The organism is Nocardiopsis sp. M1B1, assembly GCF_052466615.1.
Map to the genome: position 1 here is coordinate 4,054,783 of NZ_CP196194.1, position 113,051 is coordinate 4,167,833.

Annotated in this window: 96 protein-coding genes and 2 pseudogenes (2 of these 98 only partly in view); 48 read left to right on the forward strand and 50 right to left on the reverse strand. The window is 73.5% G+C overall.

Annotated features, from left to right (window positions below; translation table 11 throughout):
• From ACSTA4_RS17615 to ACSTA4_RS17625, 3 genes are all read left to right on the forward strand, one after another.
• A protein-coding gene (locus ACSTA4_RS17615; RefSeq protein ID WP_174547966.1) for a sigma-70 family RNA polymerase sigma factor crosses the window boundary here: on the forward strand, positions 1-56 show its 3' end. Its footprint begins 1,351 nt before the window's first position; the window shows 56 of its 1,407 coding nt (coding positions 1,352-1,407); its start codon lies beyond the left edge, outside the window; it ends in the stop codon at positions 54-56.
• Between the two features lie 138 nt (positions 57-194).
• Positions 195-554: a hypothetical protein gene (locus tag ACSTA4_RS17620; protein WP_444960223.1), complete on the forward strand. Its 360-nt coding sequence runs from the start codon at positions 195-197 to the stop codon at positions 552-554.
• 143 nt (positions 555-697) lie between these two features.
• On the forward strand, positions 698-1,945 hold the full coding sequence (locus tag ACSTA4_RS17625) for an Nramp family divalent metal transporter (RefSeq protein WP_444960224.1): 1,248 nt from the start codon (positions 698-700) through the stop codon (positions 1,943-1,945).
• Between the two features lie 34 nt (positions 1,946-1,979).
• Here the strand turns inward: ACSTA4_RS17625 and ACSTA4_RS17630 are convergent, their stop codons facing one another.
• A complete protein-coding gene (locus ACSTA4_RS17630) occupies positions 1,980-2,342 on the reverse strand; it encodes a GntR family transcriptional regulator (RefSeq protein WP_047872006.1) in 363 nt (120 codons plus the stop codon).
• Positions 2,343-2,454: 112 nt separating this feature from the next.
• A complete protein-coding gene (locus tag ACSTA4_RS17635) occupies positions 2,455-2,841 on the reverse strand; it encodes a hypothetical protein (protein ID WP_444960225.1) in 387 nt (128 codons plus the stop codon).
• A gap of 145 nt (positions 2,842-2,986) precedes the next feature.
• Between ACSTA4_RS17635 and ACSTA4_RS17640 the strand changes: the two genes are divergently transcribed.
• The gene (locus tag ACSTA4_RS17640; protein WP_444960226.1) at positions 2,987-3,598 is read left to right on the forward strand and encodes a TetR/AcrR family transcriptional regulator; all 612 of its coding nucleotides are present in this window, start codon (positions 2,987-2,989) and stop codon (positions 3,596-3,598) included.
• A gap of 266 nt (positions 3,599-3,864) precedes the next feature.
• A complete protein-coding gene (locus ACSTA4_RS17645; protein ID WP_444960227.1) occupies positions 3,865-4,650 on the forward strand; it encodes a sporulation protein in 786 nt (261 codons plus the stop codon).
• 68 nt (positions 4,651-4,718) lie between these two features.
• Here ACSTA4_RS17645 and ACSTA4_RS17650 read toward each other — a convergent pair whose 3' ends face one another.
• Positions 4,719-6,524, reverse strand: a complete 1,806-nt coding sequence (locus ACSTA4_RS17650; protein WP_444960228.1) for an ABC transporter ATP-binding protein — start codon at positions 6,522-6,524, stop codon at positions 4,719-4,721.
• Positions 6,525-6,597: 73 nt separating this feature from the next.
• A complete protein-coding gene (locus tag ACSTA4_RS17655) occupies positions 6,598-7,611 on the reverse strand; it encodes an ABC transporter permease (RefSeq protein ID WP_274973599.1) in 1,014 nt (337 codons plus the stop codon).
• Between the two features lie 544 nt (positions 7,612-8,155).
• On the opposite strand from ACSTA4_RS17655, the gene ACSTA4_RS17660 reads away from it, so the two are divergent.
• Both ACSTA4_RS17660 and ACSTA4_RS17665 read left to right on the forward strand, forming a co-directional pair.
• Positions 8,156-8,740, forward strand: coding sequence for a hypothetical protein (locus ACSTA4_RS17660; protein ID WP_444960229.1), 585 nt, complete (start codon positions 8,156-8,158; stop codon positions 8,738-8,740).
• A complete protein-coding gene (locus tag ACSTA4_RS17665) occupies positions 8,737-9,942 on the forward strand; it encodes a methyltransferase domain-containing protein (RefSeq protein WP_444960230.1) in 1,206 nt (401 codons plus the stop codon). Before ACSTA4_RS17660 ends, ACSTA4_RS17665 begins: the two co-directional genes overlap by 4 nt.
• A gap of 72 nt (positions 9,943-10,014) precedes the next feature.
• Here the strand turns inward: ACSTA4_RS17665 and ACSTA4_RS17670 are convergent, their stop codons facing one another.
• From ACSTA4_RS17670 to ACSTA4_RS17680, 3 genes are read right to left on the reverse strand one after another with little or no spacing between them, the layout of a single operon-like run.
• Complete coding sequence (locus ACSTA4_RS17670) at positions 10,015-10,182, reverse strand: DUF397 domain-containing protein (protein ID WP_444960231.1); 168 nt, start codon at positions 10,180-10,182, stop codon at positions 10,015-10,017.
• 3 nt (positions 10,183-10,185) lie between these two features.
• Entirely contained in the window at positions 10,186-10,356 is a 171-nt protein-coding gene (locus ACSTA4_RS17675; RefSeq protein ID WP_274973601.1) for a DUF397 domain-containing protein, read from the reverse strand.
• Positions 10,349-11,164: a helix-turn-helix domain-containing protein gene (locus ACSTA4_RS17680; protein ID WP_444960232.1), complete on the reverse strand. Its 816-nt coding sequence runs from the start codon at positions 11,162-11,164 to the stop codon at positions 10,349-10,351. The genes ACSTA4_RS17675 and ACSTA4_RS17680 overlap by 8 nt, the downstream gene beginning before the upstream one ends.
• Positions 11,165-11,560: 396 nt before the next feature.
• Between ACSTA4_RS17680 and ACSTA4_RS17685 the strand changes: the two genes are divergently transcribed.
• Together ACSTA4_RS17685 and ACSTA4_RS17690 are read left to right on the forward strand one after the other, a co-directional pair.
• Positions 11,561-12,013, forward strand: a complete 453-nt coding sequence (locus tag ACSTA4_RS17685; RefSeq protein WP_444960233.1) for an ATP-binding protein — start codon at positions 11,561-11,563, stop codon at positions 12,011-12,013.
• A gap of 165 nt (positions 12,014-12,178) precedes the next feature.
• Positions 12,179-12,391 (forward strand): helix-turn-helix domain-containing protein, encoded by a 213-nt coding sequence (locus ACSTA4_RS17690; protein WP_019608368.1) that lies wholly within the window; start codon positions 12,179-12,181, stop codon positions 12,389-12,391.
• 69 nt (positions 12,392-12,460) lie between these two features.
• On the opposite strand, the gene ACSTA4_RS17695 is transcribed toward ACSTA4_RS17690, so the two are convergent.
• The 8 genes from ACSTA4_RS17695 to ACSTA4_RS17730 all read right to left on the reverse strand — a co-directional run bounded on the left by ACSTA4_RS17695 (position 12,461) and on the right by ACSTA4_RS17730 (position 24,314).
• Positions 12,461-13,525 (reverse strand): cobalamin B12-binding domain-containing protein, encoded by a 1,065-nt coding sequence (locus tag ACSTA4_RS17695; RefSeq protein WP_444960234.1) that lies wholly within the window; start codon positions 13,523-13,525, stop codon positions 12,461-12,463.
• Entirely contained in the window at positions 13,515-14,873 is a 1,359-nt protein-coding gene (locus ACSTA4_RS17700; protein ID WP_444960235.1) for a PP2C family protein-serine/threonine phosphatase, read from the reverse strand. The genes ACSTA4_RS17695 and ACSTA4_RS17700 overlap by 11 nt, the downstream gene beginning before the upstream one ends.
• A gap of 415 nt (positions 14,874-15,288) precedes the next feature.
• Positions 15,289-17,100, reverse strand: coding sequence for an ABC transporter substrate-binding protein (locus tag ACSTA4_RS17705; protein WP_444960236.1), 1,812 nt, complete (start codon positions 17,098-17,100; stop codon positions 15,289-15,291).
• Positions 17,101-17,170: 70 nt separating this feature from the next.
• On the reverse strand, positions 17,171-18,196 hold the full coding sequence (locus ACSTA4_RS17710) for an ABC transporter permease (RefSeq protein WP_094803515.1): 1,026 nt from the start codon (positions 18,194-18,196) through the stop codon (positions 17,171-17,173).
• Positions 18,197-18,535: 339 nt separating this feature from the next.
• Entirely contained in the window at positions 18,536-20,227 is a 1,692-nt protein-coding gene (locus tag ACSTA4_RS17715) for an ABC-F family ATP-binding cassette domain-containing protein (RefSeq protein ID WP_444960237.1), read from the reverse strand.
• 424 nt (positions 20,228-20,651) lie between these two features.
• Complete coding sequence (locus ACSTA4_RS17720) at positions 20,652-21,218, reverse strand: TetR/AcrR family transcriptional regulator (RefSeq protein ID WP_444960238.1); 567 nt, start codon at positions 21,216-21,218, stop codon at positions 20,652-20,654.
• A 352-nt stretch (positions 21,219-21,570) separates the two neighbouring features.
• The gene (gene pgi, locus ACSTA4_RS17725; protein ID WP_444960239.1) at positions 21,571-23,280 is read right to left on the reverse strand and encodes a glucose-6-phosphate isomerase; all 1,710 of its coding nucleotides are present in this window, start codon (positions 23,278-23,280) and stop codon (positions 21,571-21,573) included.
• Between the two features lie 185 nt (positions 23,281-23,465).
• Positions 23,466-24,314 carry an ion transporter gene (locus ACSTA4_RS17730; RefSeq protein WP_444960240.1) on the reverse strand — a complete coding sequence of 283 codons (849 nt, stop codon included), beginning with the start codon at positions 24,312-24,314 and terminating at the stop codon, positions 23,466-23,468.
• Positions 24,315-24,476: 162 nt separating this feature from the next.
• Between ACSTA4_RS17730 and ACSTA4_RS17735 the strand changes: the two genes are divergently transcribed.
• A complete protein-coding gene (locus ACSTA4_RS17735) occupies positions 24,477-24,815 on the forward strand; it encodes a hypothetical protein (protein WP_444960241.1) in 339 nt (112 codons plus the stop codon).
• A gap of 139 nt (positions 24,816-24,954) precedes the next feature.
• Here ACSTA4_RS17735 and ACSTA4_RS17740 read toward each other — a convergent pair whose 3' ends face one another.
• Complete coding sequence (locus tag ACSTA4_RS17740) at positions 24,955-25,662, reverse strand: FadR/GntR family transcriptional regulator (protein ID WP_047871998.1); 708 nt, start codon at positions 25,660-25,662, stop codon at positions 24,955-24,957.
• Between the two features lie 314 nt (positions 25,663-25,976).
• On the opposite strand from ACSTA4_RS17740, the gene ACSTA4_RS17745 reads away from it, so the two are divergent.
• The 6 genes and pseudogenes from ACSTA4_RS17745 to ACSTA4_RS17770 all read left to right on the forward strand — a co-directional run bounded on the left by ACSTA4_RS17745 (position 25,977) and on the right by ACSTA4_RS17770 (position 31,906).
• Positions 25,977-26,744: a (Fe-S)-binding protein gene (locus tag ACSTA4_RS17745; RefSeq protein ID WP_444960242.1), complete on the forward strand. Its 768-nt coding sequence runs from the start codon at positions 25,977-25,979 to the stop codon at positions 26,742-26,744.
• A 294-nt stretch (positions 26,745-27,038) separates the two neighbouring features.
• Positions 27,039-28,466, forward strand: coding sequence for a lactate utilization protein B (locus ACSTA4_RS17750; protein WP_444960243.1), 1,428 nt, complete (start codon positions 27,039-27,041; stop codon positions 28,464-28,466).
• A complete protein-coding gene (locus ACSTA4_RS17755; protein WP_444960244.1) occupies positions 28,463-29,104 on the forward strand; it encodes a LutC/YkgG family protein in 642 nt (213 codons plus the stop codon). The genes ACSTA4_RS17750 and ACSTA4_RS17755 overlap by 4 nt, the downstream gene beginning before the upstream one ends.
• A gap of 332 nt (positions 29,105-29,436) precedes the next feature.
• Positions 29,437-30,648 carry an alpha/beta hydrolase family protein gene (locus ACSTA4_RS17760; RefSeq protein WP_444960245.1) on the forward strand — a complete coding sequence of 404 codons (1,212 nt, stop codon included), beginning with the start codon at positions 29,437-29,439 and terminating at the stop codon, positions 30,646-30,648.
• Positions 30,649-31,085: 437 nt separating this feature from the next.
• A pseudogene (locus ACSTA4_RS17765) lies at positions 31,086-31,229 on the forward strand (ion channel); the annotation flags it as partial.
• 134 nt (positions 31,230-31,363) lie between these two features.
• On the forward strand, positions 31,364-31,906 hold the full coding sequence (locus ACSTA4_RS17770) for a hypothetical protein (protein ID WP_444964312.1): 543 nt from the start codon (positions 31,364-31,366) through the stop codon (positions 31,904-31,906).
• Positions 31,907-31,928: 22 nt separating this feature from the next.
• On the opposite strand, the gene ACSTA4_RS17775 is transcribed toward ACSTA4_RS17770, so the two are convergent.
• Entirely contained in the window at positions 31,929-33,431 is a 1,503-nt protein-coding gene (locus tag ACSTA4_RS17775; protein ID WP_444960246.1) for a cytochrome P450, read from the reverse strand.
• A gap of 480 nt (positions 33,432-33,911) precedes the next feature.
• Here ACSTA4_RS17775 and ACSTA4_RS17780 point away from each other — a divergent pair, with 480 nt between their 5' ends.
• From ACSTA4_RS17780 to ACSTA4_RS17795, 4 genes are all read left to right on the forward strand, one after another.
• Positions 33,912-35,234 carry a DUF2786 domain-containing protein gene (locus ACSTA4_RS17780; RefSeq protein ID WP_444960247.1) on the forward strand — a complete coding sequence of 441 codons (1,323 nt, stop codon included), beginning with the start codon at positions 33,912-33,914 and terminating at the stop codon, positions 35,232-35,234.
• A gap of 58 nt (positions 35,235-35,292) precedes the next feature.
• A complete protein-coding gene (locus ACSTA4_RS17785) occupies positions 35,293-36,078 on the forward strand; it encodes an RNA ligase family protein (protein ID WP_248770910.1) in 786 nt (261 codons plus the stop codon).
• Positions 36,062-37,216, forward strand: a complete 1,155-nt coding sequence (locus tag ACSTA4_RS17790; RefSeq protein ID WP_444960248.1) for an AAA family ATPase — start codon at positions 36,062-36,064, stop codon at positions 37,214-37,216. Before ACSTA4_RS17785 ends, ACSTA4_RS17790 begins: the two co-directional genes overlap by 17 nt.
• A 290-nt stretch (positions 37,217-37,506) precedes the next feature.
• Positions 37,507-39,069, forward strand: coding sequence for a hypothetical protein (locus tag ACSTA4_RS17795; RefSeq protein WP_444960249.1), 1,563 nt, complete (start codon positions 37,507-37,509; stop codon positions 39,067-39,069).
• A gap of 57 nt (positions 39,070-39,126) precedes the next feature.
• Here ACSTA4_RS17795 and ACSTA4_RS17800 read toward each other — a convergent pair whose 3' ends face one another.
• Positions 39,127-39,582 (reverse strand): GNAT family N-acetyltransferase, encoded by a 456-nt coding sequence (locus ACSTA4_RS17800; protein WP_444964204.1) that lies wholly within the window; start codon positions 39,580-39,582, stop codon positions 39,127-39,129.
• 231 nt (positions 39,583-39,813) lie between these two features.
• On the opposite strand from ACSTA4_RS17800, the gene ACSTA4_RS17805 reads away from it, so the two are divergent.
• Complete coding sequence (locus ACSTA4_RS17805) at positions 39,814-42,153, forward strand: hypothetical protein (RefSeq protein ID WP_444960250.1); 2,340 nt, start codon at positions 39,814-39,816, stop codon at positions 42,151-42,153.
• Here ACSTA4_RS17805 and ACSTA4_RS17810 read toward each other — a convergent pair.
• From ACSTA4_RS17810 to ACSTA4_RS17820, 3 genes and pseudogenes are all read right to left on the reverse strand, one after another.
• Positions 42,117-42,839: pseudogene (locus ACSTA4_RS17810) on the reverse strand (ATP-binding cassette domain-containing protein); the annotation flags it as partial. The gene ACSTA4_RS17805 and the pseudogene ACSTA4_RS17810 sit on opposite strands and share 37 nt — an antisense overlap.
• Before the next feature lie 328 nt (positions 42,840-43,167).
• Positions 43,168-44,370 carry a CaiB/BaiF CoA transferase family protein gene (locus ACSTA4_RS17815; RefSeq protein WP_248770914.1) on the reverse strand — a complete coding sequence of 401 codons (1,203 nt, stop codon included), beginning with the start codon at positions 44,368-44,370 and terminating at the stop codon, positions 43,168-43,170.
• A gap of 59 nt (positions 44,371-44,429) precedes the next feature.
• Complete coding sequence (locus tag ACSTA4_RS17820; protein WP_444960251.1) at positions 44,430-45,923, reverse strand: carboxyl transferase domain-containing protein; 1,494 nt, start codon at positions 45,921-45,923, stop codon at positions 44,430-44,432.
• Positions 45,924-46,119: 196 nt separating this feature from the next.
• On the opposite strand from ACSTA4_RS17820, the gene ACSTA4_RS17825 reads away from it, so the two are divergent.
• A complete protein-coding gene (locus tag ACSTA4_RS17825; protein ID WP_444960252.1) occupies positions 46,120-46,824 on the forward strand; it encodes a FadR/GntR family transcriptional regulator in 705 nt (234 codons plus the stop codon).
• 173 nt (positions 46,825-46,997) lie between these two features.
• Here the strand turns inward: ACSTA4_RS17825 and ACSTA4_RS17830 are convergent, their stop codons facing one another.
• Both ACSTA4_RS17830 and ACSTA4_RS17835 read right to left on the reverse strand, forming a co-directional pair.
• Entirely contained in the window at positions 46,998-48,371 is a 1,374-nt protein-coding gene (locus ACSTA4_RS17830; RefSeq protein ID WP_444960253.1) for an SLC13 family permease, read from the reverse strand.
• A gap of 134 nt (positions 48,372-48,505) precedes the next feature.
• Positions 48,506-49,102 carry a histidine phosphatase family protein gene (locus ACSTA4_RS17835; RefSeq protein WP_444960254.1) on the reverse strand — a complete coding sequence of 199 codons (597 nt, stop codon included), beginning with the start codon at positions 49,100-49,102 and terminating at the stop codon, positions 48,506-48,508.
• A gap of 152 nt (positions 49,103-49,254) precedes the next feature.
• Here ACSTA4_RS17835 and ACSTA4_RS17840 point away from each other — a divergent pair, with 152 nt between their 5' ends.
• Positions 49,255-50,325: a hypothetical protein gene (locus tag ACSTA4_RS17840; RefSeq protein ID WP_444960255.1), complete on the forward strand. Its 1,071-nt coding sequence runs from the start codon at positions 49,255-49,257 to the stop codon at positions 50,323-50,325.
• Positions 50,326-50,388: 63 nt separating this feature from the next.
• Positions 50,389-51,588 (forward strand): hypothetical protein, encoded by a 1,200-nt coding sequence (locus tag ACSTA4_RS17845; protein WP_444960256.1) that lies wholly within the window; start codon positions 50,389-50,391, stop codon positions 51,586-51,588.
• Between the two features lie 43 nt (positions 51,589-51,631).
• Here the strand turns inward: ACSTA4_RS17845 and ACSTA4_RS17850 are convergent, their stop codons facing one another.
• The 5 genes from ACSTA4_RS17850 to ACSTA4_RS17870 form a co-directional block, all read right to left on the reverse strand.
• Positions 51,632-52,264, reverse strand: coding sequence for a M15 family metallopeptidase (locus ACSTA4_RS17850; protein ID WP_444960257.1), 633 nt, complete (start codon positions 52,262-52,264; stop codon positions 51,632-51,634).
• Positions 52,265-52,412: 148 nt separating this feature from the next.
• Positions 52,413-56,717 (reverse strand): TIGR02680 family protein, encoded by a 4,305-nt coding sequence (locus ACSTA4_RS17855; RefSeq protein WP_444960258.1) that lies wholly within the window; start codon positions 56,715-56,717, stop codon positions 52,413-52,415.
• Positions 56,717-58,198: a DUF2398 family protein gene (locus tag ACSTA4_RS17860; protein WP_444960259.1), complete on the reverse strand. Its 1,482-nt coding sequence runs from the start codon at positions 58,196-58,198 to the stop codon at positions 56,717-56,719. The genes ACSTA4_RS17855 and ACSTA4_RS17860 overlap by 1 nt, the downstream gene beginning before the upstream one ends.
• Positions 58,198-59,727, reverse strand: a complete 1,530-nt coding sequence (locus tag ACSTA4_RS17865) for a TIGR02677 family protein (RefSeq protein WP_248770922.1) — start codon at positions 59,725-59,727, stop codon at positions 58,198-58,200. Before ACSTA4_RS17865 ends, ACSTA4_RS17860 begins: the two co-directional genes overlap by 1 nt.
• A 256-nt stretch (positions 59,728-59,983) precedes the next feature.
• Complete coding sequence (locus ACSTA4_RS17870; RefSeq protein ID WP_444960260.1) at positions 59,984-61,468, reverse strand: sodium/glutamate symporter; 1,485 nt, start codon at positions 61,466-61,468, stop codon at positions 59,984-59,986.
• A 531-nt stretch (positions 61,469-61,999) separates the two neighbouring features.
• On the opposite strand from ACSTA4_RS17870, the gene ACSTA4_RS17875 reads away from it, so the two are divergent.
• Complete coding sequence (locus ACSTA4_RS17875) at positions 62,000-62,503, forward strand: DoxX family protein (protein ID WP_444960261.1); 504 nt, start codon at positions 62,000-62,002, stop codon at positions 62,501-62,503.
• A 119-nt stretch (positions 62,504-62,622) separates the two neighbouring features.
• Complete coding sequence (locus ACSTA4_RS17880; RefSeq protein WP_444960262.1) at positions 62,623-63,438, forward strand: metallophosphoesterase family protein; 816 nt, start codon at positions 62,623-62,625, stop codon at positions 63,436-63,438.
• 30 nt (positions 63,439-63,468) lie between these two features.
• Here the strand turns inward: ACSTA4_RS17880 and idi are convergent, their stop codons facing one another.
• From idi to ACSTA4_RS17900, 4 genes are all read right to left on the reverse strand, one after another.
• Entirely contained in the window at positions 63,469-64,068 is a 600-nt protein-coding gene (idi, locus tag ACSTA4_RS17885; RefSeq protein WP_444960263.1) for an isopentenyl-diphosphate Delta-isomerase, read from the reverse strand.
• Positions 64,069-64,167: 99 nt separating this feature from the next.
• Positions 64,168-65,028: a geranyl diphosphate 2-C-methyltransferase gene (locus ACSTA4_RS17890; protein WP_444960264.1), complete on the reverse strand. Its 861-nt coding sequence runs from the start codon at positions 65,026-65,028 to the stop codon at positions 64,168-64,170.
• 104 nt (positions 65,029-65,132) lie between these two features.
• Positions 65,133-66,461, reverse strand: a complete 1,329-nt coding sequence (locus tag ACSTA4_RS17895; protein WP_444964205.1) for a family 2 encapsulin nanocompartment cargo protein terpene cyclase — start codon at positions 66,459-66,461, stop codon at positions 65,133-65,135.
• A gap of 52 nt (positions 66,462-66,513) precedes the next feature.
• On the reverse strand, positions 66,514-67,917 hold the full coding sequence (locus ACSTA4_RS17900; RefSeq protein ID WP_444960265.1) for a family 2B encapsulin nanocompartment shell protein: 1,404 nt from the start codon (positions 67,915-67,917) through the stop codon (positions 66,514-66,516).
• A 746-nt stretch (positions 67,918-68,663) separates the two neighbouring features.
• Between ACSTA4_RS17900 and ACSTA4_RS17905 the strand changes: the two genes are divergently transcribed.
• From ACSTA4_RS17905 to ACSTA4_RS17935, 7 genes are all read left to right on the forward strand, one after another.
• Positions 68,664-69,707 carry a 2-keto-3-deoxygluconate permease gene (locus ACSTA4_RS17905; RefSeq protein WP_444960266.1) on the forward strand — a complete coding sequence of 348 codons (1,044 nt, stop codon included), beginning with the start codon at positions 68,664-68,666 and terminating at the stop codon, positions 69,705-69,707.
• The gene (locus ACSTA4_RS17910) at positions 69,704-70,903 is read left to right on the forward strand and encodes a four-carbon acid sugar kinase family protein (RefSeq protein WP_444960267.1); all 1,200 of its coding nucleotides are present in this window, start codon (positions 69,704-69,706) and stop codon (positions 70,901-70,903) included. The genes ACSTA4_RS17905 and ACSTA4_RS17910 overlap by 4 nt, the downstream gene beginning before the upstream one ends.
• Positions 70,900-71,928, forward strand: coding sequence for a 4-hydroxythreonine-4-phosphate dehydrogenase PdxA (gene pdxA, locus ACSTA4_RS17915; RefSeq protein ID WP_248770931.1), 1,029 nt, complete (start codon positions 70,900-70,902; stop codon positions 71,926-71,928). Before ACSTA4_RS17910 ends, pdxA begins: the two co-directional genes overlap by 4 nt.
• A gap of 213 nt (positions 71,929-72,141) precedes the next feature.
• Positions 72,142-73,029, forward strand: coding sequence for a GntR family transcriptional regulator (locus tag ACSTA4_RS17920; protein ID WP_444960268.1), 888 nt, complete (start codon positions 72,142-72,144; stop codon positions 73,027-73,029).
• Between the two features lie 379 nt (positions 73,030-73,408).
• Complete coding sequence (locus ACSTA4_RS17925; protein ID WP_248770933.1) at positions 73,409-73,705, forward strand: lactococcin 972 family bacteriocin; 297 nt, start codon at positions 73,409-73,411, stop codon at positions 73,703-73,705.
• Between the two features lie 73 nt (positions 73,706-73,778).
• Positions 73,779-75,848 carry a hypothetical protein gene (locus ACSTA4_RS17930; RefSeq protein WP_444960269.1) on the forward strand — a complete coding sequence of 690 codons (2,070 nt, stop codon included), beginning with the start codon at positions 73,779-73,781 and terminating at the stop codon, positions 75,846-75,848.
• A gap of 16 nt (positions 75,849-75,864) precedes the next feature.
• Positions 75,865-76,512: an ABC transporter ATP-binding protein gene (locus tag ACSTA4_RS17935; RefSeq protein WP_444960270.1), complete on the forward strand. Its 648-nt coding sequence runs from the start codon at positions 75,865-75,867 to the stop codon at positions 76,510-76,512.
• Positions 76,513-76,694: 182 nt separating this feature from the next.
• Here ACSTA4_RS17935 and ACSTA4_RS17940 read toward each other — a convergent pair whose 3' ends face one another.
• Both ACSTA4_RS17940 and ACSTA4_RS17945 read right to left on the reverse strand, forming a co-directional pair.
• Positions 76,695-77,429, reverse strand: a complete 735-nt coding sequence (locus ACSTA4_RS17940; RefSeq protein WP_444960271.1) for an SDR family NAD(P)-dependent oxidoreductase — start codon at positions 77,427-77,429, stop codon at positions 76,695-76,697.
• Between the two features lie 292 nt (positions 77,430-77,721).
• Positions 77,722-78,318, reverse strand: coding sequence for a TetR/AcrR family transcriptional regulator (locus tag ACSTA4_RS17945; RefSeq protein WP_174548303.1), 597 nt, complete (start codon positions 78,316-78,318; stop codon positions 77,722-77,724).
• Between the two features lie 159 nt (positions 78,319-78,477).
• On the opposite strand from ACSTA4_RS17945, the gene ACSTA4_RS17950 reads away from it, so the two are divergent.
• Positions 78,478-79,269, forward strand: coding sequence for an SDR family NAD(P)-dependent oxidoreductase (locus tag ACSTA4_RS17950; protein WP_444960272.1), 792 nt, complete (start codon positions 78,478-78,480; stop codon positions 79,267-79,269).
• 160 nt (positions 79,270-79,429) lie between these two features.
• The gene (locus ACSTA4_RS17955) at positions 79,430-79,723 is read left to right on the forward strand and encodes a hypothetical protein (protein ID WP_274973651.1); all 294 of its coding nucleotides are present in this window, start codon (positions 79,430-79,432) and stop codon (positions 79,721-79,723) included.
• 221 nt (positions 79,724-79,944) lie between these two features.
• On the opposite strand, the gene ACSTA4_RS17960 is transcribed toward ACSTA4_RS17955, so the two are convergent.
• A complete protein-coding gene (locus tag ACSTA4_RS17960) occupies positions 79,945-81,231 on the reverse strand; it encodes a DUF5685 family protein (RefSeq protein ID WP_444960273.1) in 1,287 nt (428 codons plus the stop codon).
• Positions 81,232-81,556: 325 nt separating this feature from the next.
• Here ACSTA4_RS17960 and ACSTA4_RS17965 point away from each other — a divergent pair, with 325 nt between their 5' ends.
• Both ACSTA4_RS17965 and ACSTA4_RS17970 read left to right on the forward strand, forming a co-directional pair.
• Complete coding sequence (locus ACSTA4_RS17965; protein ID WP_444960274.1) at positions 81,557-82,525, forward strand: NAD(P)-dependent alcohol dehydrogenase; 969 nt, start codon at positions 81,557-81,559, stop codon at positions 82,523-82,525.
• Between the two features lie 203 nt (positions 82,526-82,728).
• Complete coding sequence (locus tag ACSTA4_RS17970) at positions 82,729-83,214, forward strand: hypothetical protein (protein ID WP_444960275.1); 486 nt, start codon at positions 82,729-82,731, stop codon at positions 83,212-83,214.
• Positions 83,215-83,286: 72 nt separating this feature from the next.
• Here ACSTA4_RS17970 and ACSTA4_RS17975 read toward each other — a convergent pair whose 3' ends face one another.
• Entirely contained in the window at positions 83,287-83,976 is a 690-nt protein-coding gene (locus ACSTA4_RS17975; RefSeq protein WP_444960276.1) for an SMI1/KNR4 family protein, read from the reverse strand.
• A 202-nt stretch (positions 83,977-84,178) separates the two neighbouring features.
• Here ACSTA4_RS17975 and ACSTA4_RS17980 point away from each other — a divergent pair, with 202 nt between their 5' ends.
• Entirely contained in the window at positions 84,179-85,363 is a 1,185-nt protein-coding gene (locus ACSTA4_RS17980) for an AI-2E family transporter (RefSeq protein ID WP_444964206.1), read from the forward strand.
• 165 nt (positions 85,364-85,528) lie between these two features.
• Positions 85,529-85,975: a DUF6653 family protein gene (locus ACSTA4_RS17985; protein ID WP_444960277.1), complete on the forward strand. Its 447-nt coding sequence runs from the start codon at positions 85,529-85,531 to the stop codon at positions 85,973-85,975.
• Between the two features lie 286 nt (positions 85,976-86,261).
• On the opposite strand, the gene ACSTA4_RS17990 is transcribed toward ACSTA4_RS17985, so the two are convergent.
• On the reverse strand, positions 86,262-86,954 hold the full coding sequence (locus tag ACSTA4_RS17990) for an FG-GAP repeat domain-containing protein (protein ID WP_444960278.1): 693 nt from the start codon (positions 86,952-86,954) through the stop codon (positions 86,262-86,264).
• A gap of 298 nt (positions 86,955-87,252) precedes the next feature.
• On the opposite strand from ACSTA4_RS17990, the gene ACSTA4_RS17995 reads away from it, so the two are divergent.
• A complete protein-coding gene (locus ACSTA4_RS17995) occupies positions 87,253-88,536 on the forward strand; it encodes a DUF3500 domain-containing protein (RefSeq protein ID WP_444960279.1) in 1,284 nt (427 codons plus the stop codon).
• A gap of 169 nt (positions 88,537-88,705) precedes the next feature.
• Positions 88,706-89,593 (forward strand): isocitrate lyase/PEP mutase family protein, encoded by an 888-nt coding sequence (locus tag ACSTA4_RS18000; protein WP_444960280.1) that lies wholly within the window; start codon positions 88,706-88,708, stop codon positions 89,591-89,593.
• A 177-nt stretch (positions 89,594-89,770) separates the two neighbouring features.
• Here the strand turns inward: ACSTA4_RS18000 and ACSTA4_RS18005 are convergent, their stop codons facing one another.
• Complete coding sequence (locus ACSTA4_RS18005; protein ID WP_444960281.1) at positions 89,771-90,463, reverse strand: DUF1028 domain-containing protein; 693 nt, start codon at positions 90,461-90,463, stop codon at positions 89,771-89,773.
• Between the two features lie 393 nt (positions 90,464-90,856).
• On the opposite strand from ACSTA4_RS18005, the gene ACSTA4_RS18010 reads away from it, so the two are divergent.
• Entirely contained in the window at positions 90,857-92,524 is a 1,668-nt protein-coding gene (locus ACSTA4_RS18010; RefSeq protein ID WP_444960282.1) for an alpha/beta fold hydrolase, read from the forward strand.
• 135 nt (positions 92,525-92,659) lie between these two features.
• Positions 92,660-93,328: an SWIM zinc finger family protein gene (locus tag ACSTA4_RS18015; RefSeq protein ID WP_444960283.1), complete on the forward strand. Its 669-nt coding sequence runs from the start codon at positions 92,660-92,662 to the stop codon at positions 93,326-93,328.
• Positions 93,329-93,629: 301 nt separating this feature from the next.
• On the opposite strand, the gene ACSTA4_RS18020 is transcribed toward ACSTA4_RS18015, so the two are convergent.
• Positions 93,630-94,310: a hypothetical protein gene (locus ACSTA4_RS18020; protein WP_444960284.1), complete on the reverse strand. Its 681-nt coding sequence runs from the start codon at positions 94,308-94,310 to the stop codon at positions 93,630-93,632.
• A 954-nt stretch (positions 94,311-95,264) separates the two neighbouring features.
• Positions 95,265-96,785, reverse strand: a complete 1,521-nt coding sequence (locus ACSTA4_RS18025) for an SMI1/KNR4 family protein (RefSeq protein WP_444960285.1) — start codon at positions 96,783-96,785, stop codon at positions 95,265-95,267.
• A 318-nt stretch (positions 96,786-97,103) separates the two neighbouring features.
• On the opposite strand from ACSTA4_RS18025, the gene ACSTA4_RS18030 reads away from it, so the two are divergent.
• A complete protein-coding gene (locus tag ACSTA4_RS18030; protein WP_444960286.1) occupies positions 97,104-97,583 on the forward strand; it encodes an NUDIX domain-containing protein in 480 nt (159 codons plus the stop codon).
• A gap of 284 nt (positions 97,584-97,867) precedes the next feature.
• Here ACSTA4_RS18030 and ACSTA4_RS18035 read toward each other — a convergent pair whose 3' ends face one another.
• The 7 genes from ACSTA4_RS18035 to ACSTA4_RS18065 form a co-directional block, all read right to left on the reverse strand.
• The gene (locus tag ACSTA4_RS18035) at positions 97,868-98,695 is read right to left on the reverse strand and encodes an ABC transporter ATP-binding protein (protein WP_444960287.1); all 828 of its coding nucleotides are present in this window, start codon (positions 98,693-98,695) and stop codon (positions 97,868-97,870) included.
• Positions 98,692-99,840 (reverse strand): FecCD family ABC transporter permease, encoded by a 1,149-nt coding sequence (locus ACSTA4_RS18040; RefSeq protein ID WP_444960288.1) that lies wholly within the window; start codon positions 99,838-99,840, stop codon positions 98,692-98,694. The genes ACSTA4_RS18035 and ACSTA4_RS18040 overlap by 4 nt, the downstream gene beginning before the upstream one ends.
• The gene (locus tag ACSTA4_RS18045) at positions 99,837-100,649 is read right to left on the reverse strand and encodes a class I SAM-dependent methyltransferase (protein ID WP_444960289.1); all 813 of its coding nucleotides are present in this window, start codon (positions 100,647-100,649) and stop codon (positions 99,837-99,839) included. Before ACSTA4_RS18045 ends, ACSTA4_RS18040 begins: the two co-directional genes overlap by 4 nt.
• A complete protein-coding gene (locus ACSTA4_RS18050) occupies positions 100,649-101,680 on the reverse strand; it encodes an ABC transporter substrate-binding protein (protein WP_444960290.1) in 1,032 nt (343 codons plus the stop codon). The genes ACSTA4_RS18045 and ACSTA4_RS18050 overlap by 1 nt, the downstream gene beginning before the upstream one ends.
• A 196-nt stretch (positions 101,681-101,876) precedes the next feature.
• Entirely contained in the window at positions 101,877-102,527 is a 651-nt protein-coding gene (locus tag ACSTA4_RS18055; protein WP_444960291.1) for a class I SAM-dependent methyltransferase, read from the reverse strand.
• A 592-nt stretch (positions 102,528-103,119) separates the two neighbouring features.
• Positions 103,120-105,066 carry an alpha/beta fold hydrolase gene (locus ACSTA4_RS18060; protein WP_444960292.1) on the reverse strand — a complete coding sequence of 649 codons (1,947 nt, stop codon included), beginning with the start codon at positions 105,064-105,066 and terminating at the stop codon, positions 103,120-103,122.
• Positions 105,067-105,193: 127 nt separating this feature from the next.
• Entirely contained in the window at positions 105,194-105,934 is a 741-nt protein-coding gene (locus tag ACSTA4_RS18065; RefSeq protein WP_444960293.1) for a MerR family DNA-binding transcriptional regulator, read from the reverse strand.
• Positions 105,935-106,198: 264 nt separating this feature from the next.
• Between ACSTA4_RS18065 and ACSTA4_RS18070 the strand changes: the two genes are divergently transcribed.
• Positions 106,199-106,432 carry a (4Fe-4S)-binding protein gene (locus tag ACSTA4_RS18070; protein ID WP_444960294.1) on the forward strand — a complete coding sequence of 78 codons (234 nt, stop codon included), beginning with the start codon at positions 106,199-106,201 and terminating at the stop codon, positions 106,430-106,432.
• A 181-nt stretch (positions 106,433-106,613) separates the two neighbouring features.
• On the opposite strand, the gene ACSTA4_RS18075 is transcribed toward ACSTA4_RS18070, so the two are convergent.
• Positions 106,614-107,375, reverse strand: a complete 762-nt coding sequence (locus ACSTA4_RS18075) for an SDR family oxidoreductase (RefSeq protein WP_444960295.1) — start codon at positions 107,373-107,375, stop codon at positions 106,614-106,616.
• Between the two features lie 101 nt (positions 107,376-107,476).
• Here ACSTA4_RS18075 and ACSTA4_RS18080 point away from each other — a divergent pair, with 101 nt between their 5' ends.
• Entirely contained in the window at positions 107,477-108,340 is an 864-nt protein-coding gene (locus ACSTA4_RS18080) for a helix-turn-helix transcriptional regulator (protein ID WP_444960296.1), read from the forward strand.
• Between the two features lie 62 nt (positions 108,341-108,402).
• Here the strand turns inward: ACSTA4_RS18080 and ACSTA4_RS18085 are convergent, their stop codons facing one another.
• A complete protein-coding gene (locus ACSTA4_RS18085; RefSeq protein ID WP_444960297.1) occupies positions 108,403-108,978 on the reverse strand; it encodes a dihydrofolate reductase family protein in 576 nt (191 codons plus the stop codon).
• Between the two features lie 176 nt (positions 108,979-109,154).
• On the reverse strand, positions 109,155-110,285 hold the full coding sequence (locus ACSTA4_RS18090; RefSeq protein ID WP_444960298.1) for a PucR family transcriptional regulator: 1,131 nt from the start codon (positions 110,283-110,285) through the stop codon (positions 109,155-109,157).
• A 132-nt stretch (positions 110,286-110,417) separates the two neighbouring features.
• On the opposite strand from ACSTA4_RS18090, the gene ACSTA4_RS18095 reads away from it, so the two are divergent.
• A complete protein-coding gene (locus tag ACSTA4_RS18095; RefSeq protein WP_444960299.1) occupies positions 110,418-111,758 on the forward strand; it encodes an MFS transporter in 1,341 nt (446 codons plus the stop codon).
• 44 nt (positions 111,759-111,802) lie between these two features.
• A protein-coding gene (locus ACSTA4_RS18100) for an ArgE/DapE family deacylase (protein WP_444960300.1) crosses the window boundary here: on the forward strand, positions 111,803-113,051 show its 5' portion. 35 nt of this gene lie beyond the right edge of the window; only the first 1,249 of its 1,284 coding nucleotides appear in the window; the start codon lies at positions 111,803-111,805; its stop codon lies off the right edge, out of view.

Sequence of the window (113,051 nt, forward strand, 5' to 3'; positions counted from 1 at the left end):
TGTCCAAGCTGCGCCACCCCAGCCGCGCCCAGCAGCTGCTGGACTTCGCCAGCTAGGGCCCGGCACGACGGTCGACACGGGGCCGCTCCCCAACGGGGGCGGCCCCGCGCCGCGTCCGAAACCCTCAGGGCGAACCCTGGTTCGTCCCCGGTATCGCGTCCGTTCCGGCACGCCGCGGACACCGCGGTGCGACGATGGTGCCCATGAGCGATCACCCCCAGCGCCACAGCGACGAGATCTCCGCCGCGCTGCGCGCCAGCCGCGAACTCGGCCCCGAGTACGACGAGGCCGTGGCGGCCTCCCTGGTCGAGCGCATCGACGGCACCGTCGAGGCGCGCGTGCGCCACCACCTGGCCGCGCAGGCGCGCACGGAGACGGCCAAGACGGGCATGCCCTCCAACACCGTGCGCTTCGTGCTCTCCCTGGTGTGCCTGGGCGTGAGCATCCCGGCCTCCGCCGTCGCCGTCACCACGGGCGGTCCGGTGGCGCTGCTGCTGGTCTGGCTCGGGCTGGTCCTGTTCTACGTCGTCTCGGTCGTGGGTCTGCGCCGCTGACCCGGCGCCGGACGTGATCCGGAACATATCGATTCCGCCACGGATCATCTCCGTCGCTTACCTGCCCGTATGCACCTTGTGTCCGAAGCCCTACAGTCGTGCCCACCACGGACCAGACCGGTCCCACCAGGGGGAAGGACACGATGGTAGCCATCGAGCAACGCAGGACGACGTGGAAACAGATCGGTCCGGGCATCGTCGTCGCGGCCACCGGCGTGGGCGCGGGCGACATGGTCGCCACGCTCATCGCGGGCAACCAGTTCGGCTACGCCCTGCTGTGGGCCACCATCGTCGGCTGCCTGGTCAAGATCTCCCTTGCCGAGGCCACCGGGCGCTGGCACCTGGCCACGGGGACCACCATCTTCGCCGGCTGGAGCAGCCTGGGTAAGTGGACCACCGTCTACTTCGCGCCCTACATCGTGATCTGGGGCTTCGTCTACGGCGCCAGCGCCATGTCGGCCACGGCCCTGCCCCTGGCCGCGCTGATGCCGGGCGTACCCCTGGAGGTGTGGGCGATCCTGGCCGGGGTCTCCGGCCTGGTGATCGTCTGGTTCAACCGCTACGCGGTGTTCGAGAAGATCATGACGGTGCTCGTGGGCGTCATGTTCGTCACCGTGGTCGGCCTGGCCGTCTACGTCGTCCCCGACATCGGCCAGACGCTCCGGGGCCTGGTCCCGATGCTCCCCGAGGGCTCGGTGTTCTACACCATGGGCCTGGTCGGCGGCGTCGGCGGCACCATCACCATGGCGGCCTACGGCTACTGGGTCAACTCCAAGGGCTGGCGGGACTCCTCCTGGATGCGGATGATGCGGCTGGACAACCGCGTCGCCTACATCACCACCGGCGTCTTCGTCGTGGCGATGCTCATCGTGGGCGCCGAACTGCTCTACGCGAGCGGCATCACGCTCCAGGAGAGCGACCAGGGCCTGATCCAGCTGGGCGACGTCCTGCGCGAGCGCTTCGGCGGGTTCGTGGCGACGGCCTTCCTCATCGGCTTCTTCGCCGCCGCCTACTCCTCCATCATCGGCGTGTGGAACGGCGTGAGCCTGCTGTTCGCCGACTTCGTCAACCACCTGCGGGGCAGGACCAACACCGACCCGGGGGAGAACCAGAAGAGCTGGGCCTTCCGCGGCTACGTGCTCTGGCTGACCTTCCCGCCGATGCTGCTCCTGCTGATCGGCAAGCCCTTCCAGCTGGTCATCGCCTACGGGGTGCTGGGCGCCTTCTTCATGCCGTTCCTGGCCTTCACCCTGATGTGGCTGCTCAACTCCTCGCGCACCCCCCGCGAGTGGCGCAACGGCTGGGTCAGCAACGCGGGCCTGGCGCTGGCCGGATCGCTGTTCGTGGTGCTGTGCGTCTACGAGCTCTACGGGATCGTCGCCGGGGCCTGATCCGCCGGGCGGCGCGGCGGCGCGCGGGGCGGCCTCAGCCCCGCAGCGCCGCGCGCAGGATCTCCACCGCCTCGTCGTGGTCCAGCCCCACCCGGGAGATCACCTCGGCGTAGGCCCGTGCGGCGGCCAGCGCCTCGGCGCGCTGGTCGTCGCGGCCCGCCGCGACGAACGTTCCCGAGCGGCCGCGCGTCTCGACCACACCGGCCTGTTCCAGCTCCCGGTAGGCGCGGGCCACGGTGTTCACCGCCACCGACAGCTGACCCGCCAGCGCGCGCACCGTGGGCAGCCGGTAGCCCACCGGGAGTTCACCGTTGGCGACCGCGATGGCCACGATCGACCTGATCTGCTCGTAGGGCGGGACCCTCGACGTCGGATCGACACGGATGAAATCCGCCATGTGCCACTGCGCTCCCCACCGTCGCGTGCTGCGGTGTCCGGCCGCGGACCGGACCGGACACCAAGTTACCGTGCGTGTACCGACCACAGGCCGCGGGTCGGAGCCGCCGGTGTCAGACCGCCTGGCGCGGCACCCGCTGGATCCCGTGCAGGCGGTGGGCCTCCCGGGCGGTGAGCAGGCGTTCGGCGACCTGGGTGGCCTCGCGCACCCGCGGGCGGGCCAGCCGCTTGCGCCGGTAGATCCGGTCCTCGTACCCCTTGGGTCCCACCAGGGTGCGTTCCCGGGCATAAGCCGCACGCATCGCCTCGGTCAGCGCCGTGTCCAGGTCCACGCCCCGCTGGTTCAGCTCCTCCACGGGCGCGTTCCAGGTGCGGGCCCTCTCCAGCGCCTCCTGCGCCTCGGCCACCGCGCGCAGGAGTTCGGGCAGGCGCTCCGCGCGCTCCTGGTCGGAGGCCAGGCTCTCCCGCGCCTGAGCCGTGCTCTGCTTGGCAAGTCCCATGTGTGTGCTCCAGACCACGCGTAACGTCGGACGGGGCCACTCTAAGGGTGACCAATATCATCTGGCGAGCCGGGCCGCGCGTCGGTGGTGGCCGCGCGGCCCGCGATCTGCCACCTTTACGGCGCACACCCCCGAAAGGACCACCGTGAGCAGGAACTACGCCGGACTCAGCCGCGAGCGCATCATCCTCGAAGCGCTCCACATCATCGCTGGCCGCGGGCTCGGCGGCCTGTCCATGCGCCGCCTCGGCGACGCGCTGGAGGTGGAGGCCATGGCCATCTACCACCACTTCCCCCTGGGCAAGGAGCAGCTGTTCAACGCCATCGCCGCCTACGTCACCTCCCCCGCGGCCACCGGCACCGTCCCCCTCGACGACGAGGAGGAGGCGGAAGACCCGGAGGGGGCGAAGGAGTCCGAGGAGGACGACCGGCCCTGGGACGTGCGCCTCACCGAGTGGGCCGAGGCCTACCGGGACCGGCTGCTGGAGTTCTCCGGGGCGCTCTCCCTGCTGGTCCACCGCGCCCCGCGCACGCCGAGCAGCGACGCCACCCGCGCCCTGGTCCACGACGCCCTCGCCGAGGCGGGGCTGGAGGGCGAGGACCTGGAGCGCGCCGCCGACGCCCTGCACTCCTACTGCGTGGGCGCGATCGTGCACCAGGTGCGCCACCAGGACGAGGAGGACGCGCCCGACGCCGCCGAGTCCCTGGCGCGCTTCCGGCACGGGCTGCGCGCCCTGCTGCGCGGACTCACCTCCTGAGCCGCGCCCGGGCGGGCAGCAGGACGCCTTCAAGGGCCTGCGCGCGTCGGCCCTGAACCGTGCCCGGGCGGGGCGGGGACCCGCCCCGGTGCGGCCGCGTCCCGCCCGGACAGGGCCCAGCCCCGGCGTGACCAGCGCTCGGGCCCCGCCGGGCGAAACAGGGACCTTGGTCCGGGAACCGAGTGCGTTCTTCCGGCGTCGTTACCAGAAGACAGCCCCCGACCCCGCTCCCCCTCCCGGCGCGGGGCGGTACAGAAAGGTCATCCATGGTTCTCAAGCGTCTGCTCGCCGGTATCGGATTCGGCGGGGCCTCGGTGGAAACCACCCTGCACTCCTCCGTGACCACCCCGGGCGGCACCCTGCGGGGCACCGTCGTCATCGAGGGCGGCAACGTCGAGCAGCAGGTCGAGCGGCTCACCGTCGGCCTCCAGGCCCGGGTCGAGGTCGAGAGCGGTGACCACGAGAGCACCCGCGACCTGGAGTTCCACCGCGTCCAGATCGGCGGCGGCGTGACCCTGGCCCCCGGCCAGCGCTTCGAGGTGCCCTTCGAGCTCTTCGTGCCCTGGGAGACCCCCGTCACCGTCCACCGGGGCCGCCACATGCACCGCATGAACGTCGGTGTGAACACGCGCCTGCACGTGGCGGGCGCGGTCGACCCCGGCGACCTGGACCCGGTGGCCGTGGAGCCGCTCCCCTCGCAGCTGGCCGTGCTGGACTCGCTGGCCTCCCTCGGCTTCTCCTTCAAGCAGGCCGACCTGGAGCAGGGCCGTATCCTGCGCACCCGCCAGCAGCTGCCCTTCTACCAGGAGATCGAGTTCTTCTCGCCCAGCCGCTACCGGGGCCTGAACGAGCTGGAGCTGTCGCTGGTCACCGACGAGCGCGGCATGGACGTGGTGCTGGAGCTGGACAAGAAGCCGGGTCTGCTCTTCTCCGAGAGCCGCGACACCTTCCACCGCTTCAGCGTCGACCACAACGAGGGCGCCGGGCGCGACTGGTCGGGCCACCTGCACCAGTGGATCGACTCGCTGGCGGGCAAGCGCAGCATGTTCTGATCCCAGCGGGGTCCCGGGGACGGGCGTCCCCGGGGCCCGCGGGGCCCGCGGCGCGGTCGGCGCGCGGTTCACCCGGTCCGCTGGCGGGCGCGCTCCGCGCGCAGTTCGCGGGCCTGGTCAGGGTCCAGCACGGGCGCCGCGTTGAGCAGTTGGCGGGTGTAGTCGCTGGTGGGGTTCTCGTACACCGCGTCGCTGTCACCCATCTCCACCACCTCACCCGCACGCATCACCGCGACCCGGTCACTGACCTGACGCACCACCGCCAGGTCGTGGGCCACGAAGATGTAGGTCAACCCGAAGTCGTCCTGCAACTCCGACAGCAACCGCAGCACCTGGTCCTGCGTGGACACGTCCAACGCCGACACCGGCTCGTCGCAGATGATCAGCTTCGGCTTGAGGATCAACGCCCGCGCGATCGCGATCCGCTGACGCTGACCACCCGAGAACGCGTGCGGGAACCGGTTGTAGTGGCCCGGCTCCAGCCCCACCCGCTCCAACAGCTCCTGCACCTGACGGCGCACCTTCTTGGTGTCCCTCTCACCCTGCACCCGCAGCGCGGTCCCGATCGCGTCGCCCACGGTCACCCGCGGGTTAAGCGAGGAGTAGGGGTTCTGGAAGACCATCTGCACGTCCCGGCGCAGCGGACGCAAGGCCCGCTCGGGCATGTGGGTGATGTCGCGGCCCTCGAACTCCACCCGGCCCCGCGTGGGCTCCAGCAGACGCATCACCATCCGCGAGAGCGTCGACTTGCCCGACCCCGACTCGCCCACGATGCCCAGGGTCTCGCCGCGGTGCAGGTCGAAGGAGACCCCCTTGACCGCCCAGAAGTCCGTGGCCCGGCCCCACACGCCGCCGCGCACCCTGAACCGCTGCGCCAGATCCTCCACCCGCAGCAGGGGCTCGCCCCGCTCCTCCTGCGGCTCGGGGGTGAAGGGACGGAAGACCTCGTCCGGCCCCTTGCGCCCCGCCTCGCCCGCCGCGGTCGACCCCGACCTGCGGCGCTTCTCCTGGTCCTGGCGCTGGCCGCGCTCGGCCCGGTCGCGTGCGCGCCGATGGGCCCGGGAGACCTCCACGCGCGGCACCGCGTCCAGGAGCCCCCGGGTGTAGGCGTGCTGAGGTGCGGACAGCACCTCGCGCACGTCGCCGCGCTCGACCGCGACGCCGTGGCGCATGACCACGACCTCGTCCACCGAACCCGCCACCACCGCCAGGTCGTGCGAGACCAGGATCAGGGCCATGCCCAGGTCGCGGCGCAGCTCGTCCAGCAGGTCCAGGATCTGCGCCTGCACCGTCACGTCCAGCGCCGTCGTGGGCTCGTCGGCCAGCAGCACCTTGGGCTCGCACATCAGACCCATCGCGATCAGCACGCGCTGGCGCATGCCGCCGGAGAACTCGTGCGGGTAGGAGTTGACCCGCTTGCCGGGCTCGGGGATGCCCACCCGCTCCAGCGACTCCACCGCGCGCTCGCGGGCCCGGGACCGCGACACCCCGGACCGGTGCACGCGCAGCGCCTCCACCAGCTGGTTGCCGACGGTGAACTGCGGGTGCAGCGACTGCATGGGGTCCTGGAAGACCATGGCGATGTCGTTGCCGCGCATCCGCCGCAGCCTCTTGTCCGGGGCGCCGACCACGTCGGTGCCCGCCACCTCGACCTCCCCGGTGATCCGCGCCCGGCTGCCCCGGTGCAGGCCCATCAGGGCCAGCGAGGTCACGCTCTTGCCCGAGCCCGACTCGCCCACGATGCCCAGCGCTCCCCCGACGGGCACGGCGAAGGACAGACCGTCCACCGCCCGGACGTCGCCGTCCATGGTCGGGAACACCACCCGCAGGTCCTCCACCCGCACGACCGGCCCCGACGCCGCGGACTCGCTCACACGACCCCTTCCTTTCCGTTCCCCGGGCGCGGCGGCCCGGGCCGTGTTCGGTACACGTGTGCGCCCGACACGGTTATCCGTGGATGCGCACGCGCGGGTCGATCAGCGGGTACAGCAGGTCCACCACCAGGTTGCAGAGCACGATGAAGAACGCGCCGAACAGCGTCACGCCCAGGATCACCGGCAGGTCGCTCTGCATGATGGCGGTGACCGCGTACCGGCCGATCCCGTTCAGGGAGAAGACCTGCTCGGTCAGGACCGCGCCGCCCAGCACGAGCCCCAGGTCCAGGCCGAAGATGGTCACGATGGGCGTGAGCGTGGGGCGCAGCGCGTGCTTGAGTACCACTCGGCGCTCGCTCAGTCCCTTGGCGCGGGCGGTACGGATGTAGTCCTCGCCCAAGGTCTCCAGCATGCCCGCGCGCGTCTGGCGGGCGTACATGGCCGCGTGCAGGAAGGCCAGCGTCAGCCACGGCAGCAGCAGTCCCTGCGCCCACCTGGACGGGTCCTCGCTGAAGGGGACGTAGCCCGGTGTGCCGAACAGCCCCCAGGCGTGCACGAGGAAGGCCAGGGACAGCAGCCCGGTGAAGAAGATCGGCAGCGACACCCCCGCCAGGGCGACGGCCATCGCCAGCCGGTCGAACAGGCTGCCCTTCCACACCGCGGAGACCACGCCGACCAGGATGCCGCCCACCAGCCAGATCACCCCCGCGCCGAGGGCCAGTGAGGCCGTGACCGGCAGCCGCGCCACGATCTCGGGGAAGACCTCCTGGTAGGTCTGGAAGGAGTAGCCCAGACAGGGTGCCGCGCACTCGATCGTGTCGTTGCCGAAGCGGTACTCCGCGCCCAGGAAGAGGCCCCGGACGAACTCCCCGAACTGCACGACGACGGGCCGGTCCAGGCCCAGGCGGTCGATGGTGGCCTGGATGGCCTCGGGGGTGGGGGCGCGGCCCACGTACATCGTCGCCAGTTGTTCGACCGTGCGGCCCGCCCACCGGGGCACCACGTAGAAGATGGCGAAGGTGACCATGGTGACCACGGCCAGGAGCAGGAGTCCGGCGCCCAGGCGGCGCAGGATGTAGGTCAGCAACGCGCGTGCTCTCTGTCGTCGGGGCCGGGGCGGGGGCGGGACGGGTCCGCGAACGGTACCCGCCCGCAAGCAGACAGTAACTCAGTGTGGTCATCTGGTCGCGTTCAATCGCCCCGTGTGTGCCTTCCGTGGCGCCGATCATCACGCATTGTCAACTTTGAGTCACTTTCCGCTCTTGACTGGTGCACTCCTCTCCTGGATATTCAGGTACGTCGCTCCCGAGACCGCTGCCGGTTCCATCGACACTGCCCCCTACCGGGACTACCTGGCTGGCGCTCCCCTCGTCACCATGTGGGACTGCACTCCCACCACCAACGACGAGGACGACCGACCGACGCCATCGTGCGGTAACGGATGAACGGATGGGGCAGTGGTCGTCCCCTGCCCCGCTTCCATGAGACGAACAGCGAGGACGCATGATCCGCCGCCTCTCCTCGGGGACCACGAACCCCGATGACATCCATCCGGGGCTCACCGCGCACCAACGGGACATGGTCAGCCGCTGCCCCCCTCCGTCGAGAAGGGACTGACGGTCTGGAGCGCCGTGAAGGCTGGCCCTGGCGACGAGGCGGGCCTGTTCGCGGCCCTCGTCGAAAGCGCCGAACTGCTTCGCCTGGACCGCCGGGAACTCGGTCCCCTGGCCTGCCGGAACATCGCGGTCCTCGGCCCCGGCGACGAGGGGCGTGCGCGACAGCTGATGCAGTGGCCCGCCTGGCTGGCCCGCAACCTGTACGCGCCGGTTCAGCTCATGGTCGGGCGTTTCTGGACCGGTGTCCGACTCACCGACAGCAAGGGGGAAGCGATGATGCCGCCCCCGGTCTCGTTCTTCTCCCTGCGCAACGCGATCCCGAGCAAGGAGGGGACGTTCCTCGCCGCGAAGGTTCCGGAGATCCTTGACGTGCTCGCGGCCGGGCCGGGCGATGACGGGCGGAACGTGTTCACCGAGCCCCTCGGCCGCGCCGTTGCCACGACCGACGCGGCCTCGGTCTACGCCGACCTGGTCCGGTGCTTCCCCGTCACCGGCAGCGGTAGCGGAGGCAGAGCCGCAGGTGACGGCAAGGACACCAACAAACACGGGGCCGAACCCGTCCCGCCCCAGTCCGGTGACGGCAAGGACCCCAAGCGGTGACCACGCCCCCCGGCGCCCGGCTGGCCCGCGCCCTCACCATCGCGGGTCAGGTCATCGACCCCCAGTGGCATCGTGCGATCCTCGCTGTGGACCGGGCCCAGTTCGTTCCCGACACCGTGTGGGTCACCTCCACCGACCACCCCGGCTATTACGTACCGGTCACACGCGACGACCCCGACCACGCCAGTTGGGCACATGAGGACTACGCGCTCGCGACCCAGGTGGATGACGGGCGTCCTGCTGGGGCCCATGGCCGGGGCCGCAGGGTGACTTCCAGCCTCAGTCAGCCCTCGCTCGTGGTCGCGATGCTTCAACAGCTCGACGCGGTCGTTGGGCACCGGGTGTTGGAGATCGGGACGGGCACGGGGTACAACACGGCGTTGCTGTGTCACGTGTTCGGGGAGAAAGCGGTGGTGTCCGCGGAGATCGACAAGGAGTTGGCCAGGGTCGCGGTCGTCAACCTCGCGCGGGCCGGGTACGCGCCGACGGTGTTGGACACCGATGGGTCGGGCCCCCTGGAAGTCGGTGAAGGCACGGGCATGTTCCACCGGGTGCTCTCCACGGTCGCGGCCTGCGGGCGGATACCCCACGCCTGGGTTCGGCAGGTGTGGCCGGGCGGGGTGATCGTGACCCCGTTCGAGGTGGGGAACGTGCCGGGGGTGCTGGTGCGCCTGGTGGTCCAGGAGGACGGCACGGCGACGGGCCCGATCGTGGACGACGCCGCTTTCATGGTGCTGCGCTCACAGCGCCCCGACCCCCGTCGGCTCCGGGAACTGGTGGAGGAGGACGCTCCCGGTGTGCGGGCCGGGAGTACCGACGTGAACCCGCGTCTGGTCGCCTACCGCAACCAGGGGTGGCAGCTCGTCCTAGGTCACTTGGTACCGGACCTGCGGTACGCGGTGTACGAGGCCGCCGAGGACCGCCCCGAGTGGGCGGGCAAGGCCAGCGTGTACGTCGCCACCCCGGACGGGTCGTGGGCGCTCGGAGAATATGTTCCGGCCGGTGGCCCCTACACCACGAAGCGAGCCGGGCCCCGGGATCTGTGGGCGGAGATCGGCGCCGCGTGGGAGGAGTGGACGCGGTGGGGGAAGCCGGGCCGGGACCAGCTCGGCGTGACCGTGGACCAGGAGGGAACCCACTTGTGGGCGGACGCCCCGGCCGGGGTCCTTCGGCCTCTGGGCACGGCCGCCGCTGCGGGGTAGCCTCCCCCGTGTCAGCACGAAACCGACCCCGCCCAATGCGTCTGGGCGGGGTCGGTTCTTCGTACTTGGCTACTAGCTGCGGATTGCCGCGAGCAGGGCCGTCCACTCAGGGGCCGGTGCCGACAGGTGGCCCAGCTTCCGGTTCTGGGTGTCACGCACGTCTGTGAAGGCGCCCTCTCGGACCTCGACACAGTGCCCGGTGTTGCCGCTGTAGCTGAACTTGTGCCAGGCAGAACTCACTGTTCATCCCTTGGTGACGGCGAGAACAGCAGTCCACTCCAGCGTGGACACCGTGAGGTGGCCCAGCTCCCGGTTCTGGGTGTCGCGGATGCCGGTGACCGGGCCCTCCGCGACCTCCACGCAGTTGCCACCGCCAGCGCTGTAGGTGGACTTGTGCCAGGTCTTCTCAGACATCTTCAACAGCCTCTTTCAGCATGTCCAGGCTTTGGTCGCCGGAAAGCGCCTCCCCCTGGAGCAACCCGAACACGGTCATGCAGTGCTGGACGAGCTTCGCATCGTCGATCACGGCCTCCCCCGTCATGTGCTCAGCCGACGCCACAGAGGGGCGGTCCGCGAACGTGTGGATGCGAAACGGTCCAGTGCCCCCATGGTGCCGGGGAGCACCCCGGGGGATGATCTGCAACCGTAGGTTATCCCGCTCGATCTCATGGACCAGTCGGCGGATCTGCTCGCGGTGCTCGTCACGACTCAGCCCACCCACCCTGCGGCGAATCACCGGCTCCTCCACGATCATCAGGATGAACGGCTTATCGATCCGGTCAAAGATCGCCTTCCTGCGCATTCGTGACTGGACCAGGCTTTCCACCGAGTCCGCTCCCCGCCCCGGCCACACGTCGCGGGTCAACGCGCGGGCATATGCCTCGGTTTGTGTCAGGCCAGGGAACACCAACGGCTGATAGTCACGGATCTCCACCGCTGATTCTTCGAGGTCAGAGAGCTGCTGGAACCACGGGTCGAGCCCGGTTTCCTGTTTCGCTTCGTGCCATTTGCGGATGAGTGCCTGGTTCGCGTTGTAGAGCTCGTCCAGTGCGGTGACGGCGTCCAGCTCGATCTTGCGGGTGCCCCTCTCATAGGAGGAGACCGCGGTCGGCACGACGCCCAGGACTTCGGCTGCGTCGGACTGGAGGAGACCTGCGGCTTTGCGGGCGCGAAAGAGTTCACGCCCGAACTTTTTCCAGGCTGGGGGTGCTTTCTCTGCCACTAGCTTCTCCCGAGGGGTACACGCAACTACACACTGATAGTCGACAAGTACACGCTACAGAACGCGATCGCCATTTACTACACCTATGCGTGAAAGCTATTGCGCAGCCTCTGACCTGCAAGCGATGGTGTGACTACGGAAACATTCCGGCGAGTCACTGCGGAAGAAATGTCCGTTGTGGCGTCTCATGTGTAGTTTCCCGCTGCCGTTCCTATCTCACTCAGGGAGAGGTCGGCCCCGTGAACTCCCGCCCCTCACTGGGCGGGCACCAGCGCCGTCCCGTCCATGCCCATACACGGGCGGGACAGCCCAGCAGGACATGAGAAAGCCCCGGCGGTCGAAGTGGAGAGCGACCGCCGAGGCAGAGTGCTCCACCCCGAAACCCCGAGGTGAAACATGAACAAGTCTATCGTCCAGGCCCCGACGCTTCCACGCCGACTGTGCGGAACCGCCACCAACTCAGGCATTCTGCTCGGCCCCGAACTCGGCCACGTCAAGATCGCCCGCCGCTGGGCCGTCCAGGCCACCCGCTCCCGGCCCAACCTGGCCGAACCCGTCGGCATCGCCGTCTCCGAGATGACCACCAACGCCCTGCGCCACTCGGCGTCCGGGCTTCCCGGCGGCAGCATCCGCGTGGAGATCGAACGCACCCCGCGCCACCTGGAACTCCGCGTCACCGACAACGGCCCCCGCCCCGGAGAACAACCCAGCTTCCCGGCCGTGCCCGACCCCGAACCCCTCCGGGTCGGCGGCAACGGCCTGCGCCTGGTCGAAGCCCTGTGCTCCTACTGGGACTGGAAGCAACACTCCTGCGGCGCGATCACCGTCCGCGCCGTCTTCCCCTGGTAACCCACGCGTCCCTGGCCGCCCTTCGGCCTCCGCGCCCTCCACCGTGACGGCGCGGACCAGGGCCGGTGACCTCAACACCAGCCCGAAGCCCCGCCTCCTCCTTCCCCGGGGAGGCGGGGCCACCCGATCGACCACTCACACAACACCGGACACGGAAAGCCCCTCATGCCCGACTACAGCTACCTCCTCGACGGCCGCCCCGACGTCCTCACACCCAGCGAAGTCGCCGCCCTGTTCAACATCCGACCCCGCAGCCTCCACCGAGGCCAATGGGACAACGTCCTCAAACCCTTCCGCACCCCCGGCGGAGCACGCCGCTACCCCAAAGAACACATCGCCACCCTCCTCAACCAGCCCGACCCCCCGACCTCCCCCTGAACTGGTACGGCACTGGTGGCCCTGGTGGCCCTGGTACAGCGGCGAAGGGCGCCCGCCCAGGCGGGCACCTCAGCCGAGCACGGCCCGCCCCGCGCGCAGCGCCGCGCACGTCTCGGGGTAGTCGAACAGCTCCCCTTCGAGGAGTTCCAGGACGCGGGCCACCCCCACCGCCGGAACCCCGCGCACCTCCAGCACACCGCGGGTCCACGCCAGGAAACGGGTGAAGACCGCACCGTCGCCCACGTACAGCGACGTCAACAGGAAGTCCGTGATGTGCCCCAGGTCCTCGACCGTCCGGTCCAGGTCCGCGCCCTCCAGGCTGGCACCCCGAGCCTCGTAGAGGGCCCGCGCGTGCTCCACACCGGTCCGCACCAGGTCTCGACGGCGCTGCACCAGGCTCGCGTACTCGGCGGCCGGAGACAGCGCCTCCTCCCTGGGCCGCAGGGACGACAGCGGCATGCGCCGCTCCAACAGATCGGCGGCGGAGCGGGCGTCGGCCGCCCACAGGCTCGCGCCGAGCCGGAGCGCGAGGGAGGAGTCCGGCCCGAAGCCGCGCCCCCCGGCGATGACGGGCACCCCGGTGCGCGCGGCGGCGGTGATCATGGCGTGGGCGTTGACCAGGTGCGAGGGCAGGGAGCAGCTCAGCGCCACCACGTCGGGCGCGGTCTCCTGAAGGTGCAGGGTCAGGTGGTGGGCGGGCACGCTCGCCCCGAGGAAGGTGACCCTCCAGCCGCGCAGGCGCAGCACGTCCCCCAGCAGCCTCGCGGGCAGGCCGTGCCACTCCCCCTCGACGCAGGCCACCACCACCGAGCCCAGGGGGCGTTCCCCGGCGACGCGCGCTAGGCCGTGTTCGAGGACCAGGCCCAGGGCGAGTTCACCGATGTGGGTGGCGGCGTGCTCCCGGGCCACAGAGAGTTCGTTGGCCTGCCACATCATGCCCACGCGCATCTGGGACACCGCGATCACGTCCAGGACCAGCGACTCGTGGTCGACTCCGGCCGCCAGCGCCTCCCGCACCACGGCCAGGGCCCCCGCGTCGTCGATGTCGCGCACGCACGCGAAGAAGTCGTCGGCCACGTCGGCGGGCGACACGGGGACGTCCCCGCCCAGCAGGGTGTCGTGGTCAGCGGTCACCGGCGACACCTCCCCGGACGGCGCGGGCCTGCATGGTGAGCACCGTGATGTCGTCGTGCTCCCCTCCGTCGAGCCAGTCCCCGACCACCTGGACGATCCGGTCGGAGACGGCCGGGGCGGGCATGCCCCCGCACTCGGAGAGCAGCCGGGCCAGGCGTTCCTCACCGAGCATCTCCCCGCCCAGCAGGGGGTTGCGCGCCTCGGTGACCCCGTCGCTGAAGACCACCATCGTCTCGCCGGGGGCCAGGGTGAACTCCGTCTCCCGGAAGACGGCCTCCTCCACCGCGCCCACGAACAGGCCCCCGATGGAGACCTCCCGGACAGTGCCGTCCACGCCCACGACGAGCGGGGGCGGATGGCCTCCCCCGGCGGCGCGGATGCGCAGCCCGCCGCCGGGCAGGGGGCTGGCGAGTCCGAGGAGCATGGTGCTGAACTTCTCGGGGTCGGTGCGCAGCAGCAGGACGTTGAGCAGTTCCAGGAGCCGCCGGGGGTCCTGTTCGACCAGCCGCAGCGCCTCCAGGGACTGGCGGATCATCCCGGTAAGGAGGGCGGCGTCGTTGCCCTTGCCGCACACGTCCCCGAAGGAGAAGTCGAAGCCCTCCTCCAGTTCGTTGACCTGGTAGAAGTCGCCGCCGATGCGCTCGGCCTCGACGGCGGAGCGGAAGGCCGCGCCCAGCACGGCGTGCGCGACGCCGGGCAGGGGCGCGGGGACCAGCGCGGCCTTGAGGGTGGAGGCGGTACGGGCCTGGTACTGGTACATGTGGGCGGCGCCCAGGGCCGAGCCCACGCGTTCGGCGTACTCGGTGAGCGCCTCGGTGTCCGCCGCGTCGAAGTACCCCCGGGCGCGGTGGAACAGCAGCGCTCCCGCGGTTCCGGACAGGCCGGGGACGGCCACGGCGCGCAGCGCGCCCCGGGCGCCGTCGTACCCGGCCAGTTCCAGGAGGAGCTTCTCGACGGGGTCTCCGGGGGTGGGCTCGGCCACCGTGCGCGCCCCGTCCACGACCTCCTTCAGCCAGGCGGCGCCGTCCACCGTGCCGCGGTCCCAGACGCCCTCGCCGGTTCCGACGCGGCGGCGACCGCCCTCGGAGGTGAACGCCGCGGTCCAGCGCACCGAGCCGTCGGGCTGGGCGAGGAAGAGCGCGCACGTCTGGGCCGCCTCCGGTACCGGGAAGCGCACCGTCTGCTCCACGAGGCGGACCGGGTGCAGGATGTTGCCCAGCTCGCGGGCGGCGCGGCGGAGTCTGGCGACCGCGGCGGGCGCCGGGAGCGCACCGGCCCGTCGTCCGCCGACCGGCCCGGCCCCGTCGCCCTCCAGCGGAGCGCGGTCGCTGGTCCCCGAAGCAAGCACTGGTGTTCCACTCCCCACGCGTCGCGGCGTACGGCCCGTGCCGGGCCGTACGGGCGGCTCCACCGAGCACGTTCACGTACGCGCGGTGCGCGCACGGTCGTGGGCGGGTGCCGCAGAGCGTCGTTCCACCGCTGGCGCAGAGAGCGCACAGGGGGATGCAAGGGCCACCGACAGCGGGAAGACGACGCCCGGTATGCCACGCTACCCGCCATACTCTGCGGACACACGGTCCGGGAAGCGAAAGTTGCCGTCCGACAAAATTTCAGTGCCGTGTGTTGTCGTGCGGGCCCGAAGCCCCGATGTCGGCCCGGCTCCGGCGAGGTCGGCAGGCCCCCGGTTTCGCCCCTGATCCGCCCCTGGTGAGGGGAGAAGACGCCTGTCGACCCGCACCGCACGGGGCTCTAGCTGCTGTTCCTCACTCCCGGGTGGTGCCGAGCGCCATGTAGTCGTACATCGAGTAGCCCGAGTGGTAGTACACGTTGGTCAGGTTCGGCGGCCGGTAGAGCACCGTGCGCTCGAACACCGCGGGCAGGATCGCCGCCTGCTCCATCGCCCGCCGGTCGATCTGCGTGTAGATCGAGGCGCGCTCCTCGGGGTCCTCGATGGTGACGACCTCGTCGAACCAGCCGTTGATCCGCTCGTCGTCCAGTTCCGAGATGTTGGCGTTGCCCGCGTCCTGGATGGCGTCGCCGTCCAGGATCTTGCTCATGAACCCGTAGCCGCTCGACCAGTCCGGGGCCCACCCGTACACGGTCAGGCCCAGGTCGTTGTCCTCCACGAAGGACGGCGACCCGGCCTGGGTGTTGGTGTAGGTGTCCGAGGGGTACTGCTTGATCCGCGTCTCGATGCCCACCCGGGCCAGGGCCTGCTGGAGCGCCTCGGCGGTGCTCACGTCGGAGGGCCGGTCGGCCCGGACGCCGATGGAGGTGGAGAACCCGTCGGGCTCGCCGCACTCCTCCAGCTTCTGCCGGGCCGTGTCCAGGTCGCCCTGGTTGTCCTGGGAGGGGTACAGGTCGATGCCGGGATCGGCCCCCGGCAGCGACGCGGGCATGATCTGGGTGGCGATGTCGCCGCCGGTGTCGCCGCCCCAGGCCCGCTGGAGGGCGTCGCGGTCGGCCGCGTACATGACCGCCTCGCGGCAGGCCAGGTCGTCCAGGGGTTCCAGGACGGTGCTGATGTTGACGTAGCGCAGCGTGTTGCTCTGCGGGTTGTCCACGCTGTTCTTGCGCGCCTCGTCGGTGAGCAGGGTGCCCCGCATCGCGGGCCCCACCCCGGCACCGGCCAGGTCCACGTCCAGGTCGCCGCTAGCCAGGCGCTGGTCGATCTCGTTCTGGTCCACTCCCAACTGCACCTCGATCCGGTCCGGCAGCGCCTCGCGGGTCGGGTCGGTGGCGGGGTCCCACTGGTCGTTGCGGACCAGGTTCAGGGAGACGCCGGGCCGGTACTCGCCGTCGAACTTGTACGGCCCGGAGGAGACGACGCGGCTCTGGTACTGCTCTCCGCGGTCGGCCTCGGGCGGGACCGGCGCGGTCTGCGGCTGGATGAGCAGGTACGGGAACTCCGCGAAGGGATCCTTGAGGTGGAAGACCAGGGTGTGGTCGTCGGGGGTCTCGATCCCGTCGAACCCGGCCAGCGGGTCGGCCTCGTCGGCGTAGGGGCCCTCGTAGTCGTCGCTGTCGGCCAGCAGGTCCTGGAAGTACTTGGGGCCGTTGGGCAGGGCCTGGTCGCCGAAGTTGCTGCGCGCGATGGCGTACTCGATGTCGGGCGCGGTGATCTCGGAGCCGTCCTCGTAGCGCAGCCCCTGTTTGATCGGCACCGTCCACTCGGTGAGGTCCTCGTTGGGCTGGGGCATCTCCGCGGCCAGGTCGGGCTGGAGTTCGGTGCCCTCCTCGCCGGGCGCGCCGACGTAGGTGAGCAGGGTGCGCGCGTAGTAGCGGCTGAAGTTCCAGCTGAACGCGTAGTAGGTGTTGCCGGGGTCGGGCGAGTCGAAGTCCGAGGAGATGGCGTAGCGCAGAGTGCCGCCGGTCTGGTCGGAGGGGTTGACCACCTCGGTCTCGCCCTGGTTGAACTCGGCGTCGACCGGACCGCCTCCGCCCCCGCCGCCGCCCGCGCCCCCGCAGGCGGCCAGCAGCAGCGCCGCGGCCGTGCCCGCGGCCAGGGTCGCGGTCGCCCGGCGGCGTCCGCGGCGCCGGGAGGGCGCCGCGCCCGTGTGGTGGTCGGTGGTCAAGCTTGCCTCCTGGTCGGTTTGGCTGGTGGGGGCCGGTGCCCGGCCCGGGACACGCGACGGGCGCGGCCCGTCAGTCGGAGGAGCGGGGGTCGAAGGCGTCGCGCAGCCCGTCGCCGAAGAGGTTGAAGGCCAGGACGGTGACGAAGATGGCCAGCCCCGGGATCAGCACGAAGTGCGGCGCGATCGTGTAGAAGCGCAGGGCGTTGTCGAGCATGCCGCCCCAGGTGGCCATGGGCGGGTTGATGCCCACGCCCAGGAAGCTCAGGGCCGCCTCGAACAGGATGTTGGTGGGGATGAGCAGCGTGGAGTAGACCAGGATCGGCGTGACGAGGTTGGGCAGGATCTCGCGGAAGACGATGTGGGCGCTGCCCGCGCCGAGGCTGCGGGAGGCCTCCACGAACTCGCGTTCCCGGAGGGTCAGGGTCTGCCCGCGCACGATGCGGCCGATGTAGGGCCAGTTGAAGAACCCGATGATGAAGACCAGCACGCCGATGCGCAGGCCGTTGCCGCTCAGGCCGAAGGAGCCGTCGGGGATGACGCCGACCAGGGCGATGGCGAAGAGCAGCAGAGGGAAGGCCAGGAAGATGTCCATGGCCCGGCTGATGACGGTGTCGACCCAGCCGCCGAAGTACCCGGCGACCATGCCCAGGACGGTGCCGATGACCACGCAGACCAGGGTGGCGACCGTGGCGACCAGCAGGGAGGTGCGGGCGCCGTGGACGATGCGGCTGAACAGGTCGCGCCCGTTGACGGGTTCCACGCCGAGCAGGTGGTCGGTGCTGATTCCGCCCCAGGGGTCGAGCCCCAGGGAGGGGTCGGCGGGGTCGCGCAGGACGCCGCCGGTGAGCGGGTCGATCAGCTCCTGGTTGAACTGGTTGGGCGGGTAGCCGAACCAGGAGGTGAGCAGGGGCGCGAAGACCGCGACCAGGATGAGCAGGATGACGACGACGCCCCCGGCCATGCCGAGGCGGTCCCTGCGGAAGCGCCGCCAGGCGATCTGGCGCAGGGACCTGTTCGCCGACCCGCGTCCTCCGGCGGCCGCCGCCTCGGGGTCGGCGTGCTGGGAGGACTCGGGCGCGTCCATCGGCACGGACATGTGCACCCCTGCCAGTTGACATGACTTTTCGTAGCTATGGGAACACGAAGAGTTTGCACGAGCGGCGCGGGGGTTTCCAGCCTCCGCGCCGGTGTCCCCGCGCGGTGTCGGGCGAAGCCGGAGGCCGGGGAGGCGGTGGCCCCGCCGGGTCCGGCACGTGCCCCCGACACGCGACGGCCGTTCGCGGAACCGCACCGCCCCAGCGGTGAGGGGTCGCGTGCCCTCACGGGTTCCGGCACGTACCGGGCGTGCCGGAACCCGGCCGTGACCGGGGCACCGGGGCGGGCCGCCGTTCCCGGGCCGCGCGCGGGGCGGGCGGCCCGGGAACGGCCGGAAGGGCTACACGGGTCCGGCCGTGTCCTGCCCGGCCACGGCGCCGTCGACCAGCCGCAGCTCCGACCAGGCCCAGTTGCGGCGCAGCCACCGGTCGTGCGAGGCCACCACCACCGCGCCGGGCGCGGTGCCCAGCGCCTCCTCCAGCTCCTCGGCCAGCGCCAGGGACAGGTGGTTGGTCGGCTCGTCCAGCAGCAGCACGTCAGGGGCGTGTCCCACCAGCATCGCCAGTGCCAGGCGTCGCCGCTGCCCCACGCTGAGCCTGCCCACCGGCCGGTCCAGGTCGCGCGGTGCGACCAGGCCCAGGTCGGTCAGGCGGGGAGCGCCGGGCAGAGTTCCGTTCAGCCCGTCGTAGAGCGAACGCGGTGTCCGCTCGGGGTCGGGGAAAACCACGTCCTGTTCCAGCAGGGCGACCGCAGCCCCGCGCCGCCACAGCACCTGGCCCGACGCCGGACGCAGCCGGTGCCCCAGGGCGTACAGCAGCGTGGACTTGCCCGCGCCGTTGGGCCCGGTGACCAGCAGGCGCCCGTCCGAGGGCACGTCCAGGCGGTCCAGGCGCAACCGGCCCGGCACGACCAGGTCGCGCACGGTGATCGCGTGGCCGTCGGCCGTGCCCGGGTCGCGGGTCAGCGAGGCGCTGAACTCCAGCGGCCTGGGCGGTTTGCGCACCTGGTCGCGCTCCAGTTCCTCCAATCTGTTCCGGGCGTTGCGCACCCGGCGCGAGACCTGCTTGTCCACGCGCCCGCCCAGGAAGTCGTAGCCCATCTTGTCGTTGTCCCTCGGGGCGCGGTTGTGCGAGACCTGCCGGGACGTGGTGCGCACCGACTCGCGCAGGCCCTTGAGGGTGTCCTGCTCGTCGCGGTAGCGCTGCTCCCAGCGTTCGCGCTCCAGTCGTTTCTCCCTGAGGTAGAAGGAGTAGGCGCCGCCGTAGTAAGCGGGACCGTCCACGGCCGGGTCCAGGTCGAGCAGGCCGGTGCACACCGCGTCCAGGAACACCCGGTCGTGGCTGGCCAGCACCACCACTCCCAGCAGGCCGCGCAGGTATCCCTCCAGGAACTCCAGCGCCTGGTCGTCGAGGTGGTTGGTGGGCTCGTCCAGCAGCAGGGCGCGCGGGCGGCGGACGAGCAGGGCCGCCAGGCCCAGGCGTCCGCGCTGGCCGCCCGACATCCGCCCCACCGGCCGGTCCGGGCCGATGCCGTCCAGGCCCAGTCCCGCGACCACCAGTTCGGCCCGGCGTTCGGCGTCCCACACCTCCAGCAGTTCGGCCTCGGCCAGGGCCTCGGAGTACTCCCGCAGGGCTTCGGCGTCCTCGGGCGCGCCGTCCAGCGCCGCCGCGCTGGCGGTCAGCCGCCGCTCCACCCGCCGGGCCGGTTCGAGGGCCTGGGCGATCACCCGGGCCAGGGTCGTGTCCGGGGCGTGGGGCAGCTCCTGGTACAGGAATCCGGTGTCGGCGGGGCGTTCCACCCGCCCGGCGTCGGGTTCCTCCTCCCCGGCCAGCAGCCGAAGGAGGGTGGACTTGCCCGAGCCGTTCTCCCCCACCAGGCCGAGCCGCTGGCCGGGGGCGACGTCGAGGTCCACGCCGTCGAACACCACGTGGTCGCCGTAGGCCCTGGCCAGGTCGCGGGCGCGCAGCAGGGGCGGGCCGGTCGGGGCGGTGCGGGTCGCGGAGGCGGCGCCGGTCGTGTTGCCAAGGGTCATAGGGGTGGTCCACCCTTCGTTTCGGGGTGGGCCTCGATGCGCGGGACCGGTGCGCCTGCGCGGCGCGGTCCGGGGACGACACGGAGGTCGTCGACATCGAGACCGCACCGGGGACAGTGCCAGTACACGCCGAGCGGGGATTCGGCTCCAGCCACGGTGGGCGAGCCCCGCGCGCTCGGCGGTCGTCGGTCTCGATGTCACATGCGCATGTTGCGCCCAGGCTAACCCGCCGGGGCGGCGCGGGCAACGGAATTACGCGGGTGTCCGGCCACACGCGGCGGACCGGCCCGGACGCGCGGCGCCGTGCGCCCGGGAGGGTTCTCCCATCCCTCCCCCTGGCACCTCGGGCGGGCCGACTGTCGCGGACCGGCCCCGCCCGTCCCGGAGGGACACGGGGTTCCTGAGGGGCGGGCGGGGTGACGGGTCAGGCCGCGGCGCGGGCGCCGTCGAGGAAGAGCCCGACCAGGGTGTGGGCGGCCTGTTCGGGGTCACCCATCATGTCCACGGCGCGGGCCAGGTGCAGGAAGGCGTTGCACAGCACGGCCGGGTCCCGGTCGGCGACCTCGCCCTCGGCCACGGCCGCACGGAAACGCGCGGTCATGGGGTCGAGCAGGGTGGAGACGTAGGCGTCGCGCAGCTCCTTCTGCACGTCCTCTTCGAGCTGGTCCAGCGAGTCGAACAGGTGCTGCTCGAAGGAGGTGGTGGCTCCGGTCGGGTCGGCCACGGCGGTGGTGACGACCGCCCGCAGCTGCTCGGCGAGCCCGCCGGGGGTGTCCAGGGCCAGGGCGAGCTGTTCGCCGCGCCGGGTGATGAAGTCCAGGGCGACGAGCTTGTGCAGGGTCTCCTTGCCTCCGGGGAAGTGGTGGTACAGGGACGGCTTGCGCACGCCGACCTCGCGGGCGACGGCCTCCAGGGAGGCGCCGCGGTAGCCGTGCGCGGCGAAGTGCGCGGCGTAGACGTTCATGGCGCGGACTCGGGTGTCGGTGGTCATGGAAGACGACCTCTCGTGTGGTGGGGTGGACGCGGGCGGAGGTCCCGCCCATACACATCACCCTACCTACCGTTAGGTAGGGAAGCAAATCACGCCTGTCCCCCGCTCAACGGGCACCGGTTCGCCCGGTGCCGTGCGGGCGCGAAGGCCCGTTTCCCGTCCCGAGGGGTTTCCCCGGCCTGCCCGAAGCGGCCGGGGAGCGGCGTCCGTCCCCTCCCCGCCGGATGCACTGGCGGTCTCGTCATCTCAGCCCCGCCTGCCCCCGCGGGACACAGGGCCTCCTGGGACGGTGGGGCGGACCCGGTGGCGGTGTGACCGGCGGGGTCCGCCGGTCACACCGCCACCGCCGTGGTCAGTCCCTGCCGCGCATGGAGCGGTAGCGCCGCACCAGGGAGGTGGTGGAGGCGTCCAGACCGGACACGTCGGCACCCTCGGTGAGGGCGGGCTCGACCCGCTTGGCCAGCACCTTGCCCAGCTGCACGCCCCACTGGTCGAAGGAGTTGATGTTCCACACCGCGCCCTGGACGAACACCTTGTGCTCGTAGAGGGCGACCAACTGCCCGAGCACCGACGGGCTGAGCCGGTCGGCGAGGATGGTCGTCGTGGGCCGGTTGCCCTCGAAGGTCCGGTGCGGGACCAGGTCGGCGGACACGCCCTCAGCGGCGACCTCCTCGGCGGTGCGGCCGAAGGCCAGCGCCTGCCCCTGGGCGAACAGGTTGGCCATGAGCAGGTCGTGCTGGGGCACCAGGTGCTCGGGCAGGTCGGGGGCCGGGTTGGCGAAGCCGAGGAGGTCGGCGGGCACGAACCGGGTGCCCTGGTGCAGCAGCTGGAAGTAGGCGTGCTGGCCATTGGTGCCCGGGGTGCCCCACACCACCGGACCGGTCTGCCAGTGGACGGGGCGGCCGTCGCGCTGCACCGACTTGCCGTTGGACTCCATGTCGAGCTGCTGGAGGTAGGCGGTGAACTTGGACATGTGGTGGCTGTAGGGCAGCACCGCGTGGGTCTGGGCGTCGTGGAAGTTGCCGTACCACACGCCGAGCAGGCCCAGCAGGAAGGGCAGGTTGCGCTCGACGGGGGCGGTCGCGAAGTGGGTGTCCATCAGGTGGAACCCGGCGAGCATCTCCCGGAACCGCTCGGGTCCCACCGCCACCATCAGGGACAGGCCGATGGCGGAGTCGTAGGAGTAGCGGCCGCCCACCCAGTCCCAGAACCCGAACATGTTGCGGATGTCTATGCCGAACTTCGCCACCTCCTCGCCGTTGGTGGAGACGGCGGCGAAGTGCCTGGCGATGGCGCCGTCGTCATCGTCGCTCTTGAGGCCCAGCCCGTCCAGCAGCCAGGTGCGGGCCTCGGTGGCGTTGGTGATGGTCTCGACCGTGGTGAAGGTCTTGGAGGCGACCACGAACAGCGTCGTGGCCGGGTCGGCGTCCACCAGCGCCTCGTGCAGGTCGGTGCCGTCCACGTTGGAGACGAACCGGAACTCCAGCCCTCGGTCGGTGTAGGGGCGCAGCGCCTCGTAGGCCATGGCGGGCCCCAGGTCGGAGCCGCCGATGCCGATGTTGACGATCCGGCGCACCGGCCGGCCGGTGTGGCCCAGCCACTCCCGGGCGCGGACCCGGTCGGCGAACTCCGCCATCCGGTCCAGGACCTCCTGGACCTCGGGGACGACGTCGCGGCCGTCGGTGCTGATCACCTGCCCGCGCGGCGCGCGCAGGGCGGTGTGCAGGACGGCGCGGTCCTCGGTGAGGTTGACGTGCTCGCCGCCCAGCATGGCGTCGCGCAGGTCGGCGACCCGGGTGGCCCCGGCCAGGTCGGCGAGCAGGCGCAGGGTCTCGTCGGTGACGAGGTTCTTGGAGTAGTCCACGTGCAGGTCGCCGACGTCGAGCGTGTACCGTTCGGCCCGGCCGGGGTCGTCGGCGAACAGCTCGCGCAGGTCGGTGGAGCCCCACCGCCCGTGGTGCTCGCGCAGCGCGGTCCACTCGTCCCGCTGGTCCAGGGGAACGCCCGGGCGGGCGCGTTCTCCGGTGTCCTCAGCGCGCGGGAGAGGTGTACTGGCAGACATCCGGCGGCTCCTCGTCGGTCGGCGCTCCGGCGGCACGGCGCGGGTGCTCGGTCCGCGCGCCGCCCGCGGTGCGCGGCTGTGCTTCCGACGACAAGCCTCCCACGAAAGACCGGCCCCGCGGGGGTTGTCCACAGGCCCGGTCGCGGACTTTCGCGCGCGGCGCGGAACCGGTTCCGGCACGCCGCTCAGCGCATGCCGCTGGCCTCCTCCTCGCGCTCCCGCCGCAGCACGGCCACCTCCGCGCGCAGCGCCCGCAGTTCGGCCAGGATCACGGCCTGTCCCCCGTCGGGGCCGCCGCCGTCGGGGTCCCCGCCCGTCCAGCCCGCGGAGCCGCCGCCACCGCCACCGCCGCCGTTCTCCTCGTCGTCCTTCTCCAGGGCCTCCACGGCCACGGCGATGAACAGGTTGAGCGCCACCAGCGTGGACACCAGCACGAAGACCACGAAGAACACCCACGCCATGGGCTTGTGCTCCATCACGTCCTTGGCGATGGTGCCCCAGCCGTCGGCGGTGGCGATCTGGAACAGGGTGAACAGCGACGAGGGCAGGTCGGCGAAGTACTGCGGCGAGACGTCGGCGAAGAGTTCGGTGGCCATGACCGCCGACACGTACAGCAGCAGCATCACCAGGAACAGGATGGACATCATGCCGGGCAGGGCCCGGAACAGGCCCGTGACGACGTGGCGCAGGGTCGGGATGACCGACAGCAGGCGCAGGACCCGCAGCACGCGCAGGACCCGCAGCACCGAGAAGGGGCCGGAGGCGGGCAGCAGCGCGATGCCGACGATCACCATGTCGAACCAGCTCCAGGGGTCGCGGAAGAACGCCCGCCGGTGGGCGTACATCCGCATCCCCAGTTCCAGGACGAACAGGGCGAGGATGGTCAGGTCGACGGCGCGCAGGAGGCGGCCGTAGGAGTCCGTCACACGGGGTGAGGTCTCCGCGCCGAGGATGACGGCGTTGACGAGGATGAGGGTGATGACGCAGGCCTGGAACCAGGGGGCGTCGACGATGGCTCGAACGCGCTCGCGCACGGCAGAGGGGGCTCCGTTCACATATCGGACAGCGCGGCAGAAGCCTACCGTGAGTCACCTTGTCCGGTTTCGCATCCGCCTCTCCCCTCGCATCAGCCCCTGGCGTCCTCCGGTCGGAGCGGGCATGATCGGAGTGGGGAACCGAGCGTGAGGGGGACGCCGGTGACAGAGTCAACCGAGGGCTTCGACGAGTTCGACACGGGGTCCTGGGACCCCGGCTACGACGACGACGTGGACGCGGACACGGACGTGGGGGCCGCGGACCAGGACTCCGCGGTGGCCGACTTCCTGCGCTACTTCCCGGAGGGCCACCGGATCGAGGAGATCGAGGACCACGACGTCCTGGGCATCGACGCGGAGCTGGGCCAGGAGATCCCCGAGCAGGCGCCCGAGGCCGGCGGGGAGCGCCCGCCGACCGGCCGGCGCGAGGACCTGGCGCGGCTGCTGCGGGCCGAGGAGTTCGCCGACAGGGTCCGCGACCGCGGCAGGCGGCCCGGCTGAGCCGAGGGCGCGGCGGAACGGCGGCGCGGCAGAACGGCGAAAGGGTGGCGCGGCAGCGCGGCGGAACGGCAGCGCGGCAGAACGGCAGCGCGGCAGCGCGGCGAAAGGGTGGCGTGGCGGAACGGCGGAACGGCGGCGCTCAGTCGGCCAGGTCCGCGCTGAGCCAGCGCTCCACGCGCAGGACGTGCACGGTCGCGGCGGCCCGGGCGGCGTCGGGGTCGCGCGCCACCAGGGCCTCGTGGATGCGCAGGTGGTCCTCGCGCAGCTTGGCGGTGAGCCCGGCCTCCCGGTGCCCCGCCCACACGCGGGCGTGGAAGGTACGCGAGGACAGGCCGTCGTTGACCGCGGCCAGGGTGGCGTTGCCGGTGCTGGCCACGATGGCCTGGTGGAAGCCCAGGTCGGCGGCGACGGTGTCGGCGCGGGAGGTGTCGTCCCCGCCCTCGATCCGCTCCAGCAGGGCGCCGATGCGGTCGAGGTCCTCGGCGCTGGCGCGCGCGGCGGCCAGAGCGGTGGCGGCGGGTTCGAGCATGCGCCGCACCTGGAGGACCTCCAGGAGGGTGTGCCCCTGGGAGACCTCGGCCAGGACGGAGAAGGTCTCCAGCAGGTCGGCGGGGCGCAGCGCGGTGACGTAGACGCCCGCGCCGTGGCGGGACTCCAGGACGCCGAGCGTGGTCAGGGAGCGGATGGCCTCGCGCATGGAGCTGCGGGACACCCCGAGCTGCGCGGACAGGTCGCGTTCGGTGGGCAGGCGCTCCCCCGGTCCGACCCGCCCGTCGGCGATCATCGCCTTGATCCGGTCGGCGGCGCGCCGGGTGACGGTGGTGCGCCCGGCGTCGGGGTCGCTCACGGAAAATCCCTCCAGTCTGCGCGGTGGCCCGGGTCGTCCGTCGGCCCGACGGGACCGGGACGGGGGCGGGAGCGGGGCTGGGTGTGCGCGTGACCCGCGCCACCACTGCCGCCAAGAGATCATACCAATTTTCCATCTCCTCGCCCCGCCTCACCCTTTTCGCCCCGCTTCTTGCCCAGATGCTTCACGGCGTGCGAAAGTGGTCCGACCACCCCAGGCTCGTGGCGAGCAGTTCCGCCATGGCAGCGCATCGCGTGGGCCGACCCGGCGGGGTCCGCACGCGCGCGCCGGTCGGCGGGGCACGAAGGAGGCACATGCGGATCGCGCTGTTCATCACCTGCGTCAACGACACACTGTTCCCCGACACCGGGCGGGCGGTCGTGCGCCTCCTGGAGCGCCTGGGGCACGAGGTGGTCTTCCCCGAGGGCCAGACCTGCTGCGGGCAGATGCACTACAACACCGGCTACCGGCGCTCGGCGAGCCGTCTGGCCGTGCGCTTCGTGCGCACCTTCGAGGGCGCTGACGCCGTCGTGGTCCCCTCCGCCTCCTGTGCGGCCATGGTCCGCGACAACTACCCGCGGCTGGGCGCGAGCGGGAGCCGCCTGTCGCGCAAGGTGGCCGACCTCGCCCCGCGCGTGTACGACCTCACCGAGTTCCTGGTGGACGTGCTCGGCGTGACGGACGTGGGCGCCTACTACCCGCACAAGGTGGCCTACCACCCCACCTGCCACGGGCTGCGCATGCTGGGCCTGGGCGACCGCCCCTACCGGCTGCTGCGCGCCGTTCGCGGCCTGGAGCTGGTGGAACTGCCCGGGGCCACCGAGTGCTGCGGCTTCGGCGGCACCTTCGCGGTCAAGAACGGCGACGTGTCCTCGGCCATGGGCGCGGACAAGGCCCGCCACGCCGTGGAGACCGGCGCCGAGGTGCTGTGCGCGGTGGACAACTCCTGCCTGATGCACATCGGCGGCACCCTGTCCCGGCAGCGGTCGGGGATGAGGGTGGCGCACCTGGCCGAGATCCTGGCCAGCACCGAGAAGGAGGGCGCCCACGGGGTTCTGGAGGGGGCGGAGGCGGATTCGTGAGGAACGAGCGAATACGCCGAAGGCGCCGAAGGTTCCCGTTCTCCGGGCGCCCGAACACGGGCCAAAGCGAAGCGGAGGCCCAAAGAGACAAGGAGGGCGCCCACGGGGTTCTGGAGGGGGCGGAGGCGGATTCCCGTGGGAAGAACTGCGCCGCAGGCGTCGATTGGGGCGGTGGCGGGTGACGGGCGGGCACGAGCGAATACGCCGAAGGCGCCGAAGGTTCCCGTTCTCCGGGCGCCCGAACACGGGCCAAAGCGAAGCGGAGGCCCAAAGAGACAAGGAGGGCGCATACCGATGAGCGCGACGTTCCTGGGCATTCCGCCCTTTCCCGAGGCCGCCGCGGGCGCGGTCAACGACGCCCGGCTGCGGCACAACCTGCGCAGGGCCACGCACACCATCCGCGACAAGCGCGCCGCCGTCGTCGACGAGCTGCACGAGGACTGGCAGCGCCTGCGGGCGGAGGGCGCGGCGGTCAAGGAGCACACCCTGCGCCACCTGGACCGCTACCTGGAACAGCTGGAGGAGTCCGTCCAGCGGGCGGGCGGACGGGTGCACTGGGCCTCGGACGCGGCCGAGGCCAACGAGATCGTCACCCGGCTGGTCCGGGACACCGGCGAGACCGACGTGGTCAAGGTCAAGTCGATGGCCACCCAGGAGATCGAGCTCAACGACGCCCTCGCCGCCGCCGGGATCACCGCCTACGAGACCGACCTGGCCGAGCTGATCGTGCAGCTGGGCGAGGACCTGCCCTCACACATCCTGGTGCCCGCCATCCACCTGGGCCGCGCCCAGATCCGCGAGATCTTCCTTGAGCAGATGGCCGAGTGGGGCGTGCCCGCACCCCGGGGCCTGACCGACGACCCCCGGGCGCTGGCCGAGGCGGCCCGCGTGCACCTGCGCGAACGCTTCCTGCGCACCCGCACCGCGATCTCGGGGGCCAACTTCGCGGTGGCCGACAGCGGCACGCTCGTGGTGCTGGAGTCGGAGGGCAACGGCCGCATGTGCCTGACCCTGCCCCGGACGCTGATCTCCGTGGTCGGCATCGAGAAGATCGTGCCTACCTGGTCGGACCTGGAGGTGTTCCTCCAACTGCTGCCGCGTTCCTCCACCGGCGAGCGGATGAACCCCTACACCTCCACCTGGACCGGGGTGACGCCGGGCGACGGCCCCCAGGAGTTCCACCTGGTGCTGCTGGACAACGGCCGCACCGACGTGCTGGCCGACACCGTGGGCCGCCAGGCGCTGCGCTGCATCCGCTGCTCGGCGTGCCTGAACACCTGCCCGGTCTACGAGCGCACCGGCGGGCACTCCTACGGTTCGGTCTACCCGGGCCCGATCGGCGCGATCCTCACCCCGCAGCTGCGGGGGATGTCCTCGCCGGTGGACGAGGCGCTGCCCTACGCGTCCTCGCTGTGCGGGGCCTGCTACGAGGTGTGCCCGGTGGCCATCGACATCCCCGAGGTGCTGGTGCACCTGCGCGAGGAGGTCGCGCAGCGCTCCGGGCACGCGGGTGAGAGGGCGCTCATGGCGGGCGCCGAGGCGGTGCTGTCCTCCCCGCGGACGCTGGGCGCGGTCCAACGGGCGGCGGGGCTGGGGCGCCGCGCGGTCCCGCGCCACCTGCCGGGCCTGGCCGGGGCCTGGACCGACACCAGGGACGTGCCCGACGTCCCGGCCGAGTCCTTCCGCCAGTGGTGGGACAGGCGCGAGGGGGAGGGCCGATGAGCAGCCGCGAGCGAATCCTGGCCAGGGTCAGGAGGGCGCTGGCCGACGTGCCCGCCGACGAGTCGCCGGTGCGGGAGGCGGGGCGCGGCTACGCCGACAGCCACGGGGTGGGACCGTCGCTGGAGGTGCTGGAGGACCGGCTGCTGGACTACCGGGCGCTGGTGCGCCGGGTGGGCGCCGACCGCCTGGCCGCCGAGGTGGCCGCCGCGCTGGAGCGCCGGGGGGCGCGGCGGGTGGTCGTCCCGGCGGACGCGCCGCCGGAGTGGTTCGCGCACACCTCCGCCGAGCGGCTGCCCGACTCGCGTGAGGAGCCCCTGGCGGTCACCGACCTCACCGGCGTGGACGGCGTGGTCACCGGCTGCGCGGTGGCCGTCGCCGAGACCGGCACGATCGTCCTGGACGGCGGGCCGGGCCAGGGGCGCCGGGCCGTCACCCTGGTGCCGGACTACCACCTGTGCGTGGTGCGCGCCGACCAGGTGGTGGACGGGGTTCCGCAGGCGGTCCGACTCCTGGACCCGTCGCGCCCGCTCACCTGGATCAGCGGCCCCTCCGCGACCAGCGACATCGAGCTGAACCGTGTGGAGGGGGTGCACGGCCCGCGCACGCTGGAGGTGCTGCTGGTGGAACCCGCTTCCTGAACCCGCTGACGGGGGCAGCCCCGGGGCGGAGGCGCGGCCCGGCGGACGCGGCCCCCGGAGCCGGTGGGGAGGGCCGCCCCCGGGAACACGAGCGCGCTCCGGCGGAACCGACTTCCCGAACCCGGTCGGCCGAGACCGGGCGGCAGGCGGGACCGTGGCCCGGTGGGTCCGAAGCCCCGAACCCGCTGGTGGGAGCCTCAGGGGTGGGGCTTTCCCCACCCCCCTCCTCCGGGACACCCCCGGGGAAGGGGGGTGGAGGTCCCGATGGCGCCGGGCGGGCCGCCCTTCCTAGCGTGGGCGGTGACCACGACGGCACCGAACGACGGGACACCATGCCCCCTTCACCGCACCCCTCCCCCTCCTCGCGCGCGCTCCGGTCCGGTACCGCGCTCGCCACGGCCGCCGCGCTGGCGCTGCCGCTCTCCCTGGCCGCGTCCGGAACGGCCGCGGCCGACACCGGCCCCTCCGTCGCCTCCGCCGACGCCCTCCGGGCCGCCCTGCCCGAGCCCACCGGGGACCACCCCGTGGGCAGGACGACCCTGCACCTGGTGGACGGGGAGCGCGAGGACGTGTGGGTGGGCGGGCCCCGCCAGCTGATGGTCACCCTGTGGTACCCGGCGCGGGCGGACGCGGGCCGACCCGCGCCGTACATGACCGAGGCCGAGTCCGCGGCCATGGTCGCGGGGCTGGGGCTGGACCTGCCCGCCGACCTGCTGCACAGCGGGGTGCGCACCTCCTCCCGCCTGGACGTGCCGCCCGCGCGCACCCGCGACGGGTTCCCGCTGGTGGTCCTGTCCCCCGGCGCGGGACACAACCGGATCGAGCTGTCCTCGCTGGCCGAGGAGCTGGCCAGCCACGGCTTCGTGGTGGCCGGGGTGGACCACGCCCACGAGGCCGCGCCCGTGGAGTTCCCCGACGGGCTGGTCACCGAGTGCACCGGGTGCCAGAGCGGCGAGTGGGCCCTGGGGTCGACCAACCGGGCCGAGGACGTCTCCTTCCTCCTGGACCGGCTCACCGGCCCCGACCCCGCGTGGCGGTGGTCGCGGGTCATCGACGCCTCCCGGATCGGGATGGCCGGGCACTCCTGGGGCGGCACGGCCACCGCCGAGACGCTCCGGTCCGAGGAGCGGGTGGACGCCGGGATCAACCTGGACGGACCCTACTACCCGCCCGCGGTGGAGGAAGGGCTGGACAAGCCGCTGGCGCTGATCGAGAACGACCAGGGCAACACCTGGGACGGCGTCGAGCAGATGTGGCCGCGCCTGGAGGGCTGGCGGCAGTGGATCCGCATGGAGGGATCGGGGCACTCCAACAGCATCGACCGCGGCGTGCTGGTGGAGCAGCTCGGCCTGACCGAACTCTTCACCCCCGAGCAGTGGCGGAACCTGTACAGCGACGTCGGCGTCGAGCGCGGCCTGGAGCTGGTGCGCACCTACAGCCTGGCGTTCTTCGACCACCACCTGCGCAGCGGGGACCAGCCCCTGCTGGAGGACCCCGAGGCCTTCCACCCCGAACTGGTCCTGGTCGACCCCGACGAGGGGTAGCCGACGCGGGACGGGCCGCCGGTCCCGCCCGGTCGGGAACCGGCGCGTCGCCGACTCCGGCGCGCTGGAGACCGGCGCGTCGGAGGACGCGACACCCCAGGTCGGCCGCCGCGCCCCCTGTGACGAGGGGGGACACGGGGTGTCGGCCCAGGGGGCCGGGGTAGTCGCCTCCCATGGTCTTCGTGTCGGTTCTCGGGCTTCTGCTCGCCGTACTGATCGTCTGCGACGCCGCCGTGACCGTCCTGCACCCGGACTCGGAGGGCCTGCTGGCCGGGTCGATCCGCAAGGCGGTGTGGCGTTCGACGGTGCTGGCGAGCGCGCGCCTGCCGCGCTCCGGGGGATGGCTGCTCAGCCTGGCCGGGCCGGTGATCCTGCTGGCGACCTTCGCCGCCTGGGTCGTGGCGCTCACCCTCGGCCTGGCGCTGACCGTGTGGCCGATGCTGGAGGAGGACTTCCGGGTCCGGCCGGGTCTGCGCCCCGTCGGTTTCCTCGACGCCCTGTACTTCGCCGGCGGCACCGTCCCGGTCCTGGGCTACGGCGACATCACCCCTCTGTCGACCGGGGCCCAGCTGGTCTCGCTGTTCGGCGCGGCGGTCGGCTTCGCCCTGTTCACGGGTATGGCCACCTACGCCATCCAGGTCACCAGCGGTGTGTCCACACGCAACCGCTTCACGCTGTCGGTCCACGACGACGCACGCGGCCGGGCGGCGTCACCATGTTCACCGAGCTCCTGTCCCTGGACGGCGTGGACGGGGCCCGTACGCGCTGCCGGGGCTGGACGGAGAGCCTGCGCGAGGTCGCCGAGACGGTGCACCGGTACCCGTTGGTGGCGTTCACCTACCGGTCGCGACACGACGAGTACGGTCCCGAACCCGCTCTGCACCGTATGGCCGAGGCGACGGTGGCCGCCCTGGTGGCGAGCGGGCGCGAACCCTCGCTGCGCGTGTCGGCCGAGTCGCTGTGCCTGGCGCTGACCCGCCTCCAGCAGACGATCGCCGCCACCTACCTGGACGACAGCGTCACCCGGCGGCTGAAGGAACCCCGGCCGACCGAGCACGATCGGCAGGCCGTGCACACGGTCGAGCGCCTCCTGCGGGCCCGCCTCCACGACCACGGACCCGGTGCCGGGTCCGATCCGGGGCCCGAGGAGGGCCGCCGTGCGGTGGCCGAGACGGTCTACCGCTGCCGGGTCTTCCTCGACGGCCTGCACGAGTGGGCGCGCGTCGAGACTCCCCCGCGCGAGTGGGACGTCCGCTGACCACGGGCCCGCGCGGAGCCGGTCAGTCCCTCGGCTGCCAGGCCGCCAGCAGCCGCTCCAGGGCGTCGGGGGCGGCGCGTTCCGGCGCGAACGGCGCCTGGTAGCGGGCCCCGGCGCCGCGCGCGACCCTGCGGGGCCGCGGGGCGGAAGCGGGCGCGGGCCGCTCCTCCCGTGCCCGCTCGCCGTCCTCCCCCGCCAAGGGCGCCTGGTAGCGCGCCCCGCGCGGGGCGGGCCCGCGCTTCCTGCGCAGGCGCCGCAGCACGGGGGCGCGCTCGCGCACCGGCTCCCCGGGCCCGACCCGCTCCCCGGTGGCGGTGAACCACACCGGCAGCTCCTCCAGTCCGTGCACGGCCACGGAGTCGCGCCAGCGCAGGTCCTCGGGGTCGACGGCCAGGACCATGCCGCGCAGCCGGTCCACGGCGGTGTCGATGGCGGTGCGCGCCAGCTCACGGGTGAGGCCGGTGGCGGGGCAGCGGTGCGCACCCGCGCCCCAGGACAGGTGGGAGCGGTCGCCGGCCCGGGCCATCGCGTCATCGCCGCGGGCCACCGACGGGTCGGTGTGCGCGGAGGCGAGCCCCAGCAGCAGCGGCTCGCCCCTGCGGACGCGGACCCCGGAGAAGCTCAGGTCGGCGACCGGGTAGCGCCCGCCGAGCACGCGGATCGGGGAGTCGGTCCACATCACGTAGTCGATGAAGTCCTCGGGGGTGAGGGTGCCGCCCAGGTAGGCGGTCCACACGGCCGGGTCGTCCAGCAGGCGGAGCAGGGCGTTGCCGATCAGGTGGGTGGTGGGCTCGTGCCCGGACTCCCACAGCAGCGTCAGCGCCCCCGCCGCCTCGTCGTCGGTGAGCCCGGAGGGGTGGGCGAGCAGCCAACTGGCCATGTCCTGCCCCGGGTCGGCGCGCTTGCGCGCGACCAGGCCCGCGAAGTAGGAGCGGACCGCGGCGGCGGCGGGACCGGCCCGGTCGGGTTCGCCGCTCCACAGCCTCGGAGCCAGGTCGGCCAGCAGGCGGCCGTAGGCGTCGGGCAGGCCGAAGAGCTCGTTGAGGACCAGGGCGGGCAGCGGGGCCGCGAACCCGCCGATGAGGTCGGCGGCGCCGTCGGCCGCGACCCGGCCGAGCAGGTGCACGGCGGCGCGTTCGACGACGGGGACCAGACGGGGCGTGCCCACCCCGGCCAGGGTGTCGACGAGGGCAGCGCGCAGCCGCCGGTGCTCCTCGCCGTCGCGGGCCAGGGCGGCGGTGCGGGCGGGCGCGGCGTGCCCCGCGTCCCAGGGGCGCGGGTCGGCGGAGAAGAGGGTGTGGTCGCGCAGGGCCTGGAGGTTCTCCCGGTAGCCGAGCAGGAGCCATCCGGGCACGCCCGGACCCACCTCGACCGGGACGAGGCCGCCGTGGCGGTCGCGCAGCGCGTCCCAGGGCGCGTCGGCGCCGGTGCTCCCGTGCGGGGGGAGGGCGACCGGGCAGCGGGCGCCGCCGGACCCCGCTGCCGGGGGGTCGTCGCGGCCGTCGGTCCCGGTTCCCTGGCGCATGGAGACTCCTCAGTGGCTGCGGATGCGAGGCGACGGTACGCGCCCCGTGTTTCCGCCGTGCTTCGGACAGGAAAGCTCCGCCTTTCCGGACGGGGCACCCGGTGCCACGGAGGACCAAGGCGGGATTACCGCTCACGGCGCCCAGAGGAGCAGGTGTCGGCGCACCGGTGACGTTCGCGCCCCTTCCTCCCACCGCCGGGGCGCCCCGCTCCGGTGGCGCGCGGCGGGCCCGGTTCTCCCCTGCGGTCGAGGAGCGTCTTCGATCCCTCGCTCCCGCGGGCGCGGCGGGCGAATGGGGTGTCCGTGCTTCCCGCGCCGGGGAGTGTCCGGCCCCGCCCCGGCACCGGCGGCGGTGGCGTACTCCCCCGCGCCGGGGGTGTCCCCCGCCACCGTCCTGCGGGGCTCGTGCCCGCCCGCCGCGGACCCGCCGGTCGGTAGGATGGCCTGCTGGTCGCACACCAGCGCCGAACGGAGGACCACGTGGGCAAGAAGGGCCGCGGGCGACAGCGCGGCGGGGACCGCCGGACGGCCGGGCAGGGCGCCCACCCCTGGGCCGGTCCCGCGCCCGGCGACTCCCCCGAGCGGGTGATCTCGGAGGCGGTCGACGCGCTGGTGCTCGGCCGGGAGGGCGGCGGCGTGGACCTGGCCGCCGCCCGGCTGGCCGACGCCGAGGACCCGGCGCGGGCCGGGGCGGCGGACCGCGCCGTCCGCGACGCCCTGCTGGCGGGGGTGGCCTCGGCCTGGGCGCGCGGGTGGCAGCCCGCCGAGACGGTCCGCCAGGCGGGCCGGGTGCTGGACCCGGTGGCGGCGGCGGTGTGCGCCGACGCGGTGACGGCCGACCTCGACCGCCACTCCCCCGCCGCGGTGGACCCGCGCTGGACCGCGCAGGTGCGCGAACTGGGGGCCGCCCCGTCCTGGGGCGGTACCGGGGACTACCTGGCGCACGTGGGCGCCGGGCACGGACTGCTGCGCTTCGAGGCGGTGGAGACGGCGCTGCGGCTGCTGGCCGCGCTGCGCGTGCTGCCGCCGGTGCACCGGCTGTGCCCGCCGCCGGGTGAGTTCCGTCCGCGGCCCGAGGGCGCCGCGCGGACCCCGGAGGCGGTGGACCAGGGCAAGCTGGCCCGCGTGCGCGCGCTGCTGGCCAAGGCCGAGTCCACGGAGTTCCCCAGCGAGGCGGAGGCGCTGAGCGCCCGCGCGCAGGAGTTGATGGCCCGGCACAGCATCGACCGCGCCCTGCTGGCCGAGGAACCGGGACAGGCGTCGGAGGCCGCCTCGGGGCGGCGGCTGCCGGTGGACGCGCCCTACGACGAGCACAAGGCGGTGCTGCTGCACGAGGTCGCCGAGGCCAACCACTGCCGGGCCGTGTGGGACCGGGAGCTGGGGCTGTGCACCGTGATGGGCTTCCCGGGCGACGTGGAGGCGGTGGACCTGATGTTCACGTCGCTGCTGGTGCAGGCCGAGACGGCGATGCGGGCCAGCGGTTCGGTGCGCGACCGGTCCGGCAGGGCGGCGGGCAAGGCCTTTCGCGCCTCGTTCATGTCCGCCTTCGCGGTGCGGGTGGGTGAGCGGCTGGTGGAGTCGGCGCGCGCCGCCGAGGAGGCCGCCGCGGCCGAGACGGGGACGGACCTGGTTCCGGTGTTCGCCGCGCGCGAGCGCGAGGTGGAGGCGGCCGTGGCCGAGGCCTTCGGCGAGCTGACCTACTCGCGGGTGCGCGGGCCCGCCAGCGAGGACGGCTGGTACGAGGGCCTGGCGGCGGCCGACGCCGCGTCCCTGGGCGCGCACCGCCGCGTCGCCGACCGCTGAGCCCGCCGCGGCGAAAACCGGTGGCCGCGCGACCGGACGAACCGGTACAACCGTGGCCATGCGCAAGTACCCGCGGACCCGGCACATCCGGGGCTCCCGGCTCCAGGCGGGCGACCACGACCTGGCGGCCGTGCCCTTCTCCGCGCTGGCCGGACGCCACCTGGTGGTGGAGGAGAAGCTGGACGGCGCCAACGCCGGGATCAGCTTCGGCCCCGGCGGCGAGCTGCGTCTCCAGAGCCGGGGCCACTACCTCACCGGCGGCCCCCGTGAGCGGCACTTCGCCCCGTTCAAGGCGTGGGCGGCGACCGTGGCTCCGCTGCTGCGGCCGCGCCTGGGCGAGCGGTACGTGCTGTACGGGGAGTGGCTGTACGCCAAGCACACCGTGTTCTACGACGCGCTGCCGCACCTGTTCTGCGAGTTCGACGTCCTCGACACCCGCGAGGACGCGTTCCTGTCCACGCCGCGCCGCCGGGAGCTGCTGGAGGGCGCCCCGGTGGTGTCGGTGCCCGTGCTCCACACGGGGCCGCTGGAGCGGTTGGCGGACCTGACCCGCCTGGTGGGCCCCTCCACCTGCCGCACCCCCCACTGGCGCGGGGCCCTGGCCGAGGCGGCGGGGGCGGCGGGCGCCGACCCCGGCCGCGCCCTGGCCGAGAGCGACGGCTCCGACCTCATGGAGGGGCTCTACGTCAAGGTCGAGGAGGGAGACCGCACGGTGGACCGGTACAAGTGGGTGCGCCCGGGGTTCACCTCCGCCGTCCTGGACTCGGGAACGCACTGGCTGGACCGGCCGCTGATCGCGAACGGGCTGGCCGATCCGGAGGTGCTCTATGCGGGTGTTCGCTGAGCTGTGCCCGGCGCCGCCGCGCTGGGACCTGGACTGGGCGCGGGTGCGCGAGGCCCTCCCGTGGGTGCGCGACCTGGCCGGGGTGGAACAGGACCCGGTCCACCACGCCGAGGGGGACGTGGAGACGCACACCCGCATGGCGTGCGAGGCGCTGGCCGGGCTGCCCGCGTGGCGCTCCCGCCCCGCCGCGGAGCGGGAGCGGTTGTTCGCCGCCGTGCTGCTGCACGACGTCGCCAAACCGCTGTGCACCCGCCGTGAGGAGGACGGCCGGGTGACCGCGCACGGCCACTCCCGGCGCGGGGACCTCCTGGCGCGTCGGCTGCTGTGGGAGGCCGCGGCCGAACCCGGGGCGGCCGCCTCCGCGCTGGAGGCGGTGCGCTGGCGCGAGCACGTGGCGACCCTGGTGCGCCACCACCAGGTGCCGTTCTGGGCACTGGAGCGCCCGGACCTGCGCCGCATCGCTTTCCGGGTGAGCCTGGTGGCACGCAACGACGACCTGGTGCTTTTGGCCACCGCCGACATCCTGGGCCGCCGCTGCGGCGACACTGCGGAGGTCCTGGAGAACATCGGGCTGTACGACGAGTACTGCCGGGAGCAGCGGTGCCTGGACCGGCCGAGGGGGTTCCCCTCCGACCACGCCCGGTCCTGGTTCTTCCGCAAGCCCGACCGCGACCCGGACTACGCCGCCCACGACGACACCCGGATGACGGTGACCGTCATGTCGGGGCTGCCGGGTTCGGGCAAGGACACCTGGATCGCGCGCGAGCGTCCGGACGTGCCGGTGGTGAGCCTGGACGCGCTGCGCGCCGAGCTGGGCGTGCGTCCGACCGCCGACCAGCGGCCGGTGGCGGCTGCCGCGTACGCGCGCGCACGCGAACACCTGCGCGCGGGGAGGTCGTTCGTGTGGAACGCCACCAACGTCTCGCGTTCGCTGCGCGACCAGTGCGTGGACTTGGCGGCCGCCTACCGGGCGCGCGTGGAGATCGTCTCCGTCGAGGCCCCGCCCCGGGTGCTGCGGGCCCGTCTGGACCGCAGGCGGGCGCCGGTACCGGCCGCCGCGGTGGAGCGCCTGGTACGGCGCTGGGAGTGCCCGGACCCGTCCGAGGCGCACCGGCTCCTCCGGTGGACCAGCGCCTGAGCCCGCGCCGGGCCGGGGAGTGAGCACAGGTCGGGGTTTCCCCGGCTCCGGGACGCCCGCGCCGTGACGCCTGCGCCGTGACGCCTACTCCGGGCCGGGGCGCGGGACGGTTCCGCGAACTCGGGCGGCCCCGGACCGGTGCTCCGGCGCGCGGAGGCGGCCTCATCCCCCGCTTCGGACGGTCTCCGGCGGGGGCGAGGGACGATTTCGGCGTTCTCCCGCGCGGGCCCGCGCGCCGCGGCTAGCCTGATGCCGTTTCAGCGGCTCACGGCACTTCGGGTGGTTTGTCAATGACCGAGCGCATCTACTCCGCCGTGCACGCGTGCCTGGACTGGGCCGAGACGATCGAGCCCCGGCCCGTTCTGGACACCGGCAGCCTGCTCTTCCTGCTGGCCGCCCACATGGACGCCGGCGCACCCGACACCGGGGACTGGTCCACCACCGACGTCCACGACATCGCCCGCACCGTCCGCGACTGGGACAGCGTGCCCGACAACCTCAGGGACACCTGGCTGACCTGGTGCGACTTCCTGGTCGACCAGGGTCGGCTGCTGTCCGCGGAGAGCCCGCGCCGCCTGCGCGCCGCCATCGCCACGGTCGACCTGGCGCCCGGCGGCCCGCCGCCGCCCGAGGACCGGACCGACAGCGCGGCCCTGCCGCTCCTGGACCGGCTCGGCGTCGGCGCGGACGGCGCTCCCGAGGCGCTGCCGACGGTCGTCCCTGCGGAACCGGCCGATCTGGACGCGGCGGCGCGCCGGTGCCGCCCCCTGTCCGAGGCCGCCCGGCTGGCGGCGTGGACGGACGGTGGAAGACCCCTGTGCGCCGAGGGGGACGACGCCCTCACCGCCGCCGACACCACCGGGGCCGCCGCCGACCTGGGGATCGCGCCCGGAAGGGTGGTCGCGCTGTTCGCCGTGGCCAGGGACGCGGGCCTGCTGCGCACCACCTACACCCGGGTGCTGCCGGGCCGGGCGGCGCGGGCCTGGCGGGACGGCGTGCCGGGGGCAGCCGCCGACGCCTGGGCCGACGCCCTGCTGACCATGACCGACCTGCGCGGGGTCACGGCGTTCCTGCTGCTCACCGAACTGTTCGTGCACGGGGACGCGCGCACGCCCGCGCAGCTGGTGGCCGTGTACGGGCCCGGGATCGCCCTGCGCGGGGAGGACCCCATGGAACACGTGCGCCAGGTGCTGGAGACGCTGGAGGGTCTGGGCGCGGTCCGCGGGGTCGGCGGCGGCCGGTTCCGCGTCACGGGCCTCGGCGACCACTTCATGGTGCGCCAACTGCGCCAGACCGGGGCCGACCTCGCGCTGACCCCGCCCCTGTCCGGGATGGACGCCGAGGAGGTGCTCGCCCTGGCGGAGCGGGGCCGTCCGGTGGACGCCGAGGGCCTGTTGGAGCGGTGGGTGGCCGCCCGCGACACCGAGAGCGCGGTGTGCGGTTTGCTGGAGGCCTGCGACGCCCCCGGTTCCTGGCGTCTGCGTGAGCGGGTGGCCCGGGTGATCGCCTCGCTGGAGGAGGACCTGGGCCCGGTGCTGGGTCTGTACGTGCACCACCCCGTCCTGGGCGGGTGGGCCCGGAGGCTGCGCGGCGGGGCCGCGGGGGCGCCCACGTCGCACCAGGAGGTCTGGGCGGTGCTGGACGACTACGCGATCCTGCTGGAGGGCGGCGGGCTCCTCCCCGGCCGGGACCGGGACAGGTACGCCGGGTGCGCGGAGCGGTTCGTCCGCACGGTGTGGCTGACGGGTCACCCGGCCTCGGACACGGTGCTGGACCTGCTGGCGGAGGGGGCGCTGGGCGCGCCCCTGGCCGAGGCCGTTCGGCAGCTGCGCCCCGCCCCGCTCATCCCCTGAGCGGCGGCACCCTTCTCCCGCCCCGGTCCGGGGCGGGAGGACGGGCGTGCGCGGGCTTCAGGCCTTGACGACCAGTTCGTGGACGAGCGCCTCGACGCCGGACGGCGTGACCCAGTCGCGTTCGGGCACCCGCTCGAAACCGCGGGCGCGGTAGACGTACTGGGTCGAGACCATCTCGGGCAGGGTGGCCACCAGCAGCCGGGAGACCCCCTCCTCCCGGGCGCGGTCGACGAGCGCGTTGACCAGGTCGCGCCCCACGCCGCGCCCTCGCGCCTCGGGGGCGACGGCGAAGGCGCGGATCTCGGCCTCGTCGGCGTTGCGGGCGATCTCGCTCTCCGGAGACCAGGGCTCGAACACGGCCGTCCCCAGGAGCCGGTCCTCGTCGGCGGCGACCAGGATCTCGCCGCGACCGTCCGTGCCCAGGAGCCGGAGCGTCTCGACGTAGGCCGGGTTCACGTCCATGAGGCCGTCGGCGGTGTAGGCCGTCACGCGCAGCTCACTGACGGCGTTCATCTCATCGGGAAGTACTCGACGCACGATCATGGACGTCATTCAACATGATGGGAGGGCTCCCCGCCGTTGATCGCCGCACCACCCGGAGCGTCGAAAACGTCACCGTGAGTGACTCTTTACGGAGGTTTATCCCCCGGTCCGGACACGCCGAGCGCCCCCGAACGGAGTTGTCCACAGGCCTCCGGCGGCGCGGCCGCGATCGTGCCACCCTTCTGGTGAGGGGAGGCGCCCATGTCCGACCACACCAGCGGGGAGCCCGTCCCGGCACCGACCGTCCGCGTCTTCAGCGGCTCGGCGGCGCTGGCTGAGGGGGGATGCCCGGCGCACCGCCGGTTCAACGCCGATCCGTCCCCGGGCGCGGACCCGCCGCCGCGCGACGCTCCCGGGGCGGTCCTGGACGCCGTCCTGGACCTGGTCGAGCACGCGGGCATGGCGCTGGAGGAGGCCTGCGCGCGCCTGTCCGTGCCGGGAAGTCCAGGAGGGCCGGAAGGTCTGGGAGAGCCGGGCCGCGCCCTCCCCGGCGGGCGTCCCGCGCCGCCGCATCCGGGGCTGCTGCTCTGGGTCCGGCACGCCGCGCGGTGCTACCTGGAGGGCCTGGCCGGGGACCGCGGGCGCGACGGCCCGCACCGCGCCCCGGTGTTCGACTTCTGGGTCCGCCAGTACCTGCCCGTGCCCGGCTCACCCAACTCCCGGCCCTACGAGCTGTGCGCCCGAGGCCGGAGGTACGCCTACGCGCAGGGGCCGGAACGGGTGCGGGAGCTGCGCGTCCCGGTCACGGGCGCGGTCGGCGCGCAGGCCCGCTCGCGGGCGGAGGTGGCGGTGGCCGCGTACGTGCTCGCCACCGGCACGCCGGTGGACCGCGACGCCTGCGCGGCGCGTCCCGGGCGGTACCGGGGCGGTGCCCCCTACCCGATGCGCGGACAGCGCGGCGGCTTCGACGCCCGGCCACCGGACCGGGTGCGCGTGGTGGAGGCCTCCTGCCTGGACTCCTCCACCGCCGTCCTCTTCGACGGTTCGGCCGCCGAGGCCGGGGAGGCCTTCGCCTCGGCGGGCCGCGAGGGGCTGCGCTCGGCCCTGGTGGGCGGGGCCCGCTCCCCCGGTGGGGACTGCCTGTCCTGTGCGGGGCGCCGCGGCTGCGGTCGGCTGCCGAGAGCGCCGGGACTGCTCGGCCTGGGCGGCGGGCCGTGGCCCCGGCGCTCCTGGTCGGTCTCCCTGGGGCTGCGCCACCGGGGCTGTCCCGCCCGGGCGCACTTCCACGCCCTGGGCCTGCCCGCGGACCCCGGCGCCGAACCGGCGCGGCTGCGGCGCGAACGCGCCGTGCGCGCCTGGCTGGAGCGGCTGCACCGGCGCCTGCCCCGAAGGCCCTGCACCGCCGGGGACCTGCCCGGGGACCGCTCGTCCTGGTCCGCGGGGAGGTGGCGGCTGGAGGGTGGACAGGCGCGTCTGGGCTCCGCCATGATCGCCGCGCACGTCGGGGTCTGCCCGCTGCGCGGGCTGGCCTCGGGCAGCCACGTGCGGGTGGGCCACAGGCTGGCCGCCGACGACACGCGGGCCGACGTCCTGGTTCTGGCCAGGGCCGACGTGCTCCACCACAGGGGCCGGTCCTGGATCTACCGCGCCGTCACCACCACCGCCGACGCGCCAGCCCCGGCAGGGGACGGATGCGCTCCGGCGCAGGCCCGGCCTTCCCCGAGCGGGGACGCACTCCTCGGGGAGGAGGGCGCGCTCTCGCGGGGCGACGACCCGCCCTCCCCGGGTGAAGGTCCGCCGTGCCGGGACGACAACGCGGCCGGTCCGCGCGGGGGCGCCGCCCTGGGAGAGGAACCGCCGCCCCGGGACGGAGGCACGTCCGGTCCGTGCGGGGGCGCTGCGCTCTCCCCGAACGGCGGCGCACCCGCTTCAGGCGAAGGCAGGCCCTCCTTGGAGGACGGCGCGCTCTTCCCGACCGGAGACACCCTGCTCGGAGACGGGGGCGCGGGCCCCGCGAGCGGCGGCAGGCCCTTCCCGGGCGGGAACGCTCTCCTGGATGACCGGAACCGACCCGCTCCGGAAGGGCGTTCGCCGCATCGGGGAGAGGACGCGCCTCCACCAGGCGAGAACGCCCCTTGCCGGAACGGGGGCACTGCCCCCGCCCCGGCCGGAGGCGCGCTCTTCGGGGACGAGGAGGCACTGCTGGCGGCGGAGCCCCGGCTGGCCCTGGCGGTGGGGCTCTTCGCCTGCGGCGCCCTGCCCGCGGGCCCGGACTCGGCCGTGGAACTGGAGGTCCTCGGCCCCCGGGGCGCGTCCGTACGGTCGCTGGACCCGGGGTCGGCACGGGTCCGGGCCACGGCCCGGCGGGTGGTGCGCGAACTCGCCGGACCCTGGCACGGCGACACCTCCCACCTACCTACTCCGGGCGAGGCCTGCCTGGACTGCCCCTACCGGCGCTGGTGCCCGGCGACCGACCTTCCCGACACCCTCCACGGCCCGGGCGCACGGGCCCGGGACCGGCGAGGCGGCGCCGCTCCCGGCCCCGTGCGCGCCCCTCCCCCGGGTCAGGCCGCCGGTTCGCCCTCCTCGGAGAAGCGGTAGGCGCTGGCCTGGAGGTCCCACAGCTCGCGGTAGAGCCCGTCGGCGGCCAGCAGCTCGGCGTGGCCGCCCTGTTCGACCACCCGGCCCCGGTCGAGCACGACGATGTGGTCGGCCATGCGCACCGACGCCAGCCGGTGGGTGATGAGGACGACGGCGGCACCGGTGCGCCCGGCGTGGGCGTGCAGGGAGGAGAAGAAGGCGTGCTCGGCGCGCGCGTCCAGCGCGGCGGTGGGCTCGTCGGCGATGAGCAGCGGCGTGCGCTCACCGTCGTCGCCCCGGTAGAAGCCCCGGGCGGCGGCCAGACGCTGCCACTGCCCTCCCGAGGGCTCGGCGCCGTCCACGAAGCGCTTGTCCAGGAGGGTCTCCCATCCCCGGGCGAGTTCGGCGACCACCGCGTCGGCCCGGGAGGCGCGCGCCGCGCGCTCCAGCCGCCCGGGGTCCGCGCCGGGGCTGCCCATGACCACGTTGCGGCGCGCCGTCAGCGGCCAGTGGGTGTGGTCCTGGGCGATGACCGCGATCCGCTCGCGCAGGCTGGTGCCGTCCACCGAGGCCAGGTCGGTGCCGTCCCAGCGCACCCGTCCGGCGCTGGGCAGATACAGCCCCGACAGCAGTTTGGACAGCGTGGTCTTGCCCGACCCGTTCTCCCCGACCAGGGCGACGGTGCGGCCGCGCCGCAGGGTCAGGCTGCGGGCCTGGAGGCCGCCGTTCGCTCACCGGCACCGGCCCGAATCCCCGCAGGAGGCCGCGGACCCGGGGCCGCGGCCGACGGAACCCGGGTTCTTCCCGTCCCCGGGCAGCTCGCCCGGAGCGGGTGACCGGCGCGGTGGTCCCGTCCGGAGCGGCGGGCGCACCCTCGCGAACACCGCGCGGGGCGGGAACAGCGACCGGCGGCGGGCCCGGTCCGGCGACCCCGACCACGCGCGCCGAGGGGTGCACGACGCCGGACGGCCGCGCCGGTGCCCGAGGGCTCCGGCGCGGCCGTCCGCATGGCTGTCGCGGTGGTCGGTGTGCGGTCTATCCGGCCGGTCGGGCCTCGACCTCGTCGAGCCAGGCCCGCACCGCGTCGTTGTGCTCGCCCAGGGCGGGCGGCGGCAGGTGGCCCGTCCCGGGGGGCTGCGGCGTCTCGTCGGCCGCGGGGTCGAAGCGCAGCGCGGACCCGGGCAGCTCGATCGGGCCGAGCACCGGGTGCTCCACCTCCAGCAGCAGCCCCTGGGAGCGCGTCTGCTCCCACTCGTAGACCTGGTCGATGGTGCGCACCGCGCCGCAGGGCACCCCCACCTCACCGATCCGGCGCAGCCACTCGTCGCGCGTGCCCTGGCCCAGCACCGCCTCCACCTCGGCGATCAGCTCCTCGCGGTGCTCCACCCGGGAGGCGTTGTCGGCGAACCTGGGGTCGCGGGGGTCCAGGCCGAGCAGTCCGGCGAAGCGCTCCCACTGCGCCTCGCCGCCCACCGCCACCTGGAGCATGCCGTCCATGCAGGCGAAGGCGCCGTAGGGGGCGATGGAGGGGTGCTGGTTGCCCAGGGCGGTGGGCACCTCGCGCCCGACCGTCCACCGGGTTCCCTGGAAGGCGTGCACGCCCACGATCGAGGACAGCAGCGAGGTGCGCACCACCCGGCCGCGCCCGGTGCGCTCGCGCTCCAGGAGCGCGGCGAGCACCCCTTGGGCGCCGTTCATACCCGCGAGCAGGTCGCCGATGGCCACGCCCGTCTTGGTCGGTTCCTTGGGCGAGGGGCCGGTCAGGCTCATCAGACCGGCCTCGCCCTGGGCGATCTGGTCGTAGCCCGCCCGTCCGCCCTCGGGCCCGTCGTGCCCGAACCCGCTGATGGAGCAGACCACCAGGCGGGGGTTGAGCTCCTCCAGGCGGCTGGCGGGGAACCCGAGCCGGTCCAGGACGCCGGGGCGGAAGTTCTCCACCAGGACGTCGGCGGCGCGCACGAGCCGGGTCAGCTGCTCCGCGCCGTCCTCGGACTTCAGGTCCAGTTCGATGGACTCCTTGTTGCGGTTGCAGGACAGGAAGTAGGTGCTGATGCGCTCCTCCTCCGGCCCGACGAACGGCGGGCCCCACCCGCGCGTCTCGTCCCCCCTGCCGGGCTGCTCGACCTTGATCACCCGCGCGCCGAGGTCTCCCAGCAGCATGGCCGCGTGCGGTCCGGCCAGCGCCCGCGACAGGTCGATGACCACGATCCCCTTGAGCGGCCCTTGCGAGCGGTCCACGTTCCCTACCTCCTGGTGATTGGTACTGATCCGGTGTTCGTGTCCTGGGCGGCGTGCGCTCAGCCCGCGGCGCACAGGCGGCGGTAGCGCGCGGCGCGTCCGGCGGGCGGTTCGGCGTCCCCGTGCGGCTGCACCGCGGCGAGTTCGCGGGCGATCGCCTCCCCCATGCGCGCGCAGAACGCGCCGTCCTCGTCGGCGGCGTCGCCGAACTCGGGGACCACCCGGTCCACGAGTCCGCGGGCGCGCAGGTCGGCGGAGCCGATGCCCTGGGCCTGGGCCAGTTCCCCGGCGCGGTCGGGGGTGCGGTGGACGATCGCGCTGGCCCCCTCGGGCGGCAGCGGGGCGAGCCAGGCGTGCTCGGCGCACAGGACGCGGTCGGCGGGCAGGAGCGCGATCGCGCCCCCGCCGGTGCCCTGCCCCAGCAGGACCGAGACGGTGGGGGCGGCCAGGGAGGTCATCTCGGCCAGGCAGCGGGCGATCTGACCGGCCGTTCCCCGCTCCTCGGCTTCGGCGGAGAGCGCGGCGCCGGGGGTGTCGATGACGGTGACCAGGGGCAGCCGCAGTTCGGCGGCCAGACGCATGCCCCGGCGGGCCTCGCGCAGCGCGTCCGGTCCCATGGGCTGTTCGGCGCTCTGGCGGGAGCGGTCCTGGCCGACCAGGACGCAGGGCCTGCCGCCGAACCGGGCCAGCGCGGTGACCAGGGCGGGAGAGGCCTCCCCCTCGCCGCTGCCGCGCAGGCGCACCACGTGGCTGGCGGCGTGCCGCAGGAGTTCGCGCACGCCGGGGCGCTCCTTGCGGCGGGAGCGGGTCACCGAGTCCCAGACGGGGGCGGGTGAGCGGGGTTCGGCGGGCGGCGGCGGGGGCGCGGCGGCGGCCGGGCGGTCGAGCAGGACGTCGAGGGCGAGCCCGGCGGCGTCCCTGAGCTGGTCGGGGGGCAGGACGGCGTCGACGAGGCCGTGCCGCTGGAGGTTCTCCGCCCGCTGGACGCCCTCGGGGAACGGCGCGCCGTGCAGCGCCTCGTAGACGCGGGGGCCCAGGAAGCCGACGAGCGCCCCGGGCTCGGCGGCGGTGAGGTGGCCGAGCGATCCCCACGAGGCCAGGACACCTCCGGTGGTGGGGTGGCGCAGGTAGACGAGGTAGGGCAGTCCGGCGGCCTTGTGCGCGGTGACGGCGGCGGTGATCGCCGCCATGGCCACGAAGGCGGGGGTGCCCTCCTGCATGCGGGTGCCGCCCGAGGCCGGGGCGGCCAGCAGGGGAAGCCGCTCCGCGGTGGCGCGTTCGACGGCGGCGACGATGCGCCCGGCGGCGGCGAGCCCCACGGACCCGGCGAGGAAGCCGAACTCGCTGGCCACGACGGCGACGCGGCGGCCGTGCAGCCGCCCCTCCCCCGTCAGGACCGCCTCGTCGCATCCGGTGGCGGCCCGCGCCCGGGTGAGCGCGTCGGCGTAGGCGGGGTCGGGGTCCACGTCCAGGGGCGCCTCGTCCCAGGAGACGTGGGTTCCCGCGTCGAGCGTGCGGTCCAAAAGCTCCCGGGCGGTGTCGCGGGTCTCCACAGCAACCTCCAAATGGTTCAGTGGCTAGGCCACTAGGCCTCACGTCAGGGTGGCACGAAACCACACGTTTTGTGAAGCCCCCGTCGCACCCGATCGCGGGACGCCCGATGCGCCGGTCCCGGGGGCCAACCGACCGGATGCTCTAGCCTGGAAGTCCCTCACCACAGTCAGATCCGAGGATCAGGAGCCAGCGAGCGTGCCTACCAAGCCCCGACCCCGGCCCCCGGCGCGCCCGCGCCTGTACGAGCAGCTCGTGGAGCGCCTCGTGGAACACATGCGGGACGCCGGTCTGGGCGTGGGCGACCGCCTGCCGCCCGAGCGCGAGCTGGCCGTCGCGCTGGAGGTGAGCCGGGCCTCGGTGAGCCAGGCGCTGGTGGCGCTGGAGGTCCAGGGGGTCATCGAGGTGCGGCACGGGGACGGCGCGATCATCCGCCAGACCGTCTCCGAGCAGGGGGTTCTCGCCCTCCTGCGCGACCGGGCCAACCGGCGCGCGGAGATCATCGAGGCCCGTCAGGCGCTGGAGGTCAAGCTGACGGAGCTGGCCGCCGTGCGCCGCACGCCCGAGGACTTGGTCGCGATCGACGCCGCCCTGGAGCTGATGCGCCAGGAGGTGGCCAACGGCGACCGCGGTGTCACCGGCGACGAGCGCTTCCACGCGGCGATCACCACGGCCGCGCGCTCGCGCCTGCTGGCGCGGATGATGAACGAGATCGCCCCGATGATCCGGGAGACCCGCCTGGAGTCGCTGTCGCAGCCGGACCGGCCCCGGGCCTCGCTCGACGGGCACGAGCGCATCGCCTCGGCCATCCGCTCGGGCGACCCCAAGGCGGCCGCCGACGCGATGCGCGACCACCTCCTGCTGGTCTCGGCCGTCAACGGGGACGCCCCGGTCATCCCCTGAACCGGCTCAGTGGCTCACAGGCCTGGCCTTCGAACCGGCTGGGCACCGCCTCCCCGGCCACGGGGCGGCGGAGACGTGCGCCGGCGGGCGCGGAGGGGTCCGGAAAACGAACCGGACCCCCCGCGTTCCCGGGGCCGCCGAGCGGCCCCGACTGCCCTTGAAAGGCACTGCCGTCACAGCAGCCCCGGCACCACCAGCACACCCCAGGCGACCAGCGGGCCCACCAGGACCACGATGCCGCTGTAGATCAGCATCTGACGGTAGAAGCGGGACGGGTCCACCCCGGTCGCGTTGGCCAGCACCAGGGCGCCGTTGGTGGAGAAGGGGCTGACGTCGACGATGGTGGAGGAGATCGCCAGGGCCACGATCACGCCGGTCGCGCTGATGTCGCCCATGAGCAGGAACGGTATGGCCAGCGGGATGGTCGCGCCCAGGATCGCGGTCGAGGAGGCGAAGGCCGACACCACGGCACCGATGTAGCACAGCAGCAGCGCCACCAGGAGCGGGGCGCCCAGGCTGGCCGCCCCGTCGCCGACGTACTCGATGGTCCCCGCGCTCTCCATGACGCCGACGAAGGTCAGCATGCCGGTGATCAGCAGGACCGTGGACCAGCTGATCTGGGAGAGCACGTCCTTCTGCGACTGCGGCGCGATCAGCGCCAGCACCACGCTGACGGTCAGGGCGACGAAGCCGACGTCCAGGCCCACGCCCAGGGCGAGGACGCCCAGCGCGACGATGCCCACCAGGGTGGCGATCTGCTCGAACCGGACCGGGGCGCTCTCGGAGGCGGTGCCGCCGCTCCCGGCCGCGGCGCCGTCGGCCGCCCCGCTCGCGGCGGGGGTGTCGGCGGGGCCGCCGGTGGCCAGCGCGACCGATCCGGAGTCCGAGCCGCCGGAGGTGCGGGCGGCCTCGGTGACGGCCTCGGCCTCGTGCGCGCGGAGGCCGAAGAGGCGGTTGCCGCCCAGCGAGACGAACAGGATCAACGCGATGCCCAGGTTGAAGACCAGGCTGCCGAGGAACAGCGTGATGGGGGAGACCGAGAGCCCGCTGTCGGCGACGATGCCGTTCACCGTCACGCCGTAGACGCTGACCGGGGAGAACCCGCCTCCCTGGGCGCCGTGGACCACCATCATGCCCATCAGCAGCGGGTTGATCCGGTACCGGGCGGCGAAGCTCAGCGCGATCGGCGCGACGATCGCCACGGCCGCCGGGCCGAGCGCGCCCACACCCGTCAGCACGGCGGAGATGCCGAACATGATCCACGGGATCGCGGCCACCCGGCCGCCGACCATGCGGGTGGCGCCGCGTACGAGCAGGTCGATCGTCCCGTTGTTCTTCGCGATGGCGAAGAGGTAGGTGACGCCCACCAGGGTGAGGAACAGGTCGGCGGGGAACCCGCCGAGGACCGCGTCGGCGTCCATCCCGAGGACCAGGAGCCCGACCATGAAGGCCGCGACGAAGGCCAGCGCGCCGATGTTGATCGGCAGGACGGTGGCGATGACGAACATCGCCAAGAGGACGAGGATGGTGAGAAGCTGAGGGGTCATGACATACCGATCAGAGGGACAGTTGGGGCTGTGATCTGGGCCATAAGGCTAGTGGCCTAGCCAATAGGCCTTTGTGACTTCTGTCAAGTCCTCCGACCACAAGATCCCCGGTCCCGGCGCCTGGAGCCCTCCGCTCAGGTCGGCACGTTCCACGATGTGAGCACGGGACGGCCGTGCTCGCGGCCCAGCGTGCTCACCGTGGCCGTCTCCAGCCGGAACAGCGCCCCCTCGGCGGGCGGCAGGCCCAGCCAGCGCGCGGTGAGCACCCGCAGGACGTGGCTGTGCGCCACCAGCACCACGTCGGCCCCTCCCCCGCCGTCGAGCAGGGGCGTCAGCCGCGCCAGGACCCGGTCGACGCGGTCCCCGACCTGTTCCACGCTCTCCCCCGGATGCCCCGGGCCGCCCGGCACGATCCCGTCGTGCCACAGGTACCAGCCGGGACGCCCGACCTGGATGTCGGCGGTGGTGATCCCCTCGTAACCGCCGTAGTCCCACTCGGTCAGGTCGGGGTCGGTCTCGCTCACGCGCAGCCCGGCCAGTTCGGCGGTGCGCGCGGCCCGCCGCAGCGGGCTGGTCACCACCCGCCCGACCTCGCGCGCGGCCAGCAGCGGGCGCAGCGCCCGCGCCTGCCGCTCCCCCTCCTCGGTCAGGGGGATGTCGGTGAGTCCGGTGTGGCGCCGCGTACGGCTCCACTCGGTCTGTCCGTGCCTGATCAGCACCATGTCGCCCATGGCCCTGTTCCTGCCCCGGAAGGGGGCGGCGAACTCCTCCGACCCGGCCGGGGGCCCGGTCCGCCCGCGGCCTCCCGACCAGGCGGAGCACGGGGGGAGTGCGGCGGACGGCCACCTTTGACAGCCCCACCCGTTTCGAGCACGATGTCCGGATGAGGATGCCCACCAGGGCGGTCGCCGCCGTCAGCGCCGCCGTGGGCACGGCGCTCGCCGTCGCGGGCGGCTACCTGGTGTACGACGCCCACCCGCGCGAGGATCCGGCCGAGGCGCTGCTGCGGGCGGCGGCCGCGGTCGAGGCGAGCCCCGGTCTGGTCGTGCGGGTCACCCGGACCCCCGCCGGGGGCGGCGACGAGGGGGCCGACGCGGACGCCGTCCACCAGGTGTGGCCCGGGGGCGCGACCCGCTTCACCGTGCGCCACACGGCGGTCAGCGGCGCCCTGAGCATCGAGCCGGAGGACGCGGACCTGGGGTACGGCCTCATCGTCAACGGCGACGGCCCCTTCCTCCACGTCGAACCGGGCGGCTCCGCGGCCGTCGAGGAACTCCTCGCCGACGCCGGGCCCCGGGAGCGGGCCGCCCTGTTCCCGGCCGAGGACTACGGACCCGGGCTGCTCTCCGGTCTGCTGACCTCCCTGGCCGCGGACCCGGACCTGGCGCGGGCCCCTTCCGGGAGCGCTCCCAGAGCGGACGCCGGTCCGGTCCTGGAGGGCGACCTGGCCGCCTGGGACCTGGACCTGGGCCGCGTCCTGCCCCGGGAGGGCACCGGCCGCGTGGAGCTGACCGGGGACGGCCTGCCCGCCCGCGTGGAGTTCACCGTGCCCGGGGCCCGCCTGGAGCTGGAGCCGACCCTGCTGGACCGGCCCGCCGACCTGCCCGTTCCCCTGACCGCCGCTTCCGGGCAGGACGCGGACGGCGCGGGCCCGTGGTGGCCCGGCCGTACCGAACAACTGGTCACGCCCGTCTGCGGCCGGGTGGGCGAGGAGGGGGGCCAGTGGTGGGTGGTCACCGTGTCCTGGACCATGCCGTGCGCGCGTGCCGTGCCCGTGGCCTCGACGCTGCTGACGGCGCGTCCCCGGCTCACCCCCGGGACCGAGGAGTTCTTCTCCGCGCCGGTCGGCGTCGGCGGCATGGCCTGCCGCTGGGCGACCGTCGGCGGCGCCTCCTGGCGTCCGCACGGCTGCACCGGGCCGGGGTCGGCCGCCTTCGAACTGCGTTCCTGGTGAGCCCGGGGCGCGAATCCGCCGGACGCCGGACACGGAAGAGCTTTCGTCGCTACGCTCCTGACCATGACGCAGCACACCGCCACCAGCGACGTGCGGGATCCCCTTCCCGACGAGATCCCCCAGCCCCGTTTCCACCGGCCCAACGAGGACCTGGCCGCGGCCATGGAGTGCGCGCGCTGCAAGGAGCAGGGCATCAGCGTGCCGCCGGGGGGCGCGCCCGAGCGGCTGACCAACTCCGAAGCCAAGAAGGCCAAGAAGGCGAGGAAGCGCGCCCTGGAGGAGGCCAGGCGCAGGCCCCAGGAGAAGATCCCGGCCGACCGCAGGCGCGTGCCGCGGATGGGCCCCCACCACGCGGAGTTCTTCCGCGAGCTGTGGGAGCGCGTGGCCTCCGAGGGCGCTGGCTCCTCCCCCGACAGCCGCCTGCTCGCCCTCACCTTCACCCTGCGGGGCGCGCTGAAGGGCTGGGCGAACTTCACCGCCCAGGACCTGCGCATCCTGCGCCTGGAGGACGCCCACGCCGCCCTGAGCGACCTGACCTCCTCGGGGTGGCTGGGCACGACGCCGGAGACGGTGATCGAGTCCGACGCCGCGAACCCGGCCCGGTGCGACCTGCCGAGCCTGGACGGCAACACCTGGAAGCTGGGCAACGGCGTCCGTTCGCGGGCCTCGGGCTGGCTCTCGCGCACCCTCGCCCACAAGAAGATGCGCAAGAAGCCCAACCGGCTCCGCCTCGTGGGGGCCTACCTCGCGCTGTGGGCCGAGCCCGACGGCCGCATCCGCGTCCCGGCCGCGGACATCGTGACCTCCTGCGCCCTGTCCGGCACCGACGAGCTGGCGGAACTGCTGGCGTGGCTGACGGAGATCTCCTGGGTCGAGGGCCTGGGCGTGGACGGCGGCGCCGTGGTGGCCCGCCTCACCGAGGTCACCCTGCCGCTGGCCTACGTGCCCCTCCCCGAGCCGACGCCGCCGGACACCGCACCGGCGACCACGCCGCTGGACGTGCCCGTGGCCGACCGCGCCCGTGAGCTGGTCTCGGGCCGCGGGGAGCGGGTGTCCCGCTGGGTGGACGAATACCGGGAGGAGCACGGGCACGGTCCCAGCTGGTCGGCGGTGGCCGGGGCCTTCGGGTGGCCGCCGCGCCAGGCGCCCGACCACGACGTCACCCACGAGGTGTTCCGCCTGCTGGCCGAGGACGGCTGGCTGACCGGTTTCGGCGTGCCCTTCGGGCTGCGCTCGGGGCCGGGCGGCCCGGAGAAGGGCTGATCCGGCGCGCGGGCGGGGCGCGGAGCCCCGCCCGGTTCCGCCGCTAACCCGCGGCGTCGGACAGCATGGCGGGGCAGTCCCCGCCGGGCTCGGTGAGCAGTTCGAAGTGCCACATCTCATTGGCGTAGACCTGGCACAGCCCGTAGGCCGAGCCGCGGCGGACGACCCAGTCGGCGGCGTCGGTCGGACCAATGTCGATCGCCTCCCCGGTCACGTGCCTGGACTCCTCCGGGGTGCTGACCAGCCTCCTGGCCTCCTCGCGCGACCCGTAGTTGAGGATGGCCTGGTCGAGCAGGTGCCGCTGGTACTCCCCGCTGCGCCAGCCCGACGTGACGTGGAGGACGATCCCGTCCTCCAGGGCGTCGCGGGACGCCTCCTGCACGGCCTCCAGCAGCGCGCCGTCCAGGCGGGCGATCGAGGGGTAGTGCGTGTCGAAGGCGGTGACCGACAGGTCGTCCGGAAGGGCGCCGTCCTCAGCGGTGAAGGTCCTCTCCTCTCGTTCCGGCACCAGCACGTTCACCGACCAGGCCGCCAGCGCGAGGGCCGCCGCGGCGCATAGGGCCCCGGCCAACCAGTACCGGGGCCGCCGCCCGCGGCCGAGCGGGCGGCGGGGACGCCCGTCCGCGTCTCCGGCGGGGAGGCCCTCCAGCGTCTCCCGCTTCGTCACTGCGCTCATCCTTCACCTTCCGGGCATCGCGTGCGCGATGTGTGGGGTCCTTGTCGACCCCGAGTGAAGTACGAGCGGTGTTGCACGGATGTGTTGTTTCCCGGCACGGCCACGGCGGGCCTTCGGGAGGAGGCCGCCGGGGCCGTGCCGGGACCGCTCAGGCGTCGGCGTCCTCCAGCAGGGTTCCGGCCGAGGAGAGCGGGGCGAACCGGCTGGGGGTGATGCCCAGCAGTCGCGCGGCCAGCTCCTCGTTGCCGGAGAACCCGGCGTCGGCGTCGACGGTCTGGGTGCCGTCCCAGAGCATGAGCATCGCCGAGACGGTGTGCGCCCCCTTGTCGTGGTGCATGTCGTAGTGGGCGGCCATGGGCACGCTGTCGTAGTGCACCCACAGGTCGTGCCCGGTCATGAACATGTCCAGGTCGAAGGTGACCGTCAGCCCCATGAGCTCGGGCTTGTAGCGGTCGTCGATCCCGGCGAAGGCCTCGTCCAGGGCCACCATCCGGGGGCAGGTGGGCGCGGCCGAGGTGTACAGGGCGTTGGCGGCGGCGAACAGCGGCAGGTGGATCGCGGCGGACTTCTCGCCGCCCGACATTTGCTCGTGCTTGTTCCTGGTGAGCTTGGCCTCCTCCTGGCCCGGCACGGCCAGGCGCAGCTCGAAGCGGTACCAGGTGCGGTAGTCCAGCACCGCCGACAGGACCTGCTTGTAGGTGGCGCGCGGGTGGGCGGCGTGGTGCTCGCGGATCATCTCCCGCAGGACCTCGCGCAGCCGGGTCAGCCCCGAGGCGCCCAGCTCGTCGGTGTCGCGCCGGACCAGGCGGGCGGCGGTGGCCTGGTGCTCGGTGACGCGGTCCGAGCGGCTCCAGCGGATGCCGATCCGGGTGCCCGAGGACATGGGCCGCGAACGGGTGTCGCCGTCCATTCTGACGACCAGGTCGCGGGCCACCCGCACCCGCTCGTGGATCTGCTGGGCGATGCCGGTGAGCAGTTCGTCCTCCAGCACCCCGCGCTCCTCCTCGCGCAGGAGCGCGCCCTGCTCCTCGACGCGTTCGGCGATGACGCGGGCGAAGGCGGAGACGGGGTTGCGGCCGGTCTCGTCGTTGACGAACACGGTGATAACGCCGCTGACCCCGAGTTCGTGGTCGACCCGGTAGCCCTCGGCGTCGCCGCCCAGGGTGTCCTGGAAGGTGCGCAGGGCGTTGGAGATGCGCGTGGAGACGGTCTTGAGGTCGCCGTCGGTGACCGGAGTCCCGGAGCCGACGACGGCGGTGAACGCGTCGAGCAGCTGCCCGGCGTGGCCGGGCAGGACCGCGCGCACGGCGGCCTCCGGGTCGCCGGAGGCCGCGGCCAGGACCTGTTCGGCGGCCTCCTCGGGGGCGGGCCAGGAGCGCCGGTCCGGCCAGGCGTGCGCGGTGTCCACGCCCAGGGTGGCGCGCAGGTCGGGATGGGTGAGGGCGGCGAAGGCGTCGGCCTGCTCGAACAGAGCGGCGAGGGAGTCGGTGAGGGCCCGCTGCCCGCCCTCCAGCTTCTCGTCGGCCCGGATCATGGCCTCGTTGGCGGCCGCGGCCTCCTTCTGGGCGGCCTGGTGCTCCTCACGCGCCCGGTGCAGCTCCTCCTTGACCTGTTCGAGCTCGGCCATGAGCTCGCGGACCGGGGCGTCGATGCCCTCCTGCTTGGCGGCCAGCTCGGCCGCGGCGCGCTCGTGCTCGCGGGTGCGCTCCTCGTGGCGTTCGCGGTCCTCCTCCAGCCGTGCGCGCAGGCGGTCCAGGGTCTCCTTCCGGCCGTCCAGGTCGGCGGTGTGCCGGTCGACCTCGGCGCGGGCGGAGTGCAGTCGGCGCGCGGTCTCCAGGAAGTCGTCCACGGCGCGGGCGACGGCGTCCACCGCCTCGGGCTGGGCGGGCATGGCGCGTTCGGCGGCCACCGCGCGCACCTGGTGGCGGTGGGCGTCGGCCTCGGCGACCGCGGCGTCCAAGTCGCGGCGGCGCTCCTCGCTCTCGGCCCGCGCCGAGGCCAGGAGGGTGGACTGCTGCTCGACCCGGCGCACGGCCCGGTCGATCGTGGCGGTCTCGGGCAGGGCTGCGCGGGCCCGGGTGAAGGCCTTGAGGAGCTCGCCCGCCCGGTCGAGCTGTTCGGCGACCCGCGCGCGCCGCTCGTCGAGTTCGGCGATGCGCGCGTCGCACTCGGCCAGGCGTTCGAGGCGGCGGTGGGCGCGGTTGGTGGCGCCGATGAACTCGGGGGCGGCCTTGGGGCTGACGCCCACCAGCACCCCCTGGGCGAACCGCGCGCCGGTGCTGACGGTGTGCGCCGACGCTCCCCCCGTGCCCGCGGCGTCGGCGGCACCCCCGGCAGCGGCCGCCCCGGGGGGCTGGACGGCGTCCGCGAAGCCGGCCGGGGCGTCGCCGTCGTGGACCAGGCGCACCGACGCCAGGACGCGGGCGATGACGTGCTCGGGGACCAGGTCCTGCTGCTCGGGCACCAGCACGTCGGCCAGGGTGGGGCCCTCGGGCGCGGCCACACCCTCGGCGGGCAGCAGGTAGGCGTCGGCCCCGCCCGAGGCGAGCGCGGCGCGGGTGGCGTCGGCGTCGGGGTGCACCCAGGCGGTGAGCAGGCCCGCGCCGTACAGGGCGCCCTCGACGGCGGCGGCCTCGTCCTCGCCCACCGCGTCGGCGAAGCGGACCAGCTGCCACAGCGGGGCGCCGGGGCGCCCCTCGCGGGAGGCGGTGCGCAGCGCGTCGGCGGGCGGGGCGTCGTCGCGTTCGGCGGCGATGTCCGCGCGCTCACGGGTGAGGCGGTCGATCTCGGCGCCGAGCCGGTCCCGGTCGGTCTCCAGGGTGCGCGTGTGCGCGGCGGCGTCCAGGCGCTGCTGGTCGGTGTGCTCGCCGTAGACCTCCGACACCGTGGGGGTGCCGGGGCGGCCGACGCCCTCCAGTGCCTCGGTCAGGGCCGCGACGCAGGCGTCGTCGGTGACCGGCGCGGGGCCCTCGGCCCAGTGCGCGGCCCAGGCGGTGAGGGCGTCGGCGGCGGTGGCGCGGGCGGCGGCCAGGTCGTCGGCGGCGCGGGCGCACTCCGCCTCGCCGCGTCCGAGCCTGTCCTCGGCCTGGGCGGCGGCCCGTTCGGCGGTGCCGCGCGCGGTCTCGGCGCGGGCGAGTTCGGCGAGGCGCTCGCGGACCGCGGCCACGTCGGCGCGGCGGGCGGTCGCGCGCGCCCGCGCGGTGGCGGACAGGTCGTCGCCGGTGTCGGCGGGGCCCTCCCCGTCGTGGTCGAGCCCGGCCTGGGCGGCGTTCTCGGCCAGCTCCGCGGCCAGTTCGGCGGCGTGTGCCCGCCCGTGTTCGAGGTCGGCGGCGACCCGGTCGGCCTCGCGGTGGAGGGCGGTGACCTCCCCGGCCTGGTCGTCCAGTCTGGCCCGCTGTTCGGCCAGGGCGCGGGCGTTCTCGGCGCTGTGCGCGCGTTCGATCTCCAGGGCGGCGTGGCTGCGGAAGGCCTCGTTCGCCTCCAGTCCGCCCCTGCGCGCGGCGAGCCGACGGATTCGGGCGTCGTGCTCCTCGGCCCGGTCGGTGGCGGCCGCGTGCGTGAGCGTGGCGCGCTCGCGGGTGTCGCGGGCCTCGGCGATAGCGCGGGCCTGCTCGGCGGTCTGGCCGGTGGCGGTGTGCACGCGGGCCAGACGGTGGCGGGCGTGGGCGGTGAGGTAGGCGGCGTACTCCCCGACGAAGGCCGTGGTCGCGGTGTGCGCTGTAGTGGCCTGGTCGAAGCGGCGCTGGACGGCGGCCAGGTTGGTGAAGTCGCGGGCGGCCTGGTCGACGAGTTCCTCGTCCAGGGGGCTCAGGCCGCTGGTGAGGGTCTCGGAGACCTTCTCGGGGTCCAGGTCCTTGGCCAGCAGGGGGCGGCGCAGCGCCAGGAGCAGGTCGAGCAGCTGGACGTAGCGCTCGCCCAGGCCGAACAGGCGCGCGTCCACGGCGCGGCGGTAGTCGGCCGCGGTGGAGCGGAAGGCGTCCTCGCCGAGCACCCCCTTGAGCTGGCGCTCGGTGAGCGGACGGCCGTCGGTGGCGAGCAGGCCGAAGTCCACGCCCAGGCGCTGGTCGGTGACGAAGAAGGAGGGGGTCACGCCGTCGCGGTGGCGGTGCGCGCGCAGGCCGATGACCAGGGTGACCGTCTCGGTCCCCTCCCCCTCCGCGCCGGTGCGGGCGAACTCCATCCACACGTACCCGTACTCGGAGTCCTGGCCGCGGTAGAGCAGGTTGGACTTCATGGTGCGGTTCTGGCCGCTGAAGGGGTCCAGGCGGCGGGCGTCGGTGTACCCGTCCAGGATGAACGGGAAGAGGACCTCCAGCGCCTTGGTCTTGCCCGAGCCGTTGTGTCCGCGCAGGACGAGGCGCCCGTCGGCGAACACGAACTCCTCGTCGACGTAGTCCCAGACGTTGATCACGCCGGCGCGGCTGGGCCGGAATCGGTCGCTCCTGGGGGACATTACTTTCCTTCCGAGAAGGTGGAGGCGGCTGCGGGGGCGGTGTCGGGCGGGGCGTCGGAGGAGGCGTCCGCGGTGCCCTCGGTGTCGGCTGCCCCGGTGGGGCCCCGCTCCCCCGGCGGGGGTTCGGTCAGCCCCAGGGGCAGCTGTCCCCCGTCGGCGCGCTCGGGCAGCGCGCCCTGGATGTTGCGGTAACGGGAGGCGGCGGGTAGCACCAGGGCGCCGCCGGGGACCGGCCGGATGAGGGAGAGTTCGGCGAGCAGGGTCAGGGCGGCGTCCAGCAGCCCGTAGGGGTCCTGCTGCCAGGCTCCGCCGAAGGAGGCGGCGCCGAACTCCGCGTAGAGCTCGTGGATCATGGTCTCCCAGCGTCCGCGTTCGACCAGGGGGACCTCCAGCAGCGCCGCGGCCTCCTCCCGCTCCCCGGCGGGCTCCAGCGTCCAGGCCAGGTCGGCCACGACGCCGTCGCGGGGCAGACCGGCGTCCACGAGCCGGACGAGTTCGGCCTGGTCGTCGGCGTGCGGGGGCACCTGGAGCCGGACCAGCGCGGCCAGGGAGGTCTCCAGCAGGTCGGCCACCTTGGCCAGCAGCAGCCCGGCGGTGCGGTTGACCGCCCCGCCCCGGCCCGGGAAGGGCCGGTCGGTGAAGGTGCCCGCCGGGTCGGCCAGCAGGACGCCCTCGGCGCGGCGCTCCACGCTCAGCCCGGTGGCGCGGGCCAGGTCCTCGGCCACGCCCCGGCCGCGCAGGACCGCGGCCACGGCCGGTTCGACGTCGGCGTAGTACACGACCGGCCGCTCCACCAGGAGCCGCCGCGCCCGCCGGGCCGCCTGCTCGCGCGGCGAGGCCTCGGTGAGCGGGTCGGCGAGCAGCCCGGCGACGCTGCCCAGGTGCTGGACCGGGCGCGCCGGACGGAACAGCAGCTCGCACACCTCGTGGTCGATGTCGAACAGGGCGTCTCCCTGCTCGCCGCCCGCAGCCCACGCCTCCAGGGAGCCGTCGGACAGGTGGAGCGCGCCGCGGTCCACCAGCCAGTGGGCGACGTCGACCAGCGCGGCCTTGTGGGCGCCGTCGGTGGGGTCGTAGCCCAGCCCGCCGACGGCGTTGGCCGCGGGGGTGAACCGGGCGACCAGGTCGGCGAGGCTGATCTCGATCTGGGAGCGCTGGAAGGCGGCCAGCACCAGGCACAGGTAGGCGAGTCTGCGCCGGTCGAAGGGTTTGCCCCGGCGCGAGAAGGTCTGGCGCTGGGTGGGGTCCAGGGCGTCGAGTTCGCGGACCAGGCGCACGTGGTCGGTGGTGGCGACCAGGGTGTAGCCGAAGAGCCGCTCCAGGTCGGAGGCGAGTTCGTCGGCCCAGCGCAGCACCTGGTCCAGGACTCCGGGACGCGGGCGCGCGGCGGTGATGAGGTCGCAGGTCAGGACGCGGCGCATGGCCTGCTGGTAGGAGCCCAGATCGGCGGGTGCGACCGTGCGGGCGAAGAGTCGGGGCATCAGGTGTTCTTCGTTCGGGGCCGGTGGCCGGTGGCCTCCAGGCGCAGGCCCGGCAGGTGGATGCGGCCCTGGCTGGTGTGGACGGTGCTGCCCGCCGGGTCGGGGACCAGGCGGACCATGGTGCCGTCGCCCTCGCCGCTGGCCGAGGACAGGCGTCCGGCGACGACGCTGCGCGACTCCAGGGCGCGGGTGACCAGGCGCAGCAGGACGCGGGTGTCGGTCTCGTCCAGGACCCGGCCGTGGGCGCCCAGGTCGACCAGGCGGGCCGCGGCCTCGCGTTCGGCGGCCCGGCCGGCGGCCTGCTGTCCGCGCAGGCGCGCCTGGGCGCCGGGGTTGCGCCGCACCGGCTTGGGCACGCCCGCGTTGGGGGCGTTGCCGCTGCGGAACAGGGTGACCGACACCTCCACGCCGGGGGCGTCCCACCAGGTCGTGTTGGGCGGGATCTGTTCCTCGTCGTCGTGGGCCGCGCCCAGGTGGCGGGCGGAGCGGACGTTGAAGGCGGCGCCCATCAGGGCGTGCGCGGCGCCGTCGTCGGGGGTGTGGAACACCCACTCGGCGAGGTGGCGCAGCTGGGTGGAGCGGTTGACCCCGCCGCGCTGGGCCTCGGTGATCTGGCGCAGCAGGGCGATGACGCCCGAGACGGCCGACCGGGTGGCCGCGTGGAGTTCGGCGGCCCGCGCGGGGATGGCGTCGTCGGAGGCGAACCAGGCGCGCAGGGCCCGCCAGCGGCGCCGCCAGTCGGCCAGGCGCTCGTCGCGCTCCATGAACAGGCGCTCGTCGGAGTCGGCGGCGCGGGAGAGCAGCGTGGCCAGCCCGGTCTCCTCCACCTCGCGCACGGCGCGGTCCAGGCGGGGCAGGTAGCGGTCGAGTTCGGCCATGAAGTCGCTCATGTGCACCAGCAGGGCGTTCTTGTGGCGCAGGAAGATGTCCGGGGAGGTGTCGGTGGAGCGCAGGATCTCACCGAGGGTGACGTGGAACTGGGCGGAGCGGCGCCCCATGTCCTCCATGACCGCGTCCAGGCGCGCGAGCCTGCGGTAGACCTGTTCGGCCCGGCCGGTGCGGTTGGCCTCGGCCAGGGCGCGCAGGTCGTCCAGGACCTCGGAGAAGACCAGCCGGGACAGGTTGACGTCCTCGATGCGGGCGCCGAGCAGGTTCTCGACCGACTGGTAGGCGCGGTAGCCGAGCTCGCTGAACTGGTAGACCGACTGGCGGTTGCGGTAGCGGGCCAGGTTGCCCGCCCGCGAGGCGTCGTCGAAGCGGTGCACGACGCGGTCGGCGTGCAGTTCGTCCAGGCGGTCGCGCAGGCTCCGGTCGGGCACGGGCACCCCGTCGTGGGACCGGGCGAGCTCGCGCAGGGCCTCGGCGACGTCGTCGGGGGCCACCTGGACCTGGTGGACCTCGCGCAGGCGGTCCATGGCCCGCAGGATCCACAGGTAGGTGACGTGGTCGTCGCGACGGGTGAAGTTGAACAGACGGAACCGGTCGCTGACCGCGAGCGAGTCCATGTCGAGGGCTCTGCGTTCGACCACGGGCCGCCCCTTCGGTTGGTGTGCGCGTTGCCGGGGCGGACCTCGGACCGGTCGCGCCTCCATCACTAACGCTAGGTGACCGAAGGGACGGTACACCCGTTTTCCACAGGCCCGGTTCGGGAGGAGGCCCGGTGCCCCGGCGAAAGCCGCGCCCGGCGCCCGAACACGTCGGGGCCCGGGAGCACCGGACCGGTCCTGGCCGCCGGGCCCCGCGCCCCGATCCGCCGTGGCCGGACCGGCGGGCGCGTGCGCCGGGTCAGGACACCGTCTCGGCCTCCTCGGCCTCCCGTTCGGTGGCGGCGGCCCCGCGCGACCTGCGGCGGAGCACGAACAGGCCCGTGGCGAGGCTGGCCGCCAGGACCACGGCCATGATCGCCAGGAAGCCCACCGCTCCCACCTGCGGGCTGATGATCAGCGGGATGGCGGCCGCGGTGACCAGGCCGCCCCCGAAGAACGGTTCGAAGATCAGCTGCTTGTAGCCGAACGCCGGGTAGGCGGGCGACTTCATCTCCGGGTCCACGACGCGCATCAGCACCAGACCCGTGGCGGTGACCCCGAGGGACTGGCCGAACTCGCCGATGCCCCGTTCGAACCAGTGGCTGGGCATCATCCGCGGCGCCAGGAACAGGAAGCCGCACAGCGACCACAGGATGCCCGCCACGGCGAGGATGGTGAAGGCGGCGAGGTTGTCGGCGATGGCCTGGAGCGAGAGGGTGGCCATCGCGGCGATGATGAGCACGTCCAGCGACAGGCCCTGGATCCGCTCGACGGTCCCGTGGTCCACCACCTCGTTGCGGTCGAAGCGGTCGATGAACACCTGGAGGACGATGCCGCCGATCATGGCCAGCGGGAACAGCGGCACGTAGGCCATGATCTCGATGGTGTCGGCCCACAGCATCCGCTCCAGCCACTGCAACCCCATGAGGATGAGCTGACCGATCAGCACGGCGAGGGCGACCAGCCCGAAGTGGAGTGTCATCGGGTCCATGGACGAGGGGTGGACGGTCATGGTCGAGCCCGCCGAGCGCTTGCCGGGTTCGACCAGCCCGGCCTGCTCGGTGTCGCTGCCGCGCGCGTCATCGCTGATCACGTTGGACTTGCCGCGGCGCACGCCCCAGTTGATGAGGACGATGCCGACGATGATCCCCGACAGCAGTCCGACGGTGGCCATGCCCAGGGCCAGGTCCTGCCCCTCGGCCCAGCCCGCCTGCTCGAAGGTGTCGCCCAGCCCCGCCGCGGTCCCGTGCCCGCCGAGGAAGCCGATCTCGATCAGGGCCCCGGAGATGACCGGCACGCCGAACAGGGGTGCGAGCACCAGCAGGGCGAGCACCAGGCCGATCACGTACTGGCCGCTGGCCATGGTGACGCCGAAGGCGAGGTTGGGGCCCGCCAGGGAGGCGGCCTCGCGGAAGCGGGGCAGGGGCTTGCCGAGGAAGAGGCTGGCGAAGACCACCGAGATCAGCAGGCCGGGCAGGGCCGACCAGACCGCCATCACGTCGGTGCCGAAGAGTCCGCCCTCGGCCGCGCGCTCGGCGAAGCCCCCACCGACGCCCCGGTCGGCCAGCCAGCCCATGAGGCGCCCGAACACGTCGGGGCCCAGGAGCAGGGCGACACCGCCGCCGATGATCGACGCGGGCAGGTAGAGCCTCTGCGTCAGCTTCCACCTGACCCGTACCAGCTTCGCTGTCAGCAGCAGCACTCCCAGCAGCAGGAGTGCGAGGCCGACGGTCTCAGGGCTCATCCTCTACCTCTCGTGTGTCGGTTCCGCGAGCGCGTGCGCACCCGGACACGAGCGGGTCGGGGGCGGCACGCCTCGGCTCGGCGCCGTGGCGGGGAGGTAGGGGGGCGCCACGGCTCGGATGACCGTGTCGTCACGATCACCCGCGGCATCTTACACACGCTGTAGTGGTGTCGAACACGGACTCAACGTGACCGGAGCGGACGCGGTACACGGGTCCGCTCACACCGCGCGGGCCGCGGCGACCGGGGCCGCCGACGCTCCCACCCGCGACAGGACCCGAACGCGGTTCACGGACGGGTCTGTGGAGACCGGGGGGCGAGGGTTCCGCCGTCGGGGTTCGGTCCGCCCTATCCGAGCCGGTCCGCCCGGCGGTCCGCCGCCGGGATGGGAAGTGTCACGCGGGGTCCGCGGGCGGCCGCGGGCCCCGTCCGCCACCACCCCTCCATCTTTCCATTGACAAGTTTCGCTGACGGGAGGAATATTGCCAGTGGAAAGATCTCTGGACGGGAGAACGGACCGGGAGGAAGCACCATGGAACCCCTCATCGCCCTCGTCGGCGTCACGGCGCTGCTGCTCGTCCTCGGCGCGGCGGGCGTGCGTCCGCTGCGCTCCTGGCCGCTGGCCCTGCGGGGCGGGATCGCGGCCATGTTCACCCTGACCGGGGTGTCGCACTTCGTGGGCATGCGCGAGGACCTGATCGCGATGGTCCCGCCCGCGCTGCCCGCCCCCGCCCTGCTGGTCACCGTCACGGGCGTCCTCGAACTGGCCGGGGCGGCGGGGGTCCTGTGGGCGCGCACCTCACCCTGGGCCGCGGCCGGGCTCAGCGCCCTGCTGGTGGTCATGTTCCCGGCCAACGTGTACGCGCTCACCGCCGGGACGGTCCCCGGAACGACCGAGAGCCTGCCGGTGCGCACCGCCGTGCAGGCGGTGTTCCTGGCCGCGACGCTCGCCGTGCTGGTCCACCATCTGCGCGCCCGGCGGCGCGCGGCGCCGGCGGTCCCGGCGCGGGATGCCCGCGCCGGGACCGCCGTGTGAGCCGCCCGGCGGCACGGCGCAGCAGGGCCCCCGCTTCCGCCCCGGGGCGAAGGCGAGGGCCCCCACCCGTTTCTGTGTAGGGTGGCCGCGGACCGGTGCCGACACGGGGAGACGGTGGGATGGGCCTGTTCGCCATCAGCGACCTGCACGTACGGCACGGTGACAACCGCGCCTTCACCGAGGGGTTGCGGCCGGAGTCCGACGACGACTGGCTCCTGGTGGCCGGGGACGTCGCCGAGACCGGCGAGGACGTCCTCTGGGCGATGGAACTGCTGGCCGACCGGTTCGCCACCGTGGTCTGGGTTCCGGGCAACCACGAACTGTGGACCACGCCCAAGGACCCCGTCCAGCTGCGCGGGGAGGCGCGCTACCGGCACCTGGTCGAGGGCCTGCGCGGACTGGGCGTGCACACCCCCGAGGACCCCTACCCGGTGTGGCCGGGACCCGGGGGGCCGGTCGCGGTGGCCCCCCTGTTCGTCCTGTACGACCACACCTTCCGGCCCGAGGGGACGCACACCAAGGAGGAGGCGCTGGCGGTCGCCCACGAGACGGGCGTGGTGTGCACCGACGAGTACCTGCTGCACCCCGACCCCCACCCCGGGCGCGACGCCTGGTGCCGCGCCCGCCTGGAGTACACGCGCGAGCGGCTGGACGCGCTGGACGCGGACCTGCCGACCGTGCTGGTCAACCACTTCCCCCTGGTGCGCGAACCCACCCGGATCCTGCGCCACCCCGAGTTCGCCCAGTGGTGCGGGACCGAGGCCACCGCGGACTGGCACGTGCGCTACCGGGCGCGCGCCGTGGTCTACGGGCACCTGCACATCCCGCGCACGATCGTGGTCGACGGCGTGCCCCACGTGGAGGTCTCGCTGGGCTACCCCCGTGAGTGGGGCGCCCGTCCGCACCCGCCCGAGGGGCCGCGCCGCATCCTGTAGGCCGCGGGGCGCGAGGGGCCCGGACCGTGGCTACCAGCCCGCGTCGGGCGCCAGCTCGCGCACCGCGGGCAGCGCGGCGTCGAACACGGTCGCGAACCACGCCGAGACCGGGTGCTCCCCGCGCAGCCGCGCGAGCCCGTCCGGGTCCACGAACGCGGTCCCGGCGATCTCCCCGGGGTCGGGGCGCAGTTCGTCGCGCACCAGGCCGACGAAGAGGTGGTTGTACTCCTGCTCCACCAGCCCGGAAACCGGGTCGGGGTGGTTGTAGCGCACGGTTCCGGCCTCGCGCATCAGCGCGGGGGCCGCGCCCAGCTCCTCGCCGGTGCGCCGGGCGGCGGCCGCGAAGGGCGTCTCTCCGGGGTAGGGGTGGCCGCAGCAGGTGTTGGACCACACGCCGGGAGAGTGGTACTTGCCCAGGGCGCGGCGCTGGAGCAGCAGGCGGCCGCGCCCGTCCAGCAGGAAGACCGAGAAGGCCCGGTGCAGCCGCCCGGGGGGCAGGTGGGCGGAGAGCTTCTCCGCGGTGCCGATCGTCGTCCCGTCCTCGTCGACCAGTTCGAGCATGACCGGGCGCGCGGCGGGGTCGTCCCGGCCGTCGGCGGAGCGGTGGTCGGTGTCCGTTCTGGCGGTCATCGGTGTCCTTCGTGTTCGGCGTCGGGGTGCGGGCGCCCGTAGGGGTACGGACGCTCGGAGGGGCGGCGCGGCCGGTGCCCGCGCCGCCCCCCGGGAGGTTCAGACGCGGTCGGCCGCGATGAGCAGGTAGTGGAAGCTGTTCTCCTTGTAGGCGGTGAGGAAGGGCTCCTCGATGCCGGTGGCCACGGAGGACTTCGCGCGCAGCTCCCAGTAGGGGATCGTGGCCGCGGTGAGGTCCACGACCTCCATGGGGACGAGTCCGTTGGCGGCCATCGCCCGGAAGTACTCGCTCCGGGGGTGGATGTTGCAGGTGTAGTGCTCGTCGATGCGGCTGACCGCCTTGGAGCGGCCGCCGGTCACGTCGTTGTAGCAGCCGGTGATGGTGACGTAGCGGCCGCCGTACTCCAGCAGGCGGGCGTGCTCGCGGAAGAGCTCGAACAGGTCCACGTACATGGTGGACTCGTTGTTCCAGCTGGCGCGCAGGGAGCCCGTCTCGAAGCCGGTGTCGAGCATGTTGCGGAAGTGGAAGCGCACGCGGTCGGACACGCCCCGCTCCTCGGCCTGGCCGTTGGCGAAGGCGACCTGCTGCTCGGAGATGCTGATGCCGTCCACGTGGCAGCCGAAGCGCTGGTTGGCCATGAAGCTGGTGCCGCCGCGGCCGGAGCCGGTGTCCATGATCCGGTCGTCGGGCGCGACCGGGCCCAGGTAGTCCAGCAGCACGTTGGCCTGCGCGGTCTCCAGGCGGTGCATCTCCTGGATGATGCGCTCGTCGCGGGTCTCCTCCGGCCCCTCCAGCACGGACGGGTCGTAGTCGCCGATCCCGTAGTGGTGGTGGTAGAGGCCGTCGACCTCGCCGAGGCGGATGTTGACGGGGTCCTTCTCGGCGTTCCAGTACGCCGCCACGGACTCCTGGTAGGCGGTGCGCAGGACGTTGGCCGATCGGCTGAGGGTCTCGGTCATCGCGGAGGAACTCCTTGTCGTGGTGTGTCGGTCGGGACCGGCCCCGGCTCGGGGCCGGGCCGGTCCGCTGCGGAGGGAGGGGCCGCGCCGGGCGCGCGGCCCGTTCAGTCGGTGCCCGCCCCGTGGTAGCGGGGGCTGCGGGCGTGCCATTCGCGGCTGCCGCCGAGCCAGGCCCACAGGCCCCACAGGAAGCGGCGCAGCTCCGGCGAGCCGGTGAGCGCCAGGGCGGCGGCCTCGGCCTCGAAGGCGTGCATCAGCTCGTCGTGGATGTCGACGGTGCGCCGCACGGCCTCACCCAGCGAGCACCCGTCCTCGGTGGCGATCAGCCGGGGCAGACTGAGGTCGGTGACGTCCTCCTTGCCCATGGAGTACAGGTCGTTGACGATCACGCTCGCGCTGCCCGCCAGGGTGAACACGCGGCGCACGCTGGGCTCGGAGAACGCCTGGTGCGGCAGCTCGTACCCGGCGACCGCGTCGATGAGCGCCATGCACGGCACGAAGCTGTTCTCGTGCCGGTGCATGAGGAACTCCCAGACCGGCGGCCGGTGGCCGGTGGCCAGCCAGTTGCCCTCCTGGTTGTAGGCCACGAACATGATCGCCAGCTCGTGGCGGAGCCTGCGCACCTGCGAGGCGGTGGCGTAGAGGCCCAGGTTGTCCAGGCTGGAGCGCAGGGCCCGCATCACGGGGTCCGCGCGCACGACCTCCTCCAGCTGGGGCGCGTAGCGCAGCGGCAGGTGCGCCTGGTCGATGACCGAGTGCGCGATGGCCAGGCGCTGGCCGAGCAGCTCCGGCTGCGCCTCCTCGGCCTCGCCGTCGACGTAGTGGTCGTCCACGGACCACTCGGCCAGGGCGCACTTGGCCGCCGCCAGCAGCCGGTCGGGGTCGTCGGTCTCGGGGTGGGCGAGCATGATGAGGCGTCCGAACCCGGCCGAGCGGACCCGGTCGAGCTGGCCGGGGTAGACCCCCATCTCCTCGGCCCACACCAGCAGCCGGTCGTCGACCTCGTCCCCCAGGGCGGGGTCGTCGCGGACGGCGGGCGGGCAGTACAGCGCCGGGATGCGCTCCCCGTCGACCTCGGGCCCCTCGGGTTCGGAGGCCACGGCCGACCCCTCGGGCGGGGCGCCGGTCCCCGGGCGCTCGGGCGCCGGGGCGGTGGGGCCCGGGGCGCCCGCTCCGCCGGGGTGGCCGGGGAGGCGGAGTCCGGTGCGCACGGCGAGGGAGCCGGGGCTCTGGTCTGCGACGTGGGAGTCGGGCAGCCGGAGCCGCAGCGCCGACGTGCCGACCTCGCGGGAGCCCACGGGCAGCCGGGGCGCGGGAGGTGTGCGCGGGGCGGCCGCGGAAGCCAGCAGGTCCGGTCTCCCGGGGCGGCGCGAATCACGGAGCAGGCGGTCCACCAGGGCCGCCACCTCCGAAGAGGCGGCGGAGGCGGACATCCTGGGCAGCGGTGGCACCGTCTAGACCTCCTTCCCTGACGGTGTCGGGTGCTCAGCCACGCGGGTGGACCTCGGCGTTCTCCAGGATCCCGATGGCGTCGGGGACGAGCACCGCGGCGGAGTAGTAGGTGCTGACGAGGTAGGAGATGACGGCCTTGTCGTCGATGCCCATGAAGCGCGCGTTGAGGCCGGGCTCGACCTCGTCGGGCAGGCCGGTCTGGTAGAGGCCGATGACGCCCTCGTTGTCCTCGCCGGTGCGGACCGCGATGATCGAGGAGGTCTGGTGCTCGGTGACCGGGATCTTGCCGCAGGGCAGGAGCGGCACGCCGCGCCAGGCGGGCAGGTGGTGGCCGTTGACCTCGACGGTGCCGATGTTGAGGCCCCGGCTGTTGCACTCCTTGCCGAAGGCGGCGATGGCGCGGGGGTGGGCGAACATGTACTGGGTGTTGCGGCGCATGCTCAGCAGGTCGTCCAGGTCGTCGGGGGTGGGCGGCCCCGAGTGGGTCTGGATGCGCTGCTTGAACTCGGCGTTGTGGAGCAGGCCGAACTCGCGGTTGTTGACCAGTTCGTGCTCCTGGCGCTCGCGCAGGGCCTGGATGGTCAGCCGCAGCTGCTGCTCGGTCTGGTTCATCGGCTTGTTGTAGAGGTCGGCGACCCGGCTGTGCACCCGCAGCACGGTCTGGGCCACGCTCAGCTCGTACTCGCGCGGCCTGAGCTCGTAGTCCACGAAGGTGCTGGGCAGCTCGGCCTCGCCGACGTGGCCCGAGGACAGGGCGATCTCGGCCTCGCCGTGCTTGTTCTGCCGCTCGCCGGGCAGGGACAGGTACTGCTGGACGTGGGCCTGGAGGGCGGGCGAGTCGTCCAGGATCGCGATGAAGTCGCGGCGGGGCAGCTCCAGCAGCGTGCCCGCCGTCGCGGCCTTGACGGTGTACTCCCACGCCGGTTCGGTGCCGAGCAGGTGCTGGTCGCCGAACCTGTCGCCGTCGGCCAGAACGCCCAGCCGGACGACCTCGCCGTAGGGGCCGGTGCCGGTCTTGTGCACGCGCCCGTGGGCCAGCAGGAACAGGCTGTCGACCGCCGTGCCCTCCTCCACCAGGACCTGGCCGGTCTCGAAGTCGCGCTGGACGAAGCGGTTGGCCAGGGCCGCCAGCACCTCCTCGTCGTCGAAGCCGCGCAGCAGGGCCAGCTCGCCGAGCTCGTGGGGGATGACCCGGACCTGGGCGCCGGTCTGCTCGAACTCGATCCGCCCGTCGCCGACGGTGTAGGTCAGCCGCCGGTTGACCCGGTAGGCGCCGCCGTCGGTGTGCACCCACGGGAGCATCCGGGTCAGCCAGCGGGAGCTGATGCCCTGCATCTGCGGCGTGGACTTGGTGGTGGTCGCCAGGTTCCGCGCGGCCGCGGTACCCAGGCTCTGCTGCTTGCTGCTCCGGACCTCAGGAGCCGAGTCGATCGACATCCGCCGTGTCTCTCCTCATGGTGGTGGCGCGCCCGTCCCGCGGGGCCGGGGGAGGTGGCCCCGCGGGCGGGGGCGCGCCGGGAAAGGTTGCGCGTCTTCGGATACATGGCGCGACCTGGGCAGTTGACGCACAGGCCGGCTTTCTCCGTAAACCGCTGATCACCCTAGGAGCGCCCGTTCGCACTTCGCAGGGAAATGAGAGTTTTTCTCAGCAGCGCCGGAGGAACCTCTGTCCCATATCCGCGCCGCCTCCACCATCCCCGGGGTCACACACCCCACCGAAAGGCACTTCTCGACCACACCACAAGCCCACGAACAGGGCACACGACCCCAAAAAGACCCGCGCCCCTCACCGCCGAGTACGAACAGAGCAACGAACAGAAACCACAAATTCAGGACATTTCGTGATGTGAATTTTCGATGAGGAAGGACCGGGCGCACCGCCTCCCGGTCACCGAAGAGGAGGATTACGGCCAACCGATGCCACGCCCGCACCGCGGCTCCGGCGCGACCCGCGGGAGAGCACCCGGGCGTTCCGTGGCACGGATCACACCGACCCGACCACACTCCCCCGCGCACCGCCCCGCGGCGCCTCCGCGCCCCGGCCCGCCGACACCCCGATGTGAATTCGTGTGCCCGGATCTGACATCATCCCAACTTGTACGTACACTCTGTACGGACAACATGTGTTCCGGCCTCCGACCTCCACGGGCCGCCCGCCGGGCCACCCCTGCGAACGGATACTTATGCGCGACGACCACGGGTCCCTGGTGCCCCTCTACCACTGGATGAACAAGATCCCCGGCGGGGCGATGCTGATCCCCCTGGTCCTGGGATCGGTCATCGGAACCTTCGCCCCCGGGGCGCTGGACATCGGCAGCTTCACCACCGCGCTGTTCAAGGACAGCGCGATGCCCCTGATCGCCCTGCTGATCTTCGCCACCGGTACCCAGGTCACCCTCCGCACGAGCGGCCCCGTCCTGGCCACGACCGGTGTCGTGCTCCTGGGCAAGAGCGTCATCCCCGGCCTGCTGATCATCGCCCTGGCCATGGTCACCGGTCCCGAGGGCCTCCTGGGCGTGTCGATCCTGGCGATGATCGCCGCCGCCACCAACGCCAACGGCGGGCTGTGGCTGGCCATCACCGGCCAGTACGGACGCGCCCGCGACCGCGGCGCCTACATCGCCGGAGCGGTCAACGACGGCCCCTTCTTCGCCCTGCTGTTCATCGGGGCCTCGGGACTGGGCCAGATCCCGCTGACGACCCTGCTCGCCGCGATCATCCCGTTCGTGCTCGGCGTCGTCGTGGGCAACGTGGACGCGCAGTGGCGCGACGTGCTCAAGCCCGTGCCCGGCATCGTCATCCCGTTCTTCGCCTTCGCCCTCGGCACGGGGATCAACCTGGCCGACGTGGCCCGGGGCGGGCTGACCGGCATCCTGATGGGCGTGGTCATCACCCTGGTCACCGGCGGGTTCGTCTACCTCGGCTACAGGTTCCTGCTGCGGCGCGGCGGGGAGTCCGGCGTCGGCTTCGCCGCCGGTACCACCTCCGGCAACGCCGTGGCCACCCCGGCCATCGTCGCCGCGGCCGACCCGTCGTTCGCCGCCTACGTGGGCACCGCGACCTCCCAGGTCGCCGCGAGCGTCCTGGTCACCGCCCTGCTGGCCCCGCTGGTGACCACGTGGGTCCTGCGCCGGGCCGGGGCCTCGCCCGCCGAGGCCGAGAAGGAGGAGCAGGCCCGCGCCGCCGCTTCGGCCGCGCCCGCCCAGGCCAAGGAGGACAACCCGTGAGCACACCCGAAGAGCCCCGCGTGGCCGTGGTCGCCGACGACCTGACCGGCGCGGGCGACACCGCGGTGCAGTTCCTGCGCGCGGGGTGGAGCACCGAGCTCCAGCTCTCCCCGGCCCCCTCCACCGCCGAGGTGGTGGCGGTCAGCACCGACTCGCGGGCGCTGCCCGCGGAGCGGGCCGCCCGGGCCGCCGACGAGGCCGTCCGGCGCCTGCGCGGGGCGGGCGCGGCCCGCCTGTACAAGAAGGTCGACTCCACCCTGCGCGGTCCCATCCGCGCGGAGATCGACGCGACGCTCGCGGCCTGGTCGCCCGGCGCGGTCGCCGTGGTCTGCCCGGCCTTCCCGGCCACGGGGCGCACGGTCCGCGACGGGGTCCTCCTGGTCGACGGGGTCGAGGTGCACCGCACCGCGGTCGGCCGCGACCCGGTGACCCCGGTGACCGAGAGCCGGATCGCGGTCCTGCTGGGCGCCGAGCACGTGCGGCTCACCGGCGACGACGCCCGCGCCGACGCCGAACTGCTGCGCGCCGGCGGCCCGGTCGTGGTCGCGGACGCCGAGACCGAGGAGGACCTGGACCGCCTCGCGGCGGCCGTCACCGCTCTGGGCCCGGACGCCGTGCCGGTGGGCTCGGCCGGGCTCGCCTCCCGGCTGGCCCGCTCCTGGGCCGAGCAGGAGGCCCCGGCGCCCGCGCTGGTGGTGGTCACCTCGCTGCACCAGACCGCACGCGGCCAGGTGGAGGAGCTGGTGGCCGACCCGCGCACCCGCATCGAGCAGCCCGCGCCGGGCGACCTCGCCGACGAGGAGGCCTGGCGCTCCTGGACCCGCGGGGCGCTGGAGCGGTTCGACCCCTCGACGGCCCACACGGCGCTGGTGGCGCCCGAGGACCGCGACGGGCAACTCGATCCGGCCGCCGTGGCCCGCCGCATGGGCGAGTTCGCCGCCGCCCTGGCCGGACGGCACGAGCTGTCCGGGTTCGTCGTCACCGGCGGCGACGGGGCGCGCGCCCTGACCCGGGCGCTGGAGGCCCGCGCCATCGCCCTGACCGGCGAGGTCGCGCCCGGCATCCCGATCGGCACACTGTCCGGCGGGCCCCGGCACGGCCGCGCCATCGTCACCAAGGCCGGGGGATTCGGATCCCCCACCGCACTACTGGAGGCCGCCGAGGCGGTCCGCCACCCGAAAGGCAGGAACGCATGAGCCGTCCCACACTGGCAGTCACCCTGGGCGACGTGGCGGGGATCGGCCCCGAGATCACGGCCAAGGCGCTGCTGCACCACCCCGAGGTCCGCGAGTACGCCAAGCCGGTCGTGGTCGGTGACGCCGACGCGCTCCGCAACGCCGTCGCCGCCGTCGGCGGGGACCCGGAGGCGGTCAACACCGTCGCCTCCCCGGCCGAGGCCGCCGACCGGCCCGACGTGATCGACGTCGTGCAGACCGGTCCCTCGCTGGGCCACGTCCCCCCGGGCGAGCTGAGCGCGGAGGCTGGCGACGGGGCGGCCCGGTTCGTCATCGCCGCCGTGGACCTGGCCAAGCGCGGCCTGGTGGAGGGCATCGTCACCCCGCCGCTGAACAAGGCCGCGATGCACCTGGGCGGCCACGCCTGGCCCGGGCACACCGAGCTGCTCGCGCACGAGTTCGGGGTGAAGGACTACAGCCTGGTGCTGTCGGCCGACGAGCTGTCCTTCTTCCACCTGACGACGCATGTGTCGCTGCGCCAGGCCATCGAGGGCGTCACCCAGGAGCGGACCCTCCAGGTGCTGCGCCTGATGAGCGCCTTCGCCCGCGCCCAGGGCAGCCCGGACGAGCCCATCGGGGTGGCGGGTCTGAACCCGCACGCGGGTGAGAACCGCCTGTTCGGCGACGAGGACGCCGACGTCCTGGCGCCCGCGATCGCCCGCGCCCGCGAGGAGGGCATCAACGCCCACGGCCCGCTCCCCGCCGACGCCCTGATCCCGGCGGCGGTCAAGGGCAAGTGGAAGCTGGTCGCGGTCTGCTACCACGACCAGGGGCACGCGCCCTTCAAGGCGGTCTACGGGGACGACGGGGTCAACATCACCGCGGGCCTGCCGGTGGTCCGGGTCTCGGTCGACCACGGCACGGCCTTCGACATCGCGGGCCGGGGCATCGCCCGCGAGGCCAGCCTCGTGCTGGCGATCCGCCGCGCGGCCGAGCTGGCCCCCGGCTGGGGCCACGTCTGGCAGGCCACCCGCTCCGAGGGGTAGCCGGTCCGGGGGTGTGCGCGCCCGTGCGCACACCCCCCGCCTGTGGTGGGCGCCCCGCCCGTCCTGCGGGGCGCCCACCAGAGGCGGGCCTTTCCACCGCACTCCCCCGCCCCGGCCGACGCGTCCGCCGCGCGGCCCGGGGACCGGGCGCGGGCCCGGCACACGAGGCCCCCGCTCCGGGGCGACCGCCCCGGGAGGAGGGACGACCCTAGAATGTTGCGCATGCCCGTGGACCGCACCGACCCCCGACCGCTGCACGCGCAGATCGCCGGAGCTCTGCGCGCGGAGATCCGCGACCGCTCGATCGCCCCCGGTGACACCCTGCCCAGCGAGGCGGCCCTGCGCGAGCGGTTCGGGGTGTCGCGCAGCGTCGTGCGCCAGGCGCTGGCCACGCTGGAGGACGAGGGCGCGGTCCGCCGGACCCGGGGGCGCGCGGCGGTCGCGGCGGTGCCCACCGAGCACCACCGGTTCGTGCAGCGGGTGGCCGGGCTGTTCGACCAGTTCTCCGCCGACGGCCTGCGCCTGTCCACCGCCGTGCTCTCCCTGGAGGCCACCCGGTCGGGCGTGCCCTCCGCGACGCGCCACCTGGGCACGCGCGAGCTGCTGCGCCTGGAGCGGATGCGCTCCCTGGACGGCGACCCCCTGTCCTACGTGCGCACCTGGCTGCCCGCCGAGCGCTTCGCCGCGCTGGACGCCGCGATGCTGCGCGACGCCTCCCTGCACCGGTTGATGGAGGAGCGCTTCGCGGCGGTGCCCACGAGCGGGCGCAGGCAGATCCGCGCCGTGCCCGCCGACCCGCGCATCGCCCGGGAGCTGGGCGTGGCCGCCGACGCGCCGCTGCTGCTGCTGGAGGGCGGGACCTTCGACCAGCAGGGCGCGCCCCTGGAGTGGTTCGAGAGCTGGCACCGCTCCGACCGGGTGGTCTTCGACATCGAGGCCGAGGGCGCCGCCGACCAGGTGCGCATCGCCCCGGACCCGTCGCTGACCGCCTCCCACCCCGAGGCCCCGGCGGGCGCGGCCCGCGGGCCGGGCCTGGAGCGCGCCGTGGAGCTGGCCGAGGAGCTGCGCGCCGAGCTGGCCCGCCTGCGCCGGGGGGACTGAGCCCCCGCCTATCCGAACGGGCGGGGCCGCGCAAGGGCCGCCAGTCGTGTGTACGGCGCCCTCCGGTCATGCGGGTGGCCGGGGCGCGGAACCGGCAGGTGACGGCGGCGGGCCTGTCCGCAACCGGTCAGCGGGCTTTCGGCGGGATCGGGGCGGGGTATCCCCATCTCCCGCGCTCCGGCGAGCGGAGGGGGCCGTGGGCGCCGGGGTACCCCCCGCCCCGGCGCCCACGGCTCCTCCCCCGCCGCCTCCGGCGACCCGACGCGCGGACCCGACACGCGGGCGGGGCGGTGTCCCCCGCCCGCCGGCACGACCCCTCACAGCGAACCGCGAAGGACCTCCCCCGAGAACCCCAGCGAAGGCCAGGAGAGGAAACACCATGCCCCACACCCTCAAGCGGGCGGCCGCGACCCTGGCGATCGCCGCCGGGCTCACCGCCGGGACCGCGGGCGTCGCCGCGGCGGCCGTCAGCTACGTCGGCGGCGGGACGTGGTACCACGGGCTCACCTCCTCGGTCGTGTACTCCGACTACTTCCACGGGTCGCGCTGCCACGGCTCCACGGCGGTGGGCAGGTACACCGTCACGTCCGCGGCGTACCTGCCGGGGTACACCTCCCGGGCGTCGGCCCCGCGTGCCCTGTCCAACAACGAGACCTACTGGAGGCACTGCGGGTAACCGACCGCGACGGACCCGCTGACGTCCCCCCGTCAGCGGGTCGCCCCCGTGTCCGCGACCGCGCCAGGAGACCATGCCCAACCGGACCATCGCCTTCGCCCATACCGCGTTCCTGCTGCTCGCCGCGCTCATCGCCGCGCTGCTGCTGGCCACGTGGGAGCTGACGATCCCCACCGCGCAGCACTCGGCGGTGGTGTGGATCGTCGAGGACGAGGGAACCTCCGACGGCGGCCGGGTCGCGGAGACCGTCGAGCGCGTCGCCGCCGAGCAGGGCGTGGCGATCGGCTTCACCGCCCCGGACGTGCGCACCCCCGAGTCGCTGTCACACCTGTACCTGGCCGTGGGCGACCCCGACTCCCGGTACGCCGACTGGCTGACCGAGGGCTACCCGTCCTTCAACCCTGCCACGGAGCTGCGCGTCCATCCCGTCGACGGGCTCGCCGAACGCAGCCCGCGCGGCTACTACCTGGTCTTCGGCCCGCCCGAGAGCGCGCGGGTACTCACCGAGGCGCTCGCCGAGCACGGCCTGCGCCCGGACGAGGGCGGCAGCCAGGCACAGCTGTGGCAGTCCTTCCTGGGCGGTCCACTGTTCAACGTCCTGGCCCTGGCGCTGCTGGTGGGTGTCACCTCGGTCGGCGCGGGGGTGCTGCTCGGTTCCCGGGACTACGCCGTCCAGCGGCTGCTGGGGCGCTCCTACGGGCGGATCCTGCTGCGCGACCTGGGCCGGGTCGCCCGGCTGTGGGGCGCGGCCCTGCCCGGCGTCGCCCTGGTCGCCCTGGCCTGTCTGGGCCTCTACAACGGCTGGAACCAGCTCGGCTTCTTCGCCCTGATCGCCCTGGTGTTCGCGGGGGTCTTCGCCGCCGTGGCCGTGGCCGTGCACGCCGCGGTGCTCGGTCTGGTGCACACCACCGCGATCCTGCCCGCGCTCAAGGGCCGTATCCCCGTGCGCACCGCCCAGGCGGGCGCCTACCTGGTGCGCGTGCCCGTGCTGCTCCTGGTGCTCGCCGTCCTGGGGTCGGTCGTCCACCTGGCGCAGACCACCCGGGAGCAGCGGGCCTCCCTGGAGGTCTTCGCCCGGACCGGCCAGACCTCGCACGTCACCCTCAACGGCAGCGTCGGCATGGAGGACCCCGAGACCGCCGACTCCCTCCTGGGCCCCTGGCTGCGCCGGGCCGACCGGGAGGGTCAAGTCGTCATCGCCGACCAGCACGCGCCCGAGTCCGTGGTGCCGGTCGGGTCCGGGCGGCCCGGCTTCGACGTGCTCGTGGTCAACGACGCCTACCTGGAGGAGCAGGAGATCGTGTCCCCCTCGGGCGAGCGCTACGGCCCCGCCGCCTCCGAGGGCCGGGTCCGGGTCCTGCTCCCGCGGGCGCACGCCTCCCACCGCGAGGACATCGAGCGGGCGATGCCGGACTGGCTGCGCCTCCAGAACGGCGGCGAGGAGTCCGGGGCCGACGTCGAGGTGCTGCCCGCGGCCGACGGCCAGACGGTGTTCACCTACGGGTCGCGCGCCCCCTTCGCCCAGCGGGAGCTGCCCTTCCTGCGCGACCCGGTGGTCATCGCCCTGCCCAACGGCTCCGTGCTCTCCGACAGCGCCTACGTCACCTACATGACCCACGAGGCCGTGCTGTTCCCCGACCCGGGCGTGGTGGAGCGGGCGCGGGAGGCCGACCCGCGGATGGCCGAGTACGTCAACGCGGTCCAGCCGATCCTGAACAAGGCGGCCGCGGCCCACGCCGCCGACCTGAACCTGTTGCGGATCGAGGCGTTCAACCTGGCCGCCGGTACCGCTCTGCTGCTGCTGACCGGCATCGCCTCGTGCGTCATCCACGCGCGCACCCGGGCCCAGACCGTCTTCGCCCGGCACATCAGCGGGTGGAGCTTCCTCGCCACGCACCGGCGCTTCCTGGCCGTCGAGGCGGGGATCGCGCTGGGCTTCGCGGGCTGGGCCGCGTGGGACTCGCTGACCACGTTGCGGGCGCTGCGCGACCCCGCCAGGATGCTACCGCCCGAGACGGTGCCGACCAGCGGCCTCGAACCCCTCTACGCCGCGGCCATCGCGGCGACCGGGCTCGCCCTGACCCTGGGCGCGCTCGCCTTCTTCCACCGCCGTATCGTCCGCGAGGGCTCCTCGCAGGCCTGAGCCCCCGGGAGGCAGCATGATCACCGTCGAGAAGCTCACCAAGTCCTTCGGCTCCCGAGTGCTGTGGCAGGACCTGGACCTGACCGTGGAGGCGGGGCGGATGCTGGCCCTGGTGGGCACCAGCGGATCGGGCAAGACCACCCTGCTCAACTGCATGGGGCTGCTGGAGAGACCCAGCGCGGGCCGAATCCTCTTCGAGGGCACCGACCTCACCCGTCTGGGGCCGGGCGGGCAGCGGCGCTTCCGCGCCGACGAGCTCGGCTACCTGTTCCAAGACTACGCCCTGGTGGAGAGCGCGTCCGTGCAGGCCAACCTCGCGGTCGTCAAGCGCCACGACACCAGGTCGCGCCACGCCGCGGCGCTGGAACGGGTGGGGCTGGCGGGACGGGAGCGGGAGAAGGTGCACCGGTTGTCGGGCGGTGAGCAGCAACGCGTGGCGCTGGCCCGCGTGCTGGTCAAGCAGCCCTCCCTGGTGCTGGCCGACGAGCCCACGGGCGCGCTGGACCACGACAACGGCGCGATGGTCGTGGAGGTGCTGCGCCAGATGAGCCGGGAGGGCTGCGCGGTGGTGATCGCCACGCACGACGACGCCGTCCGGGACGCGTGCGACGCCGCCTTCGACGTGGGCGCGGGGCGGGAGGCGCAGGCGACCGGCGGCCGGTAGCGGCGAGGGCCCGGGCCCGGCCACGGGGGAAGGCCGCTGCCGCGCGCCTGGGCGACCGGCGGCGCGCACACGCTGGACGGGCCGCCGACGACGAGTCCTGCCGGCGCCTCGTCCAGGGCGCCGAGGGCCGCGAGGAGGACGCACGGGCCGGGGCAGGAGCCCCGGCCCGTACACGCGGCCGCTCACACCTGGGCGTACCCACCGTCGGCGTGGAACTCGGCACCGTTGATGTAGCTCGACGCGTCCGAGGCGAGGAACGTCGCCAGGGCGGCGATCTCCTCGGGCTCAGCGAGCCGGCCCAGGGGAACGGAGGCTTCGATCTGTTCGAGCGCCTCGGGCGTGACGAGCTCCAACAGACCTACGGTGCGTGTACCGCCGGGCGACACGACGTTGACCCGGAAGCCGTGCGCGCGCGCACTGAGGGCCCAACCGCGAGCGAGGTTGCGAATCGCGGCCTTCGAAGCGGCGTAGACCTCAAGTCCCGGGTTGGGCCGGGACGCAGCGGTCGAGCCCGTCAGGATCACCGAAGCGTTGTCGCTGAGCAGCGGTAGCGCCTGCTGGAGCGTGAAGATCGTTCCCTTGACGTTGATGGCGAACAGCGAGTCGACCAGCTCCTCGGTCACCTCGCCGAACGGGGCCGTGGCGCCGACACCGGCGTTGGCGACCAGCACGTCGATGCGTCCGGCCCGGTCCCGCACGGTGCTGTAGAACGCGTCCAGCTCGGAGCGCACCGAGACGTCGCAGACCACGCCGGTCACGCGGTCGCCGAGCTCGGCGACCGCTGCGTCGAGCACGTGCTTGCGGCGACCGGTGACGAACACCGTGGCGCCCGCGTCACGGAACGCGCGAGCGGTCGCGAACCCGATGCCGGTGCTCGCCCCGGTGACGACGGCGATCTTGCCTTCCAAGACGGCCATGCGGCCCTCCCTCAAGTTATGGACTGTTACGTCAAGAATCATAGCCCCGTTATGGACCGATTGGTCAATATTCGGCTCGCGTCGAAGCGCCCAGGCTCCGCGCCCCGAGCTCACCCCGTCTGCGGCGGCATCCCGAACCCGCCGGTCGCGGACCGGTCCGACCGGCGGCACACAGAGGGCCCGCGGGAGAAGTGCGTTCCCCCGGAGGCCGCGGCACCCGGATCGGGGGCACGCCGCGGGACGGCGCGCCGACCGCGGACCGCGGCGGTACGGGTCCGTCGGCGGGGCGCCGCTACCGCGCTGGGGCGGGCAGCAGCCGTGCCAGGGCGGAGTGGGCGATCACGGTCAGCGCGCCGACGTCCATGCCGGTGCGCCCGAGGGCGATGAGACCGAGCTGCGCGACGAGGGCCGCACGGGCGGTCTCGGCAGGATCGGCACCGGGATCGAGGTCGCCCTCGCTCCGGGCGCGCTCCAGCGCCGCCGTGAGGACGGACGTGACCGCGTCGTAGCTGCGGCGGGCCTCGGCGGCCACGTCCGGTGTGCTGGCGGCGAGCTCGGCGTTGCTGTTGGCAAGCAGGCAGCCCCGGCGCGCGGCCGCCCCGGTCGGGTCACCGGTCATGCCGAGGACGAACTCGCGCACCACGTCGACGCCCTTCGCCGCGGAATCCAGGCGCTCGCGCAGTGCCAGCAGGTTCGCGTCGTCGTACTCCCGCAGCACCCGAAGAAAGAGGCTCCTCTTGTCCCCGAACGCCCCGTAGAGGCTGCCCTTGCCCAGCCCGCTCACGCGCAGCAGGTCGTCCATCGAGGTCGCCGCGTACCCCTTGTCCCAGAACTCGTCGCGGACAGCGAGAAGCACGCGGTTTTCGTCGAACTCACGAGGTCGCGCCATCCGTTCAGCGTACTGGTTCTGGACCATGCGGTCACAATGAGGGAATCCGCGTCGTCCGGCGGTTCGTGCCCGGCGCGCGGGGGCCGAGACCGGTGAGGGCCGTGGGCTCCGCGGCGCCGGAACCCGCGCACGGCCGGGCGAGGGGCTAGAGTGCCCCGCATGCCATCGGATGACCTCTCCCAGCCCGGCCACCGCGACCAGTGGGAAGGCCGTGCGGGCCGCGCCGTCCTGATCACCGGCGCCGCCCGGGGCATCGGCCGGGCCGTGGCCGCCGCGTTCGCTGAGCTGGGCGACCGGGTCGCCGTGCACTACGCGACCCGCCGCGCCGAGGCCGAGGCCACCCTGGCCGGGCTCCCCGGACAGGGGCACGTCCTCCTCCGGGCCGACATCGCCGACCCCGGCGCGGCCGCCGACCTGGTCGGGCGGGCGAGCGCCCATCTGGGCGGGCTCGACGTCCTGGTCAACAACGCCGCGGTCAACACCGCCCACCCCCTGGCCACGACCTCCTACGAGCAGTGGCAGCGGGCCTGGCGGACCACCATGGACGTGAACGTGTTCGGCGCCGCCAACACCAGCTACCTGGCCGCCCGGCACATGATCGACCACGGGGTGCGCGGCCGCATCGTCAACGTCGGATCGCGGGGCGCCTACCGCGGCGAGCCCGACCACCCGGCCTACGGCGCGAGCAAGGCCGCCCTGCACTCCCTGGGCCAGTCGCTGGCCGTGGCCCTGGCCCCGCACGGCATCACCGTGGCCTCGGTCGCTCCGGGGTTCGTGGAGACCGAGCGCGTGGCCGAGCGCCTCACCGACCGGGTGCGCGCCGACAGCCCGTTCGGGCGCGTGGCCTCCCCCGAGGAGGTCGCCGCGGCCGTGCGCTACCTCGCCTCGCCCGAGGCCGTGTGGTCCTCCGGCGCCGTCCTGGACGTCAACGGCGCCTCGTACCTGCGCTGACCGGCGCGGCCGCGGGCGGGAGCCCTCCGAGGGACCTCCGCGCCCGCGAAGGAATTCCGCGAAACACCTGACGGGGCGGCGGCGCGGGTCTAGTGTGCTGGGTGCCAGCCGTACGACCCGCTTCCGCACAACGGTTCCCGGATCGCCCCCAGGTGAGGCCATGCCCGATCACACCGAACCCCGCACCTTCGACGCCGTGCTCCAGGAGTTCCAGCGGACAAACCCCGGCTGGACCCTGCGCTGCAACCCCGGTGCCGTCCCCGGCCGCCGCTGGGCGGCGGACAGCATCGAGCTGCTGACCGCCGAGGAGATCCACTGGGGTTTCAGGAACACGATCCTCGGCCCCGAGATCGCCACGGTGCAGAAGAGGCTGACCCGGGAACGGGAGGCACTGGAGCGGTGGGAGCGGGCCCAGCGGGAGGAGCTGGAGGAGTGGAACGACTGGGAGGACTGAAGGGGCGGTAGGCCCGCCCCCTCGTCCGGTGACGCGCGTCCCCAGGAGACCCTCCCGGAGCCGCCGCACTCGTCCGGTGCACGCGCCTCCGGGGAGGGCCGTCCCCCGTGCCCGGCAACCCGCCTCCCCGCGGAGACCGTCCCCGGCTCGCCGTCCCCGTCCGGTGCCGCGCCTGACCGGAGGAGCCAGCCCCGGTTCCCCCGCCCCGCGCGGCCTGAACGTCAGTCGCAGCAGTTACAGCACTCACAGCAATTACAGCAGTTGCAGCACTCACAGGCGTCACACCAGGAGTTCCGCGGTTTGCCCGACCACGGTCCGGGGTGCGGGTCGCGGCAGCAGAACTGGCACGTGCCGCACATGAACAGCGCCACCGCGCAACCCGCCAGGACGCCCCGCTGCTTGGGCGGGTGCCGGAGTTCGGGGGTGTCGCACGAACAGGAGTCGCAGCAGCCGCTCCTCTTCCGCGCCCCGCCCGAACCGCCGGAGCCGGAACCCTCACCGCCGGAACCGCCCCCGTGCCCGCCGCCGTGGTGAACGCCCCCGTGCCCGCCTTGGTGGCCGCTGTGGGCCCCGCTACCGCCCTCTCCCCACTGGTGGGGCGGCTGCTGGTGGTAGTGGTGCTGGTGGTTGTGGTGCTGACCCGGGTGCGGATATCCGCCCTGGGCGAAGACGCGGTCGACGGCCCGGCGCAGCTCCACCACCAGAAGCGCGCGGACCAGACGGTCGTCGACGAACTCGGCCTCCTCCAACGCCAGCCGCACGCCCAGGACGGCGTCGTCGCACAGTTCACGGGCCCGGCCGAGCCCGGTGCCGGTGGCCGTGAGCGGGTTCCAGGCGCCCTTGCGCCCGTCCTCCTCGCGGTCCTCCACCGCGTCCAGCAGGTGGGCGACGCGGCCGAACAGGCGTCCCGCCTCGCGCAGGGGTCCGGCGTTGGCGGGCCGCCCCGCCAGGACGGCGGTGTGCGCGAACGCCTCGCCAGTGGCCTCCTCGGTCGGCCGGGTCACCGTCAGGACGTCGGTGCCCGGGCCCGCCGAGGACTCGGCCTCCCGCTGCCGGTCGACCACCGCGACCAGTCCCGCGCCGTCGAACCCGAGCCCGGCGCCCGCCTCGCGCGCGTCGCGCCGCCAGCGCTCGGCCACCCGTCCGGCGAGCGCGCGCACGCCTCTGCGGGCGTAGGGGCCGTCGCCGTCCTCGATGTGGTCGGCGATCTTGGCCGAGGCCAGCATCAGCGACACCGCCGCCGCCAGGCGCGCGCCGGAGCCGTCGGCGACCTCGGCCCCGCGCATGCCGCGCAGGGGGCAGCGGCCCGCCCGGCGCGTGCCCGCGCACTCCTCGGACTGCGCCGCGGCCAGGACCGACACCACCAGGCCGTCGTAGTTGGTGGCGATCCGGGACGCCTGGCCGTGGTCGTCGCGCAGGGCCAGGCACAGCCCGCACATGTGCGACATCCACTCCTCGGCCAGCCCGTCGGACAACGTGTGCCGACAGGGACGCAGGATTCCGAACACGTGCTGACACCTCGTCTTCCGACGCCACGGCGGTGGCGGACTGTGCTGAACACCGGGGTTCGATGCCCGCGCCGCGCAAGAGGTTCCGGCCGTTCTGACGCCTTCGGCACGGCTCCGGCGGCACGGTCCCGTACGCGCGGCCGGGCTCCGCCCGCCGGGGACCGCGGCGGTCCAGCGGGGCGATCCGAGACGAATGAACGGCACTGTCTCTCATATCGGCCGTAAGTGGAGAATGGCGTCCGTTTACGCCGTAGCGTGCACGACGAGGACCCCGCACGGACCCGACGTGCGGCGGCTGACGAAGGGGACCAGAACAGTGAGTCAGATGCGCGCGGCCCTGTACGACCGGTACGGCGGCCCGGAGGTGCTGTACGAGGGCACGGTCGCCAAGCCCGGCGCCCGTCCGGGAGAGGTGCTGGTGCGCGTGCACGCCGCCAGCGTGAACGGCGGCGAACTGCTGGGCCGTGCGGGCAGGGTGCGCCCGGTGACCGGGCTGGTCGAGAGGGGCTTTCCGAAGCGGACCGGAATCGACTTCGCGGGCGAGGTGGTCGAGACGGGGTCCGGCGTCTCGGAGTTCGCGCCGGGGGACCGGGTGTGGGGCGGCCTGCCCAGGGCGTTCGGCAGCGCGGCCGAGTTCGTGGCCGTCGCGCCCCGGCAGCTGGCCCCGGCACCGGCCGGGATCGACCTGGTCGAGGCCGCGGCCCTGCCCGGCGTCGGCACGACGGCCGTGACCGCGCTGCGGGACAAGGCCCGTCTCGCCCCGGGAGAGCGGCTGCTGGTGCGGGGCGCGAGCGGCGGGGTGGGCAGCGTCGCCGTCCAGCTCGGCCGGGCCTACGGCGCCCACGTCACCGCGCTGGCCGGGGCCGGGAACCTGGACCTCGTGCGGGAGCTGGGCGCCGACGAGGCCTTCGACTACGCGAGCACCGAACCGGAGGACCTGCCGCCGTTCGACGTCGTCCTGAACACGGTGGGGACCGGGATGGGCGCCTACCGCAGGCGGCTGACCCGGAACGGGCGCATGGTCACGATCACCTTCGACATCGAGCGCGCATTCGCGTCGCTCTCCTACGTCGCCGCCTCGGCCGTCTTCGGTCCGCGCCGGATCCGCGCGTTCAGCGGCAACCCCGGGCACGAGCTGCTCGCCGAGCTGACCCGCCTGACCGAGTCCGGAGCCGTGCGCCCCGTCGTGGACAGGGTCCTTCCCCTGGCCGAGATCGCCGAGGCCCACCGGGCGCTGGAGGCCGGAGGCATCCGGGGCAAGGTGGTGGTGCGCGTGGTCGGACCGCGGACCTGAGGTCGGCGTCCGCGACCGGTTCTCCGTGGTCCGTGAGCGTGCCGCCCGTTCGCGTGGGCGGCACGCACACCGCTTCCCGGTGCACTGGCGTGCCTGCCGTACCTCCCGCGAAGGCGCGGGGTACCTCGACCACGTCCGGAAAACAGGTGGTGCGGAGCGGCCGCGCGGAGGGACACTGGGATCCCCGTCGTCAGGAGAGACACGTGTCCACCGACCACGAGCGCCCGCCCCCGCTGCCGCGACCGGTCACCGGCGTCTACGTCCGCCACGTCAAACAGACAGCGTGCCCCGGCTCCTTCGCCATGGTCTGGGTCGACGCCGAGCCCCTGCCGGAGGAGGCCCCCGGAGACTTCGCGTTCGTCGACGACCTTCCCCCCACCTGCCGGTACACCGGGGAACCGCTTCCGCGGGAGTTCGCCGAGGCGTTCGCGGAGGGCGCGCGCGAGGCGTGGCGGGAGCGGGAGGAGGGCCGCCCCGCCTTCGCGGCCCGGATGGTGCTGCGCGACGCCGTGTGGCACTGGACCGACTCCAACGCCTGGAGTTTCCAGGTGGCGGGACGGCTCGCCGCGAGGGAGATCCTGAGCTGCGCCGCCGAGGGCCGCGAACCGCGGGCGGTCGGGCGGCGCGACCGGCCGATCCCGCCGATGCCCAGAACGCTGCCGCCCTCGGGCACGGCCCCGTCCGCCTGAGGCGGTCGGCGGCGCCCGGCCCCGCCCGGGGAGAGCGCCGCCCGTGAGGACGGGCGGCGCACCGGACCCTGGTCAGGACCGGACCGCCACGGCCCGGGAGGCCTCCTCCAACCACCCCAGGTACCAGTCCGTGAAGGTCAGGGGCTCGCCGTCCCCGCCGGTGAGCGGCGCGAGGTCCTCGTCGTCGACACGGCCGTCGCTCCACATGCGCCCGGCCTCGGGGCCGGTCACGACCAGCCACTGCCGCAGCGCGCAGCCCAGGTGGCACAGGCACAGCGCGCCGACGGTACGCTCCTCGGCCCACAGCAGGTCGGCCATGCGCGCGTCCCAGGCCTCGTAGACCCGGTCGAACTCCTCGCTGTCCCCGAAGTCCTCCTCGACGGGCTCCTCGGCCCGCAGGGCGGCCAGGGACCGCGGGTCGGGACCGGTGGTCGGGAACGGCTCCGCCAGCCGCGCCGGGGCGACCAGGTCCGCGCCGTCGCCGTGCCACCGCCACCGGCCATCCGCCCCTCTGACCAGGGGGAAGACACCGTAGGCTGGCCCCGCTCCGCCGGCGCCCACCCTGAGCAGGAACTCGCGGTACCCCGCCGGAAGGCGCGCGCCCACCTGCCCCTCCACCTCGGCCAGTTCCTCCGCCGTCAGCGGTTCCAGCAGTTCGAAGCGGTGGGAACCCGCTCCGAAGACCTCGTCCGCACCGGGCGCCCGCGCCAGTTCCCGCACCCGTTCGCGGACTCCCGCCCACACATCCGTACTCGTGTCCATGGCGGCATCGTAGGAAGTCCCGCCGACAGTGCGGCGGCGACGGGACGGAGGGACGGCCGGGAGGCGCTATCGTCCGGTGGGGCCGCATCCGTCCCGGCACGCCGCGGGAGCCCCGTCGCGCGGCAGCACACAGTGAGGAAGAACCGGCTTGCACACGAGCACCACACCGCCCGGGTCCGCGCGCCCCGACCGCGGCGGCGGCATGCCGCGCTGGCTCCCCCGGGCCATGCTGCTGGCCCTGTGGCTGGTCACCGCGTTCGGCCTCGCCCTGTGGCTGTTCGTCCGGTTGCAGAGCCTCATCATGCTGCTGCTGATCTCGCTGTTCCTCGCCCTGGCGCTGGAACCGGCGGTCAACTGGCTCCACCGGCACCGCTGGCCGCGCGGGCCCGCCACCGGGCTGGTGATGCTGCTGGTGCTGGCGTTGACCGTGGTGTTCCTCAGCCTGCTCGGGTCGATGCTGGTCGGCCAGATACTGGCCTTCGTCTCCGAGATCCCCGCGATGATCCGCGCCGCACTGGCCTGGGTCAACACCACGTTCGACACCTCCTACTCCCCCACCACCCTGCTCAACGAGATCTCCAGCGCCAGCGGGCTGATCGAGCAGTACGCCTCCGGCATCGCCAACAACGTCTGGGGCGCCGGGACGACCGTGCTGGCACTGCTGTTCAACGCGCTGACGATCGCGCTCTTCACCTTCTACCTGTGCGCCGACGGCCCTCGCTTCCGCCGCGTGATCTGCTCGGTCCTGCCTCCGCGCACCCAGCGCGAGGTGCTGCGGGCCTGGGAGATCGCGATCACCAAGACGGGCGGTTACCTCTACTCCCGTGCGCTGCTGGCCCTGGTCTGCTCGGGCGCGCACTACGTGGTGCTGGTGGCGCTGGACATCCCCTTCGCGTTCGCCCTGGCGCTGTGGGTGGGCGTGCTCTCGCAGTTCATCCCCACGGTGGGCACCTACATCGGCGGGGTCGTCCCGGTGCTCGTGGCGCTGCTGGAGGGCATCTGGCCCGCCGTGTGGGTGCTCGTGTTCATCGTCGTCTACCAGCAGTTCGAGAACTACCTGCTCCAGCCGCGCATCACCGCCAGGACCCTGGACATGCACCCCGCGGTGGCGTTCGGCTCGGTCCTGGCGGGCGTGGCCATCCTGGGGGCGCCCGGCGCGCTGCTCGCGCTGCCGATGGGCGCGAGCATGCAGGCGTTCCTGGGGACCTACATCCGGCGCTACGAGGTCACCGAGCACCACCTGCTCTCCGACGCCGAGGAGGACGGGAAAGGCGAGAAGCCATCCCCGGCTCCGGCGTCCGGCGGGGACGGCGGGGACGGCGGGGACGGGGCCGAGCGGAGGACCGGGCCCGCTCCGGGGGAACACGACGGGAAGCGGGAACCGTGAGGGGCGGCCCCGGCACCGCCACGCACCCGTCCCTCCCGAACAGGAGGCCCCGGGCGGACGAAGGCGGCGGACTCGTTGTCCGTCCGCACGGGCAGGCGTAGGCTCGGGCCGATGGGTCCGGTCGGCGTCGGTGACGCCATGACCCCCGTGGATCGGAGACCGCCCGTGGCAGCCACCTCCCCCAGCACCTTCGCGCGGATACGCCGCGCCGGATTCGCCCGCCACTCCAACCCGTGGAGCGCGTGGACCCGGTGGGCCACCACACCCCTGGTCTTCCTGCCCGTATGGACGCGCGACTGGCGACATGCCGTAGCCGTCGGCGCGTGGATGGCGCTCAACCCCGTGATCTTCCCCAAGCCCGCCAACGACGACAACTGGGCCACTCGGGCCATCCTGGGCGAGGAGCGGTGGATCACCGAACGCCCGCGCGACGCCGCGATGGCGGTGCAGATCGTGGTCTCCCTGGCCGGGTGCGTGGCCGTCGTGTCCGCCCACCGGCGAAAGGCCGTGCCGACGGCCGCCGCCACGGCGACCATGATGGCGCTGACCATGGTCTACTGGGAGCAGATGGCCCGCTACCACGACCGCCGCCAACAGGCGGACCGAAGGTAAGGGGGCGGTCCCAACCCCCGTTCTCGCGCGAGCCCCGACAGACGGTCCGGGAGGCGACCCGCCCGAGGACACGTCGCTTCGGCGGTGACCGAGACGACGCGGCCACAGCGTCGCCGTACGGCTTCCCGAACAGCGCGCGCCACCGGACACACCGCCCACGACCGCCTTCCTTCCGACCGCACCCGCACCGGCCTCCACACGGGTCCGGAGAGCCCCGGCGAGCGACTGCGCGCCCTGCCCCGCGTACCGCTCCCCGCCGCTCGCACGGTGTCCGGCGCGGAGGGGCTCAGGCGCCGCACCTCGGGTAGAAGCCGTCCAGGTCGAGCGGCGGCGGGAGGCGGCCCTCCGGTTCCGGGCCCACCACGTCCACGCGATAGTGCCCGACCTCAGGGGACAGCCCCTCTCCCCGCCCGCCCCGGTGCCCCCGCACCAGGTAGGTCCCGTCCCCGTTGTACTGGTAGAACGCCAGGTCGGGGCGGTCGTCGCCGTCGTAGTCCACCACGCGCAGAGCCGTCACCTGCTCTTCGGGGAATCCGTGTGCCTCCCGGCCCCTGCCCCGCTCCGAGATGGGGCCCGTCCGCAGTTCGTTCACCGCTGAGGGGACCGGGTCGTCGCCTCCGATCCTTTCGGACGCCGTGATGACCAGGTCGAGCCACCCGTCGCCGTCGAAGTCGGCCACCGCCGCGCGGACGTGGTCCGCGTCCCGGTCCATGAAGCCGACCAGGTCGCGGGGGGTGCGCGGTTCCCCGAACCCGGACTCGTCTCCGAAGGCGATGCCCAGCTCGTCACCGGTGCCCCCGGTGCCGGTGACGGCGTCGGGGTACTCGTCGTCGTTCACGTGGGCGATGAGGCGGTCCGGCGGGTCGAAGCAGGGTGCGGGCCCCGGTGCTCCGACCGGCGCTGCGGGGGCGCATCCGCTGAGCACGAGGCCCAGGCCGACGGCCGCCCCTGCCCCCCGGTACCGCCCTGCCGCTCCCATGCCCACCACGCTTCCTCTCCGGCAGGGGCGTCCCGCCGTGCCGGGGTCGGTCGGCCGGTCAGCGTAGCAGGTTGGGGAAAGCGTATTCCCCGCGGCGGGTACGACGCTTCGGCGGCGACCGAAACGACGCGGCCGTAGCGTCGCCGTATGGATTCCCGAACAGCACCCGCCACCGGACCCGCGGCCTCCGGCGGCCTCCCCGTCCGACCCGGCGCCGACCTCTCGAAGGGACCGGTTCCCACCTCGTTCTCACCCGACACACAGGAAACACCAAGGTTCGTTCCCTACCTTCGTCCCCATGACGAACACCACCGATCAGGAGACCGCGAACGCGCGGCACCGACCGAAACGTACACGGGGAGCGTGGGCCGCGACGGTGCTGCTGACGGCCGTTCTCGCGCTCGGCGGGTGCGCCGTGCCGGACACCACCGCCTCGGAGTCGACCGCCGCCACGTCGTCGGCGTCGGAGACGACCGGCTCCGGGGACACGTCGTCCGCGACGACCGAGGAGACGATCGCGGACACCGCGTCCGCGGCGCAGGCCCTCATGGCGACGCTGTCGGACGAACAGCGCGAACAGTTGGTCTACGCCTACGACGACGAGGCCAAGACCACGACGTGGTCGAACTTCCCGGTCACCTTCGTCGACCGGGCCGGGCTCAACCTGGAGGACCTGGACGAGGAGCAGAGGGCGGCGGCCATGGAGGTCCTCCAGGCGCTGCTGAGCGAGGAGGGGTACGAGACCGTCACCGACATCATGGGCGGCGACGAGTTCCTCCTGGAGAACAGCTCCAGCACCGAGGACTCGCTGGGTCAGTACTACATCGCCTTCTTCGGCGACCCCTCCGACTCCGGCGCCTGGGAGGTGCAGTTCGGCGGGCACCACCTCGGCGTGAACGCCACGTTGGACGGCGCCGACGACTCGATCACGTTCGCGCCCACGCACCTGGGCTCCCAACCCGCCGTCTACACCGACGAGGAGGGCGAGGATGTCCAGCCGCTCGCGGACATGTACGAGACGGCCTTCGCCTTCTACGACAGCCTGACCGAGGAGCAGAGGGCCGAGCTGTACCAGGGGTCGGAGGTCGGGGACCTCTCCTGCGCTCCCGGCGACACCTGCTCCTACCCGACGGGAACCGGGATCTCCGGGGCGGACCTGTCCGGGGAACAGAGGCAGCTGCTGCTCGACGTGGTCGCCAACTGGGTGGGGCTGTCGGACGAGGAGACCACGGCCGAGGCACTGGCCGAGGTCGAGGCGACCCTGGACGAGACCTACGTGAACTGGTCGGGGGCGACCGAGTACGACATGACCCGGGGCGAGGGCATCCACTTCCAGGTCTCCGGCCCGAACGTCTACGCCGAGTTCTCCAACCAGCGGGGTTCGGCGGGCGCCGACGTGGACGGATATACCACGGCGGGGTGGGGGCACGTGCACACCATCTACCGTGATCCGAGCAACGACTACGCCGGCAGCGCCACCCAGCAGGAGTCCTCCGGAACGGGCGGCCCCGGCGGCGGGACTCCTCCCTCCGGGGAGATCCCGTCCGGCGGCCCGGACGGCGGACCGCCCGCGGGCGGCTGACCCCGCGTCCGCGCCGCGTCCCTGACGGGCGTGCCCGCCGACCGGACCGCACCACGGGTGCGCGAGGATCGGCGGGCACGGCGTAGTCGTCCGCGTCGGGGCCCGGACGGCGGCGTCGCCCCGCGTCGCTTCGGCGGCGACCGAAACGACGCGGCCGTAGCGTCGCCGTATGGATTCCCGAACAGCACCCGCCACCGGACCCGCGGCCTCCGGCGGCCTCCCCGCCCGCCCCGGCGCCGACCTCTCGAAGGGGCCGGAGAACCCCGGCGAGCGGTTCCGTGCCCTGCACCTGCGGGGCGCTCCCCTGCTGCTGCCCAACGCCTGGGACCACGCGTCGGCCGCCGCCCTGGCCGCCGCCGGATTCCGCGCCGTGGGGACCACCAGCCTGGGTGTGGCCGCCGCCACGGGTCTGCCCGACGCCCGGGGGCTCGCGCGCGAGGAGACGCTGCGGCTCGCCCGCGGCCTGTCCCGGCTGGACGTTCCGGTCAGCGTGGACGTCGAGGGCGGCTTCAGCGCGTCGCCCGCACGGGTCGCCGCGCTGGCCGCCGAACTGGAGCGCACGGGGATCGCCGGGATCAACCTGGAGGACGGCCTTCCGGACGGCGGGCTCGCCGACACCGGACACCAGCGGGCGGTGATCCGCGCGGTCAAGGAGGCGGCGCCGACGCTGTTCCTCAACGCGCGCACCGACACCCGCTGGCTGCCCGGCCACGCGGAACAGACCGCCGACCGGGCCGCCGCCTACGAGGAGGCCGGTGCCGACGGAGTGTTCGTGCCCGGCCTGCGCGACGAGGAGGAGATCGCCGCGCTGGCCGCCGCCCTGCGTGTTCCGCTCAACATCCTCCACTCCCCCGACGGGCCGCCCCTGCGGGTCCTCGCCGGCCTGGGCGTGCGGCGCGTGAGCTGCGGTTCACTGCTCTTCCGCGCCGCCCTGCACGGGGCCCTGGCAGCGGCCGAGGCGGTGGCTTCGGGCCTCCCCCTCCCCGAGGGCGTCCCGGACTACGGGGCGGTGCAGGGCCTCGCGCGGCGGTTCGCCCGGGGCTCGGCGGACGGATGAGCCGGAGACGACCGCCGGGCCCGATCGGAGCCGTTGGAGCCGCAGACGGCCGCCAGTGCCGCAGACGGCCGCCGGTCCTGAACCCGCCACCGCTGCGGGGCGCCGCGCCGCTGCCGCCTCAGTCGGCTGCTGGCACGCTTCCCGCGGCGGTGAAGACCGTGGCCGCAGGCGGGGGGCTCAGTGGTCGCCGGTGTCCAGCAGGCGTTCGAAGCGGCCCGCGGGGTGCGCCCGCGTGGGCATGGCCTCCACGAACGGCAGCAGCTCCCGCTCGGCGACCCCGTGGACCCGGCGCAGCTCGGCCACCGGGTCGGGGTGCTCGTCCACCCTCAGGTCCAGGTAGGGGTAGGGGTGGCCGGTGTGCACGTACAGAGCGGCGCTCTGTCTGCCCCGCCGGTCGCCACCGGCCGCCTGACCCGCCTCCAGGGCGCCCAGCAGCCGCCGGTCCATCCGCTCTCCGGCACCGGCCTCGAACCGCCCGGTCATCGCGTCGAGCGTGTCGGCGCCGGTCAGGATGTTGCCCGCCACCGCGTAGCCGTCCCCCACCCTGTGGCCGCACCACGGATGCGCCTGCGCGCCGGTGTGCGCGGCGGCGCGCCCCTCGCGGTCGACCACCGCGACCTGCCGCGAGTCGGCGTCGGGGTCGGCGTCCAGGACCCGGCGCAGCGCCTCCTCGGCCGGGTGGGTCCGCAGCAGCTCCAGGGCGTCCGCGCCCAGCAGCGGGTTGATCAGCGCCTGTGTGGCGACCGCCCCCGCCTCCGCGTGCGCGAACACCGACAGCGCGCCGATCGCCGGGAAGCGGCTGCTGACCGCGACACCGCACGTTCCGGTGGCGACGTCGTGCGCGACGATGGAGAAGGTGCCTGCGTACAACCGGTCTCGCTCTCGGGGTTCGGGTGGATCGGACGCCCGGCCGGTGCGGTGAGGCGCCGGGGGCCGGGGCACCCGCGCGGGTCACGGGAAGGGTACCGGGCGTGCGTGCTGACGGCCGCGGGTGTGTCGGTGGAGAGGCGCCCGAGCCCGGGCCGCGCCGAGCGGCCTGCGCTGGTCGTGCCCCGTGCCGGACGGCGGTGCGCCCGTCCGGGAGGGAACGCGGGGCGCGGGCACCGCGCAGGACCGGGAGGCTGGCCGTTTCCGGTCAGCACGGGCGGTTCATGACTTTTGCCCGTGTTGTCGGCCACGGCGCGGTGCGTACGGTGACCGGGCCGATACACGCCCCGGCGCCGCCCCCGCGGCCCGCCCGGAGAAGCGAAGGAACGACCCCCCGTGCGTACAGCACCCGTCCTCACCGCCGCAGTCACCCTGGTGCTCACCCTGGTGACATCCCTGGCGGCGACCGCCCCGGCCGCCGCCGACGACCCGCTTCGGGCGTTCCACGAGCAGGAGGTCGCCTGGGCCCCCTGCGAGGAGCACCTCCTGCGCGACGTGGAGTGCGCCTGGATCGACGTCCCCCTGGACTACGCCGCCCCCGGCGGCGAACGCGCCTCCATCTCCGTCAGCCGCAACCGCGCCTCGGACCCCGAGCGGCGCCGCGGCATCCTGCTCACCAACCCCGGCGGACCCGGCGGCACGGGCCGCCAGATGGCCGTGGGCGACCGCCCCGACCACGCCTTCTCCTCCCTGGGAGCACAGCGCGTCGCCGAGGTCTACGACGTGATCGGGATGGACCCGCGCGGCAGCGGCGCCTCCACCCCCTACCTGGACTGCGGCACGAACTACCCGGCCACGGTCCCCCGGCCCACCGACGAGGCGCTCTCCGCCCACACCCGTGCGGTGATCGCCACACAGCGGGCCTGCGAGAGCGCCCACGGCGACCTGATCCCGCACATGACCACCGCGAACACCGCCCGGGACATGGACGTGATCCGCGCCGCCCTGGGCGAGGACGAGATCTCCTACCTCGGCCGTTCCTACGGCACCTACCTCGGCGCCGTGTACGGCAGCCTGTTCCCCGAACGCCTGGACCGCAGCGTCCTGGACTCCGCCGTCCCGCCCGAGGGCATGTGGCGCGACGTCTTCACCCTGCAGAGCGAGGGATACCGGGCCAACGTGGAGCGCTACACCGCCTGGGTGGCCGAGCACGACGACGTCTACGACCTGGGGTCCACCCCCGAGGAGGTGCTGGCCGTCTTCGAGCGGACCCGCGCACGGCTGGTGGAGCACCCCCGCTACGACCAGTGGCCGGGCGAGCCGGAACCGTGGATCTACACGGCGGACTACTTCGACCAGGACGTCGGCTACGCGGCGCGGTTCCAGGACCAGTGGAGCGACTGGACCACCACTCTCTGGTACATCGTCAACGACCTGCCCTACCCCGATGTCGAGTGGCCCGAGGAGTCCGAGGAGCCGGAGTGGCCCGAGGAACCCGAGTGGCCCGACCCCGGGATCGAGTACGACAACGTCTCCCTGATGATGGCGGTGCTCTGCGAGGCCGAGTGGCCCACGCGCCTGTCGGACTACTACGCGGGCGTCCGGGACGTCCGTGAGCGCAGCCCGTACGGCGTGGGGGCGGTCTGGCACGTACCCCAGCCCTGCACCTTCGCCTCGCACACACCCGCCCCGCTGGTGGAACTGGAGCGCGACGGCTACCCGCGCGGCCTGGTCATCGGGGCCGAGTACGACGCCAACACCGTCTACGAGGGGGCCGAACTCATGGCCGACAAGCTGGACAACTCCCTTGTCACCGTCACCGACGAGGGGAACCACACCTTCTACGGGCGCGAGGGGATGGACTGCGTGACGGCGGCGGTGGACGCCTACCTGGTGGACGGCGCCCCGCCCCGGGACACCGTGTGCGCAGGGCGTCCCCGGTCCGAGGACCCCCGCACCCCGGAGGAGGAGACGGCGGGAGCAGCGGCCCGGGCCCTGGACGCCGGACCGCACCGCGACCCGCTGTGGGACGCTCCACTCGCCGCGGACGGGCCCCGGAGCTGACCCCGCGCGACCGTCCTCCTCCGGGGCCGACCCCCGGAGGAGGACGGTCCGCTGTGCACCGCCCCCGGAAGTCGGAAGGACGGGGATTTCCACTTCGCCCCGGCGCTTTCCGTGCCGCTCTGCTTGACTGGGCCCATGCCTGAGCTCTCCCACGATCTGCTGTTGGAACTGGCTGGCAGGAAGTCCTTCGACCGGGGCCTGGACTACCTCGGACGGGTGTCGGGGCTACGCCGGGACGCGAAGAGCGTGCGCGCCACCGTCCGCGGACAGCGGCGCTACCGGGTGCGGCTCACCGCCGAGGGAGCCTTCTCCTGGCGCTGCGACTGCCCCTGGGCCGAGGAGGGCAACTGCTGCAAGCACGTGGTCGCGGTGGGGCTGGTGCACCTGTACGAACGCGAGCACGGCGGAACCGCGTCCTCCGTAACCGATGTCGCCTCCTACCTGCACACCCTGGACCGCGAACGGTTGGTGGAGCTGCTGCTGGAGGAGGCCGACCGCTCCCCCGGGCTCACCCTGGACCTGGAGGCACGGGCGGCGGTGGCGTCCGGGAGCCCCGAGGCGCTGCGGACCCTGTTCGAGGGCGCCCTGCACGTCACCGAACCGGTTCCCTGCGAACAGGCGGCCGAGTACGCCCGGGCGGTGCACAGCGCCGTGGACGCGGTACAGGAGCTGGAGCGTTCCGGCCGGGCCGAGGACGCCATGGAGCTGTTCAACGCGGTGCTCTCCCTCACCAGTGAGGCGGAGGAGATGGTGAAGGACCCCGACGGCGAGGTCCTGTCGGCGCTGGAACGCCTGCACGGGTAGGGGCGGACGACTGCGCCGTGTCTGGTGCTGGCCGCCCACCCCACCACCGCAGGCGAGAGCCGCACCAGCTGGTCGAGGACCTGCTTCCCGCGTGCACGGGGATCACCGCGACCCGTACCGATGCGCTCGGCACCGCCGGCGAAGCACGCCGGCGGTGTGCGCTGTCTCGGACCGGCGCGGTGACAGGGGGCCCTTGAGACCGGCTCCCCTCACAGGCGCCACGGTGGCGCTGTCCCAGCGCGGTGAAACCGGGAGTCGCGCGGCGAGAGCGCTCCGCCCCGTGCACGCGGGCGCTGACGCGCTACGAAACCCTCGTGTCCCCACGGCTCCAGGTGTCACGGCGTGGGCTCGCCTCTCCGTCGAAGGGCCCGTACTCGGCGTCGTAGGCCTCTATCAGCCTGCGCGCATTGCGCTTGTGCTTGCGCGCCCACGGCCAAGCGACAGCGAACACCACCACGACGAACAGCACCATGAACAGCTGGAAGGCGTCCCCTGTGCCGTTCATGAACCGGATTCCCGTGAGCACCAGGTAGGGCACCCCGGCCATCAGACCGAACAGCGCGAAGACCCTGTTGGAGTTGACGCGTTCGGACTGGGGCGCCAGGTACCGGGCGAGCCGGTCCAACCGGGGGTCACCGCTGAGTTCGCCCCGGCGCAGGTGGCGCTGCGCGGCACGCAGGGTGTCCGGATCGACGTCGTGGGGGACCTTCGCCTCCTTGGTGGTCCACCGCAGCATCAGCACGCCGACGCCCGCGCCCAGGGCCGCACAGGCGGCCACTCCCGCCAGGGCGCCCAGCATCCACGGCCACACCTGGGACAACGGTGTGTCTCCGAACAAGGCCATCGGTACGAAGCAGAGGGCGAGCAGGGCCGCACCGTACACGGTCACGAGCAGCGTGACCCTCAGCATGTACTTCCAAGGATGGTTCTGGCCGTAGCGCTGGAGCAGCATGAACTGCCGGATGGGATTGAACCGGCTCATGCGGGAGGTATTCGTTTTCTCAGCCATATCCATCCCATTGCCTTGTCGGCGCCGGATAAACAACCACAGCCGCCTGCCGGATCGCTTAGCCTTCGGCGATATCACAACGACCACCTCTTCTCCGGCCCGACTTGCCTTGTCCACCAGAGCAAACACCACTTTCACTTCAGGAACAGGCATCACGATAGTGACAGATTTTCGCATGGGAAGTGCTCACCCTCCCACCGCGCCCGCTGAAACGGACACCCCGGCGACGCGAACCCTCCAGGGCCACCCCCACCCCAGTGAACGGATGACGAGACGTTGTAAGTCGGGGCGTCAGAACGAACACCCTGAACCCGCTCTGACCTGCACTGTCAGTGCCTTCCACCCTGTTCGCACGCTTAGCCGAACACCCTGGCGAACACCCTCGGCACAGAGGTCTGTCAACTCCGTGAGCTGGTTGGCAGCCGTGTAAATGAAGCTCGGATACCGATCTCGGCCGGCCCGGAACAGCGGACAACCGCAATTCCAACCTGGAACCCAAAGTGAATCAAGGACGCCGATCCGTCCTCTCCCGCGTTATGTCAACGGCGCCCATCGAAAAATCGTTCTGCGCCGCTGGGCACCGCACATCTTCCAGCCGCGATGCGGTTTTCAGAGCGCGGATCCCATACCGAAAATCTGCGCCGGGGCGCCCGCCAAGCATCCACCGCTTCCACCACGGACAGGTCCTGGCCGCCGTGCCCTGGGACGACTGAACAGTGAGGTGCGGACCCGTCCGTGCCGGTGGTCCACCCGCCGTACACGTCAGGCCCGCACCCGCGCGGAGCGCATCCGCCCCAACCAGCGGTGCGGAAGCCCCGGGCAATGGACGCCGCCTCCCCGGCACGGGCCCGGTCGAGGACCGTGCGCGCGAGGTCCGCGTTCCCGGCCAGCGCCTCACGGCGCCCGGGTTCCAGCGGCCCCTCCGCGTCACCGGACCCGCACGGGGCGCCCCTTGTCGGCGTTGAGCTCCTCGAAGGAGACGCGCTCGGCGTGGACGAGCGAGGCGAAGGAGCGGTGCCGATCTCCCAGGCCGTGGTACCAGCTGGCCCAGATGTAGGCCGCCCACTCCCCGTCGGGTGAGACGTCGCCAGCGTCCAGAATCCAGAACTGCTCGTCGGTGTCGTAGGCGACACACATCAGCGGCCCGACCAGCCCCTCGTCCGCGTCCTCCAGGTCGTCCTCGCCCAGACCGATGGTGTTGGCCAGACTGTCCCACTCCAGTTCGGCGGTGGTGCTCATCCCGTAGACGAACGTCCCCATCCTCCCCCAACCGTCGGACGCGGCGAGGAAGGAGCGGTAGCTCGGCGGCAGCCGACGGCCCAGGCGCTCCTCCACAGCCGCGATCCGCTCCTCCGGGGCGCCCTCGTTGCCGAACCAGGAGGAAGTCCGCTGCTCATGGTCGACCTCCTCCCCCTCCGCCTCGGCGACACGCAGCATGTCGGCGCTGTACTCGGTGAGGTAGGCCCGCCACTCCTCGGCGGTCACCGGTAGCGCGGGCGCGTCCCCACCCTCCGGGGCGACCGCCAGGCCCATGAACGTTTCCGGACCGCTCCGCGCCGTGTGGCGCAGCCCGTGGAAGGCCTCGTAAGCGCGGTCATCGGCGAAGAACCGCACCCGGTTGAGCTGGGTCTGGTCCGCACCCGCGTTGCGGGTGACCTCCAGCCGCAGGTACCGCCAGGGCGTGTCCGCGCCGGGGCCGCTGACGGTGAAGTCGCGCGCCAGGCGGCGGGCGGGGAAGGACTCACCGGACCGGGCGTCGAGAAGGGTCCATTCCTGCCCGTCCGAGGACCCGAGCAGGGACCAGTCCGCGGGGTCGCGGTCGGGGGAGTCGTCGGCGGGGTGCAGCACGTAGTGCCGGACGGTGACGGGTTCGGACATGGTGAAGTCCAGCCGGTCGGCGCGACGCCGTGACCGCCACTTCTTGGCGTTGACTTCGAGCAGGTTGCGGGCCACGTCGCCCACGTCGGTGTACTCGTCGCCCGCACGCACCGAGCACACCATGGGTGTGAGGCCCTCCGCGCCGAGGCTCTGGGTCGGATCCAGTTCGATGGCGCGCAGTAGAACCGTCCCTCCTCCGCCCTCCCGGTCGGCCCAGTCGACCCGCGCGAGCGGGGGTCCTCCGTCCTCGACGAGCAGGCGCAGCTCCCGGTCGCCGCCCTGGATCCGGAACCGGTGGCCGGGACGTTCGGGAGGTTCGTCCAGACGGGTCCCCCGCCACTCGTACTGGACCCCGTCGAGGGTGACGCGTGTACCGGTGAACCCGTCCATACGGGGGTCGAACACGGCCACGGCCTCGCCGCCCTCGCGGTCGCGCCAGCCGATCCGGGCCGGTGCGACCGGCTCCCCCGGTTCGATGAGGACGTTGAGCCGGGGGGCTCGCGTCCACTCCTGCGCGCCGACGCGGCGGCGCTCGGTAGAGAAGGCCAGAGGGGTCGCGTGTTCGGTCATCGGGTTCCCAACGGTGAGGGGGTGGGGATCGGTCGGAGGGGAGGCGGACGTCGCCGCCCGCGCGCCCGCGCGCCCGCGAGGAGGGTACGGGTTCCCGCCGACACTCCGGTCCCCGGCCGACCCCCGGCCGCCGTGACGACGCCCGGGTCCGGGAAGACGCACAGATCACCGACAACAGGGTCCCCGGCGCAGCGAGGGCTCCCCCGGCCGCGGAGTCCGGGGCGGCCCCGGACCGGGTCGCCTCCGGGGCAGAGTTCTCTCGTCAACGTTTTCTCGTCCACCGGGACAACCGGCTCCGACCACGGCAGGATCACGGACATGCCCGAGATCATCAAGCAGAAGGCCCGCGCGATCCTGTTCGACCGGCAGCGGCGGCTGGTGCTCATCAAGCGGACCCGCCCCGGCCGCGCCCCCTACTGGATCACGGCCGGGGGCGGTGTCGAGCCGGAGGACGCCGGCGTGGAGGCCGCCCTGCACCGCGAGGTCTTCGAGGAGCTGGGCGGACGCGTCGACCGGGTGCGCGAGGTCGTGGTCATCACCGACGAACGCCCCGAGGGGACCCTCGTCCAGCACGTGTTCGTCGCCCGGTTGACGGAGATGGACCCCTCCAGCCGTACCGGGCCGGAGTTCTCCGACCCCACGCGGGGAACCTACGAGACCGTCGTCCTCCCCGGTACCGCCGAAGCCCTCAGGAGCATCCGTCTGCTCCCGGAACCGCTGGCGCGGTTCCTGGAGGACAACCTGCGCGACTTGCGCGCCCTGGTGGCCGACCCCCGCACGGAGACGCCCCGCGGGTGAGTCCGCAAGCCCGAACCGACCGGACAACGGTGGAGAACCGGTCCGGGGAACACCGCTGGCGGATCGGGGACACCATGCGCCGCGGAACGCGAACGGGGAAGGTCCCGTCGCCCCCGCGTGCGCGGGGCCCGAGGCCTTCCCCGTCCTCACTCCGGTGTGCGGTCAGGTCACGGAGCCTGGCCCTGTCCGGGGCCGTCCGCGCCGTCCCGCGCCGGTCGCTGCCCCGCCTGGCGGGCGATGAGCAGGCCCTGCACGCACAGCCGCGAAAGGCCGCGCGAAGCGGCTCACTCCGTCTGCCGCTGGCGGTGCGACCCGGAATCGGACACCGGTGAGGACCCTTCGGGCACACCGCCCAGGTAGGTCACGACCGGCGCTCCCGTGTGCGGAGAGGTGTCGATGACGGCTTCGACCCCGTAGACGGAACGGACGAGGTCGGGTGTCAGCACGGCGGCGGGCGGTCCCGTCGCCGCGATCCGTCCGGCGTGCAGGACCGCGACCCGGTCGCAGTAGCGTGCGGCCAGGTTGAGGTCGTGCAGGGCGGTCACCACCGTCATGTCGAGCGAGCGCAGCAGGGTGAGGACGTCGAGCTGGTAGCGGATGTCGAGGTGGTTGGTCGGCTCGTCCAGCACGATCACCTCCGGCTGCTGCGCGAGCGCGCGGGCCAGCTGGGCACGCTGCTGTTCACCGCCGGAGAGCGTCCGCCACGACCGCGACCGGTAGGCGCGCATCCCGGTGAGGGCGAGCGCCTGTTCGATCGCGGCGCGGTCCGCACCGTCCAGCCCGGCGAAGGTGCCGCGGTAGGGCGTCCTGCCGAGCGCCACGGCGTCGTCGACGGTGATGTCGGTGTGCACCTCGGGTGACTGTTCCACGATGGCCACCCGCCGGGCGACCGCGCGCCGGGGCAGGGAGCGGACCGGTTCCCCGCCCAGGAGCACCGTTCCGGCGTCCGGCCGCCGGAGCCCCGCCAGGATGCGCAGCAGCGAGGTCTTGCCCGCCCCGTTGGGCCCGAGCACGGCGAGCACCTCGTTGGAGTACGCCCGGATCGAGACCCCGTCGAGGATGCGTGTCCTGTCGACCGACCACGTGATGCCGTTCGCCTCAAGTGCCGTCATTGCCGGGCCGCCCTTCCCAGGACGACCGCGAACACCGGTGCGCCGAGCAGCGCCGTGATCACTCCCACCGGGATCTCGTGCGGCGAGAACGCCGAACGGGCGAAGGTGTCGACCCACACCAGGAAGATCGCGCCCCCGAGCCCGCTGAGGGGGAGCAGCAGGCGGTGCGCGGGCCCCGCCAGCAGACGCACGACGTGCGGTACGAGCAGCCCGATGAACCCGATCGCCCCGGAGGCCGCGACGGCCGCCGCCGTGACGAGCGCGGTGAGGACCATGAGCGTCACCCGTGCCAGGGTCACGTTGATCCCGAGCGAGGAGGCGGTGTCCCAGCCGAAGGTGAACGCGTCCAGGGCCGGGGTGAAGAACAGGCAGCCGACGGCGCCGAGCACGATGACGGCGGACGCCACGAGCAGCGGCTCCCAGCGTGCGCCTCCGAGCGATCCGAGCAGCCAGTACGTGAAGCCCCGGGTGGCGTCCGCGTCGCCGTCGAGCATCAGCACGAGCGAGGTGATCGCGGAGAAGAACTGCGACACCAGCACACCGGTGAGCACCACGCGGGCGGGGTTGGAGACGCGTCCGCCCCCGATGAGGACCAGCACGATCGCGAATGCGGCCAGCGCCCCGGCGAAGGCGCCCGTGGAGAGGGTCACCGCGCCCGAGCCGAGTCCGAGCACCATGATCGCGACCGCCCCGGTGGACGCCCCCGAGGAGACCCCGAGCAGGTACGGTTCGGCGAGCGGGTTGCGGGTGATGGACTGCAGCACCGCGCCCGAGACCGAGAGCCCGAGACCGACCACGGCGGCCAGGAGCACGCGCGGCAGACGCGACTCCCAGATGAGGGCGTCGATGAGCGGCGGTGCCGCCGGGACGGGGGCGAGGGCGCCCAGCCCGATGTTGCGCAGGATGATCCCGAGCACGTCGAGCGCCCCGATGTTCGCCGTGCCGACGAAGGCCGCGACGACGATCGTCACGCACAGCGCGAGGACGAAGGCGGCGACGACGAGGGACGAGCGCAGCCTGCCCGGTACGCGTTTCGGAGGGACCTCGGCGCCGCCCGCCGCCGCCCGCGCCGCCGGCGGGTCGGCGTCGGGGAGAGCGTCCGCGTCGGGCGGACCGGTCCGCGAAGGATCGGTGAGTCTGGTCATATCTGCGCGAACACCACGACATCGTCGTAGTACCGCCAGATGACCCCGGTCTCGGCGAACCCGGCGGTACTGAGCGCCTGCAGGTGCAGTTCGAGCGGTGCGTGCGGTGTGGGCGGGCGGTCGGCGAAGCGGCGCTCGCGCTCGGCGTGGTGCTGTCCGAACGCGTCGTGCGCGACGGCGTCCGACCACCACTCGTCCCAGGTCCGCACACCCCGCGAGTGCGCGTCACGCTGCGTGCGCTCGTCGTCGTCGGCCGCCGCCCCGGTGAGGAACGGCTGCGAGCGCGGGTCGTAGCGCAGGTGGTCGGCGTTCATGAAGACGCCGTCGGCGGGGAGCAGGGCGCCCAGGGCGCCGTAGACGGCGACGAGCTGTGCCGGCTCCAGCCAGTGGAGCGCGGTCGAGGAGACGGCGACGTGCACCGGCCCCTCGGGCAGCTTGGCCCTCCAGCCGGGCGCGGCGAGGTCGACGTCGACCGGCGTGAAGCGTGAACCGTGGCGCTGACCGAGCCATGAGCCCGCGATCGCGAGCAGCACCGGGTCGTAGTCGACCCCGATCACCCGGGCGCCCGGGAACCGGTCGAGGACGCGCTGGGAGAGGCTGCCGGGGCCGCACGCCAGGTCGAGAACGGTCATGCCGGTCCCGTCGGCCCCGAACGCTTCCGAGGAGGCGCAGGTCCGCGCGATGACGTCGAGCATGATCTCGAACCTCTGCTCGCGGTGGGTGATGTAGGCCGCCTGCTGGGCGTCCCAGTCCCGGATGAGCCCTTCGAGGGCGTTCCCTTCGAGGGTGTCCGTGGTCGTGGTCGTCATCACTCGATCTCCATGTCGATGAGGCCCTGCGCGATGGTCGGGACGGCCTGCACGCTGTGGACCGACGGGTCCATGTGCTGCCCGGGCACGACGATGAAGCGCTCGTTGACGACGGCGTCCATGGTCGAGGTCAGGGGGTCGTTCTTGAGGAACTCGATCTTCTCCTCGGCCGTGTCGCCGGGGTATCCGCGGCTCAGGTCGGCGAGCACGAGCACGTCGGGGTCGCGCTCGGCGACCTCGTCCCAGCTGACCTCCGGCCATTTGGTCGAGGCGTCGCTGAAGGCGTTCTCGGCGCCGAGCATCTCGGTCACGGTCTGCGGGAGCCCGCCGGGCCCGGCGACCGACGGGGTGGAGGAGGACGACGCGGTGGAGTAGAACCAGACCAGGCTGGGCGTGCCCTCGATCTGCTCAGCGGCCTGGAGTCCCTCCTCGACCACGGCCCGCTGCTCGGCGACGAGCTCTTCGCCCGCGTCGGGCACGTCGAAGATCCGGGCGATCGTCTCGATCTCGTCGAAGAGCATCTCGAAGGTCGCGCCGCCCTCGACGGCCTCGTGGTAGGTGCAGTCGAACTCGCTCAGGTAGGTCGGGACGCCGAGCTCGTGCAGTTCGGCGCGCTCACCGGCGTTCTCGGCGGTGAGGAACGAGGCGAAGGACGAGTAGACGAAGTCGGGCTGCGCTTCGAGCAGGGTCTCGTGCTTGAGCAGGCCGTCCGTGAGCAGGGGGATGCTCTCGTAGGCGTCGGCGATGTCGCTGGGGACGGGGTCGGTCTCGTACGAGGTGCCCGCCATGCGGTCGGCGAGGCCGAGCTGGACCATGATCTCGGTGGCCGACTGGTTCAGCGAGACCGCGCGCTCGGGGGCCTGCTCGACGGTCACCTCGGTGTCGCAGTTCTGGATGCTGAGGGGGTAGGAGGTCGTGCCCTCGCCCGCGGCCGCCGCGGAGTCGGTCTCGGCGGCGGGCGCCGCCGCGCACCCGGCCAGGGTGAGAGCCGACACGACCCCCACGGTTCTGATAATGATTTTCAGATTCATGCCGGTAGGCTACAGCGCCTCCACCACCAGCCCGTACTCCACTGCGTGACGGCCGAGGGGGCGCCCACGGCATCCGGCGGGCGCCCCCTCCAGGGCGCGGGGCCCCGGACGGAGCCCGAAAACGCGACTCCAGAAGAAGCGGGACAAACCATCCGGGACGCCCGCTTCCCCACGGGCGCCCCGGATTGCGGAACCGTCAGGCGGAGTGGCGGCGGACCACGATCACGTTGTCCGTGACACTGGCCGTCGTGCCGTCGGGGCCGTCGGCCACCCGTTCGGCGCTCTCGCAGCGTTCGGTGGTCCAGCCGTCCCCGAGCATCAGTGTGACAAGGGTCTCCTCCGGCGTGGGGAACGTGGGCTCCTCGTCCCCGAATCGCCAGGACCAGGGCGCGGTGGACGCGTGGTCGACGAGGACCAGGCGTCCGCCGACCGCCACCCGCTCGGCGGCGCGGCGCAGGACTTCCTCCCGGCCGAACGCCACCGGGCTGTGGAAGTAGCAGGCGTAGACCAGGTCGAACGGTCCGGCGGGCAGCGAGCGGGACAGGTCGTGCCGCTCGGCCCGCAGGCGGTCCAGGCCCTGCGCGGCAGCCATGTCGGCGATGCGCTCGACCGCAGTGGCCGAGACCTCGGTCGCGGTGACGTGCCAGCCCAGGGAGGCCAGCCACCGGGCGTCTCCGCCGCGGCCCGAGCCCAGGTCGCAGGCGCGGCCCGGCGCCAGTTCGAGGTCGCGCACCAGCCCGGTCAGCCGGACGTTGGGCGGGGGCGCCGTGACGGTCTCGGCCGACTGGTGCAGCGGTTCCCAGAACTCGGCGCTGGGTGAGGTGGGGTCCTGAGCGTCATGTGTCATAGGGCGATGCTCACCGACGCCCACGGTTCCAGGCGATCCCTTTTGCCGGAACAGCAAACGCGCAGGCCCCGGGCGGGCTGGCCGAAGTCGCCCCCGGACGTCGGCGCCGCCCGAGCGGCCCTGTCCGCCCTCGCGGCGTGGAAGCACGACACGGTCGATGACGACGGTGTCTTCCCCGATGGGCCGAACCGCCCGGCAAGAGGACGACCCGATGCGCGGGAACCCCGCGACCGGCCCGCGGGCACGGGCCCTGCCGACCTCGGCGTTCCTGCCCCCGGGGCGGACATCCCCGTGCTCTCCGCAGCCCTTCCTCAAGTGAGCCGGGTCACTCGTATTCCTCTAGAAAACGATTATCGTTTTCAAATAGCATCGCAGGTGACCGCGCGGGCCCAAGGCACGACGGACAGATCACACCCTGCCGCCTTGGAACGCGCGGTCGCCACACGCCCCCGACCGGACAGGTGGGCGCGCGGCCCAGCCCCCATAGGCCTCTCGCCCGGCCCCGGGAGCGGACCGGCGCCCACCTGTTCACCCCGGAGGGGGCTCCCCGCGCCTCCACCGCAACGCCTGCGCGCGTCCGCGCCGCCGCGGGTCAGGACCCGGTCGCGGACCGCCCGCCCAGGTGGCGGGCCAGGAAGCGCTCCAGCCTCCCGTACAGCTCGATGTTGCTGTCCGGGTTGGTGAACCAGTGCCCCTCGGTCTCGTTCAGCAGGTACTCGACCTCGGCGCCGCGGGAGCGGAGCGCGTCGAAGACCCGGTCGGAGTTGCGCCGGTGGACGCGCACGTCGTTGGCTCCGTGGATCAGCAGCACCGGCGCGGTGATGTCGTCGACCCGGCTGATGGGCGAGCGGGCGAGCATGTCGGCCCTCTGGCGGGGGTCGTCCGGGTCGCCGATGTAGCGCAGGTAGCTGTTCTCGACGGTGCGGCGGGCGAACGGGACGACCGACTCGACGAGGTCGACCAGGTCGGACATTCCGGTGTAGCTGACCGCGGCGGCGAACCTGTCCGGGGTGAACGCCGCTCCGACCAGCGCCGCGTAGCCGCCGTAGGAGCAGCCGTAGACCGCCACCCGGTCCGGGTCGGTGTAGCCCTGTTCGACCGCCCAGTCGAGGGCGTCGATCAGGTCGTCGTGCATGCGCCCGGAGAACTGGCCGATCGCGGCCTGTGTGTGGGCCTTGCCGTAGCCGGTGGAGCCGCGGAAGTCGACCTGCAGCACCGCGTAGCCGCGGTTGGCCAGGAGTTGCACCTCCGGGTCGTAGCACCAGCTGTCGCGGTACCACGGTCCGCCGTGCACCAGCAGCACCGTCGGCAGGCCGCGCGGTTGGACCCCGACCGGCAGGGTGAGGTGGCAGGGCAGGGTCAGGCCGTCGCGGGCGCTGACCGCGACCGGGGTGACCGGGGCCAGTTCGGCCGGGTCCAGGTGGGGGAAGGGCCGGAACAGGCGGCGGGCCCGTCCCGTGGCGTGGTCGTAGAACCAGGTGACGCCGGGGTCGCGGTCGTGGGTGAAGTCCACCACCCAGCGCCGCGCCGCGGTGTCGCAGGAGACGTGGGCCAGGTCGCCGTCGGACAGTTCGGCCAGCCGCGGCAGGACCTCGGCGAAGTGCGGGTCGAGCGCGTGGATCTCCTGACGGGTGCCGAGGTAGCGGGCGCCGAGCAGGTCCCCGGTTCCCGGGTGCAGGATCAGCGAGGACGGGAAACGCGGGTCGGCCTCGGGGCGCGGGGTGTCCAGGTCGAACACGGGGTGGCTGTCCACGCCGGTCTGCTCGCCGGTCTCCAGGTCGAGCCGGACCAGGCGGGTGCGGTCGGAGCCCCGTGACGAACCGATCCACAGTCCGTTCCCGTCCGGGGTGGGCGCCGCCGGAAGGATGCCGAAGAGGGCGTCGGTGCCGGGGAAACGGGCGATCGTGCGCCGCGTGCCCTCGGTGTGCTCCGACAGCACGTGGTCGCCTCCCTCCTCCATGGTGAACGCCAGCAGCCGGTCCGGGGTGCGCAGCCAGGCGAGGACGTCGCCGGGGTTCTCCGCGGCGGTGGTCAGGCGGCCGGTCTCCAGATCGAGTTCGAACAGGTCGGCCAGGTCGGGGCGGCGCAGGTTGAGCTGTACGAAAGCGGTGCCCGGGCGGTCCGGCGGGAGTTGCGCGCCGAGCAGCCGCACGCCCTCGAAGGGGGTCAGGTCGACGGCGGGCTCGTCGGGCCGGTTCGGGTCCGCGCGGTGCAGGTGCCAGTTCTCGTCGCCGTCGGTGTCCTGCTGGAACAGCAGGTAGCGGCCGTCGGCGGTCCAGAAGAAGGCGTCGACGTTGCGACGGGTGTCGGAGGTGACGCGCCGCACGCCCGGGGCGTCGGCGCCGTGTACCCCGTCGGCGTCTTGTACTTCGTCGGGGGCGGTCCAGTCCGAGTCCGGGTCGCGGATGAACACGTTGAGGCGGCCGTGCCACGGAGCGAGGTAGGCGACCTTCGTGCCGTCCGGGGACAGCAGGGCCCGGCTGCGGGCGGGCGGGCCGAAGAACTCCTCGACGGTGATCGGCTTCGACGGAGCGGTCATGGCGGTTCCTCGTGGTCGACGGGTTCGTGCACGCCCGAGTCCACTCCCCGACGTCGCGTCACACTCAAGACCGGAGGGAGTGACCCGCACCACACCCGCCCATCGGCCAGGCGCCCCGGGGGGCCGGTCAGGCTCCGGCCGCCGGGGCCAGCCGCCGCTGGACCCGGCGCAGGACGCGGTGCTGTACGGGGCGGAGGGTCCGCCCGCTCAGTTCGTCCATCAGGGTCGAGGCCCGCGCGTCGGACGGGAACAGGCCGACCAGTCGCGCCACCACCGGTTCGAGGCGCGCGACCAGATCGTCGGCCAGTGCCGCGACCTCCTCCTCCGGGGTGTCGGGGCCCAGGGCGTAGAAGCGTTCCGTCAGCGGTGCGAGCGCGGCCGTGCCGTCGTTCACCTCGCCGAGCAGGGCGGCGAGTGCCGCCGGACCGTCCCCGCCGAGCAGATGTGCGACCAGGACGAGCTGTTCGTGCTCGTAGCGGGCCATGTCCTCGGGCACGGCCGAGGCGGGGTCGGAACGCAGCGCCGAGAACTCCGGAGGCAGGTCGGGCGGGGCGCCGCTGCGGCGCAGCGCGGCGATGTCCGCACGGCGGGCGAGGAGCCGTTCGACCTCGGCGGCGGCCCGGCGGTCGAGTTCGTCGAGCAGTTCCTCCGCGGCCGCCGGATCGTCCAGTACCGGGGGCAGCTCGGACAGCGGTACGCCGAGCGCGGTCATCCTCGTGATGCGCAGGAGCCGGACGAGGTGGCCCACGTCGTAGCGCCGGTAGCCCCCGGCCGAGCGGGGCGGCTCGGGCAGCAGTCCGATCTGGTGGTAGTGGCGCAACGTGCGTACGGTGACGCCCGCCAGTTCGGCGAGTTCGTTGCTGAGCATCGGTCGGCTCCTTCGGCTCCTGTTCGCGCGGGCGGCCGGTGGCCCCGGACGGCGGTTCCGCCCCGCGGCGTCGACGACGGTAGCGCGGGCCCGGGTTCCTCCGGTCGCCACGGGGACGGGAAAGGAAGCGAGGAGCCGCGCGAGGCCCTTCCGTCGCAGGTCTCCGCGTTCTCGACATATGCCCTTGGAGCGGATAGCATACCCAACCTAGTTGACACATCATCTAGATTGAGCGGCTGTGAAGCCTGGGCGGAGGGGACCGGAGTGAGCGGCGGACACGGCAAGAGGGCGTACGAGGGTGAGTCGATCACGGTCACCTTCGAGGCGGAGCGCTGTCAGCACGCCGCCGTGTGCGTCAACGGCCTGCCCGAGGTGTTCGACACCCGGCGGCGCCCGTGGATCCAGCCGGACGGCGCCGCCGCCGACCGCCTGGCCGAGGTGATCCGGCGCTGCCCCTCCGGCGCGCTGCAGTACCGGCTCGCGGACGGCGCGAGGTAGGCCCCTGGCCGGTCCACCTCCGTGTGCGCGGAGCTCGGGCGTGCCGGGGCGGTCGAAGCAGGCGGGCACGTCGGCGGCCCGCCTGCTTCGACGACCTGGCGGCACCCCGGGTGTGTCAGCGGTCCGTCGAAGACCGCCGACACGGGGACGGCGCACCGGTGAGCACACCGGCCGCCCGGAGTCAGACGGGCTGGCCGATCGGACGGATCGTCACCGTGTTGAGGTCGACGCCTGTCGGCTGGTCGAGGGTGAAGGCGATCGTCTCGGCCACCGCGTCCGGGCTCATGGCGATGGGGGGAGCCTGGCCGTGCCAGAACGCGGTGTCGATCATGCCCGGGTTCACGACCGTGACCCCGACGCCGCGGGTCGTGGCGTGCAGGCGCAGGTTCTCGGCGAAGCCGACCACCGCCCACTTCATGGCGGAGTAGAGGTTGCCCGGGCTGTTCTTGGTTCCGGCCACGCTGCCGATGAGCACCAACCGGCCCCGGGACCGTTCGAGGTGGGGCAGGGCCGCCTTGGCCAGCAGGGCCGGGCCGAGCACGTTGGCGAGTACCATCGGCGCCCACAGTCGCGGATCGCCGCCGCCGATGACGTCGGCACCGCCCTTCCGGAAGTGATCCGCGGACGCGCCTCCCGCGTTCGCGATCGCCGCGTCGAGCGACCCGAAGCGCTCCACCGTGCTGGTGACCGCCGTGTTCGTGGCGTCCCAGTCGGAGGCGTCCGCCACCAGGCCCAGGACGCGGTCCGCGTGGCCGACCTCGTCCAGGAAGGCCTTGAGCCGACCGGGGTCGCGCCCGGTGACGGCGACCCGGTGGCCGCGCACGAGCAGGAGCCGAGCGGTGGCGGCGCCGATCCCGCTGGTGCCACCGGTGATCAGGACCGTCCTCGCGGCGGTCGGCGATGCGTCGGAGCCGTTGAGCGTGTCAGTGAGTGAGGTGTTCATGGCGTCCACTCTGGAGCGCGGCGCAAAGGCGCGACAGTTGCTTCCGAAGGTGGGGACGCCATCCCCTGGCACCGACGGCACCTCTGGAGGATGCTGAGCCCATGTCGAACACGAGGCACTCCGAACTCGGCGGCTTCCTGCGTTCGCGGCGCGAGCGGATCCGCCCCGAGGAGGTCGGGCTCTCGCCCGGCCCGCGGCGCCGCGTCCCCGGTCTGCGTCGCGACGAGGTCGCCGTTCTGGCCGGCGCCTCGGTGGAGTACTACACCGAGCTGGAGCGAGGTGCCGGCTCGCAGCCCTCCGACCAGATGCTCGCCTCGCTCGCCCGCGCGCTGCGCCTCAGCCGCGACGAACGCGACCACCTGTACCGGTTGGCGAACCGTCCGCTCCCGTACCGGGGCGGGACGATCTCGCACGTCTACCCCGCGATGCTCGACCTGCTGACACGGATCGACGGCTCCCCGGCGATGGTGAGCACCGATCTGCACACCGTTCTGGTCCAGAACCCGCTCGCCGTCGCGATGCTCGGCGACCTGTCCGCGCACCGCGGCCGCGCGGCGAGCTTCATCCACCGCTGGTTCACCGACCCGGCCTCGCGGCAGATCTACCCGAAGGAGGACCTCGCCCCGCAGTCACGCTCGTTCGTCGCCGACCTACGGGCGGCGGTCGGGCGGCGCAGCCCGGGCGACGCCGAGGCGACCGAGCTGGTGGACGAGCTGCTGCGGCGGTCGCCGGAGTTCGGGGCGCTCTGGGCCGACCAGGACGTAGAGGTGCGCAGGGACGAGCGCAAGCGGATCGTCCACCCCACCGTCGGCATGCTCGACCTCAACTGCCTCAGCCTCTTCAGTGAGGACGACCGCCAGCGGTTGCTCTGGTTCACCCCGCGCACCGGGACCGACACCGCCGAGAAGCTCGCGCTGCTGGGTGTCGTGGGCACACAGGAGATGGGGACCGAACCGGTCCGGTGAACCGGTCGAGAAGGCGGGGACGGGCAGGGCTCCGGACCCGTCGCGGGGCGGCGGACCGTTGTTCAGCTGTGGAGGGCGGGCCTGTAGACCAGCTCCTGGATACGCCCGTCGAACGTACGGCTCGTGACCAGGTCGAGGTCGAAGTCCGCCGCCTCGAAGATCCGGTCGGTCCCGGTCCGCCCGCTGATCACCGGGAAGACCGTCACCTGGACGCGGTCGACGAGCCCGGCGGCCATCAGGGCCCGGTTCAGCGACAGGCTGCCGTGCGAGCGCAAGGGCACCCCGGACTCCTCCTTGAGCCGGGCGACGACGTCGACGGCGTCGCCGCTCTCGACGGTCGCGTCCGGCCACGCGAAGGGTCCCGAGAGCGTCGTCGACACGACCGTGGTGGGCATGGTGCGCATCCGGGAGTTGACGGGGTCGATGTCGGCCTCGGGGATCGGGCCCAGCAGCTCCATGAACTGCCGGAAGGTGGCGGCTCCCAGGACCATCCGCTGCTCCTCGCCGAGCACGGCGATGCGGTTGTCGAGGAACTCCGGGCCCTGTTTGCCCCAGTAGCCGCCCCAGTCCCCGTCGGGGCCGTAGGAGCCGTAGCCGTCCAGGGTGGAGAAGACGTCCCAGGTGTAGACGGCGGCCATGATGCTCACCTCGCGTGCGGTCGATGATCCCGTCGTGGATACGGACCAGGTGCAGCGGCGGAACTCATCGCGCTCCGGCTCCCGGATCGGGGCCGGTTCCGGCTCGGGACGCCCCGGGGTCCTCGAACCGCGCGGGGGCGTCCCCCAGAAGACCGCAGGGGTGAGCGGCCGAGGCCCTAGCGCAGGACGGTCAGGGCGAGGTGGGCCGCGGACGCGTCGACCGGTCTGGTGACGTCGAGCCCGGTGGCCTCGGCGAAGCGGCGCAGGCGGTTGATCACCGTGTTGCGGTGGCAGAACATCGCCTGCGCGACCTCGGTCACCGAACCGGTCCGGTAGTAGGCCTCGACCGTCTCGACCTGCAGGTCGACCTCGCGTTCGGTGAACCCGCCGAGCGCCTCCCGCACGTCGCGGGCGAAGGCCTCGGCGGCCGGTCCCAGGCGCACGCCCGCCAGCCGGGTCCAGTGGCCCTCGACCGTGGCCGCCGCGCCGGGCCGCGCCCACTCCGCCAGCTCGCGGGCGAGCCGCCACATCGGGGCGATCTCCCCGATGCCGTGGGCGCTCGGGGAGATCCCGACGGGTTTGCCCAGCAGCGTCTCCCGGGCGGCGCCCGCGGCGTCCCCGGCCGGGACGATGGCGAACTCCACCCCGTCCAGGCGGAGCAGGACGGCCCCGGGAAGCACCTGGCCGACCCAGCCCCGGAAGTCGCGGGCGTGGTTGCCGTTGGCCACCAGGACGAGGTGGACGCCGTCGGGGCGCAGGCCCAGCGCCCGCGCCGCCTGCTCGTTCAGGCGCGGGTCCCCGCCGGAGCCGCTCAGCAGGTGCCGGAGGAGGAAGGCGTGCTCCAGCTCCAGTTCCGCGCGCATCCGGGCGATCTCGTCGGTGTAGCCGGTCTGCACGTGGGTGGTGTGCACCTCCACCGCCTCCCAGATGGAGATGACCTCCTCGGAGAAGTCGCGGAAGTCGGCCTCGGCGACGTGGGCGCGCATCGCTTCCCAGAGGAAGCGGAAGTCCATGCGCACGGCCCGCAGCAGCGACTCCAGGGGGATGCCGCGGCGGGCGCGGGAGCGTCCGACCTCGACCGAGTGGGCGCGCAGCTCGCCGTGGCGGTCCCGCCCCCGCAGGAGTTCCAGGAGGAGTTCGAGCGTGGCCCGGGCCGTGCCGTACAGCTCGGCGTCGTCGATGACGGTCTCGGCGTACCCGGTCAGCTCGCGAACCCTGCGCACGTAGGTCCAGGCAACGGTCTCCAGCTCCTCCAGGCACGCCTGTGCGGCGCGGGGGATGACGTCCGACGGCGCTGTTTTGTGCATGTGCACATTCTAGGCGGCGTTCTCGTTGGGTTATGCGCTTGTGGGAGTGCGCTTTTTCCAAGACGATGATCGGCATCACACCTGGTCACCGACGTCCCGTCCGACCGGTGCACATCTCCCGGAGGATTCCCCATGCCACAGCCCGATCCGGCCCCGGCCGGCGCGAGAGCGCCGAAGGTCGAAGCGGCCGACGCCAGGCGCATCGCCTTCGCGGCCTTCGTCGGAACAGCCCTGGAGTGGTACGACTACTTCCTGTTCGGCACGGCCGCCGCGCTGGTCTTCAACCGCCTGTTCTTCACCGAACTCGACCCGGGCGCGGGCCTCATGGCGGCGCTGGCGACCTTCGGCGTGGGCTTCGCCGCCAGGCCCATCGGGTCCCTGATCTTCGGCACCATCGGGGACCGCTACGGGCGGCGCCCCGCACTGCTGATGACCATCGTCATGATCGGCTGCGCGACCGGGCTCATCGGCGTGATCCCCGACTACATGGCCATCGGGATCGCCGCGCCGATCCTGCTCGCGGTCCTGCGGCTCCTGCAGGGGCTGGCCGTGGGCGGCGAATGGGGCGGCGCCATCACCATCGCCATCGAGCACGCCCCCGAACGCCAGCGCGCCCGCTACGCCGCCCTGGTCCAGATCGGCTCCCCGGTCGGCACGCTCATCTCCTCGGCCGCCTTCGCCGCCGTGCTGACGCTGCCTGCGGCCGACTTCGACGCCTGGGGGTGGCGCCTGCCGTTCCTGGCCGCGTTCCCGCTGCTGGGCATCGCCCTCTACATCCGCTTCAAGGTGGAGGAGTCCCCCGTCTTCCAGGAGCTGGTGCAGATGGAGGACCGCGCCAAGGTGCCCGCCCTGGCCCTGTTCCGCGAGGCCGGGGGCCGCCTGCTCGTGGCGGTGGCCGCGGCGCTGCTGGGGGTCGGCGGCTTCTACGTGATGACGACCTTCGTGGTCTCCTACGCCTCCACGGTGCTGGAGGTCGACCGCCAGGCGGTCGTGAACGCCACGCTCGTCGCCGCCGTCTTCCAGATCGCCACGACCCTGGTCGCCGGGCGCGCGGCCGAGCGCTTCGGCCCCGGCCGGATGACGGTGATCGGCGCCCTGTCCACCGCCGCGGCCGCGTTCCCCCTGTTCTGGCTCATCGACACCGCCGACCCGTGGGCGATCACCGCGGCGGTGACCATCGGGATCTGCCTCATCACCCTGGCCTACGCCGTCACCGGCACCCTGCTGGCCGACCTCTTCCCGCCCCGGCTGCGCTACAGCGGCGTGTCCCTGGGTTACAACCTCGCCGGAACCCTCAGCGGGTTCCTCCCGCTCATCGCCACCGCGCTCCTGGCCGTGGACGACGGCGCGTCCTGGCCCGCGGTGCTGGTCCTCATCGGCATCTGCGCCGTCACCGCGCTCGGCGGCCTGGCCGGTGAGCGGATCAGGGCCGCGGACACCCGCGCCGCCGCCGACGCCCGGGCGGCGGCGTGAACCGCCCGCCCGCACCGACCACAGCCCCGCATGAGGAGAACCGCATGAACCTCGCACCCGACGTCGTCGCGCGCATCGAAGCGGCGGTCGACGACGCCTTCGACGCCCAGTTGGACTTCACCCGGGAACTGGTGCGCCACCCCTCCCTGCGCACCCGGGAGTCCTCGGCCCAGGACCTGATGCACGGGGCCATGGAGCGGCGGGGGCTGGCCGTGGACCGGTGGGAACTCGATCCGGAGGAGATCTCCGCCCACCCCGGCGCCGGGAAGATCACGGTCTCCTACGAGGGCATGGAGAACGTGGTGGGCACCTACACCCCGGCTCAGGGCGGAGGCCGCTCGCTGATCCTCAACGGCCACATCGACGTGGTCCCCGAGGGACCCCTCGGGGAGTGGTCCCGCTCCCCGTGGGACGCCCCCGTCATCGACGGCTGGCTGCACGGCCGGGGCAGCGGCGACATGAAGGCGGGGCTGGCAGCCAACCTGTTCGCCTACGACGCCGTGCGCGCGGCCGGGTTCGCCCCCGCCGGGCGCATCCACTTCCAGTCCGTGGCGGAGGAGGAGTGCACCGGCAACGGCGCGCTGGCGACGGTCCAGCGCGGGTACACCGCCGACGCCGTGCTGATCCCCGAACCCGAGGAGGACATGCTGGTCCGCGCCAACGTCGGCGTCATCTGGTTCACCGTGCGGGTCGCGGGCCACCCCACGCACCCCAGGGAGATGGCGTCGGGGTTCAACGCGATCGACGCGGCGCACCACGTGATGGGGCGGCTGCGCGTCCTCGAACAGCGCTGGAACGACGAGAGGGGCAGTCACCCCCACTTCGAGGACCTGGACCACCCCATCAACTTCAACCTCGGCGGCATCAGCGGCGGCGACTGGCCGTCGAGCGTCCCCGCCTGGTGCGAGCTCCAGGTCCGGGCGGCGATCTACCCGGGGGTGAGCGCCGACGACGCCTGGGAGCAGATCCAGGAGGTGCTGCGGGAGGCCACCACCGACGACGCGGGCAACCCCATCGAGGCCGTGGGCGAGCGGACCGGCTTCTACGCCGAGGGCTACGTGCTGCCCGAGGGCACGGAGGCCGAAAACGTGCTGCGCGAGGCCCACCGGACCGTCTTCAAGGACGAGCTGCGGACCTTCACCACCCCCGGTTACCTCGACGGCCGCGTGTACGCCCTGTGCCAGGGGATTCCCGCGCTGGTCTACGGGCCGGTCTCGGAGGCCATCCACGGGTACGACGAGCGCGTGGACGTGGAGTCCGTGCGGCGGATCACCAAGTCCATCGCCCTGTTCA

What these genes read in the sequence shown, in the direction of transcription:
- ACSTA4_RS17710 (WP_094803515.1), bottom strand. Translation starts at nt 18,196, where the DNA reads ATGTCCGTGCCGATGGACGCGCCCGAGTCCTCCCAGCACGCCGACCCC.
- ACSTA4_RS17790 (WP_444960248.1), top strand. Translation starts at nt 36,062, where the DNA reads ATGCGGGTGTTCGCTGAGCTGTGCCCGGCGCCGCCGCGCTGGGACCTG.
- ACSTA4_RS17890 (WP_444960264.1), bottom strand. Translation starts at nt 65,028, where the DNA reads ATGACCGAGACCCTCAGCCGATCGGCCAACGTCCTGCGCACCGCCTAC.
- ACSTA4_RS18055 (WP_444960291.1), bottom strand. Translation starts at nt 102,527, where the DNA reads ATGACACATGACGCTCAGGACCCCACCTCACCCAGCGCCGAGTTCTGG.
- ACSTA4_RS17995 (WP_444960279.1), top strand. Translation starts at nt 87,253, where the DNA reads ATGACGAACACCACCGATCAGGAGACCGCGAACGCGCGGCACCGACCG.
- ACSTA4_RS17715 (WP_444960237.1), bottom strand. Translation starts at nt 20,227, where the DNA reads ATGACCCTTGGCAACACGACCGGCGCCGCCTCCGCGACCCGCACCGCC.
- ACSTA4_RS17630 (WP_047872006.1), bottom strand. Translation starts at nt 2,342, where the DNA reads ATGGCGGATTTCATCCGTGTCGATCCGACGTCGAGGGTCCCGCCCTAC.
- ACSTA4_RS18000 (WP_444960280.1), top strand. Translation starts at nt 88,706, where the DNA reads ATGGATTCCCGAACAGCACCCGCCACCGGACCCGCGGCCTCCGGCGGC.
- ACSTA4_RS17805 (WP_444960250.1), top strand. Translation starts at nt 39,814, where the DNA reads ATGTCCGACCACACCAGCGGGGAGCCCGTCCCGGCACCGACCGTCCGC.
- ACSTA4_RS18060 (WP_444960292.1), bottom strand. Translation starts at nt 105,066, where the DNA reads ATGACCGCTCCGTCGAAGCCGATCACCGTCGAGGAGTTCTTCGGCCCG.
- ACSTA4_RS17945 (WP_174548303.1), bottom strand. Translation starts at nt 78,318, where the DNA reads ATGGCGCGACCTCGTGAGTTCGACGAAAACCGCGTGCTTCTCGCTGTC.
- ACSTA4_RS18015 (WP_444960283.1), top strand. Translation starts at nt 92,660, where the DNA reads ATGCCTGAGCTCTCCCACGATCTGCTGTTGGAACTGGCTGGCAGGAAG.
- ACSTA4_RS17845 (WP_444960256.1), top strand. Translation starts at nt 50,389, where the DNA reads ATGACGCAGCACACCGCCACCAGCGACGTGCGGGATCCCCTTCCCGAC.
- ACSTA4_RS17625 (WP_444960224.1), top strand. Translation starts at nt 698, where the DNA reads ATGGTAGCCATCGAGCAACGCAGGACGACGTGGAAACAGATCGGTCCG.
- ACSTA4_RS17685 (WP_444960233.1), top strand. Translation starts at nt 11,561, where the DNA reads ATGAACAAGTCTATCGTCCAGGCCCCGACGCTTCCACGCCGACTGTGC.
- ACSTA4_RS18050 (WP_444960290.1), bottom strand. Translation starts at nt 101,680, where the DNA reads ATGAATCTGAAAATCATTATCAGAACCGTGGGGGTCGTGTCGGCTCTC.
- ACSTA4_RS17925 (WP_248770933.1), top strand. Translation starts at nt 73,409, where the DNA reads ATGCCCCACACCCTCAAGCGGGCGGCCGCGACCCTGGCGATCGCCGCC.
- ACSTA4_RS17895 (WP_444964205.1), bottom strand. Translation starts at nt 66,461, where the DNA reads ATGTCCGCCTCCGCCGCCTCTTCGGAGGTGGCGGCCCTGGTGGACCGC.
- ACSTA4_RS17795 (WP_444960249.1), top strand. Translation starts at nt 37,507, where the DNA reads ATGACCGAGCGCATCTACTCCGCCGTGCACGCGTGCCTGGACTGGGCC.
- ACSTA4_RS17755 (WP_444960244.1), top strand. Translation starts at nt 28,463, where the DNA reads ATGAGCAGCCGCGAGCGAATCCTGGCCAGGGTCAGGAGGGCGCTGGCC.
- ACSTA4_RS17635 (WP_444960225.1), bottom strand. Translation starts at nt 2,841, where the DNA reads ATGGGACTTGCCAAGCAGAGCACGGCTCAGGCGCGGGAGAGCCTGGCC.
- ACSTA4_RS17900 (WP_444960265.1), bottom strand. Translation starts at nt 67,917, where the DNA reads ATGTCGATCGACTCGGCTCCTGAGGTCCGGAGCAGCAAGCAGCAGAGC.
- ACSTA4_RS17955 (WP_274973651.1), top strand. Translation starts at nt 79,430, where the DNA reads ATGCCCGATCACACCGAACCCCGCACCTTCGACGCCGTGCTCCAGGAG.
- ACSTA4_RS17855 (WP_444960258.1), bottom strand. Translation starts at nt 56,717, where the DNA reads ATGTCCCCCAGGAGCGACCGATTCCGGCCCAGCCGCGCCGGCGTGATC.
- ACSTA4_RS17800 (WP_444964204.1), bottom strand. Translation starts at nt 39,582, where the DNA reads ATGAACGCCGTCAGTGAGCTGCGCGTGACGGCCTACACCGCCGACGGC.
- ACSTA4_RS17860 (WP_444960259.1), bottom strand. Translation starts at nt 58,198, where the DNA reads ATGCCCCGACTCTTCGCCCGCACGGTCGCACCCGCCGATCTGGGCTCC.
- ACSTA4_RS17870 (WP_444960260.1), bottom strand. Translation starts at nt 61,468, where the DNA reads ATGAGCCCTGAGACCGTCGGCCTCGCACTCCTGCTGCTGGGAGTGCTG.
- ACSTA4_RS17990 (WP_444960278.1), bottom strand. Translation starts at nt 86,954, where the DNA reads ATGGGAGCGGCAGGGCGGTACCGGGGGGCAGGGGCGGCCGTCGGCCTG.
- ACSTA4_RS17950 (WP_444960272.1), top strand. Translation starts at nt 78,478, where the DNA reads ATGCCATCGGATGACCTCTCCCAGCCCGGCCACCGCGACCAGTGGGAA.
- ACSTA4_RS17745 (WP_444960242.1), top strand. Translation starts at nt 25,977, where the DNA reads ATGCGGATCGCGCTGTTCATCACCTGCGTCAACGACACACTGTTCCCC.
- ACSTA4_RS17905 (WP_444960266.1), top strand. Translation starts at nt 68,664, where the DNA reads ATGCGCGACGACCACGGGTCCCTGGTGCCCCTCTACCACTGGATGAAC.
- ACSTA4_RS18080 (WP_444960296.1), top strand. Translation starts at nt 107,477, where the DNA reads ATGTCGAACACGAGGCACTCCGAACTCGGCGGCTTCCTGCGTTCGCGG.
- pgi (WP_444960239.1), bottom strand. Translation starts at nt 23,280, where the DNA reads ATGTCTGCCAGTACACCTCTCCCGCGCGCTGAGGACACCGGAGAACGC.
- ACSTA4_RS17920 (WP_444960268.1), top strand. Translation starts at nt 72,142, where the DNA reads ATGTTGCGCATGCCCGTGGACCGCACCGACCCCCGACCGCTGCACGCG.
- ACSTA4_RS18095 (WP_444960299.1), top strand. Translation starts at nt 110,418, where the DNA reads ATGCCACAGCCCGATCCGGCCCCGGCCGGCGCGAGAGCGCCGAAGGTC.
- ACSTA4_RS18075 (WP_444960295.1), bottom strand. Translation starts at nt 107,375, where the DNA reads ATGAACACCTCACTCACTGACACGCTCAACGGCTCCGACGCATCGCCG.
- ACSTA4_RS17620 (WP_444960223.1), top strand. Translation starts at nt 195, where the DNA reads ATGGTGCCCATGAGCGATCACCCCCAGCGCCACAGCGACGAGATCTCC.
- ACSTA4_RS17965 (WP_444960274.1), top strand. Translation starts at nt 81,557, where the DNA reads ATGCGCGCGGCCCTGTACGACCGGTACGGCGGCCCGGAGGTGCTGTAC.
- ACSTA4_RS17850 (WP_444960257.1), bottom strand. Translation starts at nt 52,264, where the DNA reads ATGAGCGCAGTGACGAAGCGGGAGACGCTGGAGGGCCTCCCCGCCGGA.
- ACSTA4_RS17720 (WP_444960238.1), bottom strand. Translation starts at nt 21,218, where the DNA reads ATGACCACCGACACCCGAGTCCGCGCCATGAACGTCTACGCCGCGCAC.
- ACSTA4_RS17980 (WP_444964206.1), top strand. Translation starts at nt 84,179, where the DNA reads ATGCCGCGCTGGCTCCCCCGGGCCATGCTGCTGGCCCTGTGGCTGGTC.
- ACSTA4_RS17880 (WP_444960262.1), top strand. Translation starts at nt 62,623, where the DNA reads ATGGGCCTGTTCGCCATCAGCGACCTGCACGTACGGCACGGTGACAAC.
- ACSTA4_RS17840 (WP_444960255.1), top strand. Translation starts at nt 49,255, where the DNA reads ATGAGGATGCCCACCAGGGCGGTCGCCGCCGTCAGCGCCGCCGTGGGC.
- ACSTA4_RS18025 (WP_444960285.1), bottom strand. Translation starts at nt 96,785, where the DNA reads ATGACCGAACACGCGACCCCTCTGGCCTTCTCTACCGAGCGCCGCCGC.
- ACSTA4_RS17750 (WP_444960243.1), top strand. Translation starts at nt 27,039, where the DNA reads ATGAGCGCGACGTTCCTGGGCATTCCGCCCTTTCCCGAGGCCGCCGCG.
- ACSTA4_RS17775 (WP_444960246.1), bottom strand. Translation starts at nt 33,431, where the DNA reads ATGCGCCAGGGAACCGGGACCGACGGCCGCGACGACCCCCCGGCAGCG.
- ACSTA4_RS17645 (WP_444960227.1), top strand. Translation starts at nt 3,865, where the DNA reads ATGGTTCTCAAGCGTCTGCTCGCCGGTATCGGATTCGGCGGGGCCTCG.
- ACSTA4_RS17690 (WP_019608368.1), top strand. Translation starts at nt 12,179, where the DNA reads ATGCCCGACTACAGCTACCTCCTCGACGGCCGCCCCGACGTCCTCACA.
- ACSTA4_RS18020 (WP_444960284.1), bottom strand. Translation starts at nt 94,310, where the DNA reads ATGAGCCGGTTCAATCCCATCCGGCAGTTCATGCTGCTCCAGCGCTAC.
- ACSTA4_RS17935 (WP_444960270.1), top strand. Translation starts at nt 75,865, where the DNA reads ATGATCACCGTCGAGAAGCTCACCAAGTCCTTCGGCTCCCGAGTGCTG.
- idi (WP_444960263.1), bottom strand. Translation starts at nt 64,068, where the DNA reads ATGACCGCCAGAACGGACACCGACCACCGCTCCGCCGACGGCCGGGAC.
- ACSTA4_RS17930 (WP_444960269.1), top strand. Translation starts at nt 73,779, where the DNA reads ATGCCCAACCGGACCATCGCCTTCGCCCATACCGCGTTCCTGCTGCTC.
- ACSTA4_RS18090 (WP_444960298.1), bottom strand. Translation starts at nt 110,285, where the DNA reads ATGCACAAAACAGCGCCGTCGGACGTCATCCCCCGCGCCGCACAGGCG.
- ACSTA4_RS18065 (WP_444960293.1), bottom strand. Translation starts at nt 105,934, where the DNA reads ATGCTCAGCAACGAACTCGCCGAACTGGCGGGCGTCACCGTACGCACG.
- pdxA (WP_248770931.1), top strand. Translation starts at nt 70,900, where the DNA reads ATGAGCCGTCCCACACTGGCAGTCACCCTGGGCGACGTGGCGGGGATC.
- ACSTA4_RS18040 (WP_444960288.1), bottom strand. Translation starts at nt 99,840, where the DNA reads ATGACCAGACTCACCGATCCTTCGCGGACCGGTCCGCCCGACGCGGAC.
- ACSTA4_RS17675 (WP_274973601.1), bottom strand. Translation starts at nt 10,356, where the DNA reads ATGTCTGAGAAGACCTGGCACAAGTCCACCTACAGCGCTGGCGGTGGC.
- ACSTA4_RS17875 (WP_444960261.1), top strand. Translation starts at nt 62,000, where the DNA reads ATGGAACCCCTCATCGCCCTCGTCGGCGTCACGGCGCTGCTGCTCGTC.
- ACSTA4_RS17975 (WP_444960276.1), bottom strand. Translation starts at nt 83,976, where the DNA reads ATGGACACGAGTACGGATGTGTGGGCGGGAGTCCGCGAACGGGTGCGG.
- ACSTA4_RS17830 (WP_444960253.1), bottom strand. Translation starts at nt 48,371, where the DNA reads ATGACCCCTCAGCTTCTCACCATCCTCGTCCTCTTGGCGATGTTCGTC.
- ACSTA4_RS18035 (WP_444960287.1), bottom strand. Translation starts at nt 98,695, where the DNA reads ATGACGGCACTTGAGGCGAACGGCATCACGTGGTCGGTCGACAGGACA.
- ACSTA4_RS17770 (WP_444964312.1), top strand. Translation starts at nt 31,364, where the DNA reads ATGTTCACCGAGCTCCTGTCCCTGGACGGCGTGGACGGGGCCCGTACG.
- ACSTA4_RS17760 (WP_444960245.1), top strand. Translation starts at nt 29,437, where the DNA reads ATGCCCCCTTCACCGCACCCCTCCCCCTCCTCGCGCGCGCTCCGGTCC.
- ACSTA4_RS18085 (WP_444960297.1), bottom strand. Translation starts at nt 108,978, where the DNA reads ATGGCCGCCGTCTACACCTGGGACGTCTTCTCCACCCTGGACGGCTAC.
- ACSTA4_RS18045 (WP_444960289.1), bottom strand. Translation starts at nt 100,649, where the DNA reads ATGACGACCACGACCACGGACACCCTCGAAGGGAACGCCCTCGAAGGG.
- ACSTA4_RS17940 (WP_444960271.1), bottom strand. Translation starts at nt 77,429, where the DNA reads ATGGCCGTCTTGGAAGGCAAGATCGCCGTCGTCACCGGGGCGAGCACC.
- ACSTA4_RS17835 (WP_444960254.1), bottom strand. Translation starts at nt 49,102, where the DNA reads ATGGGCGACATGGTGCTGATCAGGCACGGACAGACCGAGTGGAGCCGT.
- ACSTA4_RS18030 (WP_444960286.1), top strand. Translation starts at nt 97,104, where the DNA reads ATGCCCGAGATCATCAAGCAGAAGGCCCGCGCGATCCTGTTCGACCGG.
- ACSTA4_RS17785 (WP_248770910.1), top strand. Translation starts at nt 35,293, where the DNA reads ATGCGCAAGTACCCGCGGACCCGGCACATCCGGGGCTCCCGGCTCCAG.